The organism is Clostridium pabulibutyricum (assembly GCF_058242705.1).
This window is the reverse complement of sequence record NZ_JBZAYZ010000014.1, coordinates 1-82,225: the sequence shown is the minus strand read 5'-3', so window position 1 is coordinate 82,225 and position 82,225 is coordinate 1. Positions and strand designations below refer to the sequence as shown.

General features: G+C 33.5%; 76 protein-coding genes, 1 pseudogene, 2 riboswitches and 2 other annotated features. Of the genes and pseudogenes, 35 read left to right on the top strand and 42 right to left on the bottom strand.

Annotated elements, in window-relative coordinates:
- Positions 1 to 53: 53 nt before the first annotated feature.
- The 4 genes from AC4CVH_RS13625 to AC4CVH_RS13610 form a co-directional block, all read right to left on the bottom strand.
- Positions 54 to 1,946 (bottom strand): glutamine synthetase, encoded by a 1,893-nt coding sequence (locus AC4CVH_RS13625; protein ID WP_490788289.1) that lies wholly within the window; start codon positions 1,944 to 1,946, stop codon positions 54 to 56.
- Positions 1,947 to 2,093: 147 nt separating this feature from the next.
- Positions 2,094 to 3,350: an efflux RND transporter periplasmic adaptor subunit gene (locus AC4CVH_RS13620; RefSeq protein WP_490788288.1), complete on the bottom strand. Its 1,257-nt coding sequence runs from the start codon at positions 3,348 to 3,350 to the stop codon at positions 2,094 to 2,096.
- A 5-nt stretch (positions 3,351 to 3,355) separates the two neighbouring features.
- Complete coding sequence (locus AC4CVH_RS13615) at positions 3,356 to 6,484, bottom strand: efflux RND transporter permease subunit (protein WP_490788287.1); 3,129 nt, start codon at positions 6,482 to 6,484, stop codon at positions 3,356 to 3,358.
- A 94-nt stretch (positions 6,485 to 6,578) separates the two neighbouring features.
- A complete protein-coding gene (locus AC4CVH_RS13610; RefSeq protein WP_490788286.1) occupies positions 6,579 to 6,851 on the bottom strand; it encodes an acylphosphatase in 273 nt (90 codons plus the stop codon).
- 179 nt (positions 6,852 to 7,030) lie between these two features.
- On the opposite strand from AC4CVH_RS13610, the gene AC4CVH_RS13605 reads away from it, so the two are divergent.
- From AC4CVH_RS13605 to AC4CVH_RS13580, 6 genes are all read left to right on the top strand, one after another.
- Entirely contained in the window at positions 7,031 to 7,852 is an 822-nt protein-coding gene (locus AC4CVH_RS13605; protein ID WP_490788285.1) for a purine-nucleoside phosphorylase, read from the top strand.
- A 128-nt stretch (positions 7,853 to 7,980) separates the two neighbouring features.
- The gene (gene infC, locus AC4CVH_RS13600; protein ID WP_490788284.1) at positions 7,981 to 8,499 is read left to right on the top strand and encodes a translation initiation factor IF-3; all 519 of its coding nucleotides are present in this window, start codon (positions 7,981 to 7,983) and stop codon (positions 8,497 to 8,499) included.
- A gap of 178 nt (positions 8,500 to 8,677) precedes the next feature.
- Positions 8,678 to 8,887 (top strand): FeoA family protein, encoded by a 210-nt coding sequence (locus AC4CVH_RS13595; RefSeq protein ID WP_490788283.1) that lies wholly within the window; start codon positions 8,678 to 8,680, stop codon positions 8,885 to 8,887.
- A gap of 32 nt (positions 8,888 to 8,919) precedes the next feature.
- A complete protein-coding gene (locus tag AC4CVH_RS13590; RefSeq protein WP_490788282.1) occupies positions 8,920 to 9,141 on the top strand; it encodes a FeoA family protein in 222 nt (73 codons plus the stop codon).
- A 48-nt stretch (positions 9,142 to 9,189) separates the two neighbouring features.
- A complete protein-coding gene (gene feoB, locus AC4CVH_RS13585) occupies positions 9,190 to 11,340 on the top strand; it encodes a ferrous iron transport protein B (protein ID WP_490788281.1) in 2,151 nt (716 codons plus the stop codon).
- A gap of 1 nt (position 11,341) precedes the next feature.
- Positions 11,342 to 11,485 (top strand): FeoB-associated Cys-rich membrane protein, encoded by a 144-nt coding sequence (locus tag AC4CVH_RS13580; RefSeq protein WP_490788280.1) that lies wholly within the window; start codon positions 11,342 to 11,344, stop codon positions 11,483 to 11,485.
- Positions 11,486 to 11,559: 74 nt separating this feature from the next.
- Here the strand turns inward: AC4CVH_RS13580 and AC4CVH_RS13575 are convergent, their stop codons facing one another.
- Both AC4CVH_RS13575 and AC4CVH_RS13570 read right to left on the bottom strand, forming a co-directional pair.
- Positions 11,560 to 12,486: a response regulator gene (locus AC4CVH_RS13575; protein ID WP_490788279.1), complete on the bottom strand. Its 927-nt coding sequence runs from the start codon at positions 12,484 to 12,486 to the stop codon at positions 11,560 to 11,562.
- A 4-nt stretch (positions 12,487 to 12,490) separates the two neighbouring features.
- Positions 12,491 to 13,792, bottom strand: coding sequence for an ATP-binding protein (locus tag AC4CVH_RS13570; RefSeq protein ID WP_490788278.1), 1,302 nt, complete (start codon positions 13,790 to 13,792; stop codon positions 12,491 to 12,493).
- 407 nt (positions 13,793 to 14,199) lie between these two features.
- Between AC4CVH_RS13570 and AC4CVH_RS13565 the strand changes: the two genes are divergently transcribed.
- A complete protein-coding gene (locus AC4CVH_RS13565; protein ID WP_490788277.1) occupies positions 14,200 to 15,495 on the top strand; it encodes a cation:dicarboxylate symporter family transporter in 1,296 nt (431 codons plus the stop codon).
- Between the two features lie 86 nt (positions 15,496 to 15,581).
- Here AC4CVH_RS13565 and AC4CVH_RS13560 read toward each other — a convergent pair whose 3' ends face one another.
- Positions 15,582 to 15,926, bottom strand: a complete 345-nt coding sequence (locus AC4CVH_RS13560; RefSeq protein ID WP_490788276.1) for a hypothetical protein — start codon at positions 15,924 to 15,926, stop codon at positions 15,582 to 15,584.
- Positions 15,927 to 16,048: 122 nt separating this feature from the next.
- Between AC4CVH_RS13560 and AC4CVH_RS13555 the strand changes: the two genes are divergently transcribed.
- The gene (locus tag AC4CVH_RS13555) at positions 16,049 to 16,966 is read left to right on the top strand and encodes a patatin-like phospholipase family protein (RefSeq protein ID WP_490788275.1); all 918 of its coding nucleotides are present in this window, start codon (positions 16,049 to 16,051) and stop codon (positions 16,964 to 16,966) included.
- A gap of 234 nt (positions 16,967 to 17,200) precedes the next feature.
- Positions 17,201 to 17,929, top strand: coding sequence for a potassium channel family protein (locus AC4CVH_RS13550; RefSeq protein ID WP_490788274.1), 729 nt, complete (start codon positions 17,201 to 17,203; stop codon positions 17,927 to 17,929).
- Positions 17,930 to 17,955: 26 nt separating this feature from the next.
- Here the strand turns inward: AC4CVH_RS13550 and AC4CVH_RS13545 are convergent, their stop codons facing one another.
- Positions 17,956 to 18,723, bottom strand: a complete 768-nt coding sequence (locus AC4CVH_RS13545; RefSeq protein WP_490788273.1) for a tRNA threonylcarbamoyladenosine dehydratase — start codon at positions 18,721 to 18,723, stop codon at positions 17,956 to 17,958.
- 395 nt (positions 18,724 to 19,118) lie between these two features.
- Between AC4CVH_RS13545 and AC4CVH_RS13540 the strand changes: the two genes are divergently transcribed.
- The 8 genes from AC4CVH_RS13540 (at position 19,119) to AC4CVH_RS13505 (ending at position 27,645) form a co-directional block, all read left to right on the top strand.
- Entirely contained in the window at positions 19,119 to 20,525 is a 1,407-nt protein-coding gene (locus AC4CVH_RS13540) for a glycosyltransferase family 2 protein (protein WP_490788292.1), read from the top strand.
- 88 nt (positions 20,526 to 20,613) lie between these two features.
- Complete coding sequence (locus AC4CVH_RS13535) at positions 20,614 to 21,321, top strand: pseudouridine synthase (RefSeq protein ID WP_490788291.1); 708 nt, start codon at positions 20,614 to 20,616, stop codon at positions 21,319 to 21,321.
- A gap of 157 nt (positions 21,322 to 21,478) precedes the next feature.
- On the top strand, positions 21,479 to 22,354 hold the full coding sequence (locus AC4CVH_RS13530; protein WP_490788272.1) for a MurR/RpiR family transcriptional regulator: 876 nt from the start codon (positions 21,479 to 21,481) through the stop codon (positions 22,352 to 22,354).
- A gap of 19 nt (positions 22,355 to 22,373) precedes the next feature.
- A complete protein-coding gene (locus AC4CVH_RS13525) occupies positions 22,374 to 23,606 on the top strand; it encodes a BaiN/RdsA family NAD(P)/FAD-dependent oxidoreductase (RefSeq protein ID WP_490788271.1) in 1,233 nt (410 codons plus the stop codon).
- The gene (aroH, locus tag AC4CVH_RS13520) at positions 23,606 to 23,974 is read left to right on the top strand and encodes a chorismate mutase (RefSeq protein WP_490788270.1); all 369 of its coding nucleotides are present in this window, start codon (positions 23,606 to 23,608) and stop codon (positions 23,972 to 23,974) included. Before AC4CVH_RS13525 ends, aroH begins: the two co-directional genes overlap by 1 nt.
- Before the next feature lie 103 nt (positions 23,975 to 24,077).
- The gene (gene cmk, locus AC4CVH_RS13515) at positions 24,078 to 24,749 is read left to right on the top strand and encodes a (d)CMP kinase (RefSeq protein WP_490788269.1); all 672 of its coding nucleotides are present in this window, start codon (positions 24,078 to 24,080) and stop codon (positions 24,747 to 24,749) included.
- Between the two features lie 9 nt (positions 24,750 to 24,758).
- Complete coding sequence (locus AC4CVH_RS13510; RefSeq protein WP_490788268.1) at positions 24,759 to 26,675, top strand: bifunctional 4-hydroxy-3-methylbut-2-enyl diphosphate reductase/30S ribosomal protein S1; 1,917 nt, start codon at positions 24,759 to 24,761, stop codon at positions 26,673 to 26,675.
- Between the two features lie 88 nt (positions 26,676 to 26,763).
- Positions 26,764 to 27,645 carry a GNAT family N-acetyltransferase gene (locus AC4CVH_RS13505; RefSeq protein WP_490788267.1) on the top strand — a complete coding sequence of 294 codons (882 nt, stop codon included), beginning with the start codon at positions 26,764 to 26,766 and terminating at the stop codon, positions 27,643 to 27,645.
- Positions 27,646 to 27,665: 20 nt separating this feature from the next.
- Here the strand turns inward: AC4CVH_RS13505 and AC4CVH_RS13500 are convergent, their stop codons facing one another.
- The 3 genes from AC4CVH_RS13500 to AC4CVH_RS13490 all read right to left on the bottom strand — a co-directional run bounded on the left by AC4CVH_RS13500 (position 27,666) and on the right by AC4CVH_RS13490 (position 30,941).
- The gene (locus AC4CVH_RS13500; RefSeq protein WP_490788266.1) at positions 27,666 to 28,889 is read right to left on the bottom strand and encodes a pyridoxal phosphate-dependent aminotransferase; all 1,224 of its coding nucleotides are present in this window, start codon (positions 28,887 to 28,889) and stop codon (positions 27,666 to 27,668) included.
- Between the two features lie 27 nt (positions 28,890 to 28,916).
- A complete protein-coding gene (locus tag AC4CVH_RS13495; protein WP_490788265.1) occupies positions 28,917 to 29,072 on the bottom strand; it encodes a hypothetical protein in 156 nt (51 codons plus the stop codon).
- Between the two features lie 159 nt (positions 29,073 to 29,231).
- The gene (locus AC4CVH_RS13490; protein ID WP_490788264.1) at positions 29,232 to 30,941 is read right to left on the bottom strand and encodes a peptidoglycan D,D-transpeptidase FtsI family protein; all 1,710 of its coding nucleotides are present in this window, start codon (positions 30,939 to 30,941) and stop codon (positions 29,232 to 29,234) included.
- Positions 30,942 to 31,177: 236 nt separating this feature from the next.
- On the opposite strand from AC4CVH_RS13490, the gene AC4CVH_RS13485 reads away from it, so the two are divergent.
- The 5 genes from AC4CVH_RS13485 to AC4CVH_RS13465 all read left to right on the top strand — a co-directional run bounded on the left by AC4CVH_RS13485 (position 31,178) and on the right by AC4CVH_RS13465 (position 35,211).
- A complete protein-coding gene (locus AC4CVH_RS13485) occupies positions 31,178 to 32,557 on the top strand; it encodes an amino acid permease (protein WP_490788263.1) in 1,380 nt (459 codons plus the stop codon).
- 71 nt (positions 32,558 to 32,628) lie between these two features.
- Positions 32,629 to 33,492, top strand: coding sequence for a hypothetical protein (locus AC4CVH_RS13480; RefSeq protein WP_490788262.1), 864 nt, complete (start codon positions 32,629 to 32,631; stop codon positions 33,490 to 33,492).
- A 26-nt stretch (positions 33,493 to 33,518) separates the two neighbouring features.
- The gene (locus AC4CVH_RS13475) at positions 33,519 to 34,136 is read left to right on the top strand and encodes an epoxyqueuosine reductase QueH (RefSeq protein ID WP_490788261.1); all 618 of its coding nucleotides are present in this window, start codon (positions 33,519 to 33,521) and stop codon (positions 34,134 to 34,136) included.
- Between the two features lie 30 nt (positions 34,137 to 34,166).
- Complete coding sequence (locus tag AC4CVH_RS13470; protein WP_490788260.1) at positions 34,167 to 34,886, top strand: AzlC family ABC transporter permease; 720 nt, start codon at positions 34,167 to 34,169, stop codon at positions 34,884 to 34,886.
- Positions 34,876 to 35,211: a branched-chain amino acid transporter permease gene (locus tag AC4CVH_RS13465; RefSeq protein WP_490788259.1), complete on the top strand. Its 336-nt coding sequence runs from the start codon at positions 34,876 to 34,878 to the stop codon at positions 35,209 to 35,211. The genes AC4CVH_RS13470 and AC4CVH_RS13465 overlap by 11 nt, the downstream gene beginning before the upstream one ends.
- Here AC4CVH_RS13465 and AC4CVH_RS13460 read toward each other — a convergent pair.
- On the bottom strand, positions 35,153 to 36,181 hold the full coding sequence (locus tag AC4CVH_RS13460) for a ketopantoate reductase family protein (protein WP_490788258.1): 1,029 nt from the start codon (positions 36,179 to 36,181) through the stop codon (positions 35,153 to 35,155). The two genes, AC4CVH_RS13465 and AC4CVH_RS13460, sit on opposite strands and share 59 nt — an antisense overlap.
- A gap of 2 nt (positions 36,182 to 36,183) precedes the next feature.
- A complete protein-coding gene (locus AC4CVH_RS13455; protein ID WP_490788257.1) occupies positions 36,184 to 36,813 on the bottom strand; it encodes a TetR/AcrR family transcriptional regulator C-terminal domain-containing protein in 630 nt (209 codons plus the stop codon).
- Positions 36,814 to 36,973: 160 nt separating this feature from the next.
- Between AC4CVH_RS13455 and miaB the strand changes: the two genes are divergently transcribed.
- The 6 genes from miaB (at position 36,974) to AC4CVH_RS13425 (ending at position 45,442) form a co-directional block, all read left to right on the top strand.
- Positions 36,974 to 38,326: a tRNA (N6-isopentenyl adenosine(37)-C2)-methylthiotransferase MiaB gene (miaB, locus tag AC4CVH_RS13450; RefSeq protein WP_490788256.1), complete on the top strand. Its 1,353-nt coding sequence runs from the start codon at positions 36,974 to 36,976 to the stop codon at positions 38,324 to 38,326.
- A gap of 49 nt (positions 38,327 to 38,375) precedes the next feature.
- On the top strand, positions 38,376 to 40,973 hold the full coding sequence (gene mutS, locus AC4CVH_RS13445; protein ID WP_490788255.1) for a DNA mismatch repair protein MutS: 2,598 nt from the start codon (positions 38,376 to 38,378) through the stop codon (positions 40,971 to 40,973).
- Between the two features lie 14 nt (positions 40,974 to 40,987).
- Positions 40,988 to 42,793 (top strand): DNA mismatch repair endonuclease MutL, encoded by a 1,806-nt coding sequence (gene mutL / locus AC4CVH_RS13440; RefSeq protein WP_490788254.1) that lies wholly within the window; start codon positions 40,988 to 40,990, stop codon positions 42,791 to 42,793.
- 23 nt (positions 42,794 to 42,816) lie between these two features.
- Positions 42,817 to 43,764 carry a tRNA (adenosine(37)-N6)-dimethylallyltransferase MiaA gene (gene miaA, locus AC4CVH_RS13435; RefSeq protein WP_490788253.1) on the top strand — a complete coding sequence of 316 codons (948 nt, stop codon included), beginning with the start codon at positions 42,817 to 42,819 and terminating at the stop codon, positions 43,762 to 43,764.
- A gap of 71 nt (positions 43,765 to 43,835) precedes the next feature.
- Positions 43,836 to 44,078, top strand: coding sequence for an RNA chaperone Hfq (gene hfq / locus AC4CVH_RS13430; protein ID WP_490788252.1), 243 nt, complete (start codon positions 43,836 to 43,838; stop codon positions 44,076 to 44,078).
- A gap of 74 nt (positions 44,079 to 44,152) precedes the next feature.
- The gene (locus AC4CVH_RS13425) at positions 44,153 to 45,442 is read left to right on the top strand and encodes a methionine gamma-lyase family protein (protein ID WP_490788251.1); all 1,290 of its coding nucleotides are present in this window, start codon (positions 44,153 to 44,155) and stop codon (positions 45,440 to 45,442) included.
- A 9-nt stretch (positions 45,443 to 45,451) separates the two neighbouring features.
- Here the strand turns inward: AC4CVH_RS13425 and lexA are convergent, their stop codons facing one another.
- Complete coding sequence (gene lexA, locus AC4CVH_RS13420) at positions 45,452 to 46,060, bottom strand: transcriptional repressor LexA (RefSeq protein ID WP_490788250.1); 609 nt, start codon at positions 46,058 to 46,060, stop codon at positions 45,452 to 45,454.
- Positions 46,061 to 46,197: 137 nt separating this feature from the next.
- Here lexA and AC4CVH_RS13415 point away from each other — a divergent pair, with 137 nt between their 5' ends.
- Entirely contained in the window at positions 46,198 to 46,611 is a 414-nt protein-coding gene (locus tag AC4CVH_RS13415) for a hypothetical protein (RefSeq protein ID WP_490788249.1), read from the top strand.
- A 54-nt stretch (positions 46,612 to 46,665) separates the two neighbouring features.
- Here AC4CVH_RS13415 and bioB read toward each other — a convergent pair whose 3' ends face one another.
- Both bioB and AC4CVH_RS13405 read right to left on the bottom strand, forming a co-directional pair.
- The gene (bioB, locus tag AC4CVH_RS13410; RefSeq protein ID WP_490788248.1) at positions 46,666 to 47,652 is read right to left on the bottom strand and encodes a biotin synthase BioB; all 987 of its coding nucleotides are present in this window, start codon (positions 47,650 to 47,652) and stop codon (positions 46,666 to 46,668) included.
- Positions 47,653 to 47,758: 106 nt separating this feature from the next.
- Positions 47,759 to 48,748: a tyrosine recombinase XerC gene (locus AC4CVH_RS13405; RefSeq protein WP_490788247.1), complete on the bottom strand. Its 990-nt coding sequence runs from the start codon at positions 48,746 to 48,748 to the stop codon at positions 47,759 to 47,761.
- Positions 48,749 to 49,056: 308 nt separating this feature from the next.
- Between AC4CVH_RS13405 and AC4CVH_RS13400 the strand changes: the two genes are divergently transcribed.
- The 4 genes and pseudogenes from AC4CVH_RS13400 to AC4CVH_RS13385 all read left to right on the top strand — a co-directional run bounded on the left by AC4CVH_RS13400 (position 49,057) and on the right by AC4CVH_RS13385 (position 52,976).
- Positions 49,057 to 49,950: an acyl-CoA dehydratase activase-related protein gene (locus tag AC4CVH_RS13400; protein ID WP_490788246.1), complete on the top strand. Its 894-nt coding sequence runs from the start codon at positions 49,057 to 49,059 to the stop codon at positions 49,948 to 49,950.
- A pseudogene (locus AC4CVH_RS13395) lies at positions 49,950 to 51,048 on the top strand (acyl-CoA dehydratase activase-related protein). The gene AC4CVH_RS13400 and the pseudogene AC4CVH_RS13395 overlap by 1 nt, the downstream one beginning before the upstream one ends.
- Positions 51,029 to 51,994 (top strand): acyl-CoA dehydratase activase, encoded by a 966-nt coding sequence (locus AC4CVH_RS13390; RefSeq protein ID WP_490788245.1) that lies wholly within the window; start codon positions 51,029 to 51,031, stop codon positions 51,992 to 51,994. The pseudogene AC4CVH_RS13395 and the gene AC4CVH_RS13390 overlap by 20 nt, the downstream one beginning before the upstream one ends.
- A gap of 124 nt (positions 51,995 to 52,118) precedes the next feature.
- Positions 52,119 to 52,976 carry a YitT family protein gene (locus AC4CVH_RS13385; protein ID WP_490788244.1) on the top strand — a complete coding sequence of 286 codons (858 nt, stop codon included), beginning with the start codon at positions 52,119 to 52,121 and terminating at the stop codon, positions 52,974 to 52,976.
- A 25-nt stretch (positions 52,977 to 53,001) separates the two neighbouring features.
- Here AC4CVH_RS13385 and AC4CVH_RS13380 read toward each other — a convergent pair whose 3' ends face one another.
- The 22 genes from AC4CVH_RS13380 to AC4CVH_RS13275 all read right to left on the bottom strand — a co-directional run bounded on the left by AC4CVH_RS13380 (position 53,002) and on the right by AC4CVH_RS13275 (position 74,228).
- On the bottom strand, positions 53,002 to 53,214 hold the full coding sequence (locus tag AC4CVH_RS13380) for a DUF3006 domain-containing protein (protein ID WP_490788243.1): 213 nt from the start codon (positions 53,212 to 53,214) through the stop codon (positions 53,002 to 53,004).
- Between the two features lie 83 nt (positions 53,215 to 53,297).
- The gene (locus AC4CVH_RS13375; RefSeq protein ID WP_490788242.1) at positions 53,298 to 54,083 is read right to left on the bottom strand and encodes an SDR family NAD(P)-dependent oxidoreductase; all 786 of its coding nucleotides are present in this window, start codon (positions 54,081 to 54,083) and stop codon (positions 53,298 to 53,300) included.
- Between the two features lie 146 nt (positions 54,084 to 54,229).
- Positions 54,230 to 55,018 (bottom strand): tryptophan synthase subunit alpha, encoded by a 789-nt coding sequence (trpA, locus tag AC4CVH_RS13370; protein WP_490788241.1) that lies wholly within the window; start codon positions 55,016 to 55,018, stop codon positions 54,230 to 54,232.
- 49 nt (positions 55,019 to 55,067) lie between these two features.
- Positions 55,068 to 56,261 carry a tryptophan synthase subunit beta gene (gene trpB / locus AC4CVH_RS13365; protein WP_490788240.1) on the bottom strand — a complete coding sequence of 398 codons (1,194 nt, stop codon included), beginning with the start codon at positions 56,259 to 56,261 and terminating at the stop codon, positions 55,068 to 55,070.
- Positions 56,261 to 56,860 carry a phosphoribosylanthranilate isomerase gene (locus tag AC4CVH_RS13360; protein ID WP_490788239.1) on the bottom strand — a complete coding sequence of 200 codons (600 nt, stop codon included), beginning with the start codon at positions 56,858 to 56,860 and terminating at the stop codon, positions 56,261 to 56,263. The genes trpB and AC4CVH_RS13360 overlap by 1 nt, the downstream gene beginning before the upstream one ends.
- Complete coding sequence (gene trpC, locus AC4CVH_RS13355) at positions 56,857 to 57,663, bottom strand: indole-3-glycerol phosphate synthase TrpC (protein WP_490788238.1); 807 nt, start codon at positions 57,661 to 57,663, stop codon at positions 56,857 to 56,859. The genes AC4CVH_RS13360 and trpC overlap by 4 nt, the downstream gene beginning before the upstream one ends.
- 24 nt (positions 57,664 to 57,687) lie before the next feature.
- The gene (gene trpD / locus AC4CVH_RS13350; RefSeq protein WP_490788237.1) at positions 57,688 to 58,707 is read right to left on the bottom strand and encodes an anthranilate phosphoribosyltransferase; all 1,020 of its coding nucleotides are present in this window, start codon (positions 58,705 to 58,707) and stop codon (positions 57,688 to 57,690) included.
- Positions 58,697 to 59,278: an anthranilate synthase component II gene (locus AC4CVH_RS13345; protein ID WP_490788236.1), complete on the bottom strand. Its 582-nt coding sequence runs from the start codon at positions 59,276 to 59,278 to the stop codon at positions 58,697 to 58,699. The genes trpD and AC4CVH_RS13345 overlap by 11 nt, the downstream gene beginning before the upstream one ends.
- Positions 59,279 to 60,706, bottom strand: coding sequence for an anthranilate synthase component I (gene trpE / locus AC4CVH_RS13340; RefSeq protein WP_490788235.1), 1,428 nt, complete (start codon positions 60,704 to 60,706; stop codon positions 59,279 to 59,281).
- Positions 60,707 to 60,758: 52 nt separating this feature from the next.
- Positions 60,759 to 61,079 (bottom strand) — a binding site (T-box leader).
- Positions 61,080 to 61,144: 65 nt separating this feature from the next.
- Positions 61,145 to 61,498 (bottom strand): stage V sporulation protein AE, encoded by a 354-nt coding sequence (gene spoVAE / locus AC4CVH_RS13335; RefSeq protein ID WP_490788234.1) that lies wholly within the window; start codon positions 61,496 to 61,498, stop codon positions 61,145 to 61,147.
- A gap of 28 nt (positions 61,499 to 61,526) precedes the next feature.
- Positions 61,527 to 62,528 carry a stage V sporulation protein AD gene (spoVAD, locus tag AC4CVH_RS13330; RefSeq protein ID WP_490788233.1) on the bottom strand — a complete coding sequence of 334 codons (1,002 nt, stop codon included), beginning with the start codon at positions 62,526 to 62,528 and terminating at the stop codon, positions 61,527 to 61,529.
- A 2-nt stretch (positions 62,529 to 62,530) separates the two neighbouring features.
- On the bottom strand, positions 62,531 to 63,013 hold the full coding sequence (gene spoVAC, locus AC4CVH_RS13325) for a stage V sporulation protein AC (RefSeq protein ID WP_490788232.1): 483 nt from the start codon (positions 63,011 to 63,013) through the stop codon (positions 62,531 to 62,533).
- A 196-nt stretch (positions 63,014 to 63,209) separates the two neighbouring features.
- Entirely contained in the window at positions 63,210 to 64,625 is a 1,416-nt protein-coding gene (locus AC4CVH_RS13320) for an FAD-binding oxidoreductase (protein WP_490788231.1), read from the bottom strand.
- Positions 64,626 to 64,668: 43 nt separating this feature from the next.
- Positions 64,669 to 65,874: an electron transfer flavoprotein subunit alpha/FixB family protein gene (locus AC4CVH_RS13315; protein WP_490788230.1), complete on the bottom strand. Its 1,206-nt coding sequence runs from the start codon at positions 65,872 to 65,874 to the stop codon at positions 64,669 to 64,671.
- 49 nt (positions 65,875 to 65,923) lie between these two features.
- Positions 65,924 to 66,712, bottom strand: a complete 789-nt coding sequence (locus tag AC4CVH_RS13310) for an electron transfer flavoprotein subunit beta/FixA family protein (RefSeq protein WP_490788229.1) — start codon at positions 66,710 to 66,712, stop codon at positions 65,924 to 65,926.
- A 54-nt stretch (positions 66,713 to 66,766) separates the two neighbouring features.
- Positions 66,767 to 68,041, bottom strand: coding sequence for a nickel-dependent lactate racemase (larA, locus tag AC4CVH_RS13305; RefSeq protein ID WP_490788228.1), 1,275 nt, complete (start codon positions 68,039 to 68,041; stop codon positions 66,767 to 66,769).
- 104 nt (positions 68,042 to 68,145) lie between these two features.
- Positions 68,146 to 69,684: an L-lactate permease gene (locus AC4CVH_RS13300; protein ID WP_490788227.1), complete on the bottom strand. Its 1,539-nt coding sequence runs from the start codon at positions 69,682 to 69,684 to the stop codon at positions 68,146 to 68,148.
- A 623-nt stretch (positions 69,685 to 70,307) separates the two neighbouring features.
- Positions 70,308 to 71,012 carry a FadR/GntR family transcriptional regulator gene (locus tag AC4CVH_RS13295; RefSeq protein WP_490788290.1) on the bottom strand — a complete coding sequence of 235 codons (705 nt, stop codon included), beginning with the start codon at positions 71,010 to 71,012 and terminating at the stop codon, positions 70,308 to 70,310.
- 21 nt (positions 71,013 to 71,033) lie between these two features.
- Positions 71,034 to 71,684, bottom strand: coding sequence for a ribonuclease H-like domain-containing protein (locus tag AC4CVH_RS13290; protein WP_490788226.1), 651 nt, complete (start codon positions 71,682 to 71,684; stop codon positions 71,034 to 71,036).
- An 87-nt stretch (positions 71,685 to 71,771) separates the two neighbouring features.
- Positions 71,772 to 72,497, bottom strand: a complete 726-nt coding sequence (locus AC4CVH_RS13285; protein ID WP_490788225.1) for an HAD-IB family hydrolase — start codon at positions 72,495 to 72,497, stop codon at positions 71,772 to 71,774.
- A 116-nt stretch (positions 72,498 to 72,613) separates the two neighbouring features.
- A complete protein-coding gene (locus AC4CVH_RS13280; protein ID WP_490788224.1) occupies positions 72,614 to 73,270 on the bottom strand; it encodes a methionine ABC transporter permease in 657 nt (218 codons plus the stop codon).
- Positions 73,260 to 74,228: a methionine ABC transporter ATP-binding protein gene (locus AC4CVH_RS13275; protein WP_490788223.1), complete on the bottom strand. Its 969-nt coding sequence runs from the start codon at positions 74,226 to 74,228 to the stop codon at positions 73,260 to 73,262. The genes AC4CVH_RS13280 and AC4CVH_RS13275 overlap by 11 nt, the downstream gene beginning before the upstream one ends.
- A gap of 71 nt (positions 74,229 to 74,299) precedes the next feature.
- A riboswitch (SAM riboswitch) is annotated at positions 74,300 to 74,404 on the bottom strand.
- Positions 74,405 to 74,570: 166 nt separating this feature from the next.
- Here AC4CVH_RS13275 and AC4CVH_RS13270 point away from each other — a divergent pair.
- Both AC4CVH_RS13270 and feoB (AC4CVH_RS13265) read left to right on the top strand, forming a co-directional pair.
- On the top strand, positions 74,571 to 74,792 hold the full coding sequence (locus tag AC4CVH_RS13270) for a FeoA family protein (protein ID WP_490788222.1): 222 nt from the start codon (positions 74,571 to 74,573) through the stop codon (positions 74,790 to 74,792).
- Positions 74,793 to 74,898: 106 nt separating this feature from the next.
- A complete protein-coding gene (feoB, locus tag AC4CVH_RS13265; protein WP_490788221.1) occupies positions 74,899 to 76,677 on the top strand; it encodes a ferrous iron transport protein B in 1,779 nt (592 codons plus the stop codon).
- 186 nt (positions 76,678 to 76,863) lie between these two features.
- On the opposite strand, the gene AC4CVH_RS13260 is transcribed toward feoB (AC4CVH_RS13265), so the two are convergent.
- The 4 genes from AC4CVH_RS13260 to AC4CVH_RS13245 all read right to left on the bottom strand — a co-directional run bounded on the left by AC4CVH_RS13260 (position 76,864) and on the right by AC4CVH_RS13245 (position 81,604).
- Positions 76,864 to 77,244 carry a CBS domain-containing protein gene (locus AC4CVH_RS13260; RefSeq protein WP_490788220.1) on the bottom strand — a complete coding sequence of 127 codons (381 nt, stop codon included), beginning with the start codon at positions 77,242 to 77,244 and terminating at the stop codon, positions 76,864 to 76,866.
- A gap of 29 nt (positions 77,245 to 77,273) precedes the next feature.
- A complete protein-coding gene (locus AC4CVH_RS13255) occupies positions 77,274 to 78,071 on the bottom strand; it encodes a ribonuclease H-like domain-containing protein (RefSeq protein WP_490788219.1) in 798 nt (265 codons plus the stop codon).
- Between the two features lie 23 nt (positions 78,072 to 78,094).
- Entirely contained in the window at positions 78,095 to 79,789 is a 1,695-nt protein-coding gene (argS, locus tag AC4CVH_RS13250; RefSeq protein WP_490788218.1) for an arginine--tRNA ligase, read from the bottom strand.
- A 79-nt stretch (positions 79,790 to 79,868) separates the two neighbouring features.
- Positions 79,869 to 80,098: a binding site (T-box leader), on the bottom strand.
- A gap of 57 nt (positions 80,099 to 80,155) precedes the next feature.
- Positions 80,156 to 81,604, bottom strand: coding sequence for an amino acid permease (locus AC4CVH_RS13245; protein ID WP_490788217.1), 1,449 nt, complete (start codon positions 81,602 to 81,604; stop codon positions 80,156 to 80,158).
- Positions 81,605 to 81,716: 112 nt separating this feature from the next.
- Positions 81,717 to 81,891: riboswitch (Lysine riboswitch) on the bottom strand.
- Positions 81,892 to 82,225 lie beyond the last annotated feature (334 nt).

The window sequence follows — 82,225 nt, the reverse complement described above, 5'->3', positions numbered from 1 at the left end:
GAAAAAAAGAACCACTGGAAAGAATATTTCCAGTGGTTCTTCTTTATCTGGTGTTATATGTCGAGCAAGTTTTTCTTGTAGTTGGAATACAAATTTCTGAGATCGAACATCTTCTTTTCTATGTCTATCTGAAGATCTGATGCAGTTCCGTAATCTTCAGCATCTATAGCCTCTTTTATCTGTGTGAAGAGACTCTTTTTGTCGTATGAATCCTTAAGAAGTTCATGTCTCAGGTTGTCTATCTTCATCCAGTTTGCAACGTCTATATCAAGAGCTTTGTCTATGGAGTGAAGCATTTTTGCGTTCCTTATTTCTTTTGTATACTGATTCAATACTCTGTGGCTCAGTTCAATTAACCATTTTTCTATATAAGCTGTCTTGAAGCTTTCTATATATTTTTCTTTCAAAACTCCGCCTTTTGTAAGTACTGCTTTTTTCTCAGGATATTTGTCGAGGGCTTCAAAGTTTTCGTATACCGTTGCTGGAGCCTTTCCAAAGAGGTCTTCCCTTTCTTCATCGGAATAGCATTCAAATACATCTATTTCACTTCTGTATTCTCTGTCCTTGTCAAAGTAGTCTGCAGATTCTCCCTTTTTCTTTGAAAGTTCCTTCAAAAGGTCTTCCTCAGACTTGTTGTTCTTTACTGCATATTCTATTCCGTCAACCATTGCTATGTAGAGTGCGCCTACTGCAATGTAAGTATTTGTTCCTGGATTTGGGGCACGGAGTTCGAATCTTGTTGCAAGAGGACTCTGCATTTCTCGTACAACACCTATGAGTACGGATCTGTTCCTTGATGGTACTTCAACCGAACGTCCTATTGAAGTTACTATACATACAGGTGCTTCAAAGCCGGGTTTCAATCTTCTCAAGGCATCTGTAGTTGATGAAACAAAAGGATTCAATACTTCATAGTTCTTGAGTATTCCCATGATTGATCCGTATCCGAATATGCTTAGGAAGCTGTTTTTCGAAGAGAAAAGATTTACTCTTTTTCCATTTTTCAGTTTAAGGGCTATCCCTATATGGGTGTGTTCTCCGCTTCCTGCGATTCCCTCAACAGGCTTTGCCTTGAAGGTAACATTGAGTCCGTTTTCCTTGAAAGTTTCTTCTATTATATTCTTTACGAAGGCTTCATTGTCAACTGACTGTACTGATGTTGAATATTTCCAGTCAACTTCCATCTGCTCCATTATTTCATAGTTCCCGTTTTCATCGATCTTGGCCTGGATTCCGCCGACTTCCTTGTGTCCCATTTCAGGCTCAAATCCGTAGATCTCCATTATCTCGAGGGATTGTTCAAGAGCTGTCTTTACAGCACCTTTTGTTCTTGCCCAGTACTGTTCCTTTAAAACCTGTGAAGTTGAAAGGTCCTCAACTTCTGTCTTGTTGTTTGGAGTACTTACCCAGAATTCAAGTTCTGTTGCGGATGTTCCTATGATATCCTCTATGTCGTCAATCTTTATTCCGATTGAGGAAAGTGAAGCAGGGTATTTTTTGAAAAGGTCTGTGAGATTTGATTTCAAATATTCTATTGAATGTTTGAGCACATACCTTGAATCTACTGCTGATCCATTGTGGTACAGGAAGCAGGGAATTCTCAAGGTTCCAACAGGCTTTCCAGTTGCTTCATCCAGGTTGTCTTTATTGTAGTCTACAAACCAGTTGACATCAAGATCAGGCACCATATCAACCTTCGCATCGTCGAGAGTTGCAATTCCAGGAAGTATGATGGAAGAACCGTCTGTCTGTACTGCACCTTTAAGGAAACCATCTATATCGCTTAAAAATACTTTGATTGGTATTTTTTCATCTGTGTTGTTGCCGCAGAGGTCAACTCCTACAGCTGATACGAATTTTATCTCCGGATGTTTCGTTAAAAGTTCCTTGAGACTTTTTTCATTATGACTATCTTTTGATATTGAATAAATTAAATCTTTTGACATACTTTTTTCCCCCTTATAAAAATATAATAACATTAACAAGCACTTTGTATTAAAATGATAAAAAACAACGCAATTGTTTTTCAGATTCTAATTTATATACCTATGATTTTATAATTTATAGGTTAATATGTCAATAGATTTATTTGATTAAAATTGTTCTATTGTTCTTACTTTGTCATTTTCATTTAAAAATGTCTGACCTTCGGTTATTATATAATCTCCAACATGTATTTTTGAAGATAGTATCTCTGTAATCTCATCATTTGAAATTCCTGTTTTTACGGATATTTTTTTTACTTTGTTGTTTTTTACCGTGTAAACATAGGAGACTCCATTTTCAACTTTTACGGCTTGATTTGGAATTGCAATTACATCTTTTTTGTCCTCATCCGGCATGAGTATTTTGCAGAACATGCCCGACGTTATGTTTTTGTCTGTATTGCTTATTTTTACCTTCAGTGTATGAAGCTGTGTTTTGCTGTCTACATCTGGTGTTATATTGTACACAGAACCTTTTAATTTTTTGCTGGAGATTGACGGAATAATTACATATATCGATTGACCTTGTTTCACCTTTGACATCATTGTGTCTGGTATTCCGGTCTCAGCCATAATTGAATTCTCATCTATTATTTTTATAGAAGTTTGGGCACTTGATGAAATTTCACCTTTATGCACATTTACTTCAGATACAATACCCGATATTGGAGATTTTATAGTATTGTCGTCTATCTGAGTCTGTATGGATTTAAGACCGGACTTTTGTTGGTTTACCTGAGCCTGTGCTACGGCTACAGCTGAAGGCCCTACCTTTTCTTTTATAAGGTTTAATGTTTGCTTTGCAGAAGAAAGACTTGATGAGGCAGTGTCAAGTTTTGTCTTTGCACTGTCCAAGTCCTGTTTTGTTGTAGCACCTGCAGAGTATAACTTTTTTGTTCTGTTGTAATTTGTAAGTGCATCGTTGTAGCTTATACTGGATGAATTGACAGCCTGCTGGGATTGTACAATTTGCTGATCCACATCAGCTCCCTGAGCTTTGTTTAAATTTGCATTTGCAGAATCTATACCTGCCTGTTGCTGCTCAAGCTGCGCTTCAAGATTGCTTGAATCAAGAGTGAAGAGAGTATCTCCAGAGTTAACGGTACTTCCCACCTTTACATTTAATGAAGTTACTTTTCCGGGGCTTTTTGGGGATATAGATACTTCTGTATCAGCCTTAAGTTTTCCTGAATAATCAACTGTTGTGGAAATTGAAGTTGATTTTACCTGCTGTACAGTTACATTCCTTGTTTTAGATGAAGTTTCAACACTTTTGTTTTTTATTATATTTCTAACTATAAGCCCTATACAAAAAACCGCAATTACACATATAACTATTTTTAATACGTTATTTTTTAGTTTCATTCTATCTAACCCTCCTGAATTTCCGGTTTCTGAGTTTTGTTTTTAAAAAGACGTTTTCTAAGATCATCCATAAGCGTATATACTATAGGAAGTATTATAGGTGTGAGTATAGTGGATGCTATCATACCGCCTATAACAACAAGAGCCATACTCGATCTTAACTCACTGCCTTCTCCGAATGAAAGTGCGGTTGGAAGCATTCCTACAATCATTGTAATGGAGGTCATTATAATAGGTCTCAGTCGAGTTGTACCAGATTCAATAAGTGCTTCTCTTAGACTCTTGCCTTGCTTCATAAGTGTATTTGTATAATCTATAAGAAGCGTACCGTTTTTGGATGCAAGTCCGTCAAGCATTATAAGACCTATAAGAGACATCATATTGAGGGTCTTTCCTGTAATTGCAAGTATTCCAAGCGCTCCAATCAATGCACACGGAAGGGATATCATTCTTATAAACGGAGTAAGAAATGATTCGTACAATACAGTAAGTATCATATATATGAGTATTAGAGATACTACTATTGCCTCTATTAGAGACGTAAAACTTTCTGCCATGTCTTCCTGATCCCCACCGAAATTTATTTGATATCCGCTTGGCATGGATAATGAATCGAGTTTCTTCTGTATGTCTTTTGTAACTGCACCAAGCGATCTTCCTTGTATATTTGCAGAAATTTCAACAACATCCTGTCTGTCCTGACGAGACATAGACTGAGGACTGTCTGACTTCACTATTTTTGTAACTTCACTTAAGGGAACTGTCTGTCCGCTTTGAGTTTCTATCTTTAGAGAACTTATGTCAGAAGGTGTTTTTATATCTCCATTTTCAAATTTTAAAGTTATATCATAGTCATTGCCGTTGGTTCTGTATACTCCGGCAGATGACCCCTGAATGGCAGTCCTGAGAACTGATGATATATCAGAGGTGGATATTCCGTACTCGGATGCAGCTATTTTGTCCACTTGAATTTCAAGCTCATTCTGGCTGTTTTTTGTGGAATCAGATATATCAATCAGCCCCGGTACGTTTTTAATTAAGTCTTTGACTTTTGAGGACATTTCATTGAGAGTTTCAGGATCATTTCCAAGAACCTGTATTGATATAGGATTTGTGCTGCCAGTACCAATTTGAGATTCACTTACAGTAAAATCTGTTCCTGATATTGAAGAATCTCCCCACTTTCGAACTTGTGAAGCAAGTTCAGACTGTGATTTTTTTCTGTCACTTTTAGGATGTAAGTTTACCATTATACTTGCAGAGCTATCTGCACTTGATCCAAGTCCATTGTCGCTTGCTCCTATTGTAGAATAGAAGGTATCTATTTCAGGAATTTTGTGCAAATACGACTCTACAGCACGTACTTTTTCATCCATTTGATTCAGTGTGGAGCCAGAATCAAATTTCATGTTTATAGTAAAAGAACTTTCGTCGGTAGTAGGTAAAAGTTCCGAACCTATGCCACCAATTGGTATGAGTGCAATTGCTGCAGCAAGGCATATTCCCATAATTGCCAGTATCTTTTTCCTGTGTGACAGGCACCATACAAGTGCTTTTTCGTAATGTATGGTTAGTTTGTCTATAGAGCCTGAAATTGCATCTATAGCTCCAAAAAATCGTGTTTTTTCGAATCTAGTCAACAACGTTGATTTTTCCTTGGATTGAACCTTGTTGAAAAGTCTTGATGCAAGCATGGGAGTTACAGTGAATGATATAAGCAGTGAGAATAGGGAAGCTGCTGCTATTGTAAGACCAAATTCCCGGAAGAATTCTCCGGTCATCCCTGACATGAAGGCAATAGGTACATACACAACTACGTCGCACAATGTTATTGCTATAGCGGCGAGACCTATTTCATTACGGCCTTCTATGGCGGCATCCATAGGATTTTTCTTCATGGCCAGATGCCGTTGTATATTTTCAAGCACTACAATAGAATCATCTACAAGAATACCTATGCAAAGAGATAGTCCCATGAGAGACATCATGTTGAGTGTGAAGTGCATTATGTACATTACGAAAAAGGTTGATATAAGTGAAGTTGGTATCGATATAAGAACTATAAGAGACGATTTCCAGCTTTTCAAAAATATTAGAAGTATTATGGCAGTTGTTATAATACCTTCTATAAGACTTCTCTTTATTTCTGAGAGTGAGGATTTTATAAAAGTAGTAGTATCATATGCAATTACAAAGTGAACATTTGAAGGAAGTGTTTTCTTTATCTTCTCCAATTCTTTCTTTATACTGTTTACTGTTGTTACTACATTTGCGTCACTCTGTTTTTGAATACTTATTCCTATGGTTTCTTTTCCATTCAACCTCAAGTATTGGGTTTTTTCAGGATATTCCAGGCTGACTTCAGCTATGTCGGACAGGTGTATTATTCCTCCTCCTGAAGTTGAAACAGGAAGATTTTTTATTTCATTTACATCACTGAATTGGCCAGTTACTCTTACAGATATATTTTCACCAGGTTGTTTGAGCTGACCGGAAGGTATGTTTATATTTTCTGACTGGAGTTTGTTTAATAAAGAAGCTGTGTTTATACCATAGTTGTCCATTGATAATTTATTCAGCTTTATCATAAGTTGTTTTTTTTCTATTCCAGACATGGTTACATTTCCGACGCCTTGAATTTTTTTTAATTCTTCTTTAAGATTATTTGCATCGTTGTACAGTTCATCATAGGATGTATTTCCAGATACCGATAATGTTAAAACAGGAGCTGCATTTGTATCTATCTTAAATAAGGTAGGTTTGCTTGCGTCTTTTGGAAGAGAAGCCTGTGCGTTATCTACAGCTTTTTGTACATCGAGAAAGGCTGTATTCATATTTGTTCCCATTTTAAATTGAATTATAGTTTGTCCTAATCCTTCTTTTGCGGTAGATTGTATTTTGTCTATTCCACTTATTCCGGATATGGCATCTTCAATTGGTTTTACTACATCGGTTCTGATGTCCTCTGCATTTGAACCGGCATAAGTCGTAGCTATTGAAATTACTGGTATATCCATAGATGGCATTAAATCTGCACCGAGATTTCTATAACCGAATATACCAAGACCGAGAAGCAATAATACAACCATCGTTATTGTTGCCGGTTTTTTTACAGATAGTTTGGTTAAATTCATTTTTTTCCCTCCTTAGTTGAGTGGTTGGATATTTATTTTTAAAAATGCATAAATTAAATTATATATATTAAAGTAGAAAAATACAACATTTTATCTAAAACTGTATTTCAAAAGAACGTTCTTCGTTTATGTATTGAATTTCACTGCAGGATATATGTATAATTTTAGCGAATCTGTCACAATCCCCAAGCTTTTTCATAAATATCTCCAGTGACTCATCGTTTCCCTGGACTTCAATATATACAGATCCATCTTCAAGATTTTTTACAAATCCAGTTGTATCAAGGTCATAGGCCATAAGTTTGACGCTGTATCTGAATCCGACACCCTGAACTCTTCCATGGATGGTTAATGCATATCTTTTCATAAATTACCTCCTTTTAAAAGTTTCTTGGTTTATGTACTAAATGTATTCATAATAACCATATTATATTAGCACAGATAAATTAATTCAACTATAATGTTGTAAAGTATTCATATTATATTAAAATATTCATAAATTTATGTTAGTATAAAGTAGAATATTATTTATTGAGGAGAATAACCATGAAGATTGAGCAAGAAATACAGGAAGCTTCAGAATATATACTTGGCAGAACAAAGTACAAACCTGAAGTTGCAATTATATTGGGTTCCGGACTCGGCGGGCTTGCAGATGAAATAGAAGATGCTGAAATATATGATTACAGAGAAATACCAAATTTTCCTGAGTCAACGGTAAAAGGACATAAAGGAAGATTTGTGATAGGACGTTTAAAAGGCAGGGTTGTTGCTGCAATGCAGGGGCGTTTTCACTATTATGAAGGATACAGCATGCTTAAGGTTACTTTTCCGGTGAGGGTAATGTCACTTATTGGTATAAAGACAATGATTGTGACAAATGCATCAGGTGCTGTAAATTTAAGTTATAAACCTGGCCAGCTTATGCTTATAAAGGATCATATAAACCTTTCCTTTTCAAACCCTTTAATAGGAAGGAATTTGGATGAGTTTGGACAGCGCTTTCCAGACATGTCTAATGCATATGATGCAATTTTGAGAAAAAAAGTCAGAAAAACAGCCTCCGAACATGGTATACAGCTTAAGGAAGGAGTCTATGTTTGTATGAGCGGGCCAAGTTATGAGACTCCTGCAGAAATAAGAATGATAAGAACGATAGGTGGAGATGCAGTTGGAATGTCGACTGTTCCTGAGGTTATAGTTGCAAAACATTGTGGGATGAAGGTAATTGGAATAGCATGTATGACAAATATGGCAGCAGGTATACTTGACAGGCCGCTTGACCATAAAGATGTAATTGAAACAACGGAAACCTCAGGTGAAAATTTCAAAGAACTTGTGAGGTGCATTGTTTCCGATCTGTATTAATGTAAATAAACAAAAATAATTAGAACTAAATTATTTTTAAATTGAATTTTTTTTGGTATAATATAGTGTGTGAGTTGAAAATATGCTATATATTTTATGAATTTATTTATAAATAAATTTATTGCGAGGTGTTTTGTATTAATAATAAAAATTTTAAAGTGAATGAAGGAATTAGAGTAAATGAAATAAGATTGGTTGGAGACGGATCAAGTGAGATCGTCAAAACTAGAGATGCACTTAATATTGCAAGAGAAAATGGAAAAGATCTTGTAATGATATCACCAGGTGCTAAACCACCGGTATGTAAGATAATTGATTATAAAAAATTCCTTTATGATAAATCAAAAAAAGAAAAGGAAGCAAAGAAGAAGCAGAAGGTTCTTGAAGTAAAAGAGATAAGATTAAGTGCTACAATTGAGGAAAACGACATAGTTGTCAAGGTAAACAATGCAAAGAAGTTCATATCAAAGGGCAATAAGGTAAAGGTATCTATAAGGTTCAGGGGAAGGCAGAACAACTATACTTCACTTGGAAGAAAAGTATTTGACAAGTTTCTTGAAAAGCTGGGGGATATCGTAACAGTTGAGAAGAGACCCAAACTTGAAGGAAATAATATGATTATGGTAATTTCACCAAAAAAAAATTAAATCTTATAAAGAATATAAATATATTAAATATAGATTTCAAATAAACCTTGTAAATAAATTCTAAAAGTTATTTACAAGGTTTATTTAATGTGATAATATGATATTGAAAATCAATGTCATTATCAATGTTCTAATACATATTGCAAATATTAATAAGAATGTCTAAGGGGGAATGATGATGCCACTTGCAATGTTAAAAGTTGGAGAAACGAACAGCATAAAGAACATTCTTGGAAATGATAATACTATAGGTCATTTAAAAAATCTAGGCTTTGTTACAGGTGAGAAAGTTACCATAGTAGCACAACTTGCTGGAAATTTAATTGTAAACATTAAAGATTCAAGGGTTGCACTTAGTAAATCTATGGCAAATAGAATTATAGTGTAGCGATATATTATTTTGAAAGGAAGATTAAATATATGAGAACACTTAAAGACACGGAATGTGGCGAAACAGTTACTATTGTAAAACTTCATGGACATGGAGCGGTTAAAAGAAGGTTTATGGATATGGGACTTACTAAAGGGACAAACATTTATATAAGAAAGGTTGCACCCCTTGGCGATCCGGTTGAGATTACAGTAAGAGGATATGAACTCAGCCTGCGTAAAGAAGAAGCAAATATAGTTGAAGTCAATTAAAATATTTGATGCATTATATTCAGACATATATAACAAGGAGGAATGCAAATGTCGATTAAAATTGCTCTTGCCGGTAATCCGAATTGTGGTAAGACAACAATGTTCAATGATTTAACTGGAAGTTCTCAGTATGTTGGAAACTGGCCAGGTGTTACAGTTGAAAAGAAGGAAGGAAAACTCAAAGGTCGTAAAGATGTTATAATACAGGATTTACCTGGAATCTATTCACTTTCACCATATACTCTTGAAGAAGTGGTTTCGAGAAATTATCTTATAAATGAGAAGCCGAATGCAATTATAAATATTGTAGATGGAAGTAATATAGAAAGAAATTTATATTTGACAACACAGCTTATTGAAATTGGTGTTCCTGTTGTAATTGCACTTAATATGATAGACATAGTGCAAAAAAGAGGTGACATAATAAATAAGGAAAAATTGAGCGAGATGCTTGGATGCACGGTTATAGAAACTTCTGCATTAAAAGGCATAGGCTCAAAGGAAGTATCTCTTGAAGCAATAAAAATAGCTGAGCAGCACACCTCAATGCCTTCAAAAAATATTTTTTCTGAAAGCATTGAAAGTGCTATTGTAAGGATACAGGATAATATAAGAGATACTGTTGATTCAGTAAATTTAAGATGGTTTGCAATAAAGATTTTTGAAAGAGACGAAAAAATTCTGGAGCAAGTTTCTTTATCATCCAGTGCAAAATCAGAAATTAAAGAGATAATAGAAAGTTGCGAAAAGAAATTTGATGATGACAGCGAGAGCATAATTACAAATGAACGTTATTCTTATATAAGTAAAATAATAGGAAAAATTTTAAAAAAGAGAAGCGGAGAACATGTTCTTCTTTCAGACAAGATAGACAGAATTGTAACAAATCGTATATTGGCATTGCCTATTTTTGCCGGAATTATGTTTTTAGTTTATTATATTTCTATATCAACAATTGGAGGTATCATGACAAACTGGGTTAATGACACCTTGTTTGGAAGCTTTGTTCCTAATAATGTTGAGTGGATTTTGAATTCCATTGGTACTGCAGACTGGTTAAATTCTTTTATATTAGATGGTATAGTTGCAGGTGTAGGTGCAGTACTTGGATTCGTACCTCAGATGGCAGTGCTCTTCTTGTGCCTTGCAATACTTGAAGACTGCGGATATATGTCACGTATCGCATTTATAATGGACAGACTGTTTAGAAGATTTGGACTTTCAGGTAAGTCATTTATTCCTATTCTTATAGGTACAGGCTGTGGTGTTCCTGGAGTAATGGCTACAAGGACAATAGAAAACGAGAAAGATCGTAGAATGACAGTTATCGTAACTACTTTTATTCCATGTAGTGCTAAGGTTCCTATAATCGGACTTATTGCAGGTGCTCTTTTCAATGGAGCCGCATGGGTTGCAACGTCAGCATATTTTATTGGTATTGCAGCTATTATTGTATCTGGAGTTATACTTAAGAAAACCAAGATGTTCTCAGGAGATCCTGCTCCTTTCATAATGGAGCTTCCACCTTATCACGTACCTGGTGCAAAGGGAGTTCTTGTTCGTATGATTGAGAGATCAAAGGCATTTGTAAAGAAGGCTGGAACAGTAATACTTCTTGCAACTGTTCTTGTATGGTTCTTGAGTGCATACAATTGGACATTGAAACCAGTTGATATGGATCATTCAATACTTGCAAGCATTGGTAATTTAGTTGCACCTATATTTGATCCACTTGGATGGGGAAATTGGAAAGCTACAGTTGCAACGTTAACTGGACTTATAGCTAAGGAAAATCTTGTTGGAACCTTTGGAATACTTTATGGATTTGCAGAGGTTGCAGAAGACGGAGCAGAGGTTTGGGGAAGTCTTCAAGCAGCATTTACTCCTCTTGCAGGATATTCACTTTTAATATTTAATCTATTGTGTGCACCTTGCTTTGCTGCTATGGGTGCAATACGTACTGAAATGAATTCAAGAAAATGGACTGCCCTTGCAATTGGATATCAGTGCGGATTTGCATATCTTGTGGCTCTTATCGTATACCAGATTGGTTCACTGTTTATAGGCGGATCCTTTGGAGTTGGTACAGTAGCTGGGTTTATAGCACTTGCATTTATTCTTTATATGATGTTTAGAAAACAAAAGAAAACTTATACTGAGATTGATGATGATAATGTAGATATAAAAGAGGTGGTATAATATGTCAACTGCAATAGTTGCTGGAGTCCTATTTGTTATAATTGGATTTTCAGGGTATAAGACTTACAAAGCACATAAAAATGGAGGAAGCTGCGGTTGCGGCTGCTCCGGTTGTAAAAAATCTGTAAGTTATCATAAAAACTAAAGATACCATATTAAGGCTGTTGGCAAATTATTTTGTCAGCAGCCTTTCAACATTTCAAATATAAAAAATCTTTCCTATAATATTCTTATTACTTTCGTATAAAAAGCCTTTATGAATTTCTTCATGTTTATATGTATTATGTTTCTACTTGAATCTTCATTTAGTTCAAGCATTCTTTTTCTAACTTCCTCGAATTCAAAGAATTCAGCTGAATAATCTTCAAATTTAGCATTTGAGTAGTCCACAAGTCCGAGAGAGGCTATGTGATTGAGTGCCTGGAGTATGGCTCTTCTTACTCTTTGCTCTGCAGCTTTGGCTTCTTTTTGTATGATTTCAGAGCTGTATACAGCTTTGGATTTTTTAAGCTTCTCCTGTGATACATCTAAAAATATTTGCTTGAGTTTTGGAAAACTTGAATCCAAACCTGAATCCCCAAGTTCAAGGTAAAGATATTCCATTATTGATATAATGTCACTGCTGCCTTTTTCACTTAATATTCCAAGCTCATTCAAAAGGAACTTGCTGCAGGAGGTTATGTTTTTATCTAAAATAGGTTTTGAATCTTGTTTTAAACCTATTTTGGAATCACTTAAAAAGTCTAAAGTATTTTTGATCTTGTAAATGGATTTTTCAAGAGTTATATGTTTTATTACATTTTTTATAACTCCAACTACTTCAAGTCGGTTTATTGGTTTTGTTATGTAGTACTGTACTCCTGCAGAATATGCTTTGCCTATGGTATCTTTGTCCTCCATCTGGGATATCATTATGAATTTGCCTTTAAAAGAATTTTTTAATTCGCCTACAATCTCAAGTCCGTCCTTATAAGGCATTAATAAATCCAGGATAAGTATATCAACTTTTTTTGACTGAAGGGTAACTGGTGTTATTGAAGAACCATTTGAACTTTCACCTGCTATATCACCGAGATCATAATCTTCTATTATGTCGCACAGCATGGATCTTACTGCATCGTCATCATCTACAATAAAAAAATTCATGAAATCATCTCTTTTCTATAAGTTTGCCGATTGGAAGCTCTATTCTGAATCTTGTTTCAGTATCGCCTGATTTAAGGCATATACATCCTTTAAGGTCATTTACCACATGATTTACATACGCTAGTCCCATGCCAGTGGAAGCTTTGCCTGAGTCGTCAAATTTAGTAGTATATCCGGCTTTGAATATAGATTTTTGTTTTCTCTCCGGTATTCCAGGTCCGTTGTCTACAACTTCTATTTTAACATTAAATGCATCCTTTTTTTCAAACATTATTTTTATATTCCCACTCACATCAAATGCTTCTATTGAATTTGAAACAAGATTATTTAAAATTGACATCATAGTGTAAACATGAATATGGGGTAGAGACGCATCAATACTACTTTCAAATTTCACATCTTTTTTAAGAAATGAAGAGTATTTTCTGTTTGTATTTATTACTATTTTTACGATTTCACTTGGAGCCATGAAATCATTATAATTTTTGGAAGAAATTATTTTTGAGAGACCGGAGTAGATTCTCTGATTATCTTTTTTAATTTCATGTATTTCACCTGCAATGCCAAGAAGTTTTTCTGAAAATTCATCTTTATTTTCTAAGTTCTTATAGGCATCATGAACTTTTCTATATAAATTGTAGCACTTTGTTGTTATATCCTCGGCATATGTTATTGTTTTTTTTAACTGGATTGTTTCTTCATACAAGCTTGAAATTAAAAGAAGCATATATTCGTTTTGCATAGATTGTTGTTGTGATTTTTCCCGAATTTCATTTAACTTTATTATATTGAAAAAACCAAGTACAAAAAAGCTCCTGACTACTGCAGTAATAAAAAGGAGGCATATTGTTTTTATGTTTATAGGGTTCTGAAATAAAAAGTATCTTATTAGTATTTCAGTCAATCCGGAACATAAGTCGCTTATCACAGCCAGACAGCCAATTTTTAAAGGTTTGTTATGGAAATTATTTATGTTTGCAACAAAAAATATCATGGAAAAGATCAAGTAATAGAAGAATGCTGGAAAATTTATTAAGAATGAATGATAAAGTTGAAAATTACTGTTTACAAATATTTCTTTAGCTATACGAAATAATAAAACAGATATGCCTACAATAAAACCATATAATATAAGAGGAATTTTTTTTATCCACAGCAAAAAAAATAGAAATATTGTTGTACTGAAGCTTATTCTAAATGTATCGTGAAAGGGATATAATTTTAATTCTCCTGTCAGGGGAATTGATATTATCATAAGTATCAATATAAAGAAGTCATCTTTTATTTCTGAACTTTTAAATTCCAATTTATAGGGCCTTCTTTCTATACATTCGTATACGTATTTTTAGATTATATATTTGAAAATTTTTAATGTCAAGCTTGCACATGAAAAAATGCGTTGTATTTATTCTATTGTTGTAATTAACAGAAAATTTTATATTAAAATTAAATTGATTTTAAAAATACGATATATTCTGGAGATGCTTGTATTAAAAATATAATATATATTTTAACGTAGTATTTTATAGTATTATGTAATTTCAGTATTAAAATTAATTTAAATGATAGTAATTTGAATTAATCGGATGTGAAACTTGTAATAAAAAATGGAAAATGGATACTTCAAAATTATCATATTAAAATAATATTAAATGATTTCAACATTGGTTATTCAATATGTTTCTTAAAAGTAATAATTGAGAGGAGATATTTATGAAAAAAATTAAATTAGGACTAGCTACTCAAATTGTCATAGGATTGATATTAGGAATTGTTGTAGGTGCGGTTTTTTACGGAAATCCAAATGTTTCAACGTATCTTCAGCCTTTAGGCGATATATTTTTAAGACTTATAAAAATGATAGTAATACCGATAGTTTTTTCATGTCTTGTAGTTGGAGTTGCAGGAGTAGGAGATATAAAGAAACTTGGAAAGCTTGGAATAAAGACAATAGTATATTTTGAAATTATGAGTACAATTGCAATTGTACTTGGACTTGGAATAGCTAATGTGTTTCATCCGGGCTCTGGAGTTGATATGACGCAATTGTCAAAAGTCAGCATAAGCAGTTATGTAGATACTGCAAAGACTGCTGCACATAAAGGAATTGCAGATACAATAGTAAATATAGTTCCTTCAAATGTATTTGATTCACTTGCTAACGGCAACATGCTTCCAATAATATTCTTTGCAGTTATGTTTGGACTTGGGGTTGCGGCTATAGGAGAAAAAGGAAAACCTATACTCAAAATTGCAGAAGGGACATCCCAGGCAATGTTTTGGGTGACAAATCAGATTATGAAAACTGCACCAATTGGAGTTTTCGCACTTATAGGTGTAACTGTTTCAAAGTTTGGACTCAAATCACTTGTTCCACTTGGTAAACTCATGATAACTGTTTACGGAGCAATGTTTTTATTCATAGTAGTAATCATGGGAGTAGTGGCAAAGTTGGCTGGAAACAGTATATTGAACATAGTTAAGATATTAAAGGAAGAAATTATTCTTGCATATACCACTTCTAGTTCTGAGACAGTACTTCCGAGACTTATGGTCAAGATGGAGAAGTATGGTTGTCCTTCTGGAATAACTTCTTTTGTAATTCCTACAGGATATTCATTTAATCTCGATGGTTCAACGTTATACCAGGCTATAGCTGCTATATTTATTTCACAGATGTATGGTATGCACCTTTCAATTTTTACGCAGATAAATCTTGTAGTTGTGCTTATGATAACTTCAAAAGGTATAGCCGGAGTGCCTGGAGTTTCGTTTGTAGTATTGCTTGCGACTTTAGGAAGTGTTGGAATACCAGTTGAAGGACTTGCTTTTATAGCTGGTATAGATAGATTACTTGATATGGCAAGGACGGTTGTAAATGTAATAGGTAATTCTCTTGCCTCTATAGTTGTTTCAAAATGGGAGGGGGAATACGATGAAAATAAGGGGAATGAATATCTTGAATCTATAGGAGTACACAATTATAAAGCTTCCTCAAATGAGCAGTAGATTATAGTATAATATCCTTGTATATTAAATTGTTATTGTTAAAACTTTGTATGACCATGCATAAGAGAAATACTTATGCATGGTTTTTAGATTGTAATTTTTAGATTTCCTCCGGTTTCAGCAACTATTCTCTTTAATCTTTCCATATCATTGTTTGAAAGTGAAGAATTTGTGTTTACTACTACCTTGTAGTTCGAATTGAGAATATCATGAAAATTACCCATTCCACCACTCATTTGATATACCTTTTTGGAATTGTCGGAAAAGGTGCCAGTACTGCTCAGTGCATCTGAAAAACTGTACTTGTAATTTTCGAAATCTATATAATTGTCGTATAAGTCTACAGCTGAATTGTTGAATCCTGCTGTTTTGAAGCTTTCAACAGCATTGTTTGCATTTTTTAGTCCATTGTAATAAATTTCAATTCTCATAGGACAACACCTCTCTTAAGAATTTTTATTTTCATTTATTATTTCCAGTTTAGTCGAAAAATATTCTTTATTTTGGTTGCTTTCTATTTTTTTATTACATATTTATATAGAGAGGTGATTTTATGAAAATAGATGTTGTGTTTGATGGGGGAGGAGTAAAAGGAATAGCCCTTATTGGAGCAATATGCTGTTTTGAAGATTATGGTTATGAAGTTTACAGGGCAGCTGGAACATCTGCGGGTGCAATTATAGCTGCGCTTGTTTCAGCAGGATATAGAGGTAGCGAATTGAAGTCAATAATGATGGATGTAAATTATCATGACTTTTTTAAAAAGACAAGACTTTTCAATATGAATCTTATTGGCAAATTTATAAGAATGTTGAAAGACAAAGGTATGTATTCTGCCGATAAGGCTGAAAATTTTATAAAAGAGCTTTTATATAAGAAAGGAAAAATTACGTTTTCAGATATAAATTCACAAGGGAATTCAAAACTAAAAATAGTTGCATCTGATGTAACTGAAAAAAATATAATGATACTTCCAGAGGATTTATCAAAATATGGAGTTGATCCGGATAGTTTTGAAATATCAAAGGCAGTTAGAATGAGTATGAGTCTGCCGATTTATTTTAAACCATTTAGATTTCACCATGAAAATGGATGCAGTTATGTTGTTGATGGTGGAATACTGAGCAATTTTCCAATATGGATATTCGACACTGAAGAAAAGCCGGTAAGACCTACTATAGGCTTCAAACTTGTGGATACGGATAAAATATATAATGCAAATAGAAAAATGGATTTTATATCGTATTTATTTGATATAGTAGGCACAATGCTTGACAAGAATGAAGAGATATATGTAAAAGACAAAGATGCGGTTAGAACAGTGTTCATTCCAACACTCGGTGTTAAAACCACCGACTTTAATATATCAAATGATATGAAATTAAAATTGTTTAATTCTGGATATACAAGCGCAAAGAAATTTTTGAAATTCTGGAACTTTGAAAAATATGTCAGAGATTACTGCCTGTAAAAACATCGGCAAATTCAAAATTTAAGAATACTATTATATATACATTAATAAAATCATTATATAGAAGTAAGAAATCAAAAATCGAGGTTGAAGATGAGGTGTCCCGGTAAAAAAAACTTCATGTATATAATACTTTTAATGTATATATCCATTCTAATATTATTCGGAATTATGTATTGGAATATAGCAAATTATTCAAGAGGAAATTTTTTTATATTTCAAAATGATATAAATATGAATACAAAAGCTGCTGCTTTTAAAAAAAATATGAAGATAATGTACTACAGCACTGGTCTTGATTCAAGTATAAAGAAATTGATTTCTGAAGGTGAATACGATAGGCCTGTTGTCAAACTGAACGTCTTGAAAAATTCAAAATATAAAAACTGCAGTTTTGTATTTGATAGAACCTTAGGTGAAAACTGGGCGGATTATTATTATTTTCAGATGACTGCGCGAAAAATAACCCATATAAAAGTAGTTGATATGGGTGAGAGCAAGATAAATGGGAATTTTGATACTCACAAGGTCAAAGTTTCCTTTTATATACTAAAAGATCAAAAGGACGATAAATACCTTATGTATGGTAGAAGCTCGGGAAGGAAATTTGAAAAGGCCGATTCTGTCTGCATGTGGATAGATAACTATAATATAGTGGGAAAGGAGTTCTTTGAAAATGAAAGCTGCTTTTATCCACTTAATTTTTATTTCCAGGAGCTTTTGAAAAATTCAATAAGTTTTCCTGATGACAGTCCTCTTGTATTAAAGAAAGTGTCCTATGGCAACTTTAAATACCCAATATGGAATTTTATATATTTCAGTGCAGTCACAATAACTACTCTCGGTTACGGTGATATACTTCCAAATTCCACTGTAGTCAGAATAATGGTCATAATAGAAACCATACTTGGAGTTTTAATAAGTGGCATATTTACATCACTTATATTTATTGACAAAGGTTAGATGTAAAACAAAGACAAGAAAAAACGTTATTGTCTTTGTCCTTCTCCTATTATGGATTTTATAACTTCCCCACCTATTATCATGCCTGCAACCGGCGGAACAAAAGATATGCTTGCAGGTATCTGGCGCTTTGCAAGACATTTTTTAGACCCGCCGACACATACGCAGCCTTCCTTACAGGTTACAACTTCATCTATTCTGGGCTTTTTAGGAATTTCTTCCGAATAAAGTACCTTCAAATCTTTAATTCCTCTTTTTTTTAGCTCGTGTCTCATTACTTTAGCAAGAGGACATATTTTAGTTGAATATATATCTGCTATCTTGAATTTTGTAGGATCAAGTTTATTTCCAGTACCCATACAGCTTATTATATTTATATTGTGGCTTTTACACCAGACTATAAGGGATATCTTTGAGGATACAGTGTCTATTGCATCAATAACGTAGTCGGTATTTTCAGGTATTAATTCGTTTATATTTTCCTTGTCTGCAAAAGTCTGATAGGCTTTTACGGAACAGTTTGGATTTATGTCAAGGATCCTATCTTTCAATACCTGGACTTTTGGTTTTCCTATAGTCTTAAATGTTGCCTGTATTTGTCTGTTTATGTTTGTAAGGCATACAGTATCATCGTCAATTATTATTATATTCCCAACTCCTGATCTTGCAATTGCCTCAAGAGAAAAACTTCCAACACCACCCAATCCAAATATAACTACCGTACTTTTTTTTAACTTTTCTGTTGATTCCTTTCCTATTAAAAGTTCTGTTCTTGAAAACGAATTTTGTTTCATTATGTAAATTTTCAACTCCTTATTTGAATATAACAAAAATACTATATTATAATAACATAAAGTTTATACAAATAACTTATATTTAGATATAAATTATAAATTATTTGACTGACATGGGCTTATATTATTATGAATAAATGGTTAAATTATTAGTGTATATATAAATTATTTTTATTTAAGCTTAAAATATTTTAACATAGAGTGATATAATGGATTAAGTAACATACAAAAGATATATATAAATTTTAATGTTTTTTAATTTAAATTCTATGTGCAACCATCTTGAACTTATGATAGTATTATATAGGTTATTTTGTATACATAATTGTGTTTTGATTTAGTTTGAATTAATTTGGTTAAATGTATGGAAAAACATAAAAGAAAGGATTTTTATGATGAAAGATTTTGTTTTTAACTTTACATTTGTCTTTCAAATAGGTGTGTTAATATTTACAGTGTACTACTTGATACTTTCCCTATTTGGTCTTTATAAAAAGAAAGACGACGGTGCAAAATATTGTGCGCCTGAGAAGAAGTTCGCACTTCTCGTGGCAGCTCATGATGAAGAAATGGTTATTGCCAAGATAATAGAAAGTCTGCAGGATATCGAGTATCCTAAAGAAATGTATGATATTTTTGTTATAGCTGACAACTGCTCAGACAAAACTGCGAGCATAGCAAGGAAATATGATGTAAATGTATTTGAGAGAAATGTTCCGGATAAGCGTGGAAAAGGATATGCACTTGAGTGGATGTTTAACAAAATATTTAAAATGGACAAATCTTATGATGCCATAGCCATTTTTGATGCAGACAACCTAGTATCAAAAAATTTTCTCACTGAAATGAATTACAAGTTGATGAAAGGATATAAAGTTGTTCAAGGTTACATAGACAGCAAAAATCCAAATGATTCATGGATAACCGAATCATATTCAATATCATTTTGGACTGTTAACAGGCTTTTTCAGCTTGCAAGGGCAAATCTTGGATTGTCAAATCAGATAGGCGGAACTGGGTTTTGTGTAGATACTTTAATACTTAAAAAACTTGGTTGGGGTGTTACGTGCCTTACAGAGGATCTTGAATTTACCTGCAAGCTCGTACTTAACGGATATAAGGTTGGCTGGGCTCATAACGCCATAGTATATGATGAAAAACCACTTACTTTGAAACAATCGTGGAATCAAAGAAAAAGGTGGATGCAGGGTTTTACCGATGTAGCTTCAAGATTCTTTTTTAAACTGCTCAAAAAATCAGTAAAAGATAGAAGCTTTACAACACTAGACTGTGCACTTTATACGGTTCAGCCATTTACAACACTTTTGATGGGACTTGCTGCACTTTTGACATTGCTTCAGAGTAATCACGGACTTCACATATTCGTCGTAAACTATTTGTTTAATGAAAATTCATTTACACAGGCTTTGTGGAAAGCATTTAGTATTTTTCAATTTTTGTTTACGCCGTTTATAATGTTATTGGAAAATAAATTGTCTAAAAAAATGTTTTATGTTTTTGCACTTTACTCATTGAATGTAGTCATACTGTCAGCTATATTTGCCACACCTACTTTTTTGCAGATGGTAATAGGAAATGTAGTATACTTTGCAATATTTATAGTTGGTATAGGGATTATAGGCAGGAAAAAATCAATAAAGCTGTTTATATGGTATCTGCTGTATGGGATATATACTCTGACATGGATACCTATTACAATACAAGGTATATTGGACAAGAACAATAAGGAATGGAGCCATACAAAACACATTAGACAAATAGGAATTCAGGAAGTAGAATAATATTTAGAAGGTTGATTGACACTTTTGGAAAATAAAAAAATGTTAATCAACTTTTTTTTATGAATTTATAAAAAAGGATGATGAAAATATAATGGAAAGACTACAAAAATATATGGCAAGCTGCGGTATTGCCTCAAGAAGAAAATGTGAGGATATTATATTGGATGGAAGAGTCATGGTGAATGGAGCTATTGTAAATAAGCTTGGATTCAAAGTCGATATTTCAAAAGATACAGTTAAAGTGGACGGAAAAATAATAAAGCAGGAAGAGAGAAAAGTATACATAGCACTTAACAAACCAGAAGGCATAATATGCAGTGCAAATGATGATAGAAATAGAAAGACCGTCATTGACATTGTAAATATAAAAGAAAGAATTTATCCTGTAGGGAGGTTGGACTACGATACATCGGGATTGATTATCCTGACAAATGACGGAGAAGTTTACAATAAGATAGTGCATCCAAAATATGAAAAAGAAAAAACATATGTTGCAGAAATTGTAGGAAAGTTTAATGAAGATCAGCTAGACAAATTCAGGACAGGTATTGATATAGGAGACTATGTAACAAGTAGGGCAACAGCTAGAGAGATTAAGGAATACAGAAACACATCAATTGTTGAAATCAAAATACATGAAGGAAAGAACAGACAAGTAAGAAGAATGTGTGAAACCCTTGGGCATCCGGTTGTAACGTTAAAAAGAGTTGCAATAGGGAATTTAAAGCTTGGAAATTTGAAACTAGGGGAGTGGATTTATTTAGAAAAGGATAGGATATACAATATTTTCAAATAGCATACAAACAGAAAACATATCAAATATTATGTAAATTAAAACAAAAGTAAACTAATAAAAAGAAAAAATGAAAGCAAAGTTGATAATAAGTTCAATAGATGTTAAAATGAAATAAAAGTTGCAAATTTTAGGATTGAAAGAAAGGAATGAATTAGTTATGGAAGATATAAATAAACAGGACTTAATGAGAACAATACAGGTTAAGTTCCCAAGGCTTAGCAAAGGCCAAAAGCTAATAGCTGAATACATATTAAAGCATTATGACAAAGCAGCATTTATGACTGCGGCGAAACTTGGTATAAGCGTTGGTGTAAGTGAATCTACAGTTGTAAGATTTGCCAACGAACTTGGATTTTCAGGATATCCTAAATTGCAAAAAGCTCTTCAAGAATTAATAAAAAACAAATTGACAACGGTACAGAGGATTGAACTTTCAAATGATATAGTAAGTCAGGAAAATCCACTTAAAGGCGTACTTAAAGCGGATATGGAGAATATAAGGTCAACTCTTGAAAAGATAAATCATAAAACATTCGATGATGTAATAAACAGCATATTCAAGGCAAACAAGATATACATAATAGGACTTAGGAGTTCGACTGCAATTGCAGATTTTCTCGGATTTTATCTGAACCTCATACTTGATAACGTAAAGGTAGTTGGCTATGGGATAAGTGACATATTCGAGCAGATGATAAATCTAAGAGAAGATGATCTTGTAATAGGAATAGGTTTCCCCAGATATGCTTCAAGAACAATAGAATCACTTACTTTTGCAAAAAGCCGCGGTGCCGAAGTGGTTGCAATTACAGACAGCCTTCTTTCACCACTTGCATCGGCTGCAGATTATACCTTGATTGCGCAAAGCAATATGGCTTCTTTCGTAGATTCACTTGTGGCACCACTTAGCGTTATAAATGCACTTATAGTTTCAGTAGGACTTAGAGAAAAAGAAAAAATATCATCTACGTTTACTGATCTTGAAAATATATGGAAGGAATATCGTGTATATTCATTCAAAGATCAAAACTAAAATATAGGAATGATAATTTATGAAAAAAGTTATAGTAATCGGCGGTGGCCCCGCAGGTATGATGGCCGCAATAACAGCTTCCAAAAATAATTCAGTTTTACTTCTTGAAAAAAATGAAAGACTGGGAAAAAAGATGTACATATCCGGCAAAGGAAGATGCAATATTACAAACAACAAGGATATAAGTGAATTTTTTGACTATATTCCCGGTCATCCGGAATTCTTATACAGTTCACTGTACACTTTTACAAATCAAGATACTATTCGTTTTTTGAATGATTTGAATGTATCCTTGAAAGTGGAACGTGGAGATCGTGTATTTCCTGTTTCTGATAAATCCTCCGATATAATACATGCAATGGAAAAAAGTCTTAAAGAAAATAATGTAGAAATCCGTTATAATTCCACTGCAGAAGAATTTGTGTACGGGAAAAATGCAATCAATGCAGTCAAACTTTCCGATGGTTCACGTATAAATGGAGACTGTTTCATACTGGCCACAGGTGGAAAATCATATCCTGCTACCGGTTCCACAGGAGACGGCTACACTCTTGCAAAATCACTTGGTCATACTATAGTAAAGTTAAGACCTTCTCTTGTTCCAATAGAAGTCAGTAATCACTGGATAGATAAACTGCAGGGATTGTCACTTAAAAACGTTGAACTTTATATAAAAAATTCACATGGAAAAATACTTTGTAATAATTTTGGCGAAATGATATTTACCCATTTTGGAATATCAGGACCCATAGTTTTAAGTTCCAGTAGATCCGTTTCCATGAATATTAAAAATCAACATTTAAATGCTGTGATAGATTTGAAACCTGCTCTTTCAAATGATGAACTTGACAGAAGAATTCAAAGGGATTTTTCAAAATTTATCAATAAAGATTTAAAAAATTCCCTATATGAACTTCTTCCCAAAAAAATGATACCAGTAATCATAGACCTCAGTGGTATAAATCCAGATAAGAAAATCAATTCGATAACAAAAAATGAAAGACACAATCTTGTAAATACAATCAAAAACCTCAAACTTGAAATAAAATGTCCAAGACCAATAGAAGAAGCGATTGTTACCTCTGGAGGAATTAATACTTCTGAAATAAATCCTTCAACTATGCGTTCAAAGTTAATTGACAACTTGTATTTCTCGGGTGAAATAATTGATATAGACGGATATACCGGAGGATTTAACATACAAATAGCATTGTCCACAGGATTCAGTGCTGGAAATGGAGTTGATTCGTAATGATGGCAATACGAGGTGCCTCAACTATAAAAATGAATACCGAAGATGAGATAAAGAATGCTTCAATTGAATTATTTTCCAAAGTAATAGATGCAAACAAGATAAGTTTAGATGAAATTGTAGCTGTGGAATTTTCCTGTACAAAAGATGTTACAAAAGCCTATCCTGGAAAATTTATAAGAGAATACTTCAAACTTGATCATACTGCAATAATGCATTTCAATGAAATGGATGTAGATACTGATCTAAATGGTTTTATACCTTTATGTATAAGATTGCTTTTATTCATAGACAGAAAAAACAATATAGGTAAGTTTATATACTTAAATGGTGCAAAAAGACTTAGAAAAGATTTATTAGATGAATGATGTCATAAAATAAAGGATTTTATTTGTTTTTATAGAATATATAAAGGTACGGTAAATTATAAATATTTTCTATTTCCCAATTTTGAGAGGAGAGAAGGAAAATTTGAATATATCTGTAGCAATAGATGGGCCGGCGGCGGCTGGAAAAAGTACCATAGCAAACTTAATAGCCATAAAGTTCAACTTGATGTATATAAATACAGGTTCCATGTACAGAGCTGTTACTTTGATGTGCCTTAGGGAAAAAATAGGTTTTACAGACGTAAATAAAATGTGCGAATTAATCAAATCACTTGATATGCATTTTGAAAACAATAGAATCATAGTAAATAACGAAGACGTGGAAGATGAAATACGCGGCATTTATGTAACAAACAATGTATCAAATTATGCTCAAATAAAAGAGGTAAGATCTTTGCTTGTTCACATGCAGCAAGACATGTCCAATAGATATAATGTAATCATGGACGGTCGTGACATCGGAACCGTAGTTTTAAAATCCGCACCTTTGAAATTTTTCCTTACTGCATCTCCAGAAGCAAGGGCAGAGAGACGGTATACTGAATTAAGCAAAAAAGGACTTAAAGTGGAATATGAAAACATATTAAATGATATAATAAATAGGGACAATATTGATTCAAACAGAACTGTATCTCCACTAAAAAAAGCCGATGATGCAGTAGAAATAGATTCATCAAGTCTTTCTATAGATGAAGTTGTAGAGGTTATTTCAAATTATATAAATACATATATGGTGAATCTATGCCATAGTTAAGGTGGTATTATGAATATATTTCTAGCTGAAAATGCAGGTTTCTGTTTTGGAGTAAAGAGGGCAGTTGAAGAGACTCTTAACTCGGAGACGCAATACAAAGATAGAAAGGTCTATACATTAGGGCCTCTAATACATAATTCCGATGTAGTAAATTTTTTAAAATCAAGAGGGATATTTCCTATTGAACTGGAAAATATAAAGGATATAGATGACGGAAGTGTTGTTATAATACGCTCCCATGGCATATCGAAAAAGGTATTTCAAGTTTTAGAAGGCAAAAAACTAATCATAGTAAATGCAACTTGCCCATATGTATTAAATATACAAAAAAAAGTTGAAGAGTACAGTAAACGAGGATATCATATACTTATAATAGGTGATAAAAATCATCCGGAAGTACAGGGAATAAACGGATGGTGTGAAAACAAGGCCATAATTACAAGAAACGGATCTGAACTTGAGTGTATACCATCAAAGTTGTGTATAGTATCTCAAACCACTGAAAAACAAATCAACTTCGAAAAAGTATTGGGTGTAATTTCAAAGAAGTGCAAAGAATTTATAGCATTTAATACAATATGCAGTGCTACTGAATCGAGGCAAAAGTCTGCAAATTCACTATCAAAAAATGTTGATCTTATGATAGTAATTGGCGGAAAAAACAGTTCAAACACTACAAAGCTTTATGAAATATGCAGTAGCAATTGTGCTAATACCATTCATGTTGAAAATTCAGGAGAAATACCTGATAATATAATTCATTCTAATGAAATAAAAACTATAGGTGTTACAGCTGGAGCTTCAACACCGGATTGGATAATAAAGGAGGCAATTTTAAAAATGAGTGACGACAAAAATTTGGAATCAAATGAGCAATTATCTTATATGGATAAAAATGATAAGCAGATAATATTGGGTGAAAAAGTTACTGGTACAGTAATATCTGTAAATGAAAAAGAGGTATTTTTAAATATAGGATATAAATCAGATGGTATACTTCCAAAATCAGAAATAACAAAAAATGAAAGTGAAGATTTAAAAGAATTAATACATGTTGGAGATGAACTTGAAGTAAAAGTAGTAAGAAGACAAAATGAAGATGGCTATGTAGTTCTTTCAAAGCTTGAACTCGAAAGGGAAAATGCATATAGAGAATTAAAAACTGCAAATGAAAACAACGAGATATTGAAAATTACAGTCAAAGAAGCTGTTAAAGGCGGTCTAGTTGCAAATTACAAGGGAGCCAGGGTATTTATACCTGCATCACATGTAGAACTCTATCACGTAGATGATCTTTCCATATACGAGGGAAAAGAATTTGACGTAAACATAATAGAATTCAAAACTGAAAGAAAAGGCACAAGAGTTGTAGCTTCAAGAAGGGAACTTCTCAGAGGGGATAAAGAAAAACAGGAAGAAAAAACATGGAATACACTTGAAAAAGATACTGTAGTTGAGGGAGAAGTTAGAAGGCTTACAGATTTTGGTGCATTTGTAGATGTACAAGGCGTTGACGGACTTCTTCACGTATCAGAATTATCCTGGGGAAGAGTTGAAAAGCCAAGTGATGTTTTGAAAGCAGGAGACAAAATAAAAGTTTATATACTTGATGTAGACAGAGACAAGAAAAAGCTGTCACTTTCAATTAAAAAACTTCAGGAAAACCCTTGGATAAATGTAGATGTAAAATATCCAGTTGGCAGTGTTGTTCTTGGAAAAATTGTAAGATTTGCAAGCTTTGGTGCTTTTGTTGAACTTGAACCAGGCGTTGATGCTCTAGTTCACATATCACAAATAAGCCACAAGAGAATTGAAAAACCTGAAGATGTTTTAAATATAGGTGATGAAGTAAAAGCCAAAATTCTTGAAGTAAATAAAGATGATGAAAAGATAGCTTTAAGTATAAAAGAAGTAGATGAAATCTAAAAAAGCAGGCTCAATATTGCCCCCAAATGAAGGGGGCTTTTGGCTTGCCTTTTTAATATCTCTAAATTAAGCTATGGGGATGTTGTCTATGTATGAGTGTGTATCACTTATAAGAAAAAATTTGGACTGTTTTTACAAATTGAATCAGGAAAGATATTATTTTAATCCACTGAATAAAGATTTTTTCAAAGAATACCTGGATTCAAACTTTGCAAAACAGATATCCATGAGAAGAAAAGTAAAATTGATAAAATATAATTCAAAATATATAGGTTACATATGGATTTACAATTCAAATAAAAATATTTATAGCATAAACTCTATAAATATCAAAAAAGGATATGACAATACCAATACACCGTACAAGCATCTGATCTGTTCTATAAGTAAAAAACTGCCCGTTAATTATATCTGCCAAAAAAAAAATAATAATTTTAGCATACTTGAATCAATTGGCTTTACAAAACTTGATGGGACTTTAATATTCGATATAAATATAAATCAGGATTTAAAGTTTAATTTTATTAACGGTCTTGAATTTCACTCGTTTATACGCGGAAGAGATGAGGCCCTGAGATGTAATATTCAAAACAGCATCTTTGAAAATGAAGGTAGAATTCCTCTCAGTATCGAAGATATATATTACGATGAACTTCAAACATATTACTTTGAAAAGGGAGCAGTTTTTTTGAAAAAAAATGATGAATTTATAGGTTACGGACAGATTATTCTTGAAAATAAAGTAACTCCTGTCATTGTAAACTTTGGAATATTAAAAGAGCATAGAGGAAAAGGATACAGCAAGTATCTTTTAAAATATCTTCTTAAAATGAGTTATCTAAATGGATTTAGAACTATGAAAATAAAAGTTAAGAGTTCAAATACAATCGCAGCAAATCTCTATAAATCTATGGGATTTAAAATATGCAATGAAATATATACATGGAAACTTGAAAATATCCTTCCTTAAAAAATTACTTGATGAGGCGTCTAAACAGGCATCTCATTAAGCACTTCTTTATTTTTTTTAGTATATTCTTCAAGTCCAAGTCTCATTATATGAACGGCCTTTTTTAAAGAATCCTTGTTTATACAGTATGATATTCTGACTTCATTTTTTCCAAGTCCTGGAGTAGCATAAAATCCACCTGCCGGAGCAATCATTACAGTATTTTTATCTACATCAAAATCTCTAAGCATAAATTTTGCAAAATCTTCTGAGTCATCTACCGGAAGTTTTGCTATTATATAAAAAGCACCGCTTGGTTTTTTACATGAAACTCCAGGTATGTCGTTGAGTTCCTCGACTATAAGATTTCTTCTTGATTCATATTTCTTTCTTGTATTCTCAAAATAACTTTCAGGCGTGCTCCACAATGCAGATGCACCTATCTGTTCTATAGTAGGCGTACATAATCTCGACTGGCAAAGCTTCATTATATTATGCATAAACTCATCATTTTTGGAGGCAATCATACCTATTCTCGCACCACAGGCACTATACCTTTTAGACATACTGTCTATTATTATAACCCTGTCTAGTATATCCTTCATGCTTAAGGCAGAAGTAAATACCAGATCATCGTATACAAACTCTCTATAAACCTCATCGGCAATAAGATACAAATCATACTCCTTTGCTATATTGCCAAGCATTCTCAATTCTTCTTTTGAATATACAATTCCTGTAGGATTTCCAGGATTGGATATTATTATTGCCTTTGTTTTACTGGTTATCTTGTCAACTATGTCCTTTTTATTTGGAATATGAAATCCATCCTCCGATCTTGTCAAAAAAGGAACGATTGTAGTAGATGAAATTTCTGCAAAACTGTTGTAGTTTGTATAGAATGGTTCAGGTGATATAACTTCATCTCCTGGATCAAATATAGACAAAAATGTCATAAGAAGCGCTTCACTTCCTCCATTTGTAATGAGAAGCTGCTTGTCCGTAAATTTAGTATCAAGCTTTTTATCATAATATTCTATAAAATTTTTCTGAAGAGTTGATATACCTTGTGACTGAGTATATGAAAGCACTTCTTCTTTGAAATTTGAAATAGCCGAGAAAAAATTATCCGGTGTCTTTACATCCGGTTGTCCTATATTTAAATGATAAATATTTATTCCTCTTTTTTGTGCATCCTCTGCATATGGAATTAACTTTCTTATGGATGAAAAATTCATATTTGATATTCTATTAGATAATTTCATAAAAACCCCCCAAATCCTTATTTTTTTTTATTTTATAATACCTTCTGTAGGAATATGAATTGATTTTAATTCAAACATACTGCTGAATTGAATTTGTTTAAAATAACCTCTGTCACAAATACAATTAGCCCTCATCTTGTTTTTGTTCTTATATGATTCCTCTTTGTCTTTTATATTATACATCGCATAAATCACCTCTTTTAAGAGGAGTTTACCCCGAAAAACACTTTTTTATTCCAAAATTCATAACAACTAATCCTCTGGTTAATATTTTTACATATAACGCTATATTATAAAAGAACCACATAATATAATTTTTATATACATAGTGGTTCTTTGAATTTATTTTTTTATATAACTTGTATAATTATATATGTACGAGAATAAATCTTTGGCTGCTGGTGCAGATGTCTGAGCCGCATAATAATTTGATGAGTCCGGTTCATCTATAGAAACTATAAGTGTAATTTTAGGATCATTATATGGTGCCATACCTACAAAAGAAGAAACATATTTGCCAGGCATGTATCCTCCACCATTTGGACTTGCTTTTTGCGCCGTACCAGTTTTTCCTGCAATTCCATATCCCTTAATATAAGCACTTTTTCCAACACCTTCCGAAACAACCTTTTCCAAGTAACCTCTAAGATTTCGTGTTATATCTTCATTCATTATTCTGCTTGAGCCAAGATTATTGTATTTACCATCTTCTACAAAATTGCTGTCTTTTCCCATGTGCCCAGTTTCCTTCATTACGTGCGGTCGTATCCAAGTTCCTCCATTTGCTATTGCATTGAAAGCTGCCATGTATTGAACCTGCGTCAAAGCTATTCCCTGTCCAAAAGCTATATTTGCAACATCTATATCTTTCATAGAGTCTTTTGTTTTAACTATACCGCTTTCTTCACCTGGAAGATCAATTCCTGTCTTTTGTCCGAATTTAAATTTTTTTATATAATTGTAGATATTGTCTCTTCCTATCTTTATGCCAAGCTGTGCGAATCCAACATTGTTTGATTCTTTTAGAATATCTACAAAACTCAACATTCCATGGCTGGCCTTGTCCCAGTTGTATATCCTCGAACCATCGATTAATATACTGTCGTTGCACAAAAAATATTGATCTGCATTTGATGTTCCTGTTTCGAGCGCAATCTCGGAAGTTATAGCTTTAAATATTGATCCTGGTTCAAAAGTGGATTGTATTGCATTGTTTAAAGTGGCTGATTTGTTATTCATTTTGCTTACCATGGCAAGTATTTCACCATTTTTAGGATTCATTATTGTAATCGTAACGGATTTTGCACTGTTTTCCTTTAACACCTTTTCTGCTTCTTTTTCAGTAAACAGCTGTAAATTTGCATCCATGGTAAGTACCAGATCTTTTCCGTTTACAGGTTTTTTATATTTAACTCCATCATAAGGGAGGTCATAACCCTTACTATCCACTTGAGACGTGCTTGAACCGGCAATACCCGTAAGTATGTCATTATAACTCATTTCCACACCACTTATGCCTTCACCATCAAGATTAGTTTGTCCAAGAACTGGCAGCATCAAACCATTATTCACATAATATCTCTTCGTATCAGGAGATATTATTATTCCATTTATATTGAGAGCTTTTATTTTGTCCTTTTGAGCACTTGATATATTTCTCTTTAAAACTTTATAATTTGATTTTGTATTTATTATGCTGTCAACATCCGATTTTTTCATACCTAGTATTTCAGATATTTTTTTCTCAATTTCATCCATGCTCTTTTTCTTGTCACTTGCATATTCCTTCATTGTTTTAAGATCAATATCTATTCTATAGTTATTTTCATTTGTAACAAGTTCATTATAATTTCTATCAAATATTTCACCTCGTACAGGTTTTATAAGTGTCTTATTCGTCCATTGTTTTTCAGCTTTAATCCTATAAAAATCCCCTTTGCCAATCATTATATATGAGATTCTTCCTATACACGCAAGCATTATCACCCCGAATATTAAGAGTACTGCAAACAATCTATTTCTTACCGAATATTTTCTTTCTTTTCTACGCACTTTTTTTCTCCTATAAATTTATTTTGTTATACATTCTCCCCAAATTATAACTTCTATTTCTTCTTATTTCAACAATATAAAGCATATATACATTTATCGGGATATATTTTTAAAACTTTTACTATATATTTTTTTTATTTTAATATATAATATTTATCGGGATATCAAATTCTTTATGCCTTTATACCTTTAATACTTTAGTATTGTAAATAAATAAACCAAAAGGAGAGATACACTTGAATCTATTCAGGAAAAAAAATATAAATAATTTTAAGGAATCCATAAAAAAAAGTGGGCTTAAGAAAAGCCTAAATTATATAGACCTTGCCTGTCTTGGTATAGGCTCGGTAGTTGGCACCGGAGTATTCGTATCAACAGGGCAGGGGGCAAAACTTGCAGGACCTGCGGTTATAATATCCTTTATTGTAGCTGCTGTTACAAGTGCTTTATGCGGCCTTACATATTCAGAACTTGCCACAATGTTCCCCGTTGCCGGTAGTACATATTCATATTGTTATATAGCATTTGGAGAAATCATTGCATGGATCATAGGCTGGAACCTTATGCTTGAATACCTCGTATCAGGCGCGGTTGTGGCATCAGGATGGTCCAGCACCTTCACCGGTATTTTAAAATCATCAGGTATAAATCTTCCAAGTGCAATTACAACTACGCCGCTTTCTGGTGGAATAATCGATCTTCCATCTGTAATTATCGTTGCTATAATAACATATGTACTTTATATAGGTGTAACACAAAGCAGCAGAGTAAACACTATAATTGTAGCTGTAAAGATATTGGTAATATTTTTATTTATATTTATGGGGGTAACACATATAGACCCTGCAAATTATCATCCTTTTGCACCTTATGGAACACGCGGCATAATGTCTGGTGCAGCAATAATATTTTTTGCCTTTATAGGATTTGATTCGGTATCAACTGCTGCAGAGGAAACTGCAAATCCCAAAAGAGATGTGCCACTTGGCCTTGCAATCTGCCTTGGAGTTACAATTATATTGTACATAGCAGCTGCATGCATACTTACTGGAATAGTGCCTTTCAGTAAAATAGATGTTACAAATGCACTTCCTGCAGCTCTCTCGTATATCGGAATCAACTGGGGTTCTGCACTTGTCGGAGTAGGTGCTGTAGTTGGAATGATATCTACTATACTTGTAATATTATATGGACAAATAAGAATATTCATGGTCATGTCAAGGGATGGACTCCTTCCAAAATCATTTTCAAAGATAAACAGTAAATATAAAACCCCTGGAACATGTACTATAATTACAGGTATACTGACAGCATTAATATGTGGAATATTCCCCTTGAATGTAATTATAGATCTATGCAGCATAGGAACTCTGTCAGCATTTTTATTCGTGTCTGCTGGCATTATCGTTCTTAGAAAAACAATGCCAAGCGTTGAAAGAAAGTTCAAATGTCCCTTTGTACCTGTGACACCTATAATAACCATACTTTTCTGCATATATCTAATGGTAAATCTTCCTGCAGTCACCTGGATAAGATTTGTCATATGGACTGGTGTCGGACTTGCATTATATTTTGCATATGGAATGAAACACAGCACAATGAATAATCTAAAATAAAGCTTCAACTTATTGAAAATAATACTTTATTAGGTATATAATAAATAATGTTTTTAAGGAGGAGATACATTATGTCAAAACACAGATACGATAAGAAAATCGATTTAAATATTATGGATTCTCAGCCCAAAAACAATGAAAAGCAATATTGGTTTTATAATAAATTAAAATGTATATTATTTGATAAATATGACAAAGACGTTCCACTGGAATACTTATATTTGCTAAATTCATTGCAGGGAACAAAGTATAATGTTCCAAAAAGCGCCAAAAAATTTCGTCTTGAAAAAACTATGGAAACATTAATAGACGAATTAAGTCCAGATGAAAGATACAAGCTAATACCTGACACTGTAGAGGAATCCAAAATAATGAAAAAGACAATAAAAAAATTGAAGATGGAATCTGCAGAAGATACAATATGGAGAAAAATAACCGGCTATGCCAACTTAAATTTTGAGTTTATAAAAGCCCTGGCAAAAAAACTAGACGGCAAAAAAGTACTTGAGATAATGTCAGGAAACGGGCTTTTATCGTACATGCTTAGGGAAAATGGAGTAGATGTCTTTGCAACAGACATTGCTCCAGATAAATACAATGATTATATTGCCATGCGCAGTGGAAACTACGGTGATATAAAAAGAATAGATGCTGTCTCTGCAGTAAAAAAATATGGCAGCAACGTGGATTATATGTTATGCAGCTGGCCCCCTCAGGGAGAAGTAGAAATTATACATGCACTGGAGGCATTTAACAAAATCAAGAAACAAGCTGTTTTAATTTATATCGGCGAAGATAAGGGCGGAGTCAATGCAACAAATGAATTTTTTGATCGGCTGGACATTGTGGACGAAATGCATAAAATCAATTCATTGCATGTTAGCAATATCAATTCAAATGACAAAATTCGCATGGTGAGATTAATTTCAAATTAAAAATAAGCACGAAAACAGGTGAAGAAATGAAACATAATTATTATAAAATAATGCTAGCTGAAATAGATCATATGGATATTAAAGATAGACGGGTAAAATTATTATTACATAGCTGCTGTGCACCGTGCAGCTCCCATGTAATTCAATTATTATCTAAATATTTTGATATAGAAGTATTGTTTTTTAATCCTAATATTTATCCTGAATATGAATATACAAAGCGGCTGAAAGAACAAATACGGCTTATACACGAAATGGGATTTAATTATAACGTCATAGGTCCCAAATATGAAAGTGATTTATTTTATGATGCTGTTAAAGGTTATGAAGATATGGGTGAGGGCAGTGAACGATGTGAGAGGTGCTTTGAACTCAGACTTGGTGCCGCTGCAAAATATGCCGGATTAAATAAATTTGATTATTTTACAACAACCCTTACAATAAGCCCTATGAAAAATTCAGAAAAAATAAATGAAATAGGTATGAATCTCGCCAATAAGTATAATGTTAAATTTCTTCCATCTGATTTCAAAAAAAATGATGGATTTAAGTCATCTGTAATGTTGTCTAAAAAATACAACTTATATCGTCAAAATTATTGCGGTTGCATTTTTTCACAGAAAGAACGGATTAATAAAATATAATTGTCTGGAACTAGATTGGAGTAGATTAACATGAAAAAAGCTATTAAAGCAGCATTCCCAAACACAATACCAATTATGCTCGGGTATATTTCAGTTGGCATGGCTTTTGGATTATTGTTTGAAAAGTCAGGTTACAGTTTATTTTGGGCAACTTTAATGAGTGTAGTCGTGTATGCAGGTTCCATGCAGTTTATAGCTATCAATTTATTAACAGGTGGCGCTGGATTTATTGAAATAGCACTTATGACTTTGTTTGTGAACATCAGACATTTATTCTACGGATTATCTTTTATAGACAAGTTTAAAAATATGGGAAAGAAAAAAACATACATGATATATTCTCTTACTGATGAAACCTACTCATTATTATGTTCTGTAAAAGCTCCTGAAGGAGTTAATAATAACTTATTTCTATTTTTCATATCTTTTTTAAATCAGATGTATTGGATAATTGGAACAATTATTGGATCTGTTGCGGGTACACTTATTAAATTCGACACAAAAGGAATTGATTTTGCAATGACTGCATTGTTCGTAGTTATTTTTATTGAACAGTGGTCTTCATATAAAACTCATATTCCTGTTTTAATTGGTATTTTATCAACTATTCTCTCTCTTTTAATTTTCGGGCCCAATAATTTAGTTTTACCAGCAATGATACTTATAGTTATGAATTTGATGTTTTTTTCAAAACAAATAGAACGAAAGAACTGCAAAAAAAGCAAGGAGGATGCTAAAAATGCATGTTAATAATAGGTATGCTCTAATTGCTATTTTAGTTATGGGAGCCGTTACATTCGGCATAAGAATGGCGCCATTTATATTATTCGGTAATAAAAAAAGCACTCCTAAATGTATAGTGTACATAGGTAATAATTTACCTCCAGCAGTAATAGCTATGCTAATAATTTACTGTTTAAGAAATATTAAATTATTAGCATTTCCTTTTGGAATTCCTGAGGCAATTGGAATTATAACAGTAGCAGTTTTACATATATGGAAACATAATAATTTAATCAGCATACTGGGTGGAACAATCGTATACATGATTGAAGTACAGTTAATATTTGTATGAATAAAATTGTGTTTAGAAATTTGTCTATGTACCTTTGCATTTGTTTATAGTTTTTCATTGATAAACCAAAATCCTTGCCGGTTTCAAAAACATCATAAAACATTTCTTTCATTTCATCAGGAGAATGTTTTACATGCCCTTGTATCATTAGCTGTGTTTCTTCTGTGCGATACATCTTAAGTAGAGCTGGTACCAAACACCATGTCGGAAGATAATAGAGTGCTTGTGGATAAATTCTCCGAGCATGTATGCCAAGCAAAGTACATATCTTAAAGCCTTCACGAATTAGCCGTATAGAATGTTTAATGTACTTTTTGTTTGAAACATATTTTTGCGCCGTCCTTGCTTCCATAACACCAGCGACAAGTCCATTGGCTTCTACATAATGGCTGATTAACCAGCCAAATATATTTTTGCTAATTTTGGGGTTCAAATTAGCTTGTCTCATTATTTTTTCAACTTGAAGGACTGATTCGGAGACAGTTCCATCTTTTTTCCCAAGCATGGTAGGTGCGTTTTTACTACCAAAAATTACACAGGTAATTTTATTCCCACTTTTGCCTCCACCTGCAATATGTGCCTGACCGTATATAATTTTGGAATCTTGAAAGGCACTTTCGATTTGTCGAATGTGAGTAATCCATAAATTTTGTAAAAAAAGAATGCTCATATCTTTCTCCGTTTTTGCTAGTATAGGTAGAATGGAATTTAATTGATTCGCTTTTGTTGGAACGATAATCAAATCATATCTATTATTGTCTATTTGCTCAACTGTATTTGGCCTATATAAAATTTCTATAATAAGTCTATTTTGTTTTCTTGCATCAAGGCAATGAATGATAATCCCATTTTTATCAATCTCTGACTTTCTTCCCCTTCGTACAAAATGCGTTACCTCATATCCAGCCTCTGACAACTGCCATCCATATATACAACCAATAACACCGGTACCAACTACTAAAATTTTCATAATTAGTTTTCTTCTCTCTCAAGATATTTTTTTGAAATGCCATCAAGAAGCAAATCAAGGCCATATAAAAATTCATCTTTACAATTTCGCTTATTTAGTTTCAGATGAGCCTTATAAACATTGGGGAATTTTTGCAGATCAAATTTAACATTCCCTACCTCGGAAGCTTGATCATTTGTAATACTGATTTCAGCATGACCTATAACATAAGCAATAATAATATGGATCAGTGAAAAAGCTTCTTGCACGGACATATTGGTATCTTTTAAAATTAACAATAAGCTTTCCACTTGCCCAATTCCTTTTTCAGTTATAGGTGAATGCGTCGATATAACTGGTAAAACATTTGGATGCCGCAATAAAATCTCATAAAATGAGAGTGCAACATTCCTTAGAGTTACTTTCCAATCTAGCGATGGTTTAGGTATTTCAACTTCACATGTAATTATTTCTACAATACCATCCTGCAAATCTTTCTTGCCTTTAACGTAATTATATAGAGACATCGCCTTGACATTAAGTCTTTTGGCAATATTTCTCATACTAAATTCATCTTCGCCGTATTCGTCCAAAAGATCAAAAGCCGTTTTTATAATTACTTCACGACTCAACTTTGAATGTCTAGGATTCAAAACTTACACCTCCACTGCTTTCATTAAACTTACACTGTAAGTTTATGTTTTTATTATAGTACTCAATAACAACATTTTCAATAAGACATCTCATGTTTACACAAGTATACTTTAACGATATAATTATATGATGAAAAAACAATAAGAATGGAGTATTTACATGAATAAACCACAAATTTACATAAATGATAGTAAAAAAAACTTCTTTATTGAAACCTGGGGCTGCCAGATGAATGAGGAAGACTCTGAAAAGTTGTCCGGTATGCTTAAAAATATGGGTTACATGGAAACTCAAGACAAAAACACCGCTGACATTATAATATTTAATACTTGCTGTGTTCGTGAAAATGCCGAACTCAAAGTATTTGGAAATCTTGGAAGGCTTAGAAAACTCAAAAAGAATAAACCCAATCTCATAATAGCGGTATCCGGGTGTATGATGCAGGAGAAAGATATGGCAGAGGACATAATAAAAAGATTCCCATTTGTAGACATCATATTCGGAACTCACAATTCGTACAAATTTCCTGAATACTTAAATAGGGTGCTTCAGGGAGGAGAATCCATAATTGAAATACAACAAAAGGAAGACCGTATAGTGGAAGGTGTTCCAATCGACAGAAAGAGCTCTGTGAAAGCTTTCGTAACAATCATGTACGGCTGCAACAACTTTTGCACTTATTGTATAGTTCCGTATGTACGTGGAAGAGAGAGAAGCAGGGAGCCTGAAAATATAGAGCATGAGATAAAATCCCTTGTAAACTCCGGCTACAAGGAAATTACACTTCTTGGTCAAAACGTAAATTCCTATGGAAAAGATCTCGCCCCAAAAGTAACCTTTGCACAGCTTCTAAGAAGAATAAACAAAATTCAGGGACTTGAGAGGATACGATTTATGACACCTCATCCAAAAGATCTTACAGATGACGTAATAGAGGCTCTTGCGGATTGTGAAAAGTTATGCGAACACGTACATCTTCCTGTTCAGTCTGGTTCAACAAGAATTCTAAAAAAAATGAACAGAAACTATTCCAAAGAAAAGTACTTGGAGCTTGTAGAAAAAATTAGAAAGGCCATTCCAAAAGCGGCTATAACAACTGATATAATAGTTGGCTTTCCTGGAGAAACAGAAGCTGACTTTAGTGAAACATTGAGTCTTGCAGAAAATGTACAATATGATTCAGCTTTTACGTTCATATTCTCAAAAAGAAAAGGAACTCCTGCAGATGAAATGGATGAGCAGATTCCAGATGACATAAAGCACGAAAGATTCAACAAGCTTATAAATGTCATAAATGCCTCTTCTCTACAAAAGAATAAGCAATATGAGGGAAGAATTGAAGAAGTTCTAGTAGAGGGTCCAAGTAAAAATGACACTGAAAAATTAATGGGAAGGACAAGAAGTGGAAAACTTGTAAATTTCACAGGCGATAAAAACTGTATCGGACAGCTTGTGAATGTACGTATAACTCATGCAAATTCATTTTCACTTTCAGGAGAACAATATAAATAAAATTTGAAAGGAGGAAACCAGCCATAAAAATCCGGCTGGTAAAAATACTATGGCTTTAACTCCCATGATGCAGCAATATTTAGATATAAAAAAACAGTATGACGATTGTATACTGTTTTTCAGGCTCGGTGATTTCTATGAAATGTTCTTTGAAGATGCGAAACTTGCATCCCGCGAACTCGAACTTGTTTTAACCGGAAGAGACTGCGGACTTAAAGAGCGGGCCCCCATGTGTGGGATTCCATATCACGCTGTAGACTCCTATATAGGAAAATTAATAGCGAGGGGATATAAGATAGCGATATGCGAACAGCTTGAAGATCCTGCTCTTGCAAAAGGCATTGTAAAAAGAGGTATTATAAAAATATTTACTCCTGGAACATATACCAATAAATCTTTTCTTGAAGAAAATAAAAACAATTACATATCAAGTCTTTATATAGATAAAGAACTCGATATGTTTTCAATATGTTTTTCAGATGTATCTACAGGAGAATTCAACTGTACGGAAGGGTCGCTTGATCTACCAACCATTCTTGATGAAATATCGAAGTACGGCCCGCGGGAAATGCTGCTTCAGGATGAAATGGAAGATTCAATTTATAAGAACATAACTCAAGTATTCAAGGGCTCTATTACAAAACTTTCCCCAGACTACTTTAAAGAGGATTTCAGTCAACTGCTTTCCAATCAATTTGAAGACTTCGATTCGCAGAAATTGGATGAATCCCTTACAATATGCTGCGGATCACTTTTAAAATACATAATAGACACCCAGAAAACATCGCTTTCCCATATAAATAAAATAAACCGCTACAGCATAGTAGACTATCTTTCAATAGATTCAAATTCAAGAAGGAATCTTGAACTCACAGAAAACCTGAGAGAAAAGAAAAAAAGAGCATCACTTTTATGGGTAATTGACAAAACAAGCACTGCCATGGGTGGAAGGCAGCTTAGAAGATGGGTTGAAAGACCTCTTATTAAAAAATCCTCTATAAAAATGCGCCAGGATTCTGTAGAAGAAATTCTAAATGACATCTCTTCCCAGGAAGACCTGAAAAGTTCACTCAAGAACATATATGATATTGAGAGGCTTGTTGGAAGAATATCTTCAAAGAGCGTAAATGCAAAGGAACTTATATTTTTAAAAAACTCCATAGAAAAAATACCCGACGTAAAATCAATACTTTCAAAATTCAATACTTCTCTTCTTGCGCATATGTACGAAAGTCTTGATGAACTAAGAGATATATACGACTTAATAGACACTTCAATCGTAGATGATCCTCCAATGTCTGTAAAAGAGGGAAACATAATAAAAAAAGGCTACGACGGTGAAATCGACGAACTCAAAGATATAAAGACAAACGGTCGAAAATGGATTGCAAATCTTGAAAAAAGTGAAAGGGAACATACCGGAATTAAATCGCTTAAAATAGGCTACAACAAGGTATTCGGATATTTTATAGAAGTAACCAAAAGTAATTTAAATCTTGTTCCCGATGACAGATATATAAGAAAACAGACACTTACAAATTGTGAAAGATATATAACTCCCGAGCTCAAGGAAATGGAAGATAAAATACTTAAAGCGGAAGATAGACTTATAAATCTGGAATATACTACATTTGTAAAGATCAGGGATGATATTGAAAAGCAGGTAGACAGAATGCAAATTTCTGCAAGGATAATTTCAGAACTGGACTGTCTAAACTCACTTGCAGAAACTGCCCTTGAAAACAACTACTGCAAACCAGAAATAACTTCAGGAGACAGTATTTCAATCATAGACGGGCGTCACCCTGTTGTTGAAAAAATGCTCGATACTGGAAGTTTTGTAGCAAATGATGTGAATCTTGACAGAAAAAACAATCAACTGCTTCTTATAACAGGTCCCAACATGGCTGGAAAATCTACATATATGAGGCAGACTGCACTCATTGTAATACTTGCACAAATAGGCAGTTTTGTACCTGCAAAGTCGGCATCCATCGGTATATGCGACAAAATATTTACAAGAATTGGAGCCTCGGATGATTTATCATCTGGTAAAAGTACATTTATGGTGGAGATGTGGGAGGTATCAAATATACTCAAAAATGCCACAAACAAAAGCCTTGTACTTTTAGATGAAGTAGGAAGAGGCACGAGTACTTACGATGGTCTTAGCATAGCCTGGTCTGTAATTGAGTATATGTGCGGAAGCAGGAAAATGAAGTGCAAAACATTGTTTGCCACACATTATCATGAACTCACACGACTTGAAGGAAAAATTCCAGGTGTCAAAAACTATTCTGTAGCGGTAAATGAAATAAACGGTGAAGTTGTCTTCCTTAGAAAAATAGTCGAGGGAGGTGCCGACCAGTCTTACGGTATTGAAGTAGCAAAACTTGCAGGAATCCCCGAAAAGGTCATAAAAAGAGCAAAAGAAATTCTTTCGGAGCTTGAAAGTGAAAATACCAGTGAACCAGCTGATGTTGAAGTTGTTCATGAAAAACCTGCAGTTCAAATCAATATGCAGGACATCGAAGAACAAAAATTTATAAAAGAAATATCTTCTATAAATATATTAGATATGACACCTATGGAGGGTTTTAACAAACTATATGATATAATAGAGAAAGTAAAATCAATATCTAAATAAAAGGTTGTGCGTTTATGGAAAGAATAAATATACTTGACATAAAAACTACAAACAAGATAGCAGCGGGAGAGGTTATAGAAAGACCATCCTCTGTTGTAAAAGAGCTTGTGGAAAACAGCATAGATGCCGGTGCAAAAAATATAACAATTGAGATAATTGAAGGCGGGAAGGAACTTATACGTGTAATTGACGATGGGCTCGGTATTCATGAAGATGATATAGAAAAAGCATTTCTTCCGCATTCTACAAGTAAAATTAAAGAGATAGATGATATATACAAGATAAGCACAATGGGATTTAGGGGAGAGGCTCTTGCAAGCATAGCATCAGTTTCAAAAACCAAATTGAAAAGCAGAACCATTGAGAGCAAGTGCGGTCATGAAATATACATAATCGGTGGTAAAATAGACTGTATTAAAGATGCTGCTTCAAATCAAGGAACTACCATAGAAGTACGTGACTTATTTTTCAATGTACCTGCAAGGAAAAAGTTTCTAAAATCAACAAACAGCGAAACAGCTCACATATCTGACATAATATCGCGCCTTGCACTTGCAAATGCATCTGTTTCCTTTAAATTCCTAAACAACGGCAAAAAATCCATTACGACCTTTGGAACAGGAAAGCTTCAGGATGTAATAAGAAGCATCTATGGAAAAAATATATATGAAAACATAATTTCAATAGAAAAACACAGCGATACAGTTTCAGCCTACGGATATATAGGAAATTCTGAAATAAGCAGAGGCAGCCGAAACAATCAAAGCATATTTGTAAACAAACGTTATATAAAGGATAAATCCATTACTTCGGCTGTTGAAAGGGCATTCAAATCATTTTTGATGATAAATAAATTTCCATTTTTCATTATTTTTATTGATATATTCCCTGAATTTGTAGATATAAACGTACACCCATCAAAGCTTGAAGTAAAATTCAGTGAATCCGGATTCATATTCAAATTCATATTTGATGCCGTACATGAAGCAATTCGTGAAAGTATGAAAGAATCCTTCACATTGGATATCCCTGATGCTTACGAGAAGCTTCCCAAATACAATTTGCATGAGACAGAAAAAGAAAAGATACAAATTCCAATAGATCTTGAAAAACACGAACATGTAAATTATAAAATCGATATTCCATATGAAAAACCCGAAAGTATTTTCAGTGTATTAAAAGAAGATAAATCGGTTCAAAAAAAACCAATAGTTCCAGAAACACAAAATTCTTCTCCAAAATTTCCAGAGCTTAGAATAATAGGACAGTTCAACAACACCTATATAATATGTGAAGCTCTAAATACACTATATATAATAGACCAGCATGCTGCACATGAAAAAATACTTTTTGAAAAATACAGAAATGACATAAAGAATGGGACTGTAGCTTCACAAATGTTACTAGCTCCAGAGGTAATAGAGCTTTCAAGCTATGATTATTCAACTTATTTGGAAAACAGCGGTATATTTAAAAATGCCGGTTTTTGTATAGACTCATTCGGAGATAATGCTATATCAATACGCCAGGTTCCAGTGATACTTGGAAAACCTGATGTCAAAAACTTCTTTGAGGCCATACTTGACGATATAAAAAACATGGGGTCCGGAGAAACATATTCTGTAAAATACAACCTGATTGCAACCAAAGCCTGCAAAGCTGCCATAAAGGCACATGACAGCCTGTCACGTTTGGAGATGGAGAACCTTGTTGAAGATCTTAGATACATAGATGATCCATTCAACTGTCCCCACGGAAGACCTACAATAATAAAATTCACGGTTACAGATCTCGAGAAAAAATTCAAAAGAATACAATAGACATTTTGGAGGGTAAATTTAAAATGATTGACCTGTTTGTACTTGCCGGTCCTACTGCAGTAGGCAAAACCAATATATCAATAAAACTTGCAGAAAAACTGCATGGAGAGATAGTTTCAGCAGATTCCATGCAGATATACAAACATATGGATATAGGTTCTGCAAAGATAACAACTGAAGAAATGAAAGGCATACCTCATCATATGATTGACATAGTTGAGCCTCATGAGAAATTCAATGTATCCAAATACAAATTTTTGGCAAAAAACTGCATTGAAAAAATAGACTGTAGAAAAAATCTTCCCATGATGGTTGGTGGAACGGGTCTTTATATAAATTCCATAATATTCAATTACGATTTTACAGATGCAACTACCGATAAAGATTATAGAAAGTATCTTGAAGATCTTGCTGAAAAAAATGGGAAAGATTATGTGCACAAGCTCCTCATTGACATAGATGAAGAATCCTACCAAAAACTCTATCCAAATGATCTTAAAAGAGTTATACGTGCACTGGAAGTTTATAAGTTAACAGGAAAAACAATAAGTGAATATAACAGGGAAAATGATATATTCAATATACCATACAATATTTATTATTTTGTACTCACCATGGACAGAAAAACTTTATACGACAGGATAAACAAAAGGGTAGATATTATGATGGATTCCGGCCTTGTAGATGAAGTAGCTCATCTCCGTGACATTGGATACAACTCCAGTATGCAGTCAATGAAGGGAATAGGGTACAAAGAGATACTAAGTTACCTTGAAGGTGAGTATGCCTTCTCTGAGGCAGTTGAAAAAATTAAAAAGGGCAGCCGCAACTATGCTAAACGACAGCTTACTTGGTTTAGAAAAGACAAAAGGGCAAATTGGGTGAATAAAGATGATTTTGAAAATGAAGATATGATTGTTGACTATATTATAAAGAAATTTTATTCTATGAAGAACTTGTTTAAAAGTTAAATACTGGTATAATATAATTAGTATTCTTGTTTTTACATGAAGTTTTAAAAAGCTACGGAGGGTGAAAATTTATGAGCAAACCAATAAATAATCTGCAGGATATATTTTTAAATGGCGCAAGAAAAAACAGAACTATGGTTACCATCCACTTGACAAATGGGTTCCAGATAAAAGGGACTGTAAAAGGATTTGATAATTTTACTGTAATACTTGATTCTGACGGTAAGCAGATGATGGTTTACAAACATGCCATTTCAACTATTACACCTTTAAAACAAATTCTATTCAGCAATACACAAGAAGGTGAATCTTAAAAAAGAACAGGCGATTGCCTATTCTTTTTTAATGTGCTAACATAATATAAGTGACATATTAGGAGGTATTAGTTTTGCTGGATATAACTAGACAACATCTAAAAAAATATTATAACATAGATGACAGGGTAATTGAAATTTATGAAAAAGCATTGAAAGATGTCGAGGAACAATTCAAGTATTACAATGAAATAAGGGAATACAACCAGCTAAAGGTCTTAGATGCAATGCAGAAAGAAAAAATAAGCGAATCTCATTTTACAAATTCATCAGGATATGGATATGACGATATTGGAAGGGATTCTTTAGATAAAGTTTATGCTAGAATATTCCATTGTGAAAGTGCAATTGTAAGGCCTCATTTTGTAAATGGAACTCACGCACTTGGATGTGCCCTTTTTGGGAATCTAAGACCTCGTGATACACTGCTTTCAGTTTGTGGAAAACCTTATGACACGCTTCACGGAATAATAGGTATAGACGGAAAACGTAACATAGGCTCCTTGAAAGAATACGGAGTAAACTACAAACAAGTCGATCTGAAAAAAGATGGCAGTGTGGATTTTGATGAAATAGGCAAATGCCTTAGGGAAGACACTTCAATAAAACTTGTACATATACAGAGGTCAACTGGTTATGGATGGAGAAGGTCACTTCTTATATCTGAAATAAAAGAAATAATAGCCTTTGTTAAAAATATAAATAAAAATGTAATATGTCTTGTAGACAACTGTTACGGTGAATTTATAGATACCATGGAACCAACTGATGTAGGTGCAGATATTGCAGCGGGTTCTCTGATAAAAAACATAGGCGGTGGAATAGCTCCTGCAGGCGGATATATAGTCGGCAAACAGGAATATATTGACCAAGCCTCATACAGATTAACAGTTCCCGGAATAGGAGGGGAGTGTGGTTCAACATTCGGAGTCATGAGACAGATGTATCAAGGTCTATTTCTAGCACCGCATGTTGCAATGGAAGCACTTAAAGGGGCACTACTATGTTCAAGAATAATGGAACTTACTGGATTTTCAGTACTTCCTGCATATACCGACAAGAGAAGTGATATAATTCAGTCTATAAAATTCAATGATAAAAACAAACTTATAAACTTCTGCAAAGGCATACAGAAAGGATCACCTGTAGATTCCTTTGTAGAATGTGAACCATGGGATATGCCTGGCTATAAAGATAAAGTAATAATGGCGGCTGGTGCATTTGTACAGGGATCTTCTATAGAGCTTTCGGCAGATGCTCCCATAAGAGAGCCTTATATTGCATATCTGCAAGGCGGACTTACATTTGACCACGCCAAAATAGGAATACTTATAGCACTGTCAAATGTATTGAATGAAAAATAATATGTTTATTTATAAATAAGCTCTATATATACCTGCAAGTTTTCCGATAATGGTGCAGTTTTGTACTATTATCGGTTTCATTGTCCTATTTTCAGGTTGAAGCCTTACATAACCATCTTCTTTAAAAAATCTTTTCAGCGTAGCCTCGTTTTCAATAAGGGCACCAACTATCTCACCATTTTCGGCAGAGTTTGATTTCTCCATTATTGCAAAATCTCCATCAAGTATGCCTGCATCTATCATACTGTCTCCATGAATTCTAAGCATAAATAGCTGTTTTTTGTTTTTTATATAATCAATCGGAATCGGGAATGTATCCTCTATGTTTTCTACTGCAAGTATAGGTGTACCAGCAGCTATAGTACCTATTATAGGGACATTTATCATTTCTTTTTTAGGGGAATTTTCCATAATTTCTATTGTTCTAGGTTTGGTTGAATCACGTTTAATAAGACCCTTGCTTTCAAGATTCTCAAGATGCATATGTACTGTTGAAGTCGACTTTAATCCAACAGCTGCACATATTTCCCTTACAGAAGGAGGGTAGCCCTTGGCCTCTACATATGATTTTATAAAATTATATATTTCAAGACGTCTGTTTTCTCTTTTCTCTGACATAAAAACACTCCTAAAACCTTATTAATTTGAATTATATCACATATACATCTTTAAATCAAACTTGTGTTCTATTATTGACATAATGCAAAACTATGTTTTATACTAGTCAGTATACTATATATTTTCAGGAGGTATTAATGAGCAAAAAATACTGTATATTTGATGAAAACAAAACTTGTGATGAATGTAGGAAATGCGACATGTGTGATCTGGATCCGGAAAAAGAATGCAACAATTGTGGAAAATGTATGGAAATGGAAGGGTATGACATGCGCGCCGTAAAGATAGATGAAATAATTGAAGATGATATTGAAGATACGGAAAGCTTCCAAGATGAAGATGATACCCAGTGTGTAGAAAACGATACTCATTATCAATTGGATGCTGAAAATTGTTCTGGCGGAGAAGATGTATTCGATTCTGCAGAAATTAAATACATAGACGATGTAGACGGACTCAGTGAACTTCTTAAAGATAAGGATGTCTTCACCAAATTAATGCACGAAGAATATCCCGGCCTAATCAAAATAAACAAAGAAAAAAATTCTTGATAAATAAAAAAGGAGCAGTAAACAGCATGAGTATACTACTCCTTTTTTATTTATTTAATATGTAAGATTTAAATCATCCAGCATCTTAAAATCACGATTGACTTTTTGGCCACTAGTGGTAAGATAATCTCCTATAAGCATACCGTTTATTCCTGAAATAAATCCCAAAGGCTGGAGAGTTCCCAGATTTTTTTCTCTTCCTCCCGCAAATCGTATATTCTTATCAGGAAGTATAAATCTAATTATGGCAAAAGTCCTTATTATCTCAATAGGAGACAGTGGAGGCATGTTTTCGAATTTTGTTCCTTTAACAGGATTTAAAATATTTATAGGTACAGCATCAACATCCAACTCCTTTAATAAAAAACTATGTTCGATCCGTTGCTTCATGGTTTCACCCATTCCTATGATCATCCCGGAGCAAACTTCCATGCCAGCTTCTTTCGCACAGCGTATTGTATCTATTCTTTCATCATATCCGTGAGTTGATACAACTTTATCAAAAAAGCTTCGTGCAGTTTCTAAGTTATGATTGTATCTTTCAACTCCAGCATCTGCAAGCTGCTTTGCCGCATCCATAGTAAGAGTTCCGAGACACGCACACAGTTTTAAATTTGTTGCTTTGCCAATACGTTTAAATGCGTTCAATATTATCTTGAAGTTCTTTTCTTGTCCAGTATATCCAAGTCCACTCGTACAAATATCACAGTGCTTTGCACCAGACTTTTCTCTTTTTATAGCAGTAGCTACAATTTCATCTTCGTCTATAAGAGGGTAGCACTTCACATTTGTATTATGATGGGACGACTGAGCGCAAAATGCGCAGTCTTCTCCGCAGTTTCCCGATTTAGCATTTATAACAGAACAAAGATCCACGTTGTTTCCAGTAAACTTTTCTCTTATTTTATTTGCAAAACTGCATATTAGGAATACATCACTTTCGCTTGATTTTGAAAGTAGTTCACATTCTTCTTCTGTAACAGAACCTCCAGAAATAACTTTCTCCCCAATTCTTAATATTTCATTCCATAAACTTTCCATATATAATCTCCTTAAATGATATTGTTAACTTTAAAATATAATTTAGTTAACAATATCATTATATCAAGATGTAGTAAATACATCAAGATAAGTTTTATAATCACTTTTAAAAGTCATCTTCATCGCTTAAAGGATTCAAGTTGACAGCTTTTCTAAGTTCTTCATCATCCACGTGGGTATATATTTGAGTTGTAGATACACTTTCATGGCCCAATATCTTCTGCAAGCTCCTTATATCAACCTTTCCATACTTATACATAAGTGTAGCTGCAGTATGTCGCAATTTATGAGGAGTATATTTTTTATCATCAAGACCTGCCTTTTTAAGATATTTTTTTAGTATAAGTTCTACAGATCTTTTATTTATTCTAGTATAATTTTTGCTTATGAAGAGGGCATCTTTATCTATTATTTTGCCGTAAGTTTCATTTCTAACATTTATATATCTTTCAACGGATTTGATGCAGGCTCTGTTTAAATAGATCGTTCTTTCTTTATTTCCTTTTCCTATTACAGTCAAAGTATCATTCTTTATATTCGACATGTTTATTCCGCATAATTCTGAAAGCCTCATGCCACAATTTAAAAACAATGTTATCATGCAGTAATCCCTTTCTTTGAACTTTCCATCTATTGCTTTCAAAAGTCTGCGGCTTTCATCGAGAGTCAAATATACAGGATTCCTTTTATCTATTTTAGGGGACTCAAGTTCAACAGCCGGATTTTCAGTAATGATTTTTGCTTTTCCATAAAGATATTTAAAAAAAGATTTTATAGAAGCAACTTTTCTTGCTCTGGCATAACTTCCATTTTCTCTGTAATTTTCAGTGAAAGATATGAAAGCAAACAATTCTCCAAGAGTTATACTTTTTAAAAAATCATTGCTTATATCTTTTATAATTATATCTTTAAAATCGCATTCCTCAGGGACCAAACCTTTATATAATTTCAAAAACCTAAAAAACATAATAAGATCAATTTTATAACCATCTATAGTATTTTTTGATTTGCCGCGTATAGTACCAAGGTAGTTCAAAAAATCATTTAAACACCTTGGAAGTGTTGAATCGTATAGGTTTGTTAATTTGTACTTCATGTAGCTCCACCCTTTTCTCTTTTAAGTTAACTTCGCTAAATTGATATTTAGCGAATATAGTATTCTACAAATGCATCACAAAATCCTTCTTTTATCCTTCTATTATACTAGATTATTTAAGTTTTAAAAAATATTTATTTCAAGTAAATGTAGAATTACATGCTCCAATAGATTTTAAAAATTTTATTTTTAAATAATTTAAGGTATGAGGCGTATAATTTTCTAATGTTTAGGTAAAATATAGTAATATATAGACTTGATACAAAAGGAGGTATTCTGCCATCCTAAATGTGTTGGCAGCAATTTATATGATAATTGGCATACCGAATGGATTACTGTACTTTAAATACAAAATGTTCTTAAATACTTTTTTTAAAGGACTTGGTGCAAGTGTAATAACTTCTCCTTCTACAAATACAGAAATACTTGATCTTGGAATAAAATATTGTGTTGACGAAGCATGCCTTCCAATAAAAATATTTCATGGCCATGCAGCTTACATAAGAAACAAATGTGATATTATGCTCATTCCAAGAATAATGCAAATTGAAAAAAATGAATTTATATGTCCCAAATTCTGCGGACTACCTGAAATGATAAAAAACAATATTCCCAACATGCCCCCTATTATTTCAGAACCAATTTATGCTTTCTCAAAAAAGAGTTTCAGATCATGGATAAATCGTACAGGACGTCTTTTTACAAAAAATATTTTTAAAATAAATCATGCATACGATGCAGCCATTGATTTTCAAAATCAATATGAACCAAAAACAAGGAACAATTCTTTCCCCATAAATATTGCATTAGTAGGTCATCCCTACAACATATATGATAATTTTGCAAACATGAATGTAATAAAAAAGCTCCAAAAGCTTGGAATTGGAGTGATAACTGAAGAATATATAAAAAAATCCATTATAAACAAGCAATCTTCCTCCTTGTTTAAAAAACCATTTTGGACTTTTGAAAGAAATTCATATGGATTTTCAACTTACATGGCAGAGCAAAAAAACATTGACGGAATAGTATATGTTTCTTCATTTGCCTGCGGAATAGACTCAATTGTAATAGAACTCATAAAGGATCAACTTGATAGCTTTCCTATATTAGTTCTTAAAATCGATGAACAAACTGGAGAAGCTGGTTTCAATACAAGGCTTGAAGCCTTCTCTGACATGCTCAAAAGAAGGTGTGTATAATGAAAATTACGTTTCCCAATCTCGGGAACACAGTGTTTGCTGTAAAAGCCGTATTTGACGGTCTAGGAATAGATTATGTGCTCCCCCCTCCTACAACAAAAAATTCACTTGAAAAAGGCTGTCTTTATTCCCCTGAAGAAATATGTCTGCCTTTCAAAATAATGATTGGAGGATATATTGAAAGCATTAAAAAAGGAGCTGATACAATACTTTTACTTGGAAGTTCCGGTCCATGCAGATTTGGTGAATACTGTGAACTTCAAATGAGAGTTCTCAGAAAACTTGGATATAATTTAAAATTCATAGTTATAGATTCCCCAAAAGAAATAGGTAAAAATGAATTTATCAATAGATTATCTGAAATAAACAATGAAATTAAGACAACTAATCTTGAAAAGTTAAAGGTACTTTCCTGTGGGTTAAAAATAGTAAATCTTATGGATTCAATAGAAAAAAAAGCAAAATTTCTCTCTGGATACGAATTGAAAAAAGGTGATTGTAAATCAATTCTGAAAGGCTGCAGAAAAGAAGCTATAAAAGCGTCTTCGCCTTACAAGATGCTTGAAATTTTAAAATACTATAAATTCCAAATAAACAAAGTGCATGTTGATATGAAAAGAAATCCTATTAAAATTGCAATAATCGGTGAAATATATACTATAATTGAACCTTTTGCAAATCTATTTATAGAAGATAAACTTTTGGATTACGGTGTATCGGTAACAAGAAAACTCACTCCAAGCTGGTGGGTTAAAAACACCCTACTCTCCCCTTTAAAGATAAATTCACCCTTTATAAGAATTAACTCAAAAAAATACCTTCCATATTATATAGGAGGCCACGCAAGAGAATGTGTAGGTGAGGCTATGATTGCCAAAAAAAATGGCTGTGACGGAGCAATTCAAATATTTCCTATGGGCTGCATGCCCGAAATCGTCTCAAAATCAATACTCCCCTCAATTTCAAAAAACGAGGACTTTCCTATTTTAAGTCTTGTTGTAGATGAGCTCACAGGCGAAGATGGATATGTAACTCGAATAGAGGCTTTTCTGGATTTACTTGAAAGGAGAAAAACAAAATGTATTATATAGGAATTGATGTAGGTTCTGTAAGCACCGACATAGTAATTGTAGATGAAAAAATAAACATAGTTGAATCAATATATCTTAGGACCAAAGGCAGACCAATATCTGCAATTCAGGAAGGTTTCAAACTGCTTTGCAACAAATACGATGATTCAATTATATCAGGAGTCGGAACCACCGGAAGTGGAAGAAAAATAGCTTCCTCAATAATTGGAGCCGATATAGTGAAAAATGAAATAACCGCCCATGCCGTAGCGGCTTTAAACGTGAGTAAAGATGTACGTACAATAATAGAAATTGGAGGCCAGGATTCAAAAATAATAACTTTAAACAACGGAATTGTATCTGACTTTGCAATGAACACAGTTTGTGCTGCTGGAACAGGATCTTTCCTTGACAGACAGGCAGAAAGGCTTGATATACCTATTGAAAATTTCGGGGCGTATGCTCTTGAATCAAACACCCCTGTGAGAATAGCTGGAAGATGTGCGGTATTTGCTGAATCGGATATGATACACAAACAGCAGCTTGGTTATAAAAGCAGCGATATTATAAGAGGATTATGTGATGCTCTGGTCAGGAATTACCTGAGCAATGTAGCAAAAGGTAAGGAAATCAAGGAAAAAGTTTTCTTTCAAGGTGGAGTAGCCGCAAATATAGGTATGAAATCATCTTTTGAAAATGCTCTTGGATTAAACATAACAGTTCCTAAAAATTATAAAGTTATGGGTGCTGTTGGATCTGCAATACTTGCCAAAGAATATATAGAGAAAGAAAATGCACAAACCAAATTTAAAGGATTCAAGCTTGCAAATACAACATTTGTATCAAAAAGCTTCAATTGTAATGGTTGTGCAAATAAATGTGAAATAGTAAAAATTTTAGGTAGCAATAAAATAATAGGATTTTTCGGAGATAGATGCGGCAAATGGCATAGTTCAGACGATATATCTGCATAATTACAAGCATGCGCTTGACAGAATATAGCAAAGTAATATATAATTATTAAATATACAGTGTGTATTTTTAATAAAAATTATATATTACTTGTATTTGTATAAAATCATTAAAGGATGTGATCCATTGAAAAAAAAGCACCATAGTTTTTTAGCAACACTAGCAAAATTCTTACTTATGTTTATAGGAACAACTTTAGCTGCTGTAGGACTTGAGCTTTTTCTGATTCCAAACAATATAATAGACGGAGGCGTCACTGGAATATCGATAATGTTAAGTTACATTACATCACTGCCTCTTGGTCTATTTATCTTTATAATCAATATACCATTTTTAATAATAGGTTATAGACATATCGGTAAAACTTTCACTATTAACACTCTATTTTCTGTAATTTCATTATCTATTATGGTATCTGCTCTTAAAAACATACCTGCATTTACAAACGATACTCTGCTTGCATCAATATTTGGAGGAATCTTGCTTGGAATAGGCGTGGGACTTGTAATACGAAGCGGCGGCTCGACAGACGGCACCGAAATAGTTGCAATAATTTTGGACAAGCGCACAGGATTTTCTGTAGGTGAAGTAGTCATGTTCATAAATATATTCATACTAAGCAGTGCCGGTCTTATATTTGGATGGGATAGAGCAATGTACTCCCTAGTTACCTATTTCATTGCCTTCAAGTTAATTGATATAACTGTTGAAGGTCTCGATGAATCAAAATCTGTCGTAATAATAACAGATAAACATGAGGAAATAACGGACGCCCTACTTGCAAGACTTGGAAGAGGTGTAACTCTACTTGAAGGTAAAGGTGCATATTCAAATATACCTACAAAAGTGATATTTGTAATAATATCTCGTCTTGAAATAGCGAAACTTAAAGACATAGTAAACGGATTTGACGAACAGGCACTTATAAGCATAAGCAATGTAGATACTTACGGTAAGAGTTTTAAGAAAAAAGCAATCCATTAAATAAAGAGCATGATTTTCATGCTCTTTATTTCCATAAATTTTTCGTTTTTTTACTCATATTATTATTTCTCTTTTCTGTTTCTTCCTTATCTATCGTTACAGAATCTCCTTCTATATTTAAGACACAGCCCTCTTTTACATTCATCGGTATGTTTATTCTCTTTATATCCATCATTGTTCCATCTTCTTTTTCACAAACAGCATACGGACCTTCAAATCTATCTATAATAACCTTCATAATATCATTCCCCCAAAATCTAACAACCATATTACCATTATATTACTATAAAGCTATACTTACAAGATAAATATTAAGTTGATCTAATTTTTTTTAATAACACTTTTCTGAATTGACTTGACAATTCTTGCCGTTATAAGTCCAGGTAATATTTTAGAAAATACTATACATATCTTATTAACCAATCCAGGTATTATAACAGCCTTGTTTTTCTTCAGTCCATTATAAGCCGAAAACGCAACCTTTTGTGGAGACATCGCCCCTTTTACATCCTCTTTTCCTGCATTTTTTGAAAAGTTTGTCTTTGTAGCACCAGGACACAGTACAGATACATTTATGTTGTACTCTGAAAGTTCAACTCTTAAAGCCTCGGAAAAAGATAATACATAAGACTTTGATGCATAGTAAGATGCAGTATATGGACCAGGTTGATATGCTCCTGTAGAAGCAACATTCAATATACTTCCTTCTCCATGTTCAATCATATCTTTTGAAAAAAATTTAGTCAGATTTATAAGTGATTTTATATTTACATCTATAATTTCAAAATCTTTTTCTACACAAGTTTTGCAAAATGATTCTGCATACCCTACTCCAGCATTGTTAATTAATATATTTACATTTCTTTTCTTTTCCTTAACTCTTTTATAAACTATTTCTGCCGAATTTTCATTTCCTAAATCTACATCAATTACATCTACCTCTATATTGTATTTGTTTTTAATATTTCTACCTATACTCTCAAGCTTTACTTTATTTCGGGAAACAAGTATAATGTTGAATCCATTTTTAGCAAAAATTTTTGATATTTCATATCCTATACCACTTGAAGCTCCAGTTATAAGGACTGTTTTTTTAGATTCATTCATTATTTTTATCTCCTTTTTTATTTTTGTTATATTTAATTATAGTATATTTTTTGTTTTTTGTTTACTTTTTTATTTTATTTAACATAATATTTATTATTTATATTTGTAGGCAACAGCATCATAACGCTGTTGCCTACAAATTAATTTTATATGGATTTTCTTAATTCCCTTGTAAATTTCACTATATTTTTAATCGCCTCATCTATGTCATTTGATTTATCTATCATATCCACAAAGGCACTTCCTAAGATTACTCCATCACAATAATTTTTAAGTTTGGATGCCATTTCTGAATTTTTTATTCCAAACCCTATGGCCTTCGGTAGCTGAGTATATTCCTCTATCATATCCATATACTCTTTCATATCTGTTTTAATACTTTCATCTATACCTGTAACTCCATTTTTTGAAACACAATACACAAAACCACCACCTGAAGTTACTATGCTCTTTATACGCTTTTTTGAAGTAGGAGCTACAAGTGGTATAAGATGTATATTAAACTTCAAAGATACATCTATTATACTTTTTCTTTCTTCTACAGGTAAATCAGGAATTATAATTCCATCTATCCCAGATTTACTGGAATCTTTCAAAAAATTTTCAATACCATATTTAAATATTGAATTATAGTAGACTAGATAAACAAGAGGAACCTCTGTATTTTTTCTTATTTGTGATGCACAATTCATTATATCAACAATTTTTGCACCATTTTCAAGTGCTCTTTGTGATGAATTCTGTATCACAGGACCATCTGCAAGTGGATCTGAGTACGGTATTCCAAGTTCTACTATGTCTGCTCCTGCTTTGCAAACATTCAAAACTATTTTTTTCGTCCAGTTAAAGTCAGGATCTCCTGCTGTCAAAAACATTATAAGTGCCTTTTTATTTTCTGATTTTAAATTTCTAAACTTTTCATCTATTCTATTCATTATTTCACTTCTTTCTAATTTACTTTTATTTTAATTAACATAATATTTATTATTTATAGTATTCCTTGTAAACATCAGCAATCGTATCTACATCCTTGTCCCCTCTCCCTGATATATTTACAACAACTATTTTATCTTTATCAAGTTTTGGAACTAATTTAACTGCATAAGCAACTGCGTGGGCACTCTCAAGAGCTGGAATTATTCCTTCTTTTCTGCTCAAATACATAAAAGCATCAAATGCCTCCTTATCATCAGCATAAACATATTCAGCACGCTTCAATTCTTTTAAATAAGAATGCTCCGGTCCAACTCCCGGATAATCCAATCCTGCCGATATCGAGTAAGCCGGCATAATCTGCCCATCATCATCCTGAAGCAAATATGTCATCATTCCATGAATAACTCCGATCGAACCCTTTGTCAAAGTAGCTGCAGTCTTTTTACTTTCCACTCCATATCCAGCGGCTTCTACTCCTATAAGCTTTACTCCTCTTTCTTTTACAAAGGGATAAAAAATACCCATAGAGTTACTTCCTCCTCCCACACATGCAAGTATATAGTCAGGAAGCCTCCCTTCCTTTTCCAGTATCTGTTTCTTGGTTTCGTCACCTATGACTCTTTGAAAGTCCCTGACCATAGTTGGATACGGATGTGGACCTACTACCGATCCCATTATATAAAATGTATCTTCAATATTTTCAACCCAGCTTCTCAATGCTTCATTTACAGCATCTTTTAATGTTCCAGTACCTGATTTTACAGAGTGAACTTCTGCCCCAAGTATTTTCATTTTAAATACATTTAAGGCCTGTCTCCTGCAATCTTCCTCTCCCATATATATAGTACATTTAAGGCCAAACATAGAAGCTCCCGTTGCAACTGCAACTCCATGCTGACCTGCACCGGTTTCTGCAATTATTTTTTTCTTTCCCATCCTTTGTGCTAGAAGCACCTGCCCCAAAACATTATTTATTTTATGGGCACCTGTATGGTTCAAGTCTTCCCTTTTCAAATACACTTTTGCTCCACCAAGATCTTTTGTCATATTTTCAGCATAATAAAGAGGCGTCTCTCTCCCTGAATACTCTTTAAGATAATATCTGTACTTTTCCATGAATTTTTCATCGCATTTTGCTTGATTATAACCATCTTCAAGCTCCATAAGTGCATTCATAACTGTTTCAGGAACATATTGTCCTCCAAATTTTCCAAATCTCCCTGCAATATTTTCAAAATCCATCAATTCCTTTTCCTCACTTTCTGAATAAGCTTTTTAATTTTTTCCTGATCTTTAACTCCAGATGTCTCAACACCGCTTGATACATCAAGTACATCAGGATTGATCATAGCCAATGCTCTTTCAACATTATCCATACAAATTCCACCTGCAAGTATGACTTTTTTATCTGTCCTTAAATTTTTTATAAAATTCCAGTCAAAAGCCTTTCCGCTGCCACCTTTTCCGCTGTCAAAAAGTATACCATCGGCATTACGGAATTTAATTTGTTTACTATATAATTTATCCTTTACCTCAAAGGCCCTCCACAATTCAAATTCTTTAAAATCCTCCATGTAGAAATCGTCCTCCAAACCATGAAACTGAATAACATCCAGTCCTACCTCATATGCCGCCCGCTTTACAAAATCAGTTTTTTCATCTGCAAACACCCCCACTTTTTTAATACCACCCGCCAAGTTTTTGGCAAGAATAACTGCCTTCTCTATATCTACACGTCTTCTACTATTGGAAAATACGAATCCAGCATACTCCGGGAGATATTTGTTTACATATTCTATGTCTTCACTTCTTCTTAATCCGCATATTTTCACTTCAGTCATGGAGTCACCTCTTGTTCTGTACTTTTTAGCATATTCATAAATCTCCTCATGGTATTTAAATCCTTCATTTTTCTCATAAATCCTTCTCCTACAAGAACTGCATCCACTCTAAGATCCTTTATATATTTAAAATCACTGTGACTCATTATGCCGCTTTCTGAAACAACCACTGTATCATTTGGAATATATTTCATAAGCTGCTCTGTATTTTTTAAATTCACAGTAAAATTCTCTAAATTTCTATTATTTACACCTATTATATCCGGGTTTACTTCAAGAGCATTGTAAAGCTCTTCCTGATTGTGTACTTCTACAATACATTGAATACCCAGGCTATATGAAAGATTATAAAATCTTTTAAGCTTGTCTTTAAGTATACCCGCTATAAGAAGAACTGCATCCGCCTTTAAAAGCCTTGCCTCATATATCTGATATTCATCTATTATAAAATCTTTTCTTAAAACCGGTTTTGAAATTACCTTTCTTACTGTTTTTATATATTCCGGCCGTCCCATAAAATAATCCTCTTCTGTAATCACTGAAACTGCATCCACCGAAATTTTTTCATAAAGCAACGCTATATCCGCAGGATTGAATTTATCTACAATTATCCCTTTTGAAGGGGATGCCTTCTTTATTTCTCCTATGACCGAAAGTCCTTTCTTTGACAATGAATCCTTGAATCCTCTATTTTTAAATTGATCACTCTTTTCAATTTCATGTATAATACAATCAAGCGTCTTTATCTTCTTTTGATTTTCAAGAAATACTCGTTTTGAACAAACTATATCATCCAATATCACAATAACTTCACCTCCATAAACCAGTCAATTTGAAAATTTTCTGCTAAATTCAACAAACTCATGAAGTTTTCTATAAGCTTTTCCTGAGTCAACAAGTTCATCTGCCATGGATATTCCATCTTTCATGCTGTCTGCCATTTTTCCGACATAAAGCGCCGCTGCACTGTTTAATATAACTACATCCCTTTCAGGTCCTTTTTTTCCTTTGAATATATCAACAATTATCTTTGCATTCTCTTTTGCCGTTCCTCCATTTATACTTTCAATAGACGAGGTACTTATGTTAAAATCACCTGGTTCTATAGTGTAATTTCTTATATTTCCGCATACAACTTCACTTACATACGTCTTCCCTGTTGTCGTTATCTCGTCAAGTCCGTCATCACTGCATACTACCATCGCCCTTTCACATCCAAGCTTTGACAATGCAGCAGACACAGGCATCAAGAGCTGCTTTTTATATACGCCAAATACCTGCCCTTTTACCTTTGCGGGATTTGTAAGCGGACCCAATATATTAAATATAGTTCTTATACCAAGTTCTCTTCTCACAGGTGCAACATTTCTCATGGCACTATGATATTTCGGTGCAAATAAAAAACCTATTCCAGTATGATTTATGCACTTTACTACACTGTCTCTGTCAAGATTTATATTTATTCCAAGCTCCTGCAAAACGTCAGCACTTCCACTCTTACTAGATATTGCCCTGTTCCCGTGTTTTGCAACCTTTACTCCTCCTGATGCGGCTATAATTGCAGCCGCAGTTGAAATATTAAACGTCCTTCCTCCATCTCCACCTGTACCGCAGGTATCAATCGCATAATTGCAATTTAAATCTACATTTAGTGCAGCTTCTTTCATTGCTTTTGCACAACCCGTTATTTCAGAGACTGTCTCGCCCTTCATCTTCAACGCAATCAAGAACCCCCCAACAACCGACTGTGCTTCCTTTCCGGATATTATTCTTTTCATCGCCTCTTCTGATTCATATTCAGAAAGATCTTTACCAGCTGTAACTTTTCTCATAGTATCAACTAACATGACATATCTCCTTTAAAAAATTTTTTATTATATCACGGCCACATTGAGTAAGTATTGATTCCGGATGAAATTGAAGGCCATATACTGGATATTTCTTATGTTTAATTCCCATAACCACTCCGTCAGTGCTTTCAGCAATTTCATAAAATTGCGACTTTATAGAATTCTTTTCTACAACAAGTGAGTGATACCTCATAACATCTATAGGATTTCTTACATTTTTAAATATATTATCCTCTGTATGATTCACAGCGGAAATTTTTCCATGTTTTATATCCTTTGCATGTATAACATGTCCCCCGAAAGCTTTTGCTACAGCTTGATGTCCAAGACATATCCCGAGAATCGGAACAAATTTTGCATATTCTTTGACAATGTCTACGCATATACCTGCATCTTCAGGTCTGCCTGGTCCCGGAGATATTACTATACCATCTATATTATTCATTCTAGCTATATCATCTATTTCTACTTCATCATTCCTTACTACATTAACTTTCGGATAAAGTTCACCTATATACTGGACTAGATTGTAGGTAAATGAATCATAATTATCAACTACAAGGATCATTCATACCACCTCCATAAGTGCTTTCGCTTTGTTCATGGATTCCTCATATTCATCTTCTGGATTTGAATCATATACTATCCCTCCCCCTGATTGTATATAAGCAAAACTATCTTTGAACACAAGACTTCTTATTGCAATACACATGTCCATATTTTTATTATAGGAAAAATATCCTACAGCCCCTGCATACAAAAGTCTTTTTCTATCTTCAATTTCATCTATTATTTCCATTGCTCGTATCTTAGGGGCACCCGATACCGTACCTGCAGGTAGACAAGCTACAAATGCATCAAAACTTGATATATCTTTCTTTAGTTTTCCTGAAACTTCAGATACCATATGCATAATATGCGAGTATTTTTCAACTTCCATAAATCTTGTAACACTTACACTTCCAAATTCACTTACTCTTCCTATATCATTTCGTCCAAGATCAACAAGCATTACATGTTCAGCTCTTTCCTTCTCATTTTCAAGCAGCTCTTTCTCCAAACGCTTATCTTCAAATTTATCCATGCCTCTTCTCCTTGTACCTGCTATAGGATTTGTGACCACCACATCTTCCTGAACGCTTACAAGCCTTTCAGGAGAGGAACCTACAATCTGAAATGTTCCAAAATCCATATAAAAAAGGTATGGCGATGGATTCTCATGTCTAAGTTTTCTATATATATCAAACGCACCCAGATCACTTCTGCACTTTATTCGCTGTGATATTACAACTTGAAATATATCGCCTTTTTTTATATATTCCTTTGCCTTGTCCACTTTTCTGCAAAAGTTCTCTTTACTGCAGTTTGATGTAAATTTATATTTTGTATTATTATTAGAAATATTATGAATACTTGTTTTTTTAATTATCTGCTTTCTAAGTTCAGAAAGATTTTTACATACTTCCTCATAATCACATAAATCTTCGTGAAAAACATTATATACAAAAATTACATTGTGTTTTAGATGATCATAGCATATAAATTTTTTATATAACATAAAATATGCTTCTGGTATATTCAAGTCATCAAAATTATCCTGACTTATTTTTTCATATTGCTTTATTATATCGTAACCTGAATATCCAATGGCTCCTCCTGCAAAAGGTGTGTCAATAAACTCTTTTTCATAATCTACCTCCAAAAAACTTTTCATATAGTCTATAATTTTACCTTTAACATTAAAAGTTGTATTTTCTTTTTCTACTGTTATTGCCTCTCCAAAGCTCTTTACTTTCATATATGGATCAGAGGCTATAAAAGAATATCTTCCTTTCTTTTGGGCAAACTCAGCACTTTCCATTATTATTTTGTTCTCGCCTCGAAGATTATAGAATATATTAATTGGAGTCAATTCATCCCCGTTTAACTCACAAATAACAGGGAAAACTACATTCTTCTCTTTAAGCATTCTAAATTTCTCTTCATTTAAATTCACATAATCAATCCTTTCAATTTTATTTTTTATAAAAATAAAGACACTTCATCCATAATGGGACGAAATGTCTTGGCCTCGCGGTACCACCCATGTTAGCTTTAAATAGTGGATGAACGTAAAAAGCATTTCTCCCTTTAGGAAGAAATGCACTATTTTCAAGCCACCCAAATATAAAACTCACTCTAAAAGCACAGAGAAATTATTCTCGATACTTTGTCTTTTTTAACGGAAGACACCCCGACTGTCGGCTACTTAAAATTCACCTTGTTTCTCACAGATCCATTCAATATCAACTACAGCATCTGGATTCCACCATACCAGACTCTCTTTAGCCAAGCTTAAAATATCTACTACTTCTGATCATAAAATCTAATTATACATTAACTTTAATATTAATATATATGCTATGAATACATTTGTCAATAGCTTTATACAATTTTATCCTTTAGGCTTAAATATAAGGGATGCTATAAATCCAAAAATTATTGCAGCTGATATTCCAGCACTTGTAACCTCGAATGTACCTGTAAGAACACCTATTATTCCATATCTGTCCGCCTCCATAAGTGCACCTTTTACAAGTGCATTTCCAAAACTGCTTATAGGTACAGATGCCCCTGCTCCAGCAAATCTGACAAGTGGTTCATACCAACCAAGCCCTCCCAAAATGGCACCTACAACTACAAATGTCGTCATGGTATGAGCCGGAGTAAGCTTAAATACATCCATCATTATTTGACCAATTACGCATATACCCCCTCCTACAAGAAAAGCCCATAAAAATTTTTCCAATTAAGCTCACCTTCCTTTAAATTTATTTTTATATCTCTATGGAAACTGCATGCGCAATACTCGGTATGCTTTCTTTCTGTTGATATGACATAGGTGACATAAGCGCACCTGTTGCAACAATAAGTATTTTTTTTAATTTTTTATTTTCCATTTCCCTTAGAAAATGACCATAAGTTACAACTGCCGAGCAGCCACATCCACTCCCTCCTGCAAATACAGGCTGCTCATCACTATAAATCATCATCCCACAATCATTAAAAATTCCAGGTGCAAATTCAATTCCATCTTTTTTTAAAATTTCTTCTGAAATTTTATGCCCTATTTTTCCAAGATCTCCGGTGACAACAATATCATAGTAGGAAGGTTGCCTGTTCAAGTCTCTGAAATGAGCTTCAATGGTATCAACTGCCGCCTGAGCCATAGCTTCTCCCATATTGAATGGATCAGAAACCCCCATATCAATTACTTTTCCTACAGTAGCGGAGGTTATTTTAGGCCCTGAGCCTGATTTTCCAACTACAACGGAACCTGATCCTGTTACAGTCCATTGAGATGTAGGCGGTTTCTGACTTCCATATTCCGTTGGATATCTGAACTGCTTCTCCACCGCAGCATTGTGGCTTACCGTGCCTGTAAGCACATAATTTGCAGATCCGCTGTCAACAAGAAGCCCTGCCATTGCAAGACCTTCCATTGAACTTGAACATGCCCCGAATATGCCAATGTATGGTATGGAAAGTGTTCTTGCAGCAAAACTGCTTGGAGTTATCTGATTCATAAGGTCACCACTTATGAAAAAATTTATATCCTCCTTTTTTATATTGGACTTTTCAACAGCAAGATTACATGATTCCTCGAGGAGCTTCTTTTCAGCTTTTTCAAAACTATCCTGTCCAAGCCATATATCGTCAAATATCTTGTCAAATTCATCTGCCATGGGACTCTTAGATTCAAAAGGCCCGCATACTGCAGAATGTGACAAAATTGCAGGCTTTGAGTTAAACACAAATGACTGATTTCCCGAAAGCATATCTATATAACACCACCCAACCACTTTATAATCATACTGAGTATAGCCACTACAAACGCAGAAAATACCCCAAACGTTATAACCGACCCCGCTATTTTAAACATATTTCCTCCAACTCCCAAAACATATCCTTCAGTCCTGTGTTCTATAGCTGCTGAAGCTATGGAATTTGCAAATCCAGTAATAGGAACTGACGTACCTGCACCAGCCCACTGCGCTATATGATCAAAAACTCCAAACCCTGTAAGAAGAGTTGCTATTATAATAAGTATTGCAGAGGCTGGATTTCCAGCATTTTCCTCTGTAAAGTTAAAATACTTTATAAACATGAATTGAAGTGCCTGGTCAAATACGCATATACAACCTCCAACAAGAAAGGCCCTGCTGCAGTTTAAAAGTACCTTTCTCTTTGGAACTTTAGTTTCTGCAAACTCCTGATACTTTTTTTGCTCAGGTTTTAAATTCTCATCTTTACTTGAAGACATAATCTCTATCCTCCTAACATTAAACTTATAAATAGTTTAACCACATGTTTATATAATTATTACTTTTAAAAAATAGCGAAATAAGACCGGCGTGTTTAAGCCCACGCCGATCTTATTTCGCTATTTAATTATTATTAGAGGTAAATATTTATTGTATAAAGTATATAAATATACATACAATCTATTTTAAATTATATTACTCGCAAACCTTCCCTGGATTCAATATATTCTTTGGATCAAAAGCCAGTTTTATGTTTCTCATAAGTTCCATGTAGGCTTCTCCATATTGTCTAGACATATACTTTTTCTTTGCATATCCTATTCCATGTTCACCGGAAACAAGACCTCCAAGTGAATCCGCCTTATTATACATAGCATCAAATACATCACTTAACTTTTTGTCCCAATCCTTCTTTGAAAGATCATCTCTCAGAATATATACGTGAAGATTTCCATCCCCTGCATGGCCGAAGCTTCTTATTCTTATGTCAAATTTTTTCTCGGCTTCCACAGTAAATTTAACAAATTCTGCAACTCTATTTCTTGGAACTACAACATCACATTCATCCATTTCGGTAGTAGTTGCCTTAACTGCTTCAAGGAAAGCTCCTCTTGCAGACCAAACTGCTTCTTTTCTTTCATCTGTATCAGTAATATATACATCAAGTGCACCTTCTTCAAGGCATATATCGGCTACCTTTTCGTAGTCTGCCTCTATTTGCTCCTTGGTGTTTCCATCAAATGTTAAAAGAAGATACGCATCTGATGAATTGTCGGGGAATTTTTTCCCGAGGAATTCTTCCGCTGCAAGTATAACTTCTCTCTGCATGAATTCTATCGCTGTAGGTATTGATTTTGATTTTATTATTTTCGGTACCGTACTTATAGCCTTGTCGAGATCTGGAAATGGTACAAGAAGGCTTATTGATTTCTTTGGCAGTGGAAGAAGCTTCAATACTATTTTCGTTATTATTCCAAGTGTACCTTCAGATCCACACACCAAATCCTTTATGCTGTAACCTGAACTGTTCTTTACAACTTTTCCTCCTGCTTCTATTATTTTTCCATTTGGAAGAACTATTTCAAGCCCTCTTACATAATCCCTTGTAACTCCATACTTTACCGCTCTCATACCACCTGCATTTGTGCTTATGTTTCCGCCAATTGTAGCAGATTTTTCACCAGGATCCGGTGGATAGAAAAGATCGTGGTCTTCAACATATTTAGCTACATCCATAAGAAGCACACCTGGTTCAAGTGTCAGAGTCAAGTTATCTTCATCGAGTTCAAGTATATGATTCATATTTGTAAGGTTTATCATTATTCCACCCTCTACAGGTACTGATGAACCTACAAGTCCAGTACCTGAACCTCTAGCTACTACTGGAATATTGTTGTCGTACGCATAACCCATTATTTCAGATACTTCCTTGGAATTTAAAACATTTACTACCACATCAGGGAATTTGCTAACGCCTCCCAATTCATCATGGCTGAAATCAGAACTTATACTTTCCCCATAAATTACTCTATCTTCTCCAAGCAAGCCTAACAAAAATTTTATATCATTGTTATCCAACTTTTTATATTTTTTAGTATATGTTGCCTCCATGTTTTTCCCTCCAAACTTTATTTTAAAATCAACCTGTCAAATTCTATACAACTTCTGCAGCATTTCCATTTTTTATATTTTCTATAAGCTTTGGTAATATGTCATACAAGTCTCCCACAATGCCATAATGTGCTACATCGAATATAGGTGCCTTTGGATCAGTATTTATTGAAATTATAGTATCTGAATTGTTCATCCCTGCAACAAACTGGACTGCTCCTGATACACCACATGTAATTATAAGTTTTGGTTTAACAGTTCTGCCGCTTAATCCTATCTGTTTTTTTGCATCTGCCCATCCTGCTTCTATAAGTGGTCTAGTTGTTGCTACTTGTGCTCCAAGTAAATTTGCAAGCTCTTTTATCATGTTCATGTCTTTTTCGGACTTAACTCCTCTGCCTGCCGCAACTATTACATCTGCTTCAGATATATCTTCTTCAACAACTTTCTTTATAACTTTAATTACACTTATTCCTGATTTCAATTTGTTTTTATCAATGGATGCAACAGTTACTTTTCCTGAAATTCCATCTGCTCTACAAGCTGCATCCATGACTTTGTATCTTACAGTAGCAAGCTGTGGTCTGTGGTTCGGGTTCAAAATCTTTGCCATTATATTGCCACCAAATGCAGGTCTTATTTGAACTAGATCAGTATTCTCTCTCATATCAAGTATTGTACAATCAGCTGTAAGTCCTGTCCTGAATCTTGCCGCTACCCTAGGAGCAAGTGATCTTCCAACTGTAGTCGCACCGACTAGAAATGTACCAGGTTTGATTTTATTTATAAAGTCTTCAAGTGCAGCCGTATACGGTTCTATTCTAAAATCCTTCAATTCTTCATAATCATATACAAAAGCTTCATCTATGCCATAATGTAAAAGTTCACTTGCTTTATCTTTTATATCGTATCCAACAAACACTGCATATACAGGTTGATTTATTTTAGCTGCAAGTTCTTTTGCCTTGCCTATAAGTTCATACGTAACCGGGTGAATATTTCCTTCTACATGGTCAACATATACTGCAATTCCTCTCCATTTGCTTTTATCTATCTTCTGGACTTTGTCTTCTACAAACTCCATTACCCCTTTAGGTCCCTTTTTTACACAAAGTTTGCACATCTTACAGGCTGCAGTCACTTCAATTTTTCCGTCTTTTTCCTGCATGGCTCCAAAAGGACATATATTAATCAACTCTTCTATATTTTGTGAATTCAGCTTTTCATTGTGAACTACTAATCTACCCATCTTTAAATTCCTCCTAAATGTTTAAAAATAAATAAAAGATTGTATTATATTAAACAAACTTGAGTTCTATGAGTTTGTCTGTAAGTCGTCTTGAAAGCTCATCGTTTGTTCCATTCCAAATTTCCTTGTCTGTATTTACTTCCGGCGGGAAAATCTTTTCAACCTGAGTTGGCGATCCATTTAATCCATATTTATTTTCATCTTTATCCTCAAAATCCCTAAGGCTCAACATCCCAATCTCTCTATCCTTTGTCTCAAGCTTTTTTCTATAAGATGGAAGTCTTGGCTGGAATATGTCCTTGTCTACAGTTAAGAGGCAGGGGAATTTTATATCAGCAACTTCCACAGTATTTGGCATATCCATTTTTACTACCATAGAATCATTCTTTACATCTTCAATGCTTATTACATTTGCTATATGTGGTATTTTTAGATATTCTGCCATTTCAGGTCCAACCTGTGCGGTATCTCCATCAGTTGTCTGCTTTCCACATAATATTACATCTATATGCCCCATTTTTCTTATTCCCTGAGATATTGTATACGATGTTGCAAGCACATCTGCTCCTGCAAACTTCCTGTCTGACAAAAGCATTCCCTCATCAGCACCCATCATATACGCTTCTTTTATTACATCTGTAGCCTGTGGAGGTCCCATGCTTATAACTTTTATTGTGCCACCGTGTTTTTCTTTAAGCTTTAATGCCGTTTCAAGGGCAAACAAGTCATATGGGTTCATCTTTGAATCTATTCCATTTCTCTTCAAAACCCCTGTTACCGGATCAACTTCAACTTTTGACGTTCCCGGAACTTGTTTTATACATACTAATATATCCATTTAAACTACCTCCAAAATTTATTATATTTTATATATTATCTACAAATTATAAATTTATCTTACAATTACAGCAACACCATCAGGTATAACTGCAACCCTGGCGCTTTTTCCAACAATATCATATGCTCTGTCTAAGGCCTCTTTAAAAGTACTTGCATGCTGCATATGAATATTCTTTATTAATTCAGGATCACACATGTCGGTTACCATAATTACAGTATGTTTATCCAGTATTCTAGCAAGTATTTGTGATTCCCACTGATCAGCAACAGTCTCACCTCTTGGAACTTTAGCTACATTTTCAAGAAATTCTCCAGGAGTTTTTACATTGACGAGATTGTTGTAAAAGCCTTCTCCGCCATGACCATCGTTACATGCAGCAACCATGATTATTACTCCACCATCTCTGCACGTAGCTTCTGCAGCAGTCATTCCCTTAACCGACTGATATATATTCTGATCAAGTGGATATCCTCCATTAGTTGAAATTGCTATGTCTGCATCAACTTTGTTAACTTTAGACAAATTCATTACAAACTCGCACCCATCTTCATGAGCCAGCTTGCTGTGGCCAGCAAAAGCATTTATTATTTTTTTATCGCTGTCTATAACTACATTTATTATAAATGCAAGTTTTGCCTTTTCAGCAGCATAAAGCATATCTTTGTGAATAGGGTTGTTTTCAAGTATTCCTGTTCTTGAATTAGGACTCGCTATAAACTCGGAACAATGGTTTGCCATAACTGTTTTCGCAGATGCAATACCTGGAAGTACACTTTTTCTTCCACCTGAAAATCCTGCAAAGAAATGTGATTCTATAAAACCCTCTGCAATCAAAAGTTCGGTTTCAACAGCTAATTTATTTATTATAAGTTCTCCACCTGATGGAAGAGTACCTATTTTAACAAGACTTCTTTCATCCCTAGAATCATGTATTATTATTTTTTCATTTTTTACTATCTCTTCACCGAATTTGTTTATAAGTTCCTCTTTCGTACTAGGTCTGTGAAAACCTGTGGCTATAAGTATTTTTATATCAATAACAGGATTTACTTTTCTTATTCTTTTCAAAAGTATCGGCATTATGACTTTGCTTGGTACAGGCCTTGTATGGTCACTGCTTATTATAACCATGTTCTTCTTGCCTTTTACAAGCTCCTCTAGTTTTGGAGAACCTATAGGATTATCCAATGCCTTCTCTACTATTTGCTCCTGGGTAAGATCCGTTTTGTATTCTCCTGCCTTTGATTCAAGTACTCCAGCCAAGTTTTTGTCATCGATTTCAATATCAATCATTTTTTTACTGTAAGGCAATTTTATTTTAGCCACAATTAATCCCTCCATTTATTATATATAAATTTTATAATATATATCCGTTTTTTATACCTGAACAATCTCTTATTTGTAAACTTCCAATTATGCTATTAATAGACTTATATCAATGTTCCTACTAAGCACACAATACCAGAGATAACTACATAAAGTATAAAATACTTAAATACACTTCTTAAGATTTCACTTTCTGAACCAGATTTATTAATTGCAGTTGTACCAATTGCAATACTTTGAGGACATATCATCTTTCCAACACCTGCTCCAAGAACATTTGCTGCTGCCATCCATGATGCAGAAAGTCCAAGGTTTTGAGCTGTTTTTGCCTGCAATCCTCCAAACAAAACGCTGGTTGACGTACCTGATCCTGTAACGAATGCTCCAATAGCTCCAATTAGCGGCGAAATTACCGGATATGCTCTTCCTGTAGCTATAACCAAAAGGCTTGCAATATCTGCAATCATTCCACTGTAACCCATTACTTTTGCTACCGCCATAACTGCACAAATTGTAGCCATTGCTTTCCAGTTTGCTTTTAGAGTATTTCCCAATACATCTAACATGGTTGATACTTTTGCCTTTTGAATAAATCCGCCAATAATTGCAGCAACAAAAATAATGATACCTGGTGTATTAACCCAACTAAAAGTGAGCTTACCACCACCTTGCCCAGCATATACAACAGCAACCGTTTTATATTTTGCAATCAAGTGATTAATTGCCGGAAATAAAGTTGATGTAATTATTAACAATACGAATATTAAAATAAATGGGCTCCATGCTTCTACTGCTTTTCCTAAAGATAAATCCAGTCCTTCTTTTTTATCATCAGTTTTTATGCAATACTCATCTGCAGGTTTTTTATTAAAGATTTTTGCCGCAATAACTATACAGACCATACAGCAAATAGAACCTACTATATTTGGAAGTTCAGCTCCAACTACAGTTGCTGTAACATACCAAGGAAGTACAAATGACACTGCTGCTATTATAGTAATAGGAAGTACTCCTTTTAATGCCTTTATTCCACCACCTACAATACATACCATAATAAATGGGCTAATAGAAGTAAGAATTAATTCAATCATAACTGTATTTGCTGCCAATGTATGTGATGCAATTCCAGTTACTGATGAAAGTGTTACAAGTGGTATTCCAACTGATCCAAATGCAGTTGGTGTACTATTGGCAACTAAACAAGCTACAACTGATGCAATTGGATTCAAACCAACCCCTGCAAGCATAGATGCTGGAATAGCAACTGCCGTACCAAATCCTGCCATACCTTCCATGAAGTTACCAAATCCCCATCCAATAAGTAATACTAAAACTCTTTTGTCGATAGAAACTCTAGCTAACATTTCTCTTATTGAGTCCATAGCACCTGTACGTAAAGTTAAATTATAGGTAAACAAAGCTGCAATAATAACTAAACAAATAGGCCATAGGGCATTTAATAATCCCTCCAATACTGCTGATGCAGTGTAAACAACATTTAATTTCCAAAAACCAACTGCTAAAATTATTGTAATAACAAGTGCAATAAGGCACGCTTTATGGCTTGGCATTTTTAACTTACTCAATGCGATTACAAGCCAAAGAATTGGTAATATAGCTAATAAAAATTTTAAAAATAACATTCTTTTCCCCCCAGACTATATTATATGGTACTATGGTAGTACCACCATTCATTTTCTTAAGTGTACCACAATATTTTAGCGCTTTCTATAATTGTTATTAACTTAACATCGTTTTCATTGGCTTAAATGAAGCATTGTTTAGCTTGTAACAACGTTTACAGCGGGGATTGTCATTTATAAAACTTTTTTCCTATTTTTTAACTTTATAAAAATATGCTGTTTTCTTTGTTAATAAATTAACAAATATATTTTTTTCAAAGAACTATAAATTAATTCAAATTTTTTAAATAATAAAATTAAAAATTTCTTTTTCTTCAACTGGTACTATGGTACTACCAGTTGTTATATATAATATACCATATATTCCTCTATAATTCTACAATAGTTATAAAAATAACGTATTAATTTCTAAATAATTAAGCTATTTTTCAATTGAAATAATTATCATTATAAAAAATATTATCTTTAGAACCAAATTGCGTGTGAATATATGGGTATATTGCTGAGCTTATATGTACATAATTGCTCATTTCTTTGAATTGAACGTAAATGATAAGCATACCCATATGATAATACATAACTTATTTCATATGTCTTTTATATTATTTATGATATATCTTTAACTATTCCTCTGCGTTCCTCTTTATATATTCGTTTGTAAAATCAAGATGTTTTCTCATTTCCATGGATGCTCTTTGAGCGTTTTTATCCCTTATAGCCTGATATATAAGTTCGTGTTGATTTGCAAGTACCATTACATTTCCTTCGTCTACAAGTATTTTCTTTCTAGCATCCTTTAAAAATGAATCCATAAGTGATGACATTGCATTCAGTATATTTATTATTAAAAGGTTACCTGATGCTTTTGCAATCTTGTAGTGAAATTCTTTATCATATTTCACATTTTTATTCTCGTCTCTGCATACCTTAAAAGAATCTGATATTTTCTTCAAATCCTCAAGTTGCTCAGTTGTTATCTTGTCAACAGCAAGTGCTACAGTTTCAGTTTCTATTATCTTTCTTACTTCTAATATCTCATTAGGATTGCTCTCCTGTAACATAAACATTATTGAAATTGGTTCAAGAAGAGTATTCTCAAAATTTTGTTTTATAAAATTACCTTCACCTTGTCTACATTCTATAAGTCCCATAATCTGAAGCGCTCTTATAGCCTCTCTCACAGATGTTCTGCTTACTTCAAGATTTTCAACAAGCTCTCTCTCCGAAGGAAGTCTGTCTCCTTTCTTTAATGTCCCATCAACAATCATATTTTTTATTTGTTCTATAACCTGTTCATAAACTTTTGTACTTTTTATTGGACGAAAAATCATAATAATCTCCTTCTCTTGCTAATCAATTTTTAAGACGTTTTCCCAGTTTATATACATATCAATCAAACTAACTACATCCTGTTCATTATAAAGCAATATCTTGTCTCTTTTTTCGACAGGCATTCTTTTTATATACTTACAATCTCTAACTATCTTGCAGAATGTCTTTGCGAGATTTGAACCGCTTATAACATCACTTGCCCTCACTATTCCAAATTCTTTTTCAAGTGCTTTGAGTCCTATTGACTTATGCATTATTTTCTCATATTCCCTCTGAAGATCAATATGTGAAAAATGTTCTTCGAAATTAAACTTCAAATCATATTTCTTGAACAAATATTTTATCACTGTAAAATCATTGTTTCCTGAAAATGTAACAATATACCTTTTCCCGGCATCATACATTTTTTGAAAATAATCTTCGGATATCTTAAGTATAGCTTTTGCATCGTTTTTGTTTTCTATCATATATTGAGTTACTTTTATAACCTCATTATCCCAATCATAAAGGCAACATCCAAATACACCTATGCATATAGGTTTTTTATATATATAATGTTCAAGATCAAAAAACAAAGCATCTTTTAAGATAAATTTATTTCTGTCAATCTTCAAGGCCTTTTTACTTTCAGGCCTCTTAACCTGTATTTCATTACACCTTTCTATCACCTTACCACTCTTTTCTAAGTCTCTTACATGCATCACATATTATTATATCATTTTAGATATATAGTTAACATAATCATTTCAATTTTTTCATAGGATTTTTATACATGAAGGATCCAAATTATAAATCATATCCTTTCTCTCTACTACTATGCGTATCTTATGCATTAAAGCGCTATTTGAAATCGCCTCTTTTATAAGTTCTCTTGTAGGGTTTACACAAGTTGGATTTCCAACGAGCTTTAGCATGTCAAAATCCCCTGCAGTATCTCCATAACTATAGCTTTTTTCAAGATCTATATTATATTTTCTAACAAAATTTTCTATTGCAATCTTCTTGCTGGCGCTATCCCACATAGGCACTACTTCCCCTGTGTATACATTATTATCATCAATTATATATCTAGCTCCTACATAATCATCAAATCCATATTTCTTTGACATTTCCCTAACAAGTTCTATGGGACTGCCGGATATCGTTATTACCTTGTGTCCATTCTTTTTATGCCATTTTATTCTGTCCCTAGTATAAGTATATACCCTGTCACCTTTCTGTGCTATTACTCGTCTTGCTATAAATTCCACCTGCGACTTGTAAAGGCCCTTTATTGCTTCTATATAAATATCTGCCATCTTGAGCAGGTAATTATCATAATTTCCCTGTCTCTTATCCCATCTTTCATACTCCGGTTTTACTTCCTTGTACCATCTATCAGGAGGAATTATTTCATATTTCACCAACTTTTTAAATACTTCAGTCATAAGTCCCTCTCTATATAAAGTTCCATCTATATCAAAAAATGCTGCTATACTCATATGATGCCTCCTTACACAATATTATAATTTTACTTCAAAAGTTATTTATACCTATTCTAGCATAAATAACAACCCCAAGCAGTAAAATTAACATACTCCACTTGAGGCGATCTAAATTATCTATTAAGTTTTTTATATATAAAATTTCCAATACTCTGTATCAATTGAACAAGTACTATAAGTATGACTACCGTATATACCATGACATTGGTTTCAAACCTATAATATCCATACTTTAAAGCAACATCACCGAGTCCCCCTGCTCCAACCGTACCTGCCATGGCAGAACATCCTACAACAACTATGGTAGTAAGTGTTATTCCAAGTACTATCGAAGGAAGCGCCTCCTTGAACATTACTTTGAATATTATCTGAACATTGCTTGCGCCAAAAGACTTTGCAGCTTCTATTATGCCCGGATCTATTTCTTTAAGCGACGACTCAATTACTCTTGCTGCAAAAGGTGCTGAGGCTATTGTAATTGGTACTATAGCTGCAGTTGTTCCTATAGCTTTTCCTACAATAAGTCTTGTAAACGGAAAAATTGCTATCATAAGTATTATAAATGGAAAAGACCTTAATAAATTCACTATCACATCCAGTATTTGATATACAACCTTATTCGGTTTCAATCCATGTTCTTCCGTCACTATTAAAAATACCGCCGGAATACATCCTATAATAACAGCAAGAAAAGTTGATACTAAAACCATATAGAGAGTTTGTCCTATGGCTGGAGCAAGAACTTCCTGAAATATTTCACTAAATTGCATTATTTTCTACCTCCCATGCTACATTTTTTGATGAAAGATAATTACATATGACTTCTTTATCCTCATCATTTATGTTTATTACAAGACTTCCGAGTACATCGTCCCTGAACTTTTCAAGTTTCCCCCACACTATTGAAAATTTTATATTCAAATCTATTGCCATTGAACTTATAAGATTTCCCTGACTTATTTCCTTCGGAAAATATATTCTCAGGTTCAAACCTTCCCCCGGCAGCATATTGTCTGATCCAAGCAACTTTTTTAAATTTTTTTCAGGTTTTAAAAATATATCTTCTACATCGCCGAACTGTTTTATTTCTCCTTCATCTATAATTGCCACCTTGTTGCATATTTCCTTGATAACTTCCATTTGATGGGTAACAACAACTATTGTTATGTTCAATTTTTTATTTATATGTTTTAAAAGATCAAGTATTGACTTTGTAGTATTTGGGTCAAGTGCAGACGTAGCTTCGTCACACAAAAGTATATTCGGACTCAAGGCAAGAGCCCTTGCAATTGCAACTCTCTGTTTCTGTCCGCCACTTAATCTCCTTGGCATACTTTCTGCCTTGTCTTGTAGTCCAACTATATCAAGAAGCTCAGATACCCTTTCTTTTACCTTGTCCTTGCTCAATTTCCATACTTCAAGAGGAAGAGCTACATTATCAAATACATTTTTTCTGTTCAATAAATTAAAATTTTGAAATATCATTCCTAAATTCTTTCTAAAAGCTCTTATCTCTCTATTATCAAGTTCTTTTACTTCTTTATCCATTATCTTTATGCTGCCGGTGTCGTAAGTTTCAAGCCCGTTTAGGCACCTCAAAAGCGTTGATTTTCCAGCGCCACTATGTCCAACAATTCCAAAAATATCGCCTTTTTCTATATGCAGACTTACATCTTTAAGCACATATTTATTTCCAAATTTTTTTCCTACATTATTAATATCTATCAAAACTTACTTTCCTCCAATACTTAGTGTAAAAAACAAAAATCTGAGGAAAACCTCAGATAATCAGCAAAATAATCTTATCTCTCAGCCTCCGCTGCAGGAATTAGCACCATTATACGGTAAGTGCACTGGTTGCCGGGTTTCAAAGGGCCTGATCCCTCCACCTCTCTAAATAAGTTCAAGTTGTATTAAATTCACGGAATTTATTATATCAATTAGTAATTATTATGTCAATAGATGTCTCTTTGCTTTACAGATTGACACCTTAAATAAAAAATGCTACTATATAGGATAGATAAATTGATAATGGATTTCAATGTAAATTGATAAGAGGAGTTGGCAATTATGAGCATTTGTGATTTGAAGCCAGGTCAGAAGGCTTTTATAACGGATATAAAAGGTGATGAAAAACTCGTCAAAAGACTTTTTGCTCTTGGCTGTATTGAAGGAACAGAGATAACACTTAAAACTTTTGCCCCCCTTGGAGATCCACTTATCATAGACTTAAGAGGATTTAGTTTGGCCATACGGAAAAACGATGCAAAAAATATTCTTGTTCAATGCTAGTTCCAAGTGAACAAATAAATTCTTATATTTTATTTTGCCATAATTATGCTATAAGTATGGTATTTTTTAATGCAATTAAATCAAAGTAAATGTTTGGAGGAACTAAATGATTACAGCAGCTTTACTAGGCAATCCTAATGTAGGAAAAACATCTCTTTTCAACAACCTAACTGGATCTGACCAATATGTTGGTAATTGGCCTGGAGTAACAGTTGAAAAAAAAGAAGGATATTTTAACCAGATGAAAATTGTGGATCTCCCTGGAATATATGCCATGGACACATATTCAAATGAAGAAAAAGTCTCAAGGGATTTTCTTCAAAACAATAATGCCGATGTAATAATAAATATAGTTGATGCCTCAAACCTCAACAGGAATTTATACCTTACAACCCAGTTAAAACATTTTAATAAACCTATAATACTTGTTTTTAATATGATGGACATAGCATCTCAAAACGGTATACAAATAAATTTTGAAAAGATAGAAAAAGAACTTGGTGTTATAGCTATTCCAATAGTCGCTGCAAAAGGCAAAGGCGTGGACAACCTTATTGAGATACTGGAAAGCAGTCAATTTTTACATATCCCCCCTGATAAAAACAGTTTTAATTTTGAAGACGAAAAGGAGGCTTATTCCTTCATAAATAATATACTTGCCAAATGCGTAGTCGAAACCAAAAACATTTCTATATCATATACTGAAAAAATAGATAAAATAGTTTTGAACAAATTTGCAGCCTATCCTGTATTTTTATTTGCATTATTTTTAATATTCAAGTTTACTTTCAACTGGGTAGGACAGCCTGTTGCAGATATATTCAGCAACTATTTGTCAAATTCCATAACTCCGTACCTCAAAGAACTTCTTTCATCTGCAAGCCCATGGTTCACCTCCCTTCTAGTAGATGGTATAATTTCAGGTGTAGGATCAATCCTTGTTTTTTTTCCTATAATCTTCTGTCTTTTTCTAGGAATATCATTTCTTGAAGACAGCGGCTATATGGCAAGAGGCGCTCTTATAATGGACAAACTTATGAGAAAAATGGGACTCTCCGGAAAAGCCTTTATACCGCTTATTGTAGGCTTTGGATGTTCAGTCCCGGGAATAATGTCTTCAAGAACTCTTGAAAGCGAAAAGGATAGAAAATTAACAGCCCTTTTGATACCGCTCATGTCCTGTAATGCACGTTTGCCAATATATGCACTGTTTGCATCCGCTTTTTTCAAAGGCAAGGAAACCGAGGTGGTTTTTTCATTATATATACTTGGAATAATCCTGGCATTTGTAATAGGCCTTTTATTTAAAAATACAATATTCAAGAAGGATGAAGAACCTTTTTTAATAGAACTTCCCAAGTACAATGTCCCTAATTTAAAAAATCTAATCACACACACATGGGAGAAAGCCAAAGGTTTTTTGAGAAAAGCAGGTACTATAATATTCTCTATGTCAGTTTTAATATGGTTTTTGTCAAACTTCAATTTTAGTGGTATGGTACCTATGAATCAAAGCATACTATCTTATATAGGCAAATTTATAAGTCCAATATTTTCTCCCATGGGATACGGCTCATGGCAGAATTCAGTATCTCTTATAGCTGGACTTATGGCAAAAGAAATAGTAATCGGTACTATGGGTATCATATATGGAAGCAATCTTGGATCAATTTTACCCCACTACTTCAGCGCTGTTTCTGCTTATTCTTTTCTTGTATTTGTTCTGTTATATACTCCCTGTATATCCGCAACATCTACAATGAGAAAAGAATATGGAAACAAAATGGCTGTATTTTCAGTTATATATCAGTTCCTGCTTGCCTGGATAGTATCTTTTATAGTATTCAAGGCCGGCTCTGCAATATTTTATGGAGGAATTCAATGATTGTAGAAATCATTATAACTTTAATTATTGTTTTACTTGCGTCATATATACTCTTTTGTACTGTCAGAAAAAAGCTTAAAGGCAATGACTGTTGCTGCACAAACTGCAATAAACAATACAAATGCCACAGCAATAAAAAAAAAGAAGGATAAAAAATAAACCCCACCATACGGTGGAGTTTATTTTTTATCCTTCTTTTTTTATAAAATAGTCAAGTATATCTTCAATTGATACCATTCCCTGTACAATTCCGTCATCATCTATCACAGGCATTGATATTATATTATTCTTTCTTATCCTGACTGAAGCCTCTATTATACTTTCACTGCTCTTTACAGTTACAACCTTTTTAGTCATAACCCATTCTACCGGACACGTATCATAATGGCCTTCCTCTACAAGGAACCTGTATATGTCCGCCTTAACTATCATTCCTGCAAGTTTTCCGGAAAAATCAACAACTGCAGCTCCATTTATCTTGTGTTCATGCATTATATCCATAGCCTTCTTCAAAGTATCATTTGTCTTTAGCTTAAATATGTCGGAACGCATTATTTCTTTAATCAAATTAATCCCTCCCCAAAAATAAATAAATTTTAATAACTTTTACTTACCATTTCATTTATTTTCGAAGAATCTCTACCACCTTTTAGAATATAGTCTATAACCCGCGAAGCAGATTTCTTCGAAATTTTGTCAATGCGTATATTTAATTCTATATTATTTCTCTTTACAAGGCTTGTCAAAAATTTAAGCTGCTTCTGTGTAATAGAATAATCTCTCACAATAGAATCGTCATTTTCAATTTTATACAAGAACTCATGAATCTTTGGAAGATTAAGTACGTCTTCATAGTTATGGAGTAATATTGTATTTTCAAGTTCGGGACTTCCATTCTCCAAATATTCATTATAGAGATCCACACTCATTCCACCATCTATTTTATCTTTTCTTTCTATACCTATATATTTTTCCACTGTCTTTAAGTTGCACCTTTTCATTCCAAGATGTTTATAGTATGGTCTTATATGGCGGTATAAATCCTCATGATACTCAGGAGGTTCAAAACCTATACTTGACCTAAGCATTCTTTCACATATAAAAGGTTCATCAAAAGCAATTCCATTATATGAACACCATTTCCCGCATTTTGAAATATCTCGTCCAAAATTATAGAGTACTTCACTTTCATCCTCAAGTGATTCTGCAAAATATTGAGTTATAGAAAATCTGTTACAATCAATAAATCTGCCTGCTGATATCAGTATTATGACATCTTTATTCCTATCAAAACCTGTTGTTTCTATATCGAAGTAAACTATATCACCCATGTCATATTTGCAGAATGCATCTTTTGATATTTTAAACTCTTCTTCGTACTTTTTAATAACCATAGATACCCCCCAGTGATATAATTTTACATTTTCTCGACAACATCTATTCCAAGAAGATAAAGTGCATTTTTTATTACCTGACATACAGCTTCTACAAGTTGAAGTCTGAATTTTTTAACTGCTTCATCCTCGGTATTTAATATGTTACATGAATTATAAAATTTATTAAACATTTTTGCAACATCTATAACATATCTTGTTATCATAAAAGGCTCGAACTTCTTTGAAGCACCCTCTATATGCATTTCAAATTGGGAAAGTATCTTTACAAGTTCAAATTCCTCTTTGGAACTCGCACTTCCAGGTTTTATATCTGTTTTTAAATTTCCTGCTTTTCTAAGTATACTTTTTCCTCTTGCATAACTATACTGAACATATGGCCCTGTCTCACCTTCAAAACTCAACATTTCATCCCAGTCAAAAACTATGTCTCTTTCTCTGTTGTTCTTGAGGTAGGTAAATATTACAGCTCCTATTCCTATTTTTTTAGCAACTTCCTCTTTGTTTTCAAGGTTTGGATTTTTATTTTCAATTATTTTATAAGTTGCATCAACTGATCTTTTTAAGAGGTCTTCAAGAAATATTACATCTCCATGCCTTGTAGATAACTTCTTGTTTGCAAATTTTACAAGTCCGAACCCAACATGCACACAAGAATCCGCCCATTTATTTCCCATAAGCTTCAATGTTGTAAAAACCTGTCTGAAATGCAGCGATTGATCCATACCAACAACATATATACATTTATCAAAGTCATAAGTTTTTTTTCTGTATATAGCTGCTGCAAGATCACGTGTAGCATATATTGTAGCTCCATCCGACTTCTTTATTATACAAGGCGGCATATTAAATTTATCAAGCATTACAACCTTTGCGCCATTGCTTGTTTTTAAAAGTCCCTTATCTTCAATTTCAGTTATTACATCATCCATTTTATCAGTGTAAAAGCTCTCGCCTGCGTAGGAATCAAATTCAACACCAAGTATTTTATATATCTCGCTAAATTTTTCCAGGCTTAAATCTTTAAATTTTTTCCATAGTTGTACTTCTTCCTTTTCCCCATCTTCAAGTTTCTTGAAATACATTCTTCCTTCATTCTCCAATGAAGGATCTTTTTCCGCTTCATCATGAAATTTTACGTATATTCTAAGCAGTTCCTTTATTGGATCTCTTTTTAGTTCATCCTCATTACACCATTTCTTATAAGCACATATGAGCTTTCCAAACTGAGTACCCCAGTCACCCAAATGATTTATCCTTGTGCAATTATATCCTTGAAAGCTCATTATCTTGTATAATGAATTTCCTATAGCTGTACTGAAAAGATGACCAACATGAAACGGCTTTGCAATATTGGGCGATGAAAATTCCACAACTATGTTCTTTCCTTCTCCTGAAAGCGATTTTCCATAGTTATCACCTTTATTTAACACCTCATCTATTACATCTCTTGAAAATATTTCTCTATCCACAAAAAAATTAAGGTAAGGTCCCATATTTTCAATACGTGAGAAATTTTTTGCATCAATTTTATTTTTTAAATCTTCTGCAATAATATTTGGTGCTCTTTTTAAAACTTTTGCAAGACAGAAACACGGGAATGCAAAATCCCCCATTTCTGACTTAGGTGGTATTTCAATTATTCTCAATACCTCATCAATTTCCATTCCAGTGCTTTCCTTTATTCCCTGAGCTATTATCTTTTTATAATCTACCATAAAGCAAAAATCTCCTTTTACTTGAATTGTACATTTAAAAGTACCTAATAAATAAAAAAAGACATATCTCTCACCTTGCAGAAGAGACGTGTCTTTATCGCGGTACCACTCTAGTTGGCAGTATTTATCACTATGCTGCCCTCTCTAAGCCTTAACGCGGCTTTCTTCGACTTATTTTTTGCCGACACCCGACACTTTTAATAAGTTCCTCCCGGGCTCTTTTCATTCTCAACGTAGATACAGGCTTCCACCAAATTCCTGCTCGCTTAAAATACAGTTAAAAAATACTTTCCCAATCATAAGAATAATTTTCAATTAATTATATTACTAAGATGTCAATATTGTCAACACCAGCACAATTTCCATCTAAATTTCGTCAAAATGGCTTAAATCTACATCTTCCAGATTTATAATCTTGGTCGACATTTTTTTCTTGTAAATTATAAACAACAAAAGAAACAGGGGCAATCCTATATAGGAAGATATTACTCCTCCCCAATCTATTTTAGTACTTTCAAAATATGTAATTCCCTGACCTAAAACTACAACTGCACAAAGAAGAAATGCTATTATTGGACCTATAGGAAACCACTTTGCCCTATATTTAAGCTTTGATAAATCCTTTTTTTGAACAATACATGCCCGCCTAAACCTATAATGGCATGCAGCTATTCCCAGCCATGCTATAAATCCCGACAAACCAGATGCAGCTACAAGCCATACATAAACTGAACTTTCAGCATAAAGTCCCGTTAAAAAACATGCAGATGCCACTATTGTGGTAACTATAACTGCATTTACAGGAACTCCTCTTGAATTCACCTTTCCAAAGATCTTTGGAGCTTTGCCTGCATTTGCCATTGCATACAACATTCTAGTAGACGCATACATACCCGAATTTCCACAAGACAGTACCGAAGTAAGTATAACCGCATTCATGATCGATGCAGCTCCTGCTATTCCAGCCTCTTTAAATATCATTGTAAATGGACTCGTTTCGACTCCTGCTCTAGTATATGGTATAATCGCTCCTACTACAACTATTGTACCAAGATAAAATATTATTATCCTCCAAAATATCGTATTTATAGCCTTCGGTATAGTTTTCCCTGGATCCTCACTTTCACCTGCAGCCACTCCTACAAGCTCTGTTCCCTGAAAAGAAAATCCTGCAATCAAAAACACAAGGAATATAGATTTCGCTCCTCCTACAAAAGGTGCCTGACCAATAGTAAAATTTTTGAGTCCAATAGGATTTCCATTAAATATTCCGAATATGGTTATTACACCAACAATCAAAAATATTATTACTGTAGCAACTTTTATTCCTGCAAACCAGAATTCCGATTCACCATAAGCTTTTGCAGAAAGGAGATTCAAAGCTACTATTATAGTAAGAAATATTACACTCCATACTATAGAAGGCACGGAAGGAAACCAAAACTTCATTATAACTGCTCCTGCAACCATCTCTGCAGCTACCGTAATTGACCAATTATACCAGTAATTCCATCCAAGTGCAAATCCAAATGCAGGATCAACAAATTTTGTCGCATAAGTTCCAAATGATCCTGAATCAGGCATAAATGTAGCCATTTCACCAAGGCTTGTCATTAAAAAATATACCATTATTCCTATACAAACATATGCCACCAGTGCCCCGCCTGGTCCAGCCTGTTTTATTGTATCTCCAAGTGCTAAAAATATTCCTGTCCCAATAGCACCACCAAGTGCAATCATATTCAAATGTCTTGCCTTGAGACCTCTTTTTAGATGATTTCCTTCATTTGATTCATCCTTTAAAGTATTTTGCATTTTGTTCCTCCTTGCACAAATTTTATAAAAAAATAAAGATGCTTGAGAATAACATCACTCAAGGCATCTATTTCTATACAATGTTCATTGCATAACATTTGATTGCTTCACTCTGAATGATAGCTCTCCACAAAATCATTGTGACAGTTTTGCATATATTTTATACAAAACCAACATTGCAACAACCAAGCTTTTGATGCATGTTTCGGCAAAATTTCCTTTCAATACGGCTTCATTGTGCTTACCTCAGCCGTTTTACTAATAAATAATGCTCCTCTATCCTATATGTTTATTTACTTATAACATTATGAACCATATTATAAAATTAGTCAACAAAAAAATTATCAAACAAGAAGGATTTTATGAACGAAAGATGATAATGTCTTAGTATACCAAAGTTGATTATGTCCCAAAAAGCAAATTTATAATATAATAAACCTCATGACAAAGAAATGAGGTGGACATGATTAGAAAGGTATATTTAAAAATGAATGAAGAATTAAAATATAAAGTTATTAAGAAGTTAATAGATAGTAATGGTAACAAGCAGAGAGCTGCAATTGAGTTAGGCTGCACTGTTAGACATATAAACAGAATGATTAAGGGATATAAGGAAAAAGG

What these genes read in the sequence shown, in the direction of transcription:
- AC4CVH_RS13625 (WP_490788289.1), bottom strand. Translation starts at nt 1,946, where the DNA reads ATGTCAAAAGATTTAATTTATTCAATATCAAAAGATAGTCATAATGAA.
- AC4CVH_RS13620 (WP_490788288.1), bottom strand. Translation starts at nt 3,350, where the DNA reads ATGAAACTAAAAAATAACGTATTAAAAATAGTTATATGTGTAATTGCG.
- AC4CVH_RS13615 (WP_490788287.1), bottom strand. Translation starts at nt 6,484, where the DNA reads ATGAATTTAACCAAACTATCTGTAAAAAAACCGGCAACAATAACGATG.
- AC4CVH_RS13610 (WP_490788286.1), bottom strand. Translation starts at nt 6,851, where the DNA reads ATGAAAAGATATGCATTAACCATCCATGGAAGAGTTCAGGGTGTCGGA.
- AC4CVH_RS13605 (WP_490788285.1), top strand. Translation starts at nt 7,031, where the DNA reads ATGAAGATTGAGCAAGAAATACAGGAAGCTTCAGAATATATACTTGGC.
- AC4CVH_RS13595 (WP_490788283.1), top strand. Translation starts at nt 8,678, where the DNA reads ATGCCACTTGCAATGTTAAAAGTTGGAGAAACGAACAGCATAAAGAAC.
- AC4CVH_RS13590 (WP_490788282.1), top strand. Translation starts at nt 8,920, where the DNA reads ATGAGAACACTTAAAGACACGGAATGTGGCGAAACAGTTACTATTGTA.
- feoB (WP_490788281.1), top strand. Translation starts at nt 9,190, where the DNA reads ATGTCGATTAAAATTGCTCTTGCCGGTAATCCGAATTGTGGTAAGACA.
- AC4CVH_RS13580 (WP_490788280.1), top strand. Translation starts at nt 11,342, where the DNA reads ATGTCAACTGCAATAGTTGCTGGAGTCCTATTTGTTATAATTGGATTT.
- AC4CVH_RS13575 (WP_490788279.1), bottom strand. Translation starts at nt 12,486, where the DNA reads ATGAATTTTTTTATTGTAGATGATGACGATGCAGTAAGATCCATGCTG.
- AC4CVH_RS13565 (WP_490788277.1), top strand. Translation starts at nt 14,200, where the DNA reads ATGAAAAAAATTAAATTAGGACTAGCTACTCAAATTGTCATAGGATTG.
- AC4CVH_RS13560 (WP_490788276.1), bottom strand. Translation starts at nt 15,926, where the DNA reads ATGAGAATTGAAATTTATTACAATGGACTAAAAAATGCAAACAATGCT.
- AC4CVH_RS13555 (WP_490788275.1), top strand. Translation starts at nt 16,049, where the DNA reads ATGAAAATAGATGTTGTGTTTGATGGGGGAGGAGTAAAAGGAATAGCC.
- AC4CVH_RS13550 (WP_490788274.1), top strand. Translation starts at nt 17,201, where the DNA reads ATGAATACAAAAGCTGCTGCTTTTAAAAAAAATATGAAGATAATGTAC.
- AC4CVH_RS13545 (WP_490788273.1), bottom strand. Translation starts at nt 18,723, where the DNA reads ATGAAACAAAATTCGTTTTCAAGAACAGAACTTTTAATAGGAAAGGAA.
- AC4CVH_RS13540 (WP_490788292.1), top strand. Translation starts at nt 19,119, where the DNA reads ATGAAAGATTTTGTTTTTAACTTTACATTTGTCTTTCAAATAGGTGTG.
- AC4CVH_RS13530 (WP_490788272.1), top strand. Translation starts at nt 21,479, where the DNA reads ATGGAAGATATAAATAAACAGGACTTAATGAGAACAATACAGGTTAAG.
- AC4CVH_RS13525 (WP_490788271.1), top strand. Translation starts at nt 22,374, where the DNA reads ATGAAAAAAGTTATAGTAATCGGCGGTGGCCCCGCAGGTATGATGGCC.
- aroH (WP_490788270.1), top strand. Translation starts at nt 23,606, where the DNA reads ATGATGGCAATACGAGGTGCCTCAACTATAAAAATGAATACCGAAGAT.
- AC4CVH_RS13510 (WP_490788268.1), top strand. Translation starts at nt 24,759, where the DNA reads ATGAATATATTTCTAGCTGAAAATGCAGGTTTCTGTTTTGGAGTAAAG.
- AC4CVH_RS13505 (WP_490788267.1), top strand. Translation starts at nt 26,764, where the DNA reads ATGTATGAGTGTGTATCACTTATAAGAAAAAATTTGGACTGTTTTTAC.
- AC4CVH_RS13500 (WP_490788266.1), bottom strand. Translation starts at nt 28,889, where the DNA reads ATGAAATTATCTAATAGAATATCAAATATGAATTTTTCATCCATAAGA.
- AC4CVH_RS13495 (WP_490788265.1), bottom strand. Translation starts at nt 29,072, where the DNA reads ATGTATAATATAAAAGACAAAGAGGAATCATATAAGAACAAAAACAAG.
- AC4CVH_RS13480 (WP_490788262.1), top strand. Translation starts at nt 32,629, where the DNA reads ATGTCAAAACACAGATACGATAAGAAAATCGATTTAAATATTATGGAT.
- AC4CVH_RS13475 (WP_490788261.1), top strand. Translation starts at nt 33,519, where the DNA reads ATGAAACATAATTATTATAAAATAATGCTAGCTGAAATAGATCATATG.
- AC4CVH_RS13470 (WP_490788260.1), top strand. Translation starts at nt 34,167, where the DNA reads ATGAAAAAAGCTATTAAAGCAGCATTCCCAAACACAATACCAATTATG.
- AC4CVH_RS13465 (WP_490788259.1), top strand. Translation starts at nt 34,876, where the DNA reads ATGCATGTTAATAATAGGTATGCTCTAATTGCTATTTTAGTTATGGGA.
- AC4CVH_RS13460 (WP_490788258.1), bottom strand. Translation starts at nt 36,181, where the DNA reads ATGAAAATTTTAGTAGTTGGTACCGGTGTTATTGGTTGTATATATGGA.
- miaB (WP_490788256.1), top strand. Translation starts at nt 36,974, where the DNA reads ATGAATAAACCACAAATTTACATAAATGATAGTAAAAAAAACTTCTTT.
- mutS (WP_490788255.1), top strand. Translation starts at nt 38,376, where the DNA reads ATGGCTTTAACTCCCATGATGCAGCAATATTTAGATATAAAAAAACAG.
- mutL (WP_490788254.1), top strand. Translation starts at nt 40,988, where the DNA reads ATGGAAAGAATAAATATACTTGACATAAAAACTACAAACAAGATAGCA.
- miaA (WP_490788253.1), top strand. Translation starts at nt 42,817, where the DNA reads ATGATTGACCTGTTTGTACTTGCCGGTCCTACTGCAGTAGGCAAAACC.
- hfq (WP_490788252.1), top strand. Translation starts at nt 43,836, where the DNA reads ATGAGCAAACCAATAAATAATCTGCAGGATATATTTTTAAATGGCGCA.
- lexA (WP_490788250.1), bottom strand. Translation starts at nt 46,060, where the DNA reads ATGTCAGAGAAAAGAGAAAACAGACGTCTTGAAATATATAATTTTATA.
- AC4CVH_RS13415 (WP_490788249.1), top strand. Translation starts at nt 46,198, where the DNA reads ATGAGCAAAAAATACTGTATATTTGATGAAAACAAAACTTGTGATGAA.
- bioB (WP_490788248.1), bottom strand. Translation starts at nt 47,652, where the DNA reads ATGGAAAGTTTATGGAATGAAATATTAAGAATTGGGGAGAAAGTTATT.
- AC4CVH_RS13405 (WP_490788247.1), bottom strand. Translation starts at nt 48,748, where the DNA reads ATGAAGTACAAATTAACAAACCTATACGATTCAACACTTCCAAGGTGT.
- AC4CVH_RS13400 (WP_490788246.1), top strand. Translation starts at nt 49,057, where the DNA reads ATGATAATTGGCATACCGAATGGATTACTGTACTTTAAATACAAAATG.
- AC4CVH_RS13390 (WP_490788245.1), top strand. Translation starts at nt 51,029, where the DNA reads ATGTATTATATAGGAATTGATGTAGGTTCTGTAAGCACCGACATAGTA.
- AC4CVH_RS13380 (WP_490788243.1), bottom strand. Translation starts at nt 53,214, where the DNA reads ATGAAGGTTATTATAGATAGATTTGAAGGTCCGTATGCTGTTTGTGAA.
- AC4CVH_RS13375 (WP_490788242.1), bottom strand. Translation starts at nt 54,083, where the DNA reads ATGAATGAATCTAAAAAAACAGTCCTTATAACTGGAGCTTCAAGTGGT.
- trpA (WP_490788241.1), bottom strand. Translation starts at nt 55,018, where the DNA reads ATGAATAGAATAGATGAAAAGTTTAGAAATTTAAAATCAGAAAATAAA.
- trpB (WP_490788240.1), bottom strand. Translation starts at nt 56,261, where the DNA reads ATGGATTTTGAAAATATTGCAGGGAGATTTGGAAAATTTGGAGGACAA.
- AC4CVH_RS13360 (WP_490788239.1), bottom strand. Translation starts at nt 56,860, where the DNA reads ATGACTGAAGTGAAAATATGCGGATTAAGAAGAAGTGAAGACATAGAA.
- trpD (WP_490788237.1), bottom strand. Translation starts at nt 58,707, where the DNA reads ATGTTAGTTGATACTATGAGAAAAGTTACAGCTGGTAAAGATCTTTCT.
- AC4CVH_RS13345 (WP_490788236.1), bottom strand. Translation starts at nt 59,278, where the DNA reads ATGATCCTTGTAGTTGATAATTATGATTCATTTACCTACAATCTAGTC.
- spoVAD (WP_490788233.1), bottom strand. Translation starts at nt 62,528, where the DNA reads ATGCTTTCGGGAAATCAGTCATTTGTGTTTAACTCAAAGCCTGCAATT.
- spoVAC (WP_490788232.1), bottom strand. Translation starts at nt 63,013, where the DNA reads ATGTCTTCAAGTAAAGATGAGAATTTAAAACCTGAGCAAAAAAAGTAT.
- AC4CVH_RS13320 (WP_490788231.1), bottom strand. Translation starts at nt 64,625, where the DNA reads ATGGAGGCAACATATACTAAAAAATATAAAAAGTTGGATAACAATGAT.
- AC4CVH_RS13315 (WP_490788230.1), bottom strand. Translation starts at nt 65,874, where the DNA reads ATGGGTAGATTAGTAGTTCACAATGAAAAGCTGAATTCACAAAATATA.
- AC4CVH_RS13310 (WP_490788229.1), bottom strand. Translation starts at nt 66,712, where the DNA reads ATGGATATATTAGTATGTATAAAACAAGTTCCGGGAACGTCAAAAGTT.
- AC4CVH_RS13300 (WP_490788227.1), bottom strand. Translation starts at nt 69,684, where the DNA reads ATGTTATTTTTAAAATTTTTATTAGCTATATTACCAATTCTTTGGCTT.
- AC4CVH_RS13285 (WP_490788225.1), bottom strand. Translation starts at nt 72,497, where the DNA reads ATGAGTATAGCAGCATTTTTTGATATAGATGGAACTTTATATAGAGAG.
- AC4CVH_RS13280 (WP_490788224.1), bottom strand. Translation starts at nt 73,270, where the DNA reads ATGCAATTTAGTGAAATATTTCAGGAAGTTCTTGCTCCAGCCATAGGA.
- AC4CVH_RS13270 (WP_490788222.1), top strand. Translation starts at nt 74,571, where the DNA reads ATGAGCATTTGTGATTTGAAGCCAGGTCAGAAGGCTTTTATAACGGAT.
- feoB (WP_490788221.1), top strand. Translation starts at nt 74,899, where the DNA reads ATGATTACAGCAGCTTTACTAGGCAATCCTAATGTAGGAAAAACATCT.
- AC4CVH_RS13255 (WP_490788219.1), bottom strand. Translation starts at nt 78,071, where the DNA reads ATGGTTATTAAAAAGTACGAAGAAGAGTTTAAAATATCAAAAGATGCA.
- argS (WP_490788218.1), bottom strand. Translation starts at nt 79,789, where the DNA reads ATGGTAGATTATAAAAAGATAATAGCTCAGGGAATAAAGGAAAGCACT.
- AC4CVH_RS13245 (WP_490788217.1), bottom strand. Translation starts at nt 81,604, where the DNA reads ATGCAAAATACTTTAAAGGATGAATCAAATGAAGGAAATCATCTAAAA.